This window comes from Arthrobacter sp. B3I4 (assembly GCF_030816855.1).
GTDB lineage: Bacteria > Actinomycetota > Actinomycetes > Actinomycetales > Micrococcaceae > Arthrobacter.
Window position 1 is genome coordinate 3460162 of record NZ_JAUSYK010000001.1, and the last position, 115343, is coordinate 3575504.

The 115343-nt window shown below is 65.6% G+C and carries 97 protein-coding genes, 3 rRNA genes, 2 pseudogenes and 1 riboswitch (2 of these 103 only partly in view); of the genes and pseudogenes, 61 read left to right on the forward strand and 41 right to left on the reverse strand.

Annotation, left to right across the window (positions count from 1 at the left end):
• From QFZ61_RS16255 to glyA, 7 genes are all read right to left on the reverse strand, one after another.
• A protein-coding gene (locus QFZ61_RS16255) for an exodeoxyribonuclease III (RefSeq protein WP_307037763.1) crosses the window boundary here: on the reverse strand, window positions 1–497 show its 5' portion. It extends 337 nt beyond the left edge of the window; 497 of the gene's 834 nt are visible here — the first part of the coding sequence; its start codon is at window positions 495–497; the stop codon falls past the left edge of the window.
• Between the two features lie 10 nt (window positions 498–507).
• Window positions 508–1080, reverse strand: a complete 573-nt coding sequence (locus tag QFZ61_RS16260; protein WP_307037765.1) for a hypothetical protein — start codon at window positions 1078–1080, stop codon at window positions 508–510.
• Between the two features lie 81 nt (window positions 1081–1161).
• Window positions 1162–2025, reverse strand: a complete 864-nt coding sequence (locus QFZ61_RS16265; protein WP_307037766.1) for an ABC transporter permease — start codon at window positions 2023–2025, stop codon at window positions 1162–1164.
• Window positions 2022–2888 carry an ABC transporter permease gene (locus QFZ61_RS16270; RefSeq protein WP_307037768.1) on the reverse strand — a complete coding sequence of 289 codons (867 nt, stop codon included), beginning with the start codon at window positions 2886–2888 and terminating at the stop codon, window positions 2022–2024. Before QFZ61_RS16270 ends, QFZ61_RS16265 begins: the two co-directional genes overlap by 4 nt.
• Before the next feature lie 10 nt (window positions 2889–2898).
• On the reverse strand, window positions 2899–3810 hold the full coding sequence (locus QFZ61_RS16275) for an ABC transporter ATP-binding protein (RefSeq protein WP_307038281.1): 912 nt from the start codon (window positions 3808–3810) through the stop codon (window positions 2899–2901).
• A gap of 264 nt (window positions 3811–4074) precedes the next feature.
• Window positions 4075–5031 carry a bifunctional methylenetetrahydrofolate dehydrogenase/methenyltetrahydrofolate cyclohydrolase gene (locus QFZ61_RS16280; RefSeq protein WP_307037771.1) on the reverse strand — a complete coding sequence of 319 codons (957 nt, stop codon included), beginning with the start codon at window positions 5029–5031 and terminating at the stop codon, window positions 4075–4077.
• Between the two features lie 5 nt (window positions 5032–5036).
• Window positions 5037–6338, reverse strand: coding sequence for a serine hydroxymethyltransferase (glyA, locus tag QFZ61_RS16285; protein WP_307037773.1), 1302 nt, complete (start codon window positions 6336–6338; stop codon window positions 5037–5039).
• 290 nt (window positions 6339–6628) lie between these two features.
• Between glyA and purU the strand changes: the two genes are divergently transcribed.
• The 11 genes from purU (at window position 6629) to QFZ61_RS16340 (ending at window position 19415) form a co-directional block, all read left to right on the forward strand.
• A complete protein-coding gene (gene purU / locus QFZ61_RS16290) occupies window positions 6629–7489 on the forward strand; it encodes a formyltetrahydrofolate deformylase (RefSeq protein ID WP_307037775.1) in 861 nt (286 codons plus the stop codon).
• Window positions 7490–7562: 73 nt separating this feature from the next.
• The gene (locus QFZ61_RS16295; protein WP_307037777.1) at window positions 7563–7988 is read left to right on the forward strand and encodes a class I SAM-dependent methyltransferase; all 426 of its coding nucleotides are present in this window, start codon (window positions 7563–7565) and stop codon (window positions 7986–7988) included.
• Window positions 7989–8375: 387 nt separating this feature from the next.
• Entirely contained in the window at window positions 8376–8894 is a 519-nt protein-coding gene (locus tag QFZ61_RS16300) for a gamma carbonic anhydrase family protein (protein WP_307037779.1), read from the forward strand.
• A 95-nt stretch (window positions 8895–8989) separates the two neighbouring features.
• Window positions 8990–10180 (forward strand): ROK family transcriptional regulator, encoded by a 1191-nt coding sequence (locus QFZ61_RS16305; protein WP_307037780.1) that lies wholly within the window; start codon window positions 8990–8992, stop codon window positions 10178–10180.
• Between the two features lie 130 nt (window positions 10181–10310).
• Entirely contained in the window at window positions 10311–11867 is a 1557-nt protein-coding gene (mmsA, locus tag QFZ61_RS16310) for a multiple monosaccharide ABC transporter ATP-binding protein (RefSeq protein WP_307037782.1), read from the forward strand.
• Window positions 11868–11910: 43 nt separating this feature from the next.
• Window positions 11911–13179: a multiple monosaccharide ABC transporter permease gene (gene mmsB / locus QFZ61_RS16315; RefSeq protein WP_307037784.1), complete on the forward strand. Its 1269-nt coding sequence runs from the start codon at window positions 11911–11913 to the stop codon at window positions 13177–13179.
• A gap of 59 nt (window positions 13180–13238) precedes the next feature.
• Window positions 13239–14336, forward strand: coding sequence for a sugar-binding protein (locus QFZ61_RS16320; RefSeq protein WP_307037786.1), 1098 nt, complete (start codon window positions 13239–13241; stop codon window positions 14334–14336).
• A gap of 111 nt (window positions 14337–14447) precedes the next feature.
• Complete coding sequence (locus tag QFZ61_RS16325) at window positions 14448–15518, forward strand: Gfo/Idh/MocA family protein (protein WP_307037788.1); 1071 nt, start codon at window positions 14448–14450, stop codon at window positions 15516–15518.
• A 183-nt stretch (window positions 15519–15701) separates the two neighbouring features.
• The gene (locus QFZ61_RS16330; RefSeq protein ID WP_307037790.1) at window positions 15702–17093 is read left to right on the forward strand and encodes a hypothetical protein; all 1392 of its coding nucleotides are present in this window, start codon (window positions 15702–15704) and stop codon (window positions 17091–17093) included.
• Window positions 17094–17610: 517 nt separating this feature from the next.
• Window positions 17611–18840, forward strand: coding sequence for a serine/threonine-protein kinase (locus QFZ61_RS16335; protein ID WP_373427212.1), 1230 nt, complete (start codon window positions 17611–17613; stop codon window positions 18838–18840).
• Complete coding sequence (locus QFZ61_RS16340) at window positions 18837–19415, forward strand: mucin-associated surface protein (protein ID WP_307037794.1); 579 nt, start codon at window positions 18837–18839, stop codon at window positions 19413–19415. The genes QFZ61_RS16335 and QFZ61_RS16340 overlap by 4 nt, the downstream gene beginning before the upstream one ends.
• Window positions 19416–19430: 15 nt before the next feature.
• Here QFZ61_RS16340 and QFZ61_RS16345 read toward each other — a convergent pair whose 3' ends face one another.
• Complete coding sequence (locus QFZ61_RS16345; RefSeq protein WP_307037796.1) at window positions 19431–21644, reverse strand: catalase; 2214 nt, start codon at window positions 21642–21644, stop codon at window positions 19431–19433.
• 220 nt (window positions 21645–21864) lie between these two features.
• Here QFZ61_RS16345 and QFZ61_RS16350 point away from each other — a divergent pair, with 220 nt between their 5' ends.
• Complete coding sequence (locus QFZ61_RS16350) at window positions 21865–22491, forward strand: SRPBCC family protein (RefSeq protein ID WP_307037798.1); 627 nt, start codon at window positions 21865–21867, stop codon at window positions 22489–22491.
• Window positions 22492–22559: 68 nt separating this feature from the next.
• Here QFZ61_RS16350 and QFZ61_RS16355 read toward each other — a convergent pair whose 3' ends face one another.
• Entirely contained in the window at window positions 22560–24779 is a 2220-nt protein-coding gene (locus tag QFZ61_RS16355) for an NADP-dependent isocitrate dehydrogenase (protein WP_307037800.1), read from the reverse strand.
• 261 nt (window positions 24780–25040) lie between these two features.
• Here QFZ61_RS16355 and QFZ61_RS16360 point away from each other — a divergent pair, with 261 nt between their 5' ends.
• Window positions 25041–26015, forward strand: coding sequence for a serine protease (locus tag QFZ61_RS16360; RefSeq protein ID WP_307037801.1), 975 nt, complete (start codon window positions 25041–25043; stop codon window positions 26013–26015).
• A 200-nt stretch (window positions 26016–26215) separates the two neighbouring features.
• Here QFZ61_RS16360 and purH read toward each other — a convergent pair whose 3' ends face one another.
• Window positions 26216–27904, reverse strand: coding sequence for a bifunctional phosphoribosylaminoimidazolecarboxamide formyltransferase/IMP cyclohydrolase (gene purH / locus QFZ61_RS16365; protein ID WP_307037803.1), 1689 nt, complete (start codon window positions 27902–27904; stop codon window positions 26216–26218).
• A gap of 150 nt (window positions 27905–28054) precedes the next feature.
• On the opposite strand from purH, the gene QFZ61_RS16370 reads away from it, so the two are divergent.
• Complete coding sequence (locus QFZ61_RS16370; protein WP_307037805.1) at window positions 28055–29407, forward strand: MFS transporter; 1353 nt, start codon at window positions 28055–28057, stop codon at window positions 29405–29407.
• Between the two features lie 92 nt (window positions 29408–29499).
• On the opposite strand, the gene QFZ61_RS16375 is transcribed toward QFZ61_RS16370, so the two are convergent.
• Both QFZ61_RS16375 and purN read right to left on the reverse strand, forming a co-directional pair.
• Window positions 29500–30300, reverse strand: a complete 801-nt coding sequence (locus QFZ61_RS16375; RefSeq protein WP_307037807.1) for a hypothetical protein — start codon at window positions 30298–30300, stop codon at window positions 29500–29502.
• A gap of 351 nt (window positions 30301–30651) precedes the next feature.
• The gene (purN, locus tag QFZ61_RS16380; RefSeq protein ID WP_307037809.1) at window positions 30652–31224 is read right to left on the reverse strand and encodes a phosphoribosylglycinamide formyltransferase; all 573 of its coding nucleotides are present in this window, start codon (window positions 31222–31224) and stop codon (window positions 30652–30654) included.
• A gap of 39 nt (window positions 31225–31263) precedes the next feature.
• On the opposite strand from purN, the gene QFZ61_RS16385 reads away from it, so the two are divergent.
• A complete protein-coding gene (locus QFZ61_RS16385) occupies window positions 31264–31710 on the forward strand; it encodes a hypothetical protein (RefSeq protein WP_307037810.1) in 447 nt (148 codons plus the stop codon).
• Window positions 31711–31748: 38 nt separating this feature from the next.
• Here QFZ61_RS16385 and QFZ61_RS16390 read toward each other — a convergent pair whose 3' ends face one another.
• Window positions 31749–33071 carry a DUF6350 family protein gene (locus QFZ61_RS16390; RefSeq protein ID WP_307037812.1) on the reverse strand — a complete coding sequence of 441 codons (1323 nt, stop codon included), beginning with the start codon at window positions 33069–33071 and terminating at the stop codon, window positions 31749–31751.
• A gap of 129 nt (window positions 33072–33200) precedes the next feature.
• Between QFZ61_RS16390 and QFZ61_RS16395 the strand changes: the two genes are divergently transcribed.
• From QFZ61_RS16395 to QFZ61_RS16415, 5 genes are all read left to right on the forward strand, one after another.
• Window positions 33201–33668: a DUF4383 domain-containing protein gene (locus tag QFZ61_RS16395; protein WP_307037814.1), complete on the forward strand. Its 468-nt coding sequence runs from the start codon at window positions 33201–33203 to the stop codon at window positions 33666–33668.
• Between the two features lie 202 nt (window positions 33669–33870).
• A complete protein-coding gene (locus QFZ61_RS16400) occupies window positions 33871–35352 on the forward strand; it encodes a flotillin family protein (protein ID WP_307037816.1) in 1482 nt (493 codons plus the stop codon).
• Window positions 35345–35593, forward strand: coding sequence for a hypothetical protein (locus QFZ61_RS16405; RefSeq protein ID WP_307037818.1), 249 nt, complete (start codon window positions 35345–35347; stop codon window positions 35591–35593). Before QFZ61_RS16400 ends, QFZ61_RS16405 begins: the two co-directional genes overlap by 8 nt.
• Before the next feature lie 216 nt (window positions 35594–35809).
• Complete coding sequence (locus tag QFZ61_RS16410) at window positions 35810–37900, forward strand: bifunctional diguanylate cyclase/phosphodiesterase (RefSeq protein ID WP_307037819.1); 2091 nt, start codon at window positions 35810–35812, stop codon at window positions 37898–37900.
• Between the two features lie 136 nt (window positions 37901–38036).
• A complete protein-coding gene (locus tag QFZ61_RS16415) occupies window positions 38037–40064 on the forward strand; it encodes a sensor domain-containing phosphodiesterase (RefSeq protein WP_307037821.1) in 2028 nt (675 codons plus the stop codon).
• 198 nt (window positions 40065–40262) lie between these two features.
• Here QFZ61_RS16415 and QFZ61_RS16420 read toward each other — a convergent pair whose 3' ends face one another.
• Window positions 40263–41111, reverse strand: coding sequence for an SDR family NAD(P)-dependent oxidoreductase (locus QFZ61_RS16420; protein ID WP_307037823.1), 849 nt, complete (start codon window positions 41109–41111; stop codon window positions 40263–40265).
• A 473-nt stretch (window positions 41112–41584) separates the two neighbouring features.
• On the opposite strand from QFZ61_RS16420, the gene QFZ61_RS16425 reads away from it, so the two are divergent.
• Window positions 41585–42481, forward strand: a complete 897-nt coding sequence (locus QFZ61_RS16425) for a glycoside hydrolase family 16 protein (protein WP_307037825.1) — start codon at window positions 41585–41587, stop codon at window positions 42479–42481.
• 166 nt (window positions 42482–42647) lie between these two features.
• Here QFZ61_RS16425 and rrf read toward each other — a convergent pair.
• The 5 genes and pseudogenes from rrf to QFZ61_RS16450 all read right to left on the reverse strand — a co-directional run.
• A 5S ribosomal RNA gene (rrf, locus tag QFZ61_RS16430) occupies window positions 42648–42764 on the reverse strand.
• A gap of 233 nt (window positions 42765–42997) precedes the next feature.
• Window positions 42998–46124: ribosomal RNA gene (locus QFZ61_RS16435) — 23S ribosomal RNA — on the reverse strand.
• Between the two features lie 554 nt (window positions 46125–46678).
• Window positions 46679–48204 (reverse strand): 16S ribosomal RNA (locus QFZ61_RS16440).
• Together the 16S, 23S and 5S rRNA genes form the textbook arrangement of a ribosomal RNA operon.
• Window positions 48205–48748: 544 nt before the next feature.
• Entirely contained in the window at window positions 48749–49147 is a 399-nt protein-coding gene (locus QFZ61_RS16445; protein WP_307037827.1) for a helix-turn-helix domain-containing protein, read from the reverse strand.
• A gap of 233 nt (window positions 49148–49380) precedes the next feature.
• Window positions 49381–50391: pseudogene (locus QFZ61_RS16450) on the reverse strand (TerC family protein); the annotation flags it as partial.
• 295 nt (window positions 50392–50686) lie between these two features.
• Here QFZ61_RS16450 and QFZ61_RS16455 point away from each other — a divergent pair.
• From QFZ61_RS16455 to QFZ61_RS16475, 5 genes are all read left to right on the forward strand, one after another.
• On the forward strand, window positions 50687–51814 hold the full coding sequence (locus QFZ61_RS16455) for a glycosyltransferase (RefSeq protein ID WP_307037829.1): 1128 nt from the start codon (window positions 50687–50689) through the stop codon (window positions 51812–51814).
• 230 nt (window positions 51815–52044) lie between these two features.
• The gene (locus QFZ61_RS16460) at window positions 52045–52938 is read left to right on the forward strand and encodes an SDR family oxidoreductase (protein ID WP_307037831.1); all 894 of its coding nucleotides are present in this window, start codon (window positions 52045–52047) and stop codon (window positions 52936–52938) included.
• Between the two features lie 191 nt (window positions 52939–53129).
• Window positions 53130–53699, forward strand: a complete 570-nt coding sequence (locus QFZ61_RS16465) for a hypothetical protein (protein WP_307037833.1) — start codon at window positions 53130–53132, stop codon at window positions 53697–53699.
• A gap of 132 nt (window positions 53700–53831) precedes the next feature.
• Window positions 53832–53944, forward strand: a riboswitch (SAM riboswitch).
• Window positions 53945–53982: 38 nt separating this feature from the next.
• On the forward strand, window positions 53983–54624 hold the full coding sequence (locus QFZ61_RS16470) for an AmiS/UreI family transporter (RefSeq protein ID WP_307037834.1): 642 nt from the start codon (window positions 53983–53985) through the stop codon (window positions 54622–54624).
• Between the two features lie 56 nt (window positions 54625–54680).
• Complete coding sequence (locus QFZ61_RS16475; RefSeq protein ID WP_307037836.1) at window positions 54681–55928, forward strand: acyl-CoA dehydrogenase family protein; 1248 nt, start codon at window positions 54681–54683, stop codon at window positions 55926–55928.
• A gap of 115 nt (window positions 55929–56043) precedes the next feature.
• Here the strand turns inward: QFZ61_RS16475 and QFZ61_RS16480 are convergent, their stop codons facing one another.
• Window positions 56044–56247, reverse strand: a complete 204-nt coding sequence (locus QFZ61_RS16480; RefSeq protein ID WP_066274236.1) for a cold-shock protein — start codon at window positions 56245–56247, stop codon at window positions 56044–56046.
• A gap of 276 nt (window positions 56248–56523) precedes the next feature.
• The gene (locus QFZ61_RS16485; protein ID WP_307037841.1) at window positions 56524–57810 is read right to left on the reverse strand and encodes an acyltransferase; all 1287 of its coding nucleotides are present in this window, start codon (window positions 57808–57810) and stop codon (window positions 56524–56526) included.
• Between the two features lie 170 nt (window positions 57811–57980).
• Here QFZ61_RS16485 and QFZ61_RS16490 point away from each other — a divergent pair, with 170 nt between their 5' ends.
• Together QFZ61_RS16490 and QFZ61_RS16495 are read left to right on the forward strand one after the other, a co-directional pair.
• The gene (locus tag QFZ61_RS16490) at window positions 57981–58274 is read left to right on the forward strand and encodes an NAD(P)/FAD-dependent oxidoreductase (RefSeq protein WP_307037843.1); all 294 of its coding nucleotides are present in this window, start codon (window positions 57981–57983) and stop codon (window positions 58272–58274) included.
• A gap of 66 nt (window positions 58275–58340) precedes the next feature.
• Entirely contained in the window at window positions 58341–59168 is an 828-nt protein-coding gene (locus QFZ61_RS16495) for an FAD-dependent monooxygenase (RefSeq protein ID WP_373427213.1), read from the forward strand.
• A gap of 168 nt (window positions 59169–59336) precedes the next feature.
• On the opposite strand, the gene QFZ61_RS16500 is transcribed toward QFZ61_RS16495, so the two are convergent.
• Window positions 59337–60185, reverse strand: coding sequence for a triacylglycerol lipase (locus QFZ61_RS16500; protein WP_307037846.1), 849 nt, complete (start codon window positions 60183–60185; stop codon window positions 59337–59339).
• Between the two features lie 484 nt (window positions 60186–60669).
• Between QFZ61_RS16500 and QFZ61_RS16505 the strand changes: the two genes are divergently transcribed.
• Window positions 60670–61017 (forward strand): hypothetical protein, encoded by a 348-nt coding sequence (locus tag QFZ61_RS16505; protein WP_307037848.1) that lies wholly within the window; start codon window positions 60670–60672, stop codon window positions 61015–61017.
• Between the two features lie 70 nt (window positions 61018–61087).
• The gene (locus QFZ61_RS16510; protein WP_307037850.1) at window positions 61088–61483 is read left to right on the forward strand and encodes a TfoX/Sxy family protein; all 396 of its coding nucleotides are present in this window, start codon (window positions 61088–61090) and stop codon (window positions 61481–61483) included.
• A gap of 9 nt (window positions 61484–61492) precedes the next feature.
• Here QFZ61_RS16510 and QFZ61_RS16515 read toward each other — a convergent pair whose 3' ends face one another.
• The gene (locus QFZ61_RS16515) at window positions 61493–62272 is read right to left on the reverse strand and encodes a matrixin family metalloprotease (RefSeq protein ID WP_307037852.1); all 780 of its coding nucleotides are present in this window, start codon (window positions 62270–62272) and stop codon (window positions 61493–61495) included.
• A 455-nt stretch (window positions 62273–62727) separates the two neighbouring features.
• Here QFZ61_RS16515 and QFZ61_RS16520 point away from each other — a divergent pair, with 455 nt between their 5' ends.
• From QFZ61_RS16520 to QFZ61_RS16535, 4 genes are all read left to right on the forward strand, one after another.
• Window positions 62728–63183: a DUF4383 domain-containing protein gene (locus QFZ61_RS16520; RefSeq protein WP_307037854.1), complete on the forward strand. Its 456-nt coding sequence runs from the start codon at window positions 62728–62730 to the stop codon at window positions 63181–63183.
• A gap of 160 nt (window positions 63184–63343) precedes the next feature.
• Complete coding sequence (locus tag QFZ61_RS16525; protein WP_307037856.1) at window positions 63344–64102, forward strand: DUF4386 family protein; 759 nt, start codon at window positions 63344–63346, stop codon at window positions 64100–64102.
• The gene (locus QFZ61_RS16530; RefSeq protein WP_307038295.1) at window positions 64099–64296 is read left to right on the forward strand and encodes a hypothetical protein; all 198 of its coding nucleotides are present in this window, start codon (window positions 64099–64101) and stop codon (window positions 64294–64296) included. The genes QFZ61_RS16525 and QFZ61_RS16530 overlap by 4 nt, the downstream gene beginning before the upstream one ends.
• On the forward strand, window positions 64235–64540 hold the full coding sequence (locus QFZ61_RS16535; RefSeq protein ID WP_307037857.1) for an SRPBCC family protein: 306 nt from the start codon (window positions 64235–64237) through the stop codon (window positions 64538–64540). Before QFZ61_RS16530 ends, QFZ61_RS16535 begins: the two co-directional genes overlap by 62 nt.
• A gap of 164 nt (window positions 64541–64704) precedes the next feature.
• Here the strand turns inward: QFZ61_RS16535 and QFZ61_RS16540 are convergent, their stop codons facing one another.
• Window positions 64705–65760: a 2,3-butanediol dehydrogenase gene (locus tag QFZ61_RS16540; RefSeq protein ID WP_307037858.1), complete on the reverse strand. Its 1056-nt coding sequence runs from the start codon at window positions 65758–65760 to the stop codon at window positions 64705–64707.
• A 325-nt stretch (window positions 65761–66085) separates the two neighbouring features.
• Between QFZ61_RS16540 and QFZ61_RS16545 the strand changes: the two genes are divergently transcribed.
• The gene (locus QFZ61_RS16545) at window positions 66086–66592 is read left to right on the forward strand and encodes an HNH endonuclease (protein ID WP_307037859.1); all 507 of its coding nucleotides are present in this window, start codon (window positions 66086–66088) and stop codon (window positions 66590–66592) included.
• Between the two features lie 22 nt (window positions 66593–66614).
• Here the strand turns inward: QFZ61_RS16545 and QFZ61_RS16550 are convergent, their stop codons facing one another.
• Together QFZ61_RS16550 and QFZ61_RS16555 are read right to left on the reverse strand one after the other, a co-directional pair.
• The gene (locus QFZ61_RS16550; RefSeq protein ID WP_307037860.1) at window positions 66615–67868 is read right to left on the reverse strand and encodes a M20 family metallo-hydrolase; all 1254 of its coding nucleotides are present in this window, start codon (window positions 67866–67868) and stop codon (window positions 66615–66617) included.
• Entirely contained in the window at window positions 67865–69559 is a 1695-nt protein-coding gene (locus QFZ61_RS16555) for an amidohydrolase (RefSeq protein WP_307037861.1), read from the reverse strand. Before QFZ61_RS16555 ends, QFZ61_RS16550 begins: the two co-directional genes overlap by 4 nt.
• A 155-nt stretch (window positions 69560–69714) precedes the next feature.
• On the opposite strand from QFZ61_RS16555, the gene QFZ61_RS16560 reads away from it, so the two are divergent.
• The 6 genes from QFZ61_RS16560 to QFZ61_RS16585 all read left to right on the forward strand — a co-directional run bounded on the left by QFZ61_RS16560 (window position 69715) and on the right by QFZ61_RS16585 (window position 76534).
• Window positions 69715–70908, forward strand: a complete 1194-nt coding sequence (locus QFZ61_RS16560) for a helix-turn-helix domain-containing protein (RefSeq protein WP_307037862.1) — start codon at window positions 69715–69717, stop codon at window positions 70906–70908.
• A gap of 172 nt (window positions 70909–71080) precedes the next feature.
• Window positions 71081–72412, forward strand: a complete 1332-nt coding sequence (locus QFZ61_RS16565) for an MFS transporter (RefSeq protein ID WP_307037863.1) — start codon at window positions 71081–71083, stop codon at window positions 72410–72412.
• Window positions 72413–72513: 101 nt separating this feature from the next.
• Window positions 72514–73785: an ArgE/DapE family deacylase gene (locus QFZ61_RS16570; protein WP_307037864.1), complete on the forward strand. Its 1272-nt coding sequence runs from the start codon at window positions 72514–72516 to the stop codon at window positions 73783–73785.
• A 102-nt stretch (window positions 73786–73887) separates the two neighbouring features.
• Window positions 73888–74043, forward strand: a complete 156-nt coding sequence (locus QFZ61_RS16575; RefSeq protein WP_307037865.1) for a hypothetical protein — start codon at window positions 73888–73890, stop codon at window positions 74041–74043.
• 135 nt (window positions 74044–74178) lie between these two features.
• Window positions 74179–74655 (forward strand): hypothetical protein, encoded by a 477-nt coding sequence (locus tag QFZ61_RS16580; protein WP_307037866.1) that lies wholly within the window; start codon window positions 74179–74181, stop codon window positions 74653–74655.
• 31 nt (window positions 74656–74686) lie between these two features.
• The gene (locus tag QFZ61_RS16585) at window positions 74687–76534 is read left to right on the forward strand and encodes a glycoside hydrolase family 15 protein (RefSeq protein WP_307037867.1); all 1848 of its coding nucleotides are present in this window, start codon (window positions 74687–74689) and stop codon (window positions 76532–76534) included.
• Window positions 76535–76578: 44 nt separating this feature from the next.
• Here QFZ61_RS16585 and QFZ61_RS16590 read toward each other — a convergent pair whose 3' ends face one another.
• Both QFZ61_RS16590 and QFZ61_RS16595 read right to left on the reverse strand, forming a co-directional pair.
• The gene (locus QFZ61_RS16590; protein ID WP_307037868.1) at window positions 76579–78003 is read right to left on the reverse strand and encodes an RNA polymerase sigma factor; all 1425 of its coding nucleotides are present in this window, start codon (window positions 78001–78003) and stop codon (window positions 76579–76581) included.
• Window positions 77985–78311 (reverse strand): YciI family protein, encoded by a 327-nt coding sequence (locus tag QFZ61_RS16595; RefSeq protein WP_307038283.1) that lies wholly within the window; start codon window positions 78309–78311, stop codon window positions 77985–77987. The genes QFZ61_RS16590 and QFZ61_RS16595 overlap by 19 nt, the downstream gene beginning before the upstream one ends.
• 152 nt (window positions 78312–78463) lie before the next feature.
• Here QFZ61_RS16595 and QFZ61_RS16600 point away from each other — a divergent pair, with 152 nt between their 5' ends.
• From QFZ61_RS16600 to QFZ61_RS16610, 3 genes are all read left to right on the forward strand, one after another.
• Entirely contained in the window at window positions 78464–79531 is a 1068-nt protein-coding gene (locus tag QFZ61_RS16600; RefSeq protein ID WP_307037869.1) for a tellurite resistance/C4-dicarboxylate transporter family protein, read from the forward strand.
• 136 nt (window positions 79532–79667) lie between these two features.
• A complete protein-coding gene (locus QFZ61_RS16605; RefSeq protein WP_307037870.1) occupies window positions 79668–80978 on the forward strand; it encodes a hypothetical protein in 1311 nt (436 codons plus the stop codon).
• Window positions 80979–81108: 130 nt separating this feature from the next.
• Window positions 81109–81306, forward strand: coding sequence for a hypothetical protein (locus QFZ61_RS16610; protein WP_307037871.1), 198 nt, complete (start codon window positions 81109–81111; stop codon window positions 81304–81306).
• 263 nt (window positions 81307–81569) lie between these two features.
• Here QFZ61_RS16610 and QFZ61_RS16615 read toward each other — a convergent pair whose 3' ends face one another.
• Entirely contained in the window at window positions 81570–82508 is a 939-nt protein-coding gene (locus QFZ61_RS16615) for a LysR family transcriptional regulator (RefSeq protein WP_307037872.1), read from the reverse strand.
• A 250-nt stretch (window positions 82509–82758) separates the two neighbouring features.
• Between QFZ61_RS16615 and QFZ61_RS16620 the strand changes: the two genes are divergently transcribed.
• Together QFZ61_RS16620 and QFZ61_RS16625 are read left to right on the forward strand one after the other, a co-directional pair.
• On the forward strand, window positions 82759–83877 hold the full coding sequence (locus QFZ61_RS16620; RefSeq protein WP_307037873.1) for a PrpF domain-containing protein: 1119 nt from the start codon (window positions 82759–82761) through the stop codon (window positions 83875–83877).
• Window positions 83878–84108: 231 nt separating this feature from the next.
• Entirely contained in the window at window positions 84109–85365 is a 1257-nt protein-coding gene (locus QFZ61_RS16625; protein WP_373427214.1) for an SLC13 family permease, read from the forward strand.
• 140 nt (window positions 85366–85505) lie between these two features.
• Here the strand turns inward: QFZ61_RS16625 and QFZ61_RS16630 are convergent, their stop codons facing one another.
• Both QFZ61_RS16630 and QFZ61_RS16635 read right to left on the reverse strand, forming a co-directional pair.
• Window positions 85506–85784 carry a hypothetical protein gene (locus QFZ61_RS16630; protein ID WP_307037875.1) on the reverse strand — a complete coding sequence of 93 codons (279 nt, stop codon included), beginning with the start codon at window positions 85782–85784 and terminating at the stop codon, window positions 85506–85508.
• Window positions 85785–86364: 580 nt separating this feature from the next.
• Window positions 86365–87258, reverse strand: a complete 894-nt coding sequence (locus QFZ61_RS16635) for an HNH endonuclease (RefSeq protein ID WP_307037876.1) — start codon at window positions 87256–87258, stop codon at window positions 86365–86367.
• A gap of 569 nt (window positions 87259–87827) precedes the next feature.
• On the opposite strand from QFZ61_RS16635, the gene QFZ61_RS16640 reads away from it, so the two are divergent.
• Together QFZ61_RS16640 and QFZ61_RS16645 are read left to right on the forward strand one after the other, a co-directional pair.
• The gene (locus tag QFZ61_RS16640; RefSeq protein WP_307038285.1) at window positions 87828–89225 is read left to right on the forward strand and encodes a DNA cytosine methyltransferase; all 1398 of its coding nucleotides are present in this window, start codon (window positions 87828–87830) and stop codon (window positions 89223–89225) included.
• A complete protein-coding gene (locus QFZ61_RS16645) occupies window positions 89203–90453 on the forward strand; it encodes an MvaI/BcnI family restriction endonuclease (RefSeq protein ID WP_307037877.1) in 1251 nt (416 codons plus the stop codon). Before QFZ61_RS16640 ends, QFZ61_RS16645 begins: the two co-directional genes overlap by 23 nt.
• On the opposite strand, the gene QFZ61_RS16650 is transcribed toward QFZ61_RS16645, so the two are convergent.
• The 5 genes from QFZ61_RS16650 to QFZ61_RS16670 form a co-directional block, all read right to left on the reverse strand.
• Entirely contained in the window at window positions 90418–90849 is a 432-nt protein-coding gene (locus tag QFZ61_RS16650) for a very short patch repair endonuclease (RefSeq protein WP_307037878.1), read from the reverse strand. The genes QFZ61_RS16645 and QFZ61_RS16650 overlap by 36 nt on opposite strands.
• A gap of 242 nt (window positions 90850–91091) precedes the next feature.
• Complete coding sequence (locus QFZ61_RS16655; protein ID WP_307037879.1) at window positions 91092–93182, reverse strand: hypothetical protein; 2091 nt, start codon at window positions 93180–93182, stop codon at window positions 91092–91094.
• A gap of 617 nt (window positions 93183–93799) precedes the next feature.
• Complete coding sequence (locus QFZ61_RS16660) at window positions 93800–94075, reverse strand: hypothetical protein (protein WP_307037880.1); 276 nt, start codon at window positions 94073–94075, stop codon at window positions 93800–93802.
• A gap of 276 nt (window positions 94076–94351) precedes the next feature.
• A complete protein-coding gene (locus QFZ61_RS16665) occupies window positions 94352–95941 on the reverse strand; it encodes a hypothetical protein (protein ID WP_307037881.1) in 1590 nt (529 codons plus the stop codon).
• Window positions 95931–96674 (reverse strand): hypothetical protein, encoded by a 744-nt coding sequence (locus tag QFZ61_RS16670; RefSeq protein WP_307037882.1) that lies wholly within the window; start codon window positions 96672–96674, stop codon window positions 95931–95933. The genes QFZ61_RS16665 and QFZ61_RS16670 overlap by 11 nt, the downstream gene beginning before the upstream one ends.
• A 1921-nt stretch (window positions 96675–98595) precedes the next feature.
• Here QFZ61_RS16670 and QFZ61_RS16675 point away from each other — a divergent pair.
• Window positions 98596–98877, forward strand: coding sequence for a hypothetical protein (locus tag QFZ61_RS16675; protein WP_307037883.1), 282 nt, complete (start codon window positions 98596–98598; stop codon window positions 98875–98877).
• Between the two features lie 197 nt (window positions 98878–99074).
• Here QFZ61_RS16675 and QFZ61_RS16680 read toward each other — a convergent pair.
• A pseudogene (locus tag QFZ61_RS16680) lies at window positions 99075–99300 on the reverse strand (amino acid transporter); the annotation flags it as partial.
• Between the two features lie 229 nt (window positions 99301–99529).
• Here QFZ61_RS16680 and QFZ61_RS16685 point away from each other — a divergent pair.
• The 7 genes from QFZ61_RS16685 (at window position 99530) to QFZ61_RS16715 (ending at window position 107234) form a co-directional block, all read left to right on the forward strand.
• Window positions 99530–99733 (forward strand): hypothetical protein, encoded by a 204-nt coding sequence (locus tag QFZ61_RS16685; protein ID WP_307037884.1) that lies wholly within the window; start codon window positions 99530–99532, stop codon window positions 99731–99733.
• A 338-nt stretch (window positions 99734–100071) separates the two neighbouring features.
• Complete coding sequence (locus QFZ61_RS16690; RefSeq protein ID WP_307037885.1) at window positions 100072–101076, forward strand: LacI family DNA-binding transcriptional regulator; 1005 nt, start codon at window positions 100072–100074, stop codon at window positions 101074–101076.
• 122 nt (window positions 101077–101198) lie between these two features.
• Complete coding sequence (locus QFZ61_RS16695) at window positions 101199–102524, forward strand: ABC transporter substrate-binding protein (RefSeq protein ID WP_307037886.1); 1326 nt, start codon at window positions 101199–101201, stop codon at window positions 102522–102524.
• A 101-nt stretch (window positions 102525–102625) separates the two neighbouring features.
• Window positions 102626–103636 (forward strand): carbohydrate ABC transporter permease, encoded by a 1011-nt coding sequence (locus tag QFZ61_RS16700; protein ID WP_307037887.1) that lies wholly within the window; start codon window positions 102626–102628, stop codon window positions 103634–103636.
• Window positions 103633–104559: a carbohydrate ABC transporter permease gene (locus tag QFZ61_RS16705; protein ID WP_307037888.1), complete on the forward strand. Its 927-nt coding sequence runs from the start codon at window positions 103633–103635 to the stop codon at window positions 104557–104559. The genes QFZ61_RS16700 and QFZ61_RS16705 overlap by 4 nt, the downstream gene beginning before the upstream one ends.
• 11 nt (window positions 104560–104570) lie before the next feature.
• A complete protein-coding gene (locus QFZ61_RS16710; protein ID WP_307037889.1) occupies window positions 104571–106190 on the forward strand; it encodes an alpha-amylase family glycosyl hydrolase in 1620 nt (539 codons plus the stop codon).
• 93 nt (window positions 106191–106283) lie between these two features.
• Window positions 106284–107234, forward strand: coding sequence for an IS481 family transposase (locus QFZ61_RS16715; RefSeq protein ID WP_307037890.1), 951 nt, complete (start codon window positions 106284–106286; stop codon window positions 107232–107234).
• An 18-nt stretch (window positions 107235–107252) separates the two neighbouring features.
• Here QFZ61_RS16715 and QFZ61_RS16720 read toward each other — a convergent pair whose 3' ends face one another.
• Complete coding sequence (locus QFZ61_RS16720; protein WP_307037891.1) at window positions 107253–107747, reverse strand: VOC family protein; 495 nt, start codon at window positions 107745–107747, stop codon at window positions 107253–107255.
• A gap of 112 nt (window positions 107748–107859) precedes the next feature.
• Here QFZ61_RS16720 and QFZ61_RS16725 point away from each other — a divergent pair, with 112 nt between their 5' ends.
• Entirely contained in the window at window positions 107860–108447 is a 588-nt protein-coding gene (locus QFZ61_RS16725) for a TetR/AcrR family transcriptional regulator (protein ID WP_307037892.1), read from the forward strand.
• A gap of 250 nt (window positions 108448–108697) precedes the next feature.
• Here the strand turns inward: QFZ61_RS16725 and QFZ61_RS16730 are convergent, their stop codons facing one another.
• Entirely contained in the window at window positions 108698–109390 is a 693-nt protein-coding gene (locus tag QFZ61_RS16730; RefSeq protein WP_307037893.1) for an LmeA family phospholipid-binding protein, read from the reverse strand.
• Between the two features lie 104 nt (window positions 109391–109494).
• On the opposite strand from QFZ61_RS16730, the gene QFZ61_RS16735 reads away from it, so the two are divergent.
• From QFZ61_RS16735 to QFZ61_RS16750, 4 genes are all read left to right on the forward strand, one after another.
• Window positions 109495–110388 (forward strand): potassium channel family protein, encoded by an 894-nt coding sequence (locus QFZ61_RS16735; protein WP_307037894.1) that lies wholly within the window; start codon window positions 109495–109497, stop codon window positions 110386–110388.
• 312 nt (window positions 110389–110700) lie between these two features.
• Window positions 110701–111363, forward strand: a complete 663-nt coding sequence (locus tag QFZ61_RS16740; RefSeq protein ID WP_307037895.1) for a thymidylate kinase — start codon at window positions 110701–110703, stop codon at window positions 111361–111363.
• 46 nt (window positions 111364–111409) lie between these two features.
• Window positions 111410–112162, forward strand: a complete 753-nt coding sequence (locus tag QFZ61_RS16745) for a DinB family protein (protein ID WP_307037896.1) — start codon at window positions 111410–111412, stop codon at window positions 112160–112162.
• Window positions 112163–112187: 25 nt separating this feature from the next.
• Complete coding sequence (locus tag QFZ61_RS16750) at window positions 112188–113282, forward strand: glycerophosphodiester phosphodiesterase family protein (protein ID WP_307037897.1); 1095 nt, start codon at window positions 112188–112190, stop codon at window positions 113280–113282.
• A 13-nt stretch (window positions 113283–113295) separates the two neighbouring features.
• Here QFZ61_RS16750 and QFZ61_RS16755 read toward each other — a convergent pair whose 3' ends face one another.
• Together QFZ61_RS16755 and QFZ61_RS16760 are read right to left on the reverse strand one after the other, a co-directional pair.
• On the reverse strand, window positions 113296–114639 hold the full coding sequence (locus tag QFZ61_RS16755) for an amidase (protein WP_307037898.1): 1344 nt from the start codon (window positions 114637–114639) through the stop codon (window positions 113296–113298).
• Window positions 114632–115343 carry the final stretch of a TIGR00366 family protein gene (locus QFZ61_RS16760; protein ID WP_307037899.1) on the reverse strand. 722 nt of this gene lie beyond the right edge of the window, so the window shows 712 of its 1434 coding nt (coding positions 723–1434); its start codon lies off the right edge, out of view; its stop codon occupies window positions 114632–114634. The genes QFZ61_RS16755 and QFZ61_RS16760 overlap by 8 nt, the downstream gene beginning before the upstream one ends.

Sequence of the window (115343 nt, forward strand, 5' to 3'; positions counted from 1 at the left end):
TTGAGGTCGCCCACTACCAGCGCATGGTCGCTGTGCTTGGCCAGTTCCGGCAGCCGGGTGCTGATCACGTCGAGGAAGCGGAACTTGTCGTCCTGCTTCGGAGTGCCGACCTCGCCGGAGTGCACGTAGGCACTCGCCACCGTCAGCGTCGAGGCCTCGCCGGCGGCGTCGCGGACAATATAGTCAGCCTCCACCCAACGCCCGGCGGTGGTGAAGTAGGCGTCCCCGATGCAGGACCGGGTGGCAACAGGTTCGGTGCGGGAGGCGATCGCCACGCCGGCGCGGCCCTTGGCTTCGGCCTCGGCGTGCAGGATGTGCCAGCCCTCGCCGAGCAGTTCGCGGACGATCGCATCGGGGGCGCGTACCTCCTGCAGGCAGAGGATGTCCACGTCGCGCGGTGCCAGCCATTCCGCCATGCCCTTTTTGTAGGCGGCGCGAAGGCCGTTGACGTTGACCGATGCGATGCGAAGGTGGTCCTTCTTCAATGCCGAGCTCACCCGCTCCACTCTAGTCGATGATGGTTCCGCTGACCGGCTCGTCAGCGCCGCCCGCGCCCTTCATCATGTCCCGCGCGTTGGTGGCGGTGATCTCGATGGTTTCCAGGGCGCGGCGGATGGTTTCCTGGTCCGCTGCCGCGCCCTTGGCCCGTTCCTGCTCCACCACCCGGACCTGCACCTGGACGATCTTGAAGGAGTGGTCCAGCTTGAGGTCGCGGATGTCGTCTGCCTCGCGGTGGCTGGCGACGAGGCGGGTGGCGCCGTGGTTCGCGCTGCCCGACGACGGCGCGCGGCCGACCGCTGAGTTGAACGCGTTCTGCGCTTCGTTCAGCTTGGCGCCGGCCTTCTTGGCGGCCCGCTGGATGCTGAACACGACGAACGCTGCCAGCGCGAGCCAGAACGCCGCGATGACGGCGACGACCCAGCCCACGACGTCGTTCTGGTTGGCCGCGAAGATGACTGCCACCAAGAAAGCAATGATGAAGACCATCAGTCCGGGTCCGCTGAGGCGGAACATGGAGAACTTTCCGGAGGCGGTGTTGAACGCGGACGGCGTGGAAGAAGGGTTGCCCAGAGATCGCATGAGCCCATTATCGCAAACCGGCCGAAGCCGGGGACGTCCTTCCACCCCCGGCGAACGGTGCGGGCCATTCCCCGCCGGGGGTTACTTCAGAAACAACCCGCGGAGCCGGCCGGTGGTGAGCGCCACACCGAGGACGATCATGACGAGGTAGTAGCCGATGTGGACGACGGTGGCCGGGGTGAACGCACCCACGCTGATCTGCCGCAGCAGCTCCACGCCGTGCCAGAGCGGCATCGCCTGGATCAGCCATTGGATCCACTGCGGGTACACACTCAGCGGGTAGAAGGTGGCGCTGAAGAGGAACATCGGCAGCATCACGAAGTTGATCCAGTCCATCTGCTGGAACGTCTTCATGAAGCTGGTGATGCCCATGCCGAAGCTCGCGAAGCCGAACGCGATCAGCACCGCGGCCGGGATCATCAGGACCGCCCACGGCGTGGTGAGCAGCCCCATCAGCCCCATCACGGCGGTGAACCCGGTGGCGTACATGGCCCCGCGCAGCAGGGCGAGGAAGATCTCGCCCATCGCGACGTCGATCGGGCCCAGCGAGGTGTACAGCATTCCCTGGTAGAGCTTGGCGAAGTTCATCTTGAAAAAGACGTTCCAAGTTGAGTCGTAGACCGCGCCGTTCATCGCCGAGACCGCCAGCAGCGCCGGGGCGATGTAGGCCGCGTAGGAGATCTGCTGGCCGCCGGGGCCCTGCACCGCTCCCACGATCGCGCCGAGGCCCACGCCCATGGAGATCAGGTAGAGCACCGGTTCGAAGAAGCCGGAGAGCATGACCATCCAGTTGCCGCTCTTGGTCGCCATCAGCCCGCGGGCGACGACGGCCCGGACGTTGCGGGAGTAGAGCGGGCCGAAGCGGCGGTTGCGGGCCGCCTCGGTAACGCTGCGGCCGGCGGCGTCGAAACGTCCGGCATCCTGGTGTCCGGCGAGCGTGCTCATGATCCCATCCTTTTGGCGAACTGGCGCCGGGTCAGCACCCAGCCGAGGACCGCCAGGCCGAGCAGGAAGACGACGTGGACCAGGGTCAGCAACGGCGCTTCGTCGTAGCCGTAGCTGAACACCCGGCCCAGTTCGGTGCCGTGCCAGATCGGCGAGATCCAGCCGATCCAGCGGACCGCCAGCGGCAGCGTGTCCAGCGGGAAGAAGGTGCCGGAGAACAGGAACAGCGGCATCACGATGAAACGCATGACCATGGCGAACTGGCCCCGGTCGTCCTTGATGGTCGCGGCGTAGGCCATCAGCGGAAGGCCAAAGGACAGACCGGCCAGGGTGGCCACCAGAATGGAGACCCAGCCCCAGCCGCTCGGTGAGGCACCGAAGAGGGCCACCACCCCGAAGTAGATCGCCGACTGCAGCACGAAGCGGACCGTCACGGCGATGACCTGGCCGGCGGCGATCTGCTCCGGAGTCAGCGGCGAGGCGTGCGGGCCGTAGTAGACCCGGCGCCATTTGAAACCGTCCATCACCGGGAAGGTGAACTCGTTCGCGGCGGTCATGACGGCCGCGGAGATCAGCAGCGCCGGGGCGATGAACGCCAGGTAGCTGACGCCGCCGAAGGCTGCGGTGGCGTTGGTGTCCACCAGGGTGGCGAGGCCGACGCCCATGGCGAAGAGGTAGGCGACTGGCTGGCCGACGCCGTACATGACGATGGTCCAGCCGTAGCCCTTCATCACCCGCAGGACCTGTTCGGCGTAGTAGAAGGAGCCCCAGCGGCGGGCCCGGGCAGCCGAGACGGCCGGTGAGTGTGCGCGCAGGGCGGGCGCGGCCCCCGTCGTTCCCGCCGCCGTCGTGTTCTTAGTCAACGCTGCCTTCTTAGTCAACGAGGCTCCGGCCGGTCAGGCGCAGGAAGACGTCCTCCAGTGAGGAGCGGCGCACCAGCGAGGTGACCGGGTGCAGGCCCCGGGAGGACACCTGTTCCAGCGCCGCTTCGCCGTCGTGGGCGTAAATGAGGACGCGGTCCGGCAGGGTTTCCACGCGTTCGCCGATACCTTCGAGCTCGGCGCCGACGGTGGCGTTGCGTTCCGAGCCGAAGCGCAGTTCGAGGACCTCCCGGGTGGAGTACTCACGGATGAGGCTGGCCGGGGATCCCTCCGCCATGATCCTGCCCTTGTCCACCACGATCAGCCGGTCGCAGAGCTGCTCGGCCTCGTCCATGTAGTGGGTGGTGAGGATCAGGGTGACGCCTTGTTCCTTGAGCCGGAACAGCCGGTCCCAGAGGATGTGGCGGGCCTGGGGGTCCAGGCCGGTGGTGGGTTCGTCCAGGAGCAGGATCCGTGGTTCGTTGATCAGGGACCGGGCGATCGTCAGGCGGCGCTTCATCCCGCCGGAGAGCGCGTCCACCTTGGACTTGGCCTTGTCGGTCAGCTGCGCAAACTCCAGCAGTTCATCGGCTTTGGGCTTCAGGTAGCTCATCGGCAGGCCGAAGTAGCGGCCGTAGACCAGCAGGTTGTCGCGGACCTTGAGTTCCTCGTCCAGGTTGTCCTGCTGCGGCACCACGCCAAGGTGCGCGCGGACCTCGGGCCCGTGCTGCTCCGGGTCCAGGCCCATGATGTTCAGGCTGCCGGAGGTCCGCTGTGAGACCCCGCCGATCATCTTCATGGTGGTGGACTTCCCGGCGCCGTTCGGGCCGAGCAGGCCGAAGGCTTCGCCGGCGGGCACGCGGAAGGAGATGCCGTCGACGGCGGTGACGTCGCCGTAGCTTTTGGTGAGGTTTTCGGCGGTGATGACGTACTGGAGGTCGCCGGTTTCGGCGAGACTGCTGACGGGGAAGTCTTTCGAGACAAGTTCGGACACCCGGAACACGGTACCCGCTCCGGGCAAACTATGAAAGAGTCTCTTCGTAAAAGTTCCGGTCACGTTTTAGACCGTCGGCCCGCAGGTGGCGGCAGCTGCCCGCGGCAGCTCGGCGCCGTCTGGGTGTGGAACGGCGGTTTAAGCGCCTCAGGGCGCCCGCTCCCGAGGGAGGGGGGCGCCCTGAGGGTTCTGGCTTTAGGCGGCGGCGTTCCCGGTGGCTGCGTGGCGTTCGGCGGTCTCCACGACGTTGGCCAGCAGCATGGCGCGGGTCATCGGGCCCACTCCCCCGGGGTTCGGTGAGAGCCAGGCGGCGACGCCGGCCGCGGCGGGTTCAACGTCCCCGGTGACCACGGCCTTGCCGTTGCCGTCGTCGACCCGGCTGACACCGACGTCGAGCACGATCGCACCCGGTTTGAGGTCGGCTGCCTTGATCATGTGCGGCTGCCCGGCCGCGGCGATGACGACGTCGGCCTGCCGGACTTCGGCGGGCAGGTCCACGGTGCCGGTGTGGGCCAGGATGACGGTCGCGTTGACGTCCTTGCGGGTCAGCAGCAGGCCCACCGGACGGCCGATGGTCACGCCGCGGCCGACCACCAGGACGCGCTTGCCTTTCAGGTCGATCCCGTGCCGGGTCAGCAGCTCCACGCACCCCTTGGGTGTGCAGGGCAGCGGGGACTTCATCGGCCCGGCAACGTTGGCCACGAGCCGGCCCAGGTTCATCGGGTGCAGACCGTCGGCGTCCTTGTCCGGATCCATGGCCTCGAGGATGACGTCCTGGTCGATGTGCGCCGGCAGCGGCAGCTGCACGATGTAGCCGGTGCACTCCGGGTTCTCGTTGAGCTCCCGGACCACGGCCAGCAGTTCCTCCTGGCTCGTCTCTTCCGGCAGGTCGCGGCGGATTGAGGTGATGCCCACCTCGGCGCAGTCCTTGTGCTTGCCGCCCACGTACCAGGTGCTGCCCGGGTCGGAGCCGACGAGGATGGTGCCCAGCCCCGGGACGATTCCCTGGGCCTTGAGCGCGGCGACGCGTTCTGTCAGCTCGGCCTTGATCGCCGCCGCCGTCGCCTTGCCGTCGAGGATCCCGGCGGTGTGCGGCTGCGAAGGTGTGGAGTCTGCGGCGGCGTTTGCGGGTGTGGATTCGGTGGCGGTCATGCCGATCACCACTGCTCGTGCTGCGGGTACAGCGGGAAGTCGGCGGCGAGCTTGTCCACCCGCGCCTGCAGCGCTTCGACGTCGGCGCCGGAACCGGCCTTCAGCGCGGTGGCGATGATCTCTGCCACCTCGGTGAACTCCCCGGCGCCAAAGCCGCGGGTGGCCAGGGCGGGGGTGCCGATACGCAGGCCCGAGGTCACCATCGGCGGGCGCGGGTCGAACGGCACCGCGTTGCGGTTCACGGTGATGCCGACCGAGTGCAGCAGGTCTTCGGCTTCTTGGCCGTTCAGCTGGGAGTTGCGCAGGTCCACCAGCACCAGGTGCACGTCGGTCCCGCCGGTGAGGACGGAGACGCCGGCGTCGGCAAGGTCCGACTGGTTCAGCCGGTCTGCGATGATCCGGGCGCCTTCGAGGACGCGCTCCTGGCGCTCCTTGAACTCTTCGGTGCCGGCGATCTTGAAGGCCACAGCCTTGGCCGCGATCACGTGCATGAGCGGACCGCCCTGCTGGCCCGGGAAGACGTTGGAGTTGATCTTCTTGGCCCACTCCTCCTTGGCCAGGATCACGCCGGAGCGGGGACCGGCAAGGGTCTTGTGCACCGTGGAGGTGACGACGTCGGAGTACGGCACCGGGCTGGGGTGCAGTCCCGCGGCGACGAGGCCGGCGAAGTGCGCCATGTCGGTCCAGAGCAGCGCACCGACCTCGTCCGCAATCGAGCGGAAGGCCTCGAAGTCAAGGTGGCGGGGGTAGGCGGACCAGCCGGCAATGATGACCTGCGGCTTTTCGGCGAGCGCCTGCGTCCGGAGCTTGTCCATGTCGATCCCGAAGCTGTCTTCCTCGACCTGGTACGCGGCAACCTCGTAGAGCTTGCCGGAGAAGTTGAGCTTCATGCCGTGGGTAAGGTGTCCGCCGTGGGCCAGCGACAGACCCAGGATCTTGTCCCCCGGCTTGATCATGGCGGACAGCGCGGCGGCATTGGCCTGGGCGCCGGAGTGCGGCTGGACGTTGGCGAATTCGGCGCCGAAGAGTTCCTTCACCCGGTCGATCGCGAGCTGCTCGGCTACGTCGACGTACTCGCAGCCGCCGTAGTAGCGGCGGCCCGGGTAGCCCTCGGCGTATTTGTTGGTCAGGACCGAGCCCTGAGCCTCCATGACGGCGCGCGGCGCGAAGTTTTCGGAGGCGATCATCTCCAGGGTGCCGCGCTGGCGGCCGAGCTCCTGGTCCAGGACGGCGGCGATTTCGGGATCAAGTTCAGCGAGCGGCTGGTTGCTTACGGCTGCTGAGGAAAGGCGAAGGGAAGTAGTCACGAAGAACTCCTGGCTTGGCAACGGTCACTGCTTAAGGTCAGGTTACCGGCTGGCCCGCCGCCGCGCCGCTAAATTACGGGCCCCGGCGAAGGGATCCGTACAGCGGCCGCAGCACCCCTAGAGAGGTACCACCGGCGGGTTGGCAGCGAAGGCTGCCGACCGGAAAACATGACCCTCGGCCCAGGCGTACGATCCGTGGTCTGCGTGCGTGCCGCTCCCTGGTGGTTACCCACCCAACGCCAGTTGCGACAAAGACAAGGGTATCCCAGCCCGCCGGTAGGCTTTCCTTCGTGACTGACGACCAGCTGACTGCCTCCTATGTCCTGACTCTCTCCTGCCCGGACCGGCCCGGAATCGTGCACGCCGTGGCCGGCGCCCTGCTCGTGGCCGGCTGCAACATTACGGATTCGCAGCAGTACGGCAGCCAGGGCACCGGAACCTTTTTTATGCGGGTGGAAGCAACGACGGCGTCCCCGCCGGCCCACCTGCACGCGGCGCTGGCACCCGTGGCCCAGGCGTTCGGCATGCAGTGGAACCTCAACCCGGCCGGCCGCAGGATCCGCACCCTGCTGATGGCCAGCACCTCCGCGCACTGCCTCAACGACCTGCTGTTCCTGCAGCGCTCCGGCACCCTGCCGATCGAGATTCCGGCCATCGTCTCGAACCACCGGGACCTCGCCGGCCTGGCCGAGTTCTACGGCATCCCCTTCCACCACATCCCCGTCACGAAGGACACCAAGGCGGCGGCCGAGGATGCGCTGCGCCGGCTCATGGCCGAGCATGACATCGAGCTCACGGTCCTGGCCCGCTACATGCAGATCCTCTCCGACGAGCTCTGCGCCGAGCTCTCCGGCAAGGCGATCAACATCCACCACTCCTTCCTGCCCTCCTTCAAGGGGGCCAAGCCGTACCACCAGGCCCACGCCCGCGGGGTGAAGCTGATCGGCGCGACCGCACACTACGTCACCGCTGCCCTGGACGAGGGACCCATCATCGAGCAGGAAGTCATCCGGGTGGACCATCGGCGCACGGCCGAGCAGTTCGTCCAGATGGGCCGCGACGTCGAGGGCCGCACGCTGGCCCAGGCCGTGCAGTGGCACGCCGAACACCGGGTGCTGCTGGACGGCAACCGGACGGTGGTCTTCAGCTAGGCTTCCCTGCCGGGGTCCGGGCGCTGCTCCGCCGGGGCTTGTCCCGGACGCGGCGCGGCCCTTAACTGGAGCCATGACATCACCGCGGACAGATCAGCTGGCAGATTTCGTCGCCCTGCTCAAGGCCGAGGGCCGGCGGAGCGTGCTGGGCGTGGACTGCGGCACCGGGGCGGACGGGCTTCTCGTTGTCCGTGCCGGCCTGCACTTCACCGGGGTGGACGCTTCGGAAGAGAACATCCATGCCGCGCGCGCCCGCGGCCTGTCGGCGTCGGTGGCAACCGGCCGGTCGCTGCCCTTCGCAGACGGCGCGTTCACCGCCGTCTGGGCCGTCGACGCACTGGCGGAACTGCCAGCCGGCGCACGGAACGACGTCGTCCGCGAGCTGCGGCGCGTGGCCGAACCCGGCGCGCCGATCGCCGTCGTCCTCCCCGAGCCCGGCCTGGTCCCCGAAGACCCCGGCCTCGGCCCGGGCTTCGCCGTCCTCCGCACCCCCGCCTAAAGCCCCACCCTCCCTCACCTCCGGCCGCCTTCCCCCCAACCCTCCCTCACCTCCGGCCACCTTCCCCCCAACCCTCCCTCACCTCCGGCCGCCTTCCCCCTGACCCTCCCTCACCTCCGGCCGCCTTTCCGCAGAACCGCCAAACTTGAGGGAGCGTCACGCCCAATAACCGCCAAACCTGAGGGAGCGTCACCCCCAATAACCGCCAAACCTGAGGGAGCGTCACCCCCAATAACCGCCAAACCTGAGGGAGCGTCACCCCCAATAACCGCCAAACCTGAGGGAGCGTCACCCCCAATAACGGCCAAACCTGAGGGAGCGTCACGTCCACAACCGCCGGATCTGTGGGAGGGGTCCATAGGAGGGTCGGTGTTCTAGGCTGAAGCCATGACTCCCGTTTACGCCTTCGCCGGTGACACCCCCGTTATCCACGACTCCGCTTTCATTGCCCCGAGCGCCTCGGTGATCGGCAAAGCCACGATGGCGGAGAACTCCAGCGCTTTCTACGGCGTCTCGGTCAGGGCCGATACCGCCGCCATCAGCGTCGGCGCGGGCACCAACCTGCAAGACAACGTCGTGCTGCACGCCGACCCGGACTTCCCCTGCATGGTCGGGGCGCGGGTCAGCGTCGGCCACAGCGCCGTCGTTCACGGCTGCACGGTCGAGGACGACTGCCTGATCGGCATGAGTGCCACCATCCTCAACGGGGCGGTGATCGGCGCGGGCTCCCTCGTGGCGGCCGGCGCCGTCGTCCTCGAGGGCACGGTCGTCCCGCCGCGCTCACTGGTCGCCGGGGTGCCGGCGAAGGTGCGCCGGGAACTGAGTGATGAGGAGTTCGACGGCGTCCGGCACAACGCCGCGCACTACCAGGAACTCGCCCGCGCACACCGCGAACTGCACGCCTGACGTGGGCACGGCGACGGCTCCTCCCGGCGCGCCACGCTCGCCCCTGTTGCGTTAACTTCTTGACTACAAGCAGGTGATGGGGCACGCTTTCTTGCATGCCCTCACCAACGCGCTCAACGAGGAGCCGCACTAGAAACCCCGGGTCGCAGTCCGCCCTCCGGCATTTGAACCAGCAGCGAATCATCGAATGCCTGCTGGCAGGCCCCTCCACCCAGGCCGAACTGGCCCGGCAGACCGGCCTCTCCACGGCCACGGTGTCAAACATCGTCAAGATCATGCAGGACGCGGGGCTGGCGTCGACGGAGCCCACCACCAGCTCCGGACGCCGGGCGCTGAACGTCCGGCTCAACAGCAACGGCGCCGTCGCGGTCGGCATTGACTTCGGCCGGCGCCACCTCCGGGTAGTGCTCGCCTCGCTCAGCTACCACGTCCTGGCGGAGGAACTGGTCCTGCTCCCCCTGGGCCACCACGCGGAGGAGGGCATCGCCGCCGCCGTCGCCGTGCTGGACCGGCTGCTGGCCACAAGCGGGGTGGAACGCAGCGCCCTGGTGGGTGCCGGCGTCGGCATCCCCGGGCCCATCGACCGCCGCACCGGCACCGTCGCACAGGGCGCCATCCTGCCCGAATGGGTGGGTATCAACATCCTCAAACGGCTCGAAGAAGCGCTGGAACTGCCGGTCTTTGTCGACAACGACGCCAACCTGGGGGCCTTGTCCGAGGTCACCTGGGGCCCGCACGGCGGGGTCAGCAACCTCTTGTTCCTCAAGATCGGCTCCGGCATCGGTGCCGGGCTGATCCTGAACGGCATGCCCTACTACGGCAACGTCGGCATCACCGGCGAAATCGGCCACGCCACGATTCACGAACACGGCCTGGTCTGCCGCTGCGGAAACCGCGGCTGCCTGGAAACCATCGCCTCCACCACGACCATGCTCGAACTCCTTGGCCGCGGCGAGGACAAGCCGCTGACCAGCGAGGACATCGTCCGCAAGGCCCTGGCGCGCGACTCCGCGACGCTTCGGGTGGTGGACGACGCCGGCCTCGCCGCCGGGCGCGCGCTGGGCAACGTCGCCAACCTTATCAACCCGGAAGTGATCGTCGTCGGCGGCCCGCTGGCCGGGCTGGGCGAGCTGTTGCTGGACCCGATCCGGCGCGGCCTGGTCCGGCACGCCGTTCCCGTTATCGGCGACACCACCACGCTCACCATGTCCTCGCTCGGCGACCGGGCCGAGGCACTCGGGGCAACTTCCCTGGTGTTCCAGCACGCCGGAATCCGGCGCAGCTGACGAAGCCGTTACCGGGCCGTTGCGTTAAAGACTTGACGACAATGGCGTGATCCAGTTTACTTTTCCATCAGACGGCCCTGCGGTTTGCAGGGGCGGACAACGAAGTCATGCATTGGAGGCGTAAGGGCAGATGACGTCCCTCAACACGCACAGCGATCCCGTAATCCTCGAGATGCGCTCCATCACCAAAGAGTTCCCCGGCGTTAAAGCATTGGCCGAGGTGAACCTCCGGGTGAAAGCCGGCGAGATCCACGCCATCTGCGGCGAAAACGGCGCCGGAAAATCAACCCTCATGAAGGTGCTCTCCGGCGTTTACCCCTACGGCAGCTACACGGGCGACATCGTCTACCAAAGCGAAGTCCAGCAGTTCAAGGACATCCGGGCCAGCGAGCACGCCGGCATCGTGATCATCCACCAGGAACTGGCGCTCATCCCGGAACTGTCCATCATGGAGAACATCTTCCTGGGCAACGAACCGACAAAACGCGGCATGATCGACTGGGCCGAGGCCCGGATCCGCTCCACCGAGCTGCTCGCCCGGGTGGGCCTCCGCGAAGACCCGGACACCCCGATCAAGGAAATCGGCGTCGGCAAGCAGCAGCTCGTCGAAATCGCCAAGGCTCTCAACAAGTCCGTCAAGCTCCTGATCCTGGACGAGCCCACCGCCGCCCTGAACGAATCCGACTCCCAGCACCTGCTGGACCTGATCCTGGGCCTCAAGGGCCGCGGCATCACCTCAATCATCATTTCGCACAAGCTCAACGAGATCGAGCAGATCGCCGACTCCATCACCATCATCCGCGACGGCAAATCGATCGAGACCCTCGACGTCAAGGCCGACGGCGTCGACGAGGACCGCATCATCAAGGGCATGGTGGGCCGGACCCTGGAATCCCGCTTCCCGGAGCACGAGCCCAAGATCGGCGAAACCTTCTTCGAGGTCAAGAACTGGAATGTGGGACATCCCCAGATCCAGGACCGGCTGGTCTGCAAGAACTCCAGCTTCTTCGTCCGGCGCGGTGAGATCGTCGGCTTCGCCGGCCTGATGGGTGCCGGGCGCACCGAGCTCGCCAGGTCGCTCTTCGGCCGCTCCTACGGCCGCTTCATCTCCGGCCACGTCTACAAGAACGGCAAGGAGCTGCACCTCAAGACCGTCAAGCAGGCCATCGACGCCGGCCTGGGCTACGTCACGGAGGACCGCAAGTCACTGGGCCTGAACCTGCTCGATGACATCAAAGCCACCACGGTCTCGGCGGCGCTGAAGAAAATCAGCAAGCACAACGTCGTGGACGCCGACAAGGAATTCACCGTAGCCGAGCAGTACCGCAAGTCGCTGCGCACCAAGACGCCGTCCGTGGAGGAAGGCGTCGCGAAGCTCTCCGGCGGCAACCAGCAGAAGGTGGTGCTGGCGAAGTGGATGTTCACCGACCCGGACCTGCTGATCCTGGATGAGCCCACCCGCGGCATCGACGTCGGCGCCAAGTACGAGATCTACGGCATCATCCAGCAGCTCGCCAACCAGGGCAAGGGCGTCATCGTGATCTCCTCGGAACTGCCCGAGCTGCTGGGTCTCTCCGACCGCATCTACACCATCTTCGAAGGCGCCATCACCGGCGTGCTGACCAAAGAGGAAGCCAGCCAGGAAAGCCTCATGAAACTGATGACTTCCGCCCGCAAGATTGCCTGACTCTGGGCCATCCAGAACATTCCGGACAACAAGGACTGACACAATGAACGCGCTCAAGAAGCTCTTTGGCGGCAACACCCGCCAATTCGGCATGATCTTCGCCCTGGTTGCGCTGATCATCTTCTTCCAGATTTTCACCGAGGGCCGCACGCTCACCCCGGGCAACGTCATCAACCTCTTCAACGGCAACTCCTACATCCTGATCCTCGCGATCGGCATGGTGCTGGTGATCATCGCCGGCCACATCGACCTCTCGGTCGGTTCCGTCGCGGCGTTCGTGGGCGTCAGCGTCGCCCTGATGCTCCGCGACTGGGGCATCCCGTGGTACCTGGGCATCCTCTTCGGCCTGCTGCTCGGCGCCCTCATCGGCGCATGGCAGGGGTTCTGGACGGCCTACGTAGGGATCCCGGCCTTCATCGTCACACTGGCCGGCATGCTCCTCTTCCGCGGCTTCAACCAGTACGTCGGCAAGTCCAACACCATTCCGGTTTCCAGTGATTTCCAGTACATCGGGTCCGGTTACCTGCCCGAGGTCGGGCCCAACACCGGCTACAACAACCTCACCGTGCTGCTGGGCCTGCTCGGGGTCGCGTTCGTGATCTTCAGCGAGATGCGCTCGCGCCGCAAGGCCAAGGCCCTCGGCGCCGAGGTTCCTGAAACCTGGGTGACCGTGACCAAGCTCGTCCTGATCTGCGCGGCCATCCTGTACGCGACGTACCTGTTCGCGACCGGCCGCCCCGGTACCTCCTTCCCGATCCCGGGCCTAATCCTGGCAGTCCTGGTCCTGATCTACGGCTTCATCTCCTCCAAGACCATCATCGGCCGGCACGTCTACGCCGTCGGCGGCAACCGCCACGCGGCTGAGCTCTCCGGTGTCCAGTCCAAGAAGGTCAACTTCCTGGTCATGATGAACATGTCCATCCTGGCCGGCCTGGCCGGCATGATCTTCGTCGGCCGCTCCACCGCTTCCGGCCCGTTCGACGGCGTCGGCTGGGAACTCGACGCCATTGCGGCCGTCTTCATCGGCGGCGCCGCGGTGACCGGCGGCGTCGGCACCGTGATCGGCTCGATCGTTGGTGGCTTGGTGATGGCCGTCCTGAACAACGGCCTGCAGCTCCTCGGCGTCGGCGCCGACCTGACCCAGATCATCAAGGGCCTGGTGCTCCTGATCGCCGTCGCCTTCGACGTCTACAACAAGACCCAGGGCAAGAAGTCGATCATCGGCATGATGATGAAGAACTTCGGCCGCGGCAGCGAAAACCGCCCCGACGAGACCACTTCCACCAAAGAGGTTATTGCCAAGGAAGCCTGAGCAGTTTCCCCACGAACCCCCGATACTCCGAACACCATCTAAAGAAAGTGAACCAAGCAATGCAACTGATTGGTAAAGCAGGAAAGGCAGCAGCGATCGCTGCTATTGCGGCACTGGCGCTGACAGCCTGCGGCCGTTCCGACAGCGGAACTTCCGGTGGCGCTAGTGGCGGCGAGGCGTTCCCCAAGGACTCCTCGATCGGCGTCGCGCTCCCGCAGAAGACCAGTGAAAACTGGGTGCTGGCCGAGAAGCTGTTCAACGACGGGCTCACCAAGGCCGGGTTCAAGGCAGACGTGCAGTTCGCCAACGGCGGCGTCTCGGAGCAGCAGAACCAGATCAGCGCCATGGTCACCAAGGGCGCCAAGGTCATCATCGTGGGCGCCATTGACGGCGCGCAGCTGGGCACCCAGCTCAAGCAGGCCAAGGACTCCGGCGCGACCATCATCGCCTACGACCGTCTGCTGCTGAACACCGAGAACGTCGACTACTACGTCGCTTACGACAACTTCAAGGTCGGCGAACTGCAGGGCCAGGCCCTGCTGGACGGCATGAAGGCCAAGAAGCCCACCGGCCCGTACAACATCGAACTGTTCGCCGGTTCCCCGGATGACGCCAACGCGAAGGTCTTCTTCGACGGCGCCATGAAGGTGCTCCAGCCCAAGATCGACGACGGCACCCTGGTCATCAAGTCCGGCCAGAAGTCCTTCGAGCAGGCCGTGACCCAGGGCTGGAAGGCAGAGAACGCCCAGCGCCGTGCCGATACCCTGCTCACCGGCAGCTACGGCAGCGCCCCGCTGGACGGCGTACTGTCCCCGAACGACACGCTGGCCCGTGCAGTCCTGACCTCGGTCAAGGCCGCCGGCAAGCCGCTGCCCGTCATCACCGGCCAGGACTCCGAAGTTGAGTCGGTCAAGTCCATCATGGCTGGCGAGCAGTACTCCACCATCAACAAGGACACCCGCAAGCTCGTTGAGCACGCGATCACCATGGTCAAGGACATCCAGGCCGGCAAGAAGCCTGAGATCAACGACGACAAGTCCTACAACAACAAGGTCAAGACCGTCCCGGCCTTCCTGCTGGAGCCGGTCATTGTGACCAAGGAAAACGTCAAGACGGCTTACGTCGACGATCCGGTACTCGGACCGATCACCAAGTAGTTCAACGGCTTGACACCAAGGCCCCGGCTCCTCGCAATGACCAGTTCATTCGGGGGGCCGGGGCTTTTCCGTGAAGCGAAGCCCGCCGGGCCCGGGTGAGAGGATGGCAGCATGACTGCGCCCATCGCCACGCCCTGGCTGTCCACCCAACTCGACCAGGACCCGCGGACGGCCACCGGTTCCCGGTTGCGCTGGGGCGTCATCGCCACCGGCGGCATCGCCGCCGCGGTGACCCGTGACCTGGAGCTGCTGGCGGACGCGGAACTGTACGCGGTGTCCTCCCGCAGCCAGGCCGCTGCAGACGCGTTCGCCGCGGACTACGGTTTCGCGAAGGCCTACGGTGACCAGGACGGCGTGACCGGCTACGCCCGGCTGCTGGCCAACGACGCCGTCGACGTCGTCTACGTCGCCACGCCGCACGCCCAGCACCATGCGATCGCCAAGGCGGCCCTCAACGCCGGAAAGCACGTGCTGTGCGAGAAGGCGTTCACGATCAACGCCCGGGAAGCCGCCGAGCTCGTGGAGCTGGCGCGGACCAGGGGCCTGTTCCTGATGGAAGCCATGTGGAGCCGGTTCCTGCCCAGCATGCAGCGGGCCTTCGAGATCGCCGCGTCGGGCGAGATCGGCGAGGTCAAGTGGGTCGGGGCCGATCTGGGCTTCCCGGCGCCCTACTCCCCCACCTCCCGACTCTGGGCGCCGCGGGACGGCGGCGGCGCGCTGCTGGACATCACCATCTACCCGCTGTTGTGGGCACTCGGTACGCTGGGCTTCCCGCAGACGGTCAGTGCCACCGGCTGGCTCAACGACGCTGGCGTGGACGCCCAGAACGCGCTGACCCTCGGCTACCACCATGGCGCCCAGGCGCAGCTGACGTCTTCGCTCCTGGCCCACGGCCCGCGCGCCGCTACTGTTGCCGGCAGTGGAGGCTTCCTGCAGAGCCTTGGCTCGGTCAACAATCCCACGGAACTGCTGGTCCGGGTCGGCTTCGACGAGCCACGGATCGAGCGGTTCAGCGCTGTCGGACGCGGCTACAGCTATGAACTGCGCGAAGTCACCCGATGCATCCAGCAGGGCCTCACAGAGAGCCCGGTGATGCCACTGGAGGAATCGCTGGACACCATGCGGTTGTTCGACGGCGTCCGCGCACAGCTGGGCGTGAGCTACCCCAACGACCTGCACTAGCGGCGCACCGGAGGAACTCCGGGAAAGCCTGGTCCGGGCGGCCGACGGCGGGCGGAACCAGCGCGGCGGGCGGACGACGAGTCTGCCCTGCGGAGAACGGTCCCGTTTCCTCTGGACTCGCCCCCACCCTCGGATCTACTCTATAGACCAATCGTCGAACTTATTCGGGGAGGGGTGTTGCGCATGCGCTTGCCAACGAACCCTTCCGCCCTGCTCCGGACCCTCCGGCGGCTGCTGCTGGCGGCCGCGGCCGGTCTAGCGTGGCTGGCGCTTTCGGCCGGAGCAGCGAATGCCGACGGCCTCACGGCAACCAAGGCTGTTGCGAGTGCTCCGGTCGCCAGTTTCGCCACCATGATCCAGCTGCCCATGACGGATGAAGCCCTGGAGCTCGGTTCGCCGGCACCGCCTGCCCCCTCGGCCACCCCGACGCTGCTCGCCTCCGCTGTGCCCGCTCCAGCATCATCGACTGACCCGACCCTGGCCGTACAGCCCGCCGCGACGTTCGCTCCGATGCCGTTGTCCACCGCCGCCCCGACAGCCGAAACGCTCACCGCCCCGCAGCCGGCCCCGACAGCCACCATAAGTCCCGTGGCGGCACCGCCGGCTGCGCAGCCGTCACCGACGTCCGCCCCGGCGCCTGACCCCACCGCTCCGTCCGCTCCGGCTCCCACCCCGCCGCCGACGTCCGTGCCCGCCCCGGCGCCGGCGTCGCCGACGCCTGCTCCTGCGCCGCCCACGACACAGGCTCCAGCGCCCGCTCCAACGACGCCGGCACCGAGCCCGGCCGCCCCCGCACCTGCCCCCACTGATTCGGCCACACCGGCACCCAGCCCCACTGCCCCGGCGACCAACCCGGCCACGCTCCCCGGGACCTCGCCGGGCGTCCCGGTCATTCAGCCCACGCCAACCCCCAGCCTTCCCGGCACCCTGCCGGCGCCGGGTACGACCTCCGGCGCAACTCCGCCGGCTCCGCCGACAACCCCGGCGCCCGGCACCGCGCCTGCTGCCCCTGGCCCCACGGCTCCTGAGACGCCGACGACCGCGCCCCACCAGGCAGGCCCTTCACCCGCGCCCCTGGTTCTGCCCCTGGAAACCATGGCGGCGGTCGCCCCGGCACCCGATCCGCCGCAGGCGTGCGGCACCAGCCAGCAACGCGTCATGACCGAATCAGCGGCCCACCCCGCTTACGCCGCAGCGCACTCCGCATACACCCCGGTGCTGGTCCTTCCGGAGCCGCAGGGCGCCGGAACCCCTGCCGGTGCACAGCCGCCGGGCAGCGCTGTGCCCGCAAGCCCTGCTCCGGCCGGCGACAACCCGGCGGGGGAACCGGCCGGCAACGGTAACGGACCGCTCCCCTTGGGCGGCGGAACCGGCCTTCCTGCACCGAATGCGCTTCCGGCTACACCGGGCTCCGGGTCCGGCAGCGGTTCCACCGCCGGCGGGACGCCAGGCGCCGCTGCCTGGCTGCCCGATGCCATCTTCTTTGTCCCCCCTCTCGGTGCCGACCCAATCAGCGGCCAGCTACAGCACGTCCATTCTGCTGTTGCCGCTGATCCCGGATCTTCTCCTGACTAGTAGGGCCGTTCTCTGCCATTTCGCTGCGCAGAGCACGGTCCTTCGGGTTGCCATGTGCGCCCGCCATCAGTCATTCAGGAGAACTTCCTATGGACACCACCGTCCGCCACCGGTTTCCCGGCACCCCCGTCCGTCGTAGGCGCACCGTCTCAGCGCCTTCCGCGGCCGGGCGCATGACATCAGGTGGCACACCCCTGCAGCGTCGCCGCACCCCTGTGATACCCCCCACCGCGGAACGCCCCCCGTAGCGCGTCCCGCTCCTGTCCAGGTCCACTTGGCCGCCGGAGCGAAGTCGTTGGTTCCGCTGGGGGATCCAACGGCCTCGCAAGCACCGGCGAGTATCCTGACTCTCCATACGAAAGGTGCCCACAGAACCAGCAAACGACAGCTAAGCGATACCGGCCATGCTGAAACAAGTTGCCAGTACCCTTATCATTCTTTAGGGGACGCCATCCCGGCGTCGACCTAAAGGATGGGAAATACCGTGGACGTTACGCCCAGTGAGGTCACGACCGAGATGTTGAGCGGTCGCTACCGGCTGGGACGAGTCCTCGGCAGGGGCGGCATGGCCTCCGTGTACACGGCCCGGGACGAAAACCTGGGCCGTGACGTGGCCCTCAAGCTCTTCGCGCCGCAGTCAGCGGACGTCGACGAGCTCAAGCGCCAGCAGGCGGAGATCGAGCTTTTGGCCACGTTGAACCACCCGAGCCTGGTGACCCTGTTCGACGCCGGCACGGATACGCGAGTCCCGGAGGAGCCACGGCCCTTCCTGACCATGGAACTGGTGGAGGGCCAGGACCTCCGCAGCAGGATCCGTCACAGCCCGGTGCCCCTGGATGAACTCGCCGTGATCGGCGCCGGCCTGGCCGATGCCCTCGCCTACGTCCACTCCCTGGGGATCATCCATCGCGACATTAAGCCCGCCAATGTCCTGCTGGTTCATGCACGGCCCGGGGAACCGGTGAGGCCCAAACTGACTGATTTCGGTATTGCGCGGATCATTGACGGAACGCGCCTGACCGCCACCGGCACGATGGTGGGGACGGCAGCGTACCTCAGCCCGGAACAGGCCCGCGGCGCCGACATGGGCCCCGCGAGCGACATTTACTCCCTCGGCTTGGTGCTGCTGGAGTGCATCAAGGGTTCGGTGGAGTACCCGGGAAGCGCCGTTGAGTCGGCTGTGGCCCGCCTGCACCGCGCGCCGGTCGTTCCGGACAGCGTCCCGGCAGAGTGGGCGCAGCTGATCAGGGCCATGACCGCGCTGGACCCGTTCGAACGCCCCGCCGCGGCCGAACTGGAGGCAGCCCTTCGCCAGGCGCTGGTGTCCCCGGAGTCCCTCCCAGGCCCGCTGGTTGAGGAACGCACCCGTGTCCTGCCCGCTCCCCCGGCCCGTCCGCCGCGTGCCGTTGTTGATACAGCGCAGAACGCTGTGCCGCACACTGCATTGGCAGCAGGTTATGGCCCTGCCGAGGCGACCCGTGCCCAGCACGCGCTCACCCCGGACGTAGAACCGCGCCGTCGATCCCCCGGCCGCGCAGGGTCCTCCCGCAAGCCGACTGGTCTGCGTCACGCTCGCCGGCGCAGCAGGATCGCCGTGGTTCTGGCCGCGCTGGCGCTTCTGGCGGCAGCCGCCGTCGTCGTCTCCTTCGCGCTCCCGAGGCCAGCCGCCGTCGTCCCCTCCTACCCGGCCGTCAGCGGCGACGTGGGCGAACACCTGAAGCAGCTACAGAGGAGTGTGCAGCCATGAGCGGCGGCAACAAACGACGGTGGAATTCGGCGCTGGCGGGGTCCCTGCTGACAGCAGCCCTGGTTGCCGGCTCGCTCGCCAGCTGCGCCTCGGGTCCCGAGCTCGACGGAGTTGCCGCCCAACAGCTGCAGTCGCAAGTTCTGGCCGTCACTGAAGCGGCAGCCGCCGAGGACTCCGCCGGCGCGCTGAAACTGCTGGACGAACTGGTCGCGAAGCTGGACGCAGCAGCGGCGGACGGAAAGGTCTCGTTCAAGCGCCACCAAAGCATCAAGGCTTCCATCGACGCGGTTCGTGCTGATTTCACCGCCAAAATTGCTCAACAGCAGGCAGCCGCCAAGGCGGCCGCGGACCAAGCGGCCAAAGCAAAGCAAGAGGCAGAAGCCAAGGCGGCCGCGGAGCAGGCAGCGGCACAGCAGGCGGCCGCGGACCAGGCGGCGGCAGACCAGGCGGCGGCAGCTGCGGCCGCCGCCGCTGCTGCCGCAGCACAACAGGCCGCCGCCCCCGCACCTGATCCCTCCCCTGCCGAGCCTGGCCAGAAAGGCAGAGACAAGGGAAAGAACAAGGGCGGAGGCTAAAGCGCCCCGGACCGCTTAGGCGCCGGTAGCCGGGAAACGGTCCCAGGCCCGGTGCGCCGCCAGCAGCTCGATCAGCTGCGGGACGACGTCGTCGGGCCCCTCCCCCAGCGCAAGTCCGGCTGCGTCCTGCGCGATGCCAGCCGAGTCCAGGCAGGCCCCGGCAGCTGCCCACCCGCCGACCGCTTTTGAGTGCCGGAAGAGTTCCGTGAGGAGCAGCACCAGGCGGGGGTCGACGTCCGTGTCAGGCTGGCCCGCTTTCGCGTCCCGCCCGGCAGCAGCGTCGTTCGCCGGCGCTCCCGCGCCCGCCAGCAGCACGGCGTCGAACTCAACGGAGCGGGCGGTGAGGTAGGTGCGCTGCACCGGGATGCCGCCCTCTTCGCCGCCCAGGAACCCGCCGGCGGGGGCGATCACGAGCGGCACGATACCGGCGGCGTTCAACGCCTCCCGGGCTGCCTGCACCGCGGCCAGGTCGCTCTGCGCGTCCGCGACGATCCCGACGACCCGACCGGCTACCGGCCAGGTGCCGCCCAGCTGGGATACCGCGGGGCTGGGAGCTGCGGCGGCGGTTTCTTCGGTCGCCGCCGGCGCGGCCATGCCCAGTCCGGTAGCGACGGCTTCGCAGAGCGCGGAGTCGATGTTCGCCAGGGCCAGCAGCTGCCGTTCCCGGACCGCCTGTTCGCGGCACTTGCCCAGTTCGAAGGTGTACGCCTGGATGACGTGGTCCTGCTCGACCGGTGCGAGGCTGCGGAAAAAGAGGCCAGCCTGGCTGTAATGGTCATCGAAGGATGCGGGAGATTTCCGTTCCTTCACGGCGGCGGCGAGCTCTTCAGGCACCTCGATGAACGCACCGACGTCGGCGCCGGCGAGGAAGGGGCAGCCGCCGTCGAGGGAATTCGGCCGGTAGGGCGCAACGCCGCTGTGCACCGCGGTCTGGTGCATGCCGTCCCGCTGCATGTCATTGACCGGTGCGTGCGGCCGGTTGATCGGCAGCTGGCTGAAGTTGGGTCCGCCGAGCCGGCTGATCTGGGTGTCGATGTAGGAGAACAGCCGCACCTGCAGCAGCGGGTCATTTGTCACGTCGATGCCGGGAACGAGGTGGCCGGGGTGGAAGGCGACCTGTTCGGTCTCGGCGAAGTAGTTCACCGGGTTGGCGTTGAGGGTCATCACGCCGATCGGCTGCACCGGGGCCAGCTCTTCGGGAATGAACTTGGTGGGATCGAGCAGGTCGATCCCTTCAAAGAACTCCTCTTCGGTGTCCGGGAAGACCTGCACGCCCAGTTCCCACTCCGGGAACGCGCCTGCCTCGATGGCGTCCGCGAGGTCCCGCCGGTGGAAGTCGGGATCCATGCCGTTGATCAGCTGGGCTTCCTCCCAGACAAGCGAATGCACGCCCTGCTTGGGCTTCCAGTGGAACTTCACCAGGCTGGTCTTGCCTTCGGCGTTGACCAGCCGGAAGGTGTGGACGCCGAAACCTTCCATCGTGCGGTAGGAACGCGGAAGGGCACGGTCGGACATGTTCCACATGGTGTGCGCCTGGGCTTCGGTGTGCAGCGAGACGAAGTCCCAGAAGGTGTCGTGGGCGCTTTGGGCCTGCGGGATTTCTCGGTCCGGATGCGGTTTGGCGGCGTGGACAACGTCGGGAAACTTGATGCCGTCCTGAATGAAGAAGACCGGAATGTTGTTGCCCACCAGGTCGAAGGTGCCCTCGTCGGTGTAGAACTTCGTGGCGAAGCCGCGGGTGTCGCGGACCGTGTCCGCCGAGCCGCGGGAACCGAGCACGGTGGAAAAGCGCACGAACACCGGGGTCTCGACGTCCTTGGCCAGGAAACCTGCCCTGGTGATGTACGACGCCGTGCCGTAGGAGCGGAACACGCCGTGCGCCCCGGCGCCGCGGGCGTGGACTACACGCTCCGGGATGCGCTCATGGTCGAAGTGGGTGATCTTCTCGCGCAGGTGGTGGTCCTGGAGCAGCACCGGGCCGCGGCGGCCGGCCTTCAAGGAATGGTCGGTGTCGCTGAGCCGGAGTCCCTGGGCGGTTGTCAGGTACGGGCCGGACTGGGCCCGGGAGTGAACGGGCGCACCGGTGGGGGTGCCGGTCGGCGAGACGGCCTCCGGCCCTTGCTGGTCCGGCTTGGGCGGCAACGGTTCGCGCGGCGCTACGGGTTCCTTCACGGCCGGCGGCTCGACGGACACGGCGCCCGGAATCTTGATGTTGCTCTCTTCGCGCATGCAGTTACTCCTCGGGGTAGGCAGTCCCAGCACGGCCGGCAAGGTAGAAAATGACCCCGGGCCGAAACTAAGCTTACTTAGCACCCTAGGGGACGGTCGTCCCGCTGACAACGACCCGCGCCGGCTTTCGCTATCGGACGGATGCGGCTAGCTTGGTCAGTCTGGCCCTGTAAACGAGTGGCAGGCCCGGGGTCTGCCAACTGAAGGAGTGAAGGTACGCATGGCAACAGTCCAGGAATCCATCGACGTGAACGTCCCCCTAAGCCAGGCCTACAATCAGTGGACCCAGTTCGAGGACTTCCCGCAGTTCATGAGCGGGGTCGACGCCGTCCAGCAACTCAATGACACCACGGTCCACTTTCAGACCAGCGTCGGCGGGGTCAAACGTGAGTACGACGCCCGGATCAGCAGCCAGGATCCCGACCGGCAGGTTGCCTGGGAGAGCCTGGAGAGCCCCCGCAACGCCGGTACCGTGCGCTTCACCGAACTCGGACCGGCGTCCACCCGGGTCGACGTCGAGCTCAGCTGGGAACCCGACTCGGCCGCAGAGAAAGTCGGCGCAGCAGTGGGCCTCGACTCCCGGCAGGTGGCCGCGGACCTGCAGCGGTTCAAGAAATTCATCGAGGGCCGCGACTTCGAAACCGGCGCCTGGCGCGAGCGCGTCAGCAGCGGCGTCGACGGCGAAGCGTCATCCCGGCCGCTGCTGACGGACCCCGGCTATGACGTCGTCGGCCCCGGCGCGACGGCCAACACGGATCCCGACCTGGCCACCGAGCCGGCTTTCGACGGCGGCGAATCCGACGGCACCGCGTCAGCTGACCGGGACCGCCGGGCCTCCGACCGCTGACGCGAAGCCTTGTTTAACCGCCGAAGGGCGCACCGGGAGTTCCCGGTGCGCCCTTCGTGTTGCGCAGACTAGCCCAGCAGGGAGAGCACTTCGCCGAACTTGGCGGAGGGCCGCATGACGGCGGAGGCCTTGGCCTCGTCCGGGCGGTAGTAGCCGCCGAGGTCGACCGGGGAACCCTGGACGGCCAGCAGCTCGCCGACGATCGTTTCCTCGTTGGAGCTCAGCGCTTCCGAGACGGCCTTGAAAGCGGCGGCCAGGTCGGCGTCGTCGCTCTGGCGTGCCAGCTCGTCCGCCCAGAACTTGGCCAGGTAGAAGTGGCTGCCGCGGTTATCCAGCTGGCCGGCCTTGCGCTTCGGAGACTTGTCCTCCAGCAGGAAAGTGCCGGTGGCACGGTCCAGGGTGTCCGCGAGGATCTGCGAGCGGGCATTGCCGGTGGACGTGGCGAGGTGCTCAAAGCTCACTGCCAGCGCCAGGAACTCGCCCAGGCTGTCCCAGCGCAGGTGGTTCTCCTTGAGCAGCTGCTGAACGTGCTTCGGGGCCGAGCCGCCGGCGCCGGTCTCGAACAGGCCGCCGCCGTTGATCAGCGGAACGATCGAGAGCATCTTGGCGCTGGTGCCCAGTTCCAGGATCGGGAACAGGTCCGTGAGGTAGTCGCGGAGCACGTTGCCGGTGACGGAGATCGTGTCCTCGCCCTTGCGCAGGCGTGCCAGGGTGAAGGCGGTGGCCTCGTCCGGGGACAGAATCTCCAGCTGCAGGCCCTCGGTGTCGTGGTCCTTGAGGTACTCCTCCACCTTGGCGATCATGTTGGCGTCGTGGGCGCGGTCCTTGTCCAGCCAGAACACGGCCGGGGTTTCGGAGGCGCGGGCGCGGGTGACGGCGAGCTTGACCCAGTCGCGGATCGGCACGTCCTTGGTCTGGCAGGCGCGCCAGATGTCACCGGGGGCGACCTGGTGTTCGATCAGCACGGTGCCGGCGTCGTCAACGACCTGCACGGTGCCCGCCGACTGGATCTCGAACGTCTTGTCGTGGCTGCCGTATTCCTCGGCGGCCTGGGCCATCAGGCCGACGTTCGGGACGGTGCCCATGGTGGTCGGATCGAAGGCGCCGTTGGCGCGGCAGTCGTCGATGACGACCTGGTAGATGCCGGCGTAGCTGCTGTCCGGGAGCACGGCAAGGGTGTCGGCCTCCTGGCCGTCGCGGCCCCACATGTGGCCGGAGCTGCGGATCATCGCCGGCATCGAAGCGTCGACGATGACGTCGGAGGGTACGTGCAGGTTGGTGATGCCCTTGTCCGAGTCGACCATGGCCAGCTCGGGACCGTCGTTGAGGCCCTTCTGGATGGCAGCTTCGACGTCGCCGCGGATCTCCTCCGGGAGGTCCTCCAGCCCGTTGAGGATGGAGGCGAGGCCGTTGTTGGGGCTCAGCCCCGCCGCTGCAATCTGTTCGCCGTAGCTGGCGAAGAGGTCGGCGAAGTAGGCCTTGACGACGTGGCCGAAGATGATCGGGTCGGAAACCTTCATCATGGTGGCCTTCAGGTGTGCGGAGAAGAGCACACCGTCTTCCTTGGCCCGGGCAACCTGGGCCTTCAGGAACTCATCCAGCGCGGCGGCACGCATCACGGTGCCGTCAATGACCTCGCCGGCCAGCACCGGGAAGGCCCGCTTGAGGACCTTGACCGTGCCGTCTTCCTTGACCAGCTGGATCTTAAGGTTCGTGTCCGCCTCGATAACGACCGACTTCTCATTGGAGCGGAAATCGTCGGCGGTCATGTGCGCGACGTTGGTCTTGGACTCCGGGGTCCAGGCGCCCATGCTGTGCGGGTTCTGCCGGGCGTAGTTCTTTACCGAGAGGGGGGCGCGGCGGTCCGAGTTGCCCTCGCGGAGCACCGGGTTCACGGCCGAGCCCTTGATCTTGTCGTAACGGGAGCGGATGTCCGTTTCCTCGTCCGACGCCGGGTTGTCCGGGTAATCCGGCAGGGCGTAGCCCTGGCCCTGCAGCTCGGCGATGGCGGCCTTCAGCTGCGGCACGGATGCGCTGATGTTGGGCAGCTTGATGATGTTCGCTTCCGGCTTCTTCGCCAGCTCGCCCAGTTCGGCGAGCGCGTCACCGACGCGCTGTTCTTCGGTGAGGTAGTCGCCGAACACGGCGATGATGCGGCCGGCGAGCGAAATGTCGCGGGTCTCCACTTCCACACCGGCCGTCGACGCGAACGCTTCGACAATCGGCAAGAACGAATAGGTGGCCAGCATCGGCGCTTCGTCGGTGTGGGTATAGATAATCTTGGCCATTGCTTGGGCGTCTCCCTGAAAGTCTGCGGAAATCTTCGTTATCTCAACGGCTCTAACTTACCCGAGAGAGCCGCCGCGATGCCCATTGGAGTCGGGCGCCCGGGGCAATGCATCGCGGGAACCGGGTGTAATAGTGCGCAAATCTTGCGTGACAAATGTTGACAGATCGCTTTACGCATCAGTCATGCTCGCGTAGTTTCGTACCCATCACAGCGGTCCGCACCGGCGGGCCGCACCGCATCCCTCCCGGTTAGGACCTCCATGAGAACACCCCGAACTCTGGCCACCAGCCTCCTCAGCCTCTCGGCCGCGGCACTCCTGGCGGTCACCGCTGCCGGTTCCGCGACCGCCTCCCCGGCCAGTGCGCAGGGCAAAGGGGTTCCGGCGGTGGCAAGCCAGGCCGTCGACGGGGCCGGAGCCGCTGACTACTGGACCCCTGACCGAATGGCCTCGGCGATCCCCGGCGATGTGCTGGCGGACAAGGCGCTGGCCCGCGGCAACAAGTCACCGGCAGCAGCGGTGGAGAAGGGTGCCAGCACGCAGATCTCCGGCAAGGCTGCGAGGGGCAAGACCACGCTGCACGCCAGCGAGTCGCCTGTCGCCAACATCGGCAAGGTGTTCTTCACCATGGGCGGCAGCAACTACGTTTGCTCGGGCAACTCCGTGACCTCGACCAATAAGAGCACTGTCTCCACCGCAGGGCACTGCGTCAATGAAGGCCCCGGGGCGTTTGCCACTAACTTCGTCTTCGTCCCGGCCTACCTCAACGGCGCGGCGCCCTACGGCAAGTGGGCCGCCAAGGCGCTCTACACCACCACCCAGTGGAGCTCTGCCGGTGACATGCAGTATGACACCGGGTTCGCCGTCGTCTCCCCGCTGAACGGTCAGAACCTGTCCGACGTCGTCGGCGCTTCCGGCGTCCAGTTCAACGCCGCCCGCGGCCTGACCTACAAGTCCTACGGCTACCCGGCCGCGACCCCGTTCGACGGCCAGTCGCTGATCAGCTGCACGGGCCCGGCCTCCGATGACCCGAACAACCCCCAGTTCAACGCCCAGGGCATCCCCTGCGACATGACCGGCGGGTCCTCGGGCGGCCCCTGGTTCATCGGCACCAGCTCCGCCGGCTACCAGAACTCAATCAACAGCTACGGCTACGGCACCCGCTCCACCGTGATGTACGGGCCCTACTGGGGCTCGGTCATCCAGCAGGCTTACAGCACCGCCGCAGCTTCCTAAGACCTCACCCCCGAAAGAAACCGCACCCTAGGGAAAGGAACAACAGGGCAACGCGGGGCCAGCTGCCACCCACCCCCTCGACAGGGCGGCAACCGGCCCCGCGTTCCCGTGTCTCCGAGGAACCAGCCAGCAAGAAAATGGACATGCCCTCCCGAAAAGGGAGGGCATGTCCATTTGTGGCAGCAACCGCGGAGCGGGACCTAGTGGAAGAAGTGCCGGGCGCCGGTGAAGTACATGGTGATCCCGGCGGCGTTGGCCGCAGCGATGACTTCCTCGTCCCGGACGGAGCCGCCGGGCTGCACGACGGCGCGGACGCCGGCGTCGATCAGGATCTGCAGGCCGTCGGCGAACGGGAAGAACGCATCCGACGCCGCGACGGCGCCGCGGGCACGCTCGGGCGCGCCGGAGACGTCCGAAGCGTTCGAGGCACCGCCGGCGCCCTCGACGTCGGACTCCACGCTCACGCCCAGGGTGTTGGCCCGCTCCACGGCGAGCCGGCAGGAGTCGAGACGGTTAACCTGGCCCATGCCGATGCCGACGGCGGCACCGTCGGCGGCCAGCAGGATGGCGTTGGACTTGGCCGCCCGGCACGCGGTCCAGGCGAAGGCCAGGTCCGCCAGGGTGTCGGCGCCGGCAGCCTCCCCCGCGGCGAGGGTCCAGTTGGCGGGGTTGTCGCCCTCGGCGTCGACCTTGTCGGTGGCCTGCACCAGCATGCCGCCGGACACCTGGCGGAACTCGGTCGGGTACCGGCCGTAGCCCTCGGGCAGGGTCAGCAGGCGGATGTTCTTCTTCTTGGCCAGGATCTCCACCGCCTCGTCCTCGAAGCCGGGGGCGATGACGACCTCGGTGAAGATCCCCGCCACGGTCCGGGCCATGCCGGCGGTGACGGTGCGGTTGGCCGCGATCACGCCGCCAAAGGCGGAGACCGGGTCGCAGGCGTGGGCCTTGGCGTGCGCGTCCGCGATCGGGTCCGCGACGTCGGCGGACCCTACGGCAACCCCGCAGGGGTTGGCGTGCTTGATGATCGCGACGGCCGGCTCGGCGAAGTCGAAGGCGGCGCGCAGGGCGGCGTCGGCGTCGACGAAGTTGTTGTAGCTCATCGCCTTGCCGTGCAGCTGGTCGGCCTGCGCGATGCCGGCCGGGGCAGCCTTGTCCACGTAGAGGGCGGCCTGCTGGTGCGGGTTTTCGCCGTAGCGCAGCACCTCGGAGCGTTCCAGGGCCAGGCCGGCGTACGCGGGCCAGTCGATGACGCCGTCGCCGTCCTCGTCGAGGAACTGACTGGCGGTCCAGGTCGCCACCGCGGTGTCGTAGGAGGCGGTGTGCGCGAAGGCCTTGGCGGCCAGCCGGCGTCGGGTCTTCAGATCGAAGCCGCCCGAAGCGGCAGCCTGCACCACGGAGCCGTAGGAGGCCGGGTCCACCACGATCGCGACGGCGGCGTGGTTCTTCGCGGCCGAGCGCACCATCGCGGGGCCGCCGATGTCGATCTGCTCGACGACGTCGTCCTGCGCGGCGCCGGACTTCACCGTCTCCACGAACGGGTAGAGGTTCACCACGACGAGGTCGAACGGCTCGATGGCCATGTCCTCGAGGGTCTTCATGTGTGCCGGGACGCGGCGGTCGGCGAGGATGCCGCCGTGCACGCGCGGGTGGAGGGTCTTGACGCGGCCGTCCAGCATTTCCGGGGAACCGGTGACCTCCTCGACCTCCTGCACCGGGATCCCGGCGGCGGCGATCTTCTTGGCGGTGGAACCCGTGGAGACAATCTTTACGCCGGCTTCGTGCAGGCCCTGCGCGAGTTCCTCCAGACCGGTCTTGTCGTAAACCGAGATGAGTGCCCGGCGGATGGGAACCCGGTCGATGGATACACGTTCAAGCTGCGTAAAGCTCACAAAAGTCTCCGTCTTATATCGCGGCGCGGCCGCGGGTGGTGGGGATGCGGCCAGTTTATCGCGTCACGGCCGGGGAGGTTCCCGCGCGCCGGAGTGTGAAGCTTCCCCGCGGGCCGTGCCCGGCACGTAGGATTTTCCCAGGAGGCGGAAATGAATACGTACACCACTGTGCCCAGCGGCGAACAGGTGGTCCAGGAGCTGCCGTGGCGGTGGAAGGTCCAGGGCCGGATCTTCCTGATCGGCGGACTTGGCTTCATGTTCGACGCCTGGGACGTCACGCTCAACGGGATCCTGATCCCGCTGCTGTCCAAGCACTGGTCGCTGACCCCGGGTGACGCCGCCTGGATCGGCACCTCGAACCTGATCGGCATGGCGCTGGGTGCCTTTGTCTGGGGCACCATCGCGGACACGATCGGGCGCAAGAAGGCCTTTTCCGCCACCCTGCTGATCTTCTCCGTCTTCACCGTCCTCGGCGCCTTCTCCCCTGACTTCATCTGGTTCGTGGTGTTCCGGTTCCTGGCCGGCTTCGGCCTGGGCGGCTGCATCCCGGTGGATTACGCGCTGGTGGGTGAGTTCACGCCCCGCAAACACCGCGGCAGGGTTCTCACCGCGATGGACGGCTGGTGGCCGGTCGGCGCGGCGCTGTGCGGTTTCGTCTCGGCCGGACTCGTCGCGGCGTTCGCCGACTGGCGCTTGACCATGCTCATCATGGTGCTGCCGGCGCTGCTCGTGTTCTGGATCCGGCGCAGCGTTCCGGAGTCACCCCTGTTCCTGATCCGCAAGGGCCGACGCGAAGAAGCCGCGCGGGTGATCGACGGACTGGTGTCGGCCACCGGAGCGGAAGCCCGGGTCTACAGCCTGCCCGAACCGCAGGGGGCGCCCCGGCTGTCCGCCGGCAGCGCCTGGACCCAGCTCCCCGCGCTCTGGCAGTTCAACTGGAAGATCACGACGGCGGCGTGGGCTTTGTTCTTCAGCATCCTGCTGGTCTACTACCTGTCCCTGACCTGGATGCCGCGGATCCTGATCGGTGCGGGCTTCGCCGAGTACAAGGCCTTCCTCACGACGGCGTCGATGGCCGCTGTCGGGTTGCTTGGCGTAGTGGTCGCCGCGCTGCTGGTGGAACAGACCGGCCGCAAATGGATCCTTGCCATCACCGGTCCGCTGTCGGCGCTGACGCTGGTGATCGTCGCCGTCGTCGTGGACATCCCGACGGCGGCCGTGTTCTGGCTGCTGGTCTTCGGCTTTGTGGTGCAGGTAGCCATTCCGGTGCTGTACGCCTACGTCTCCGAGCTGTACCCGACCGAACTGCGCGGCTCGGGCTTCGGCTGGGCTTCGACCTTCTCCCGGCTCGGCGCCGGATTCGGCCCGCTGGTGTTCGCCGCGTTCCTGTGGCCCCAACTCGGGCTGGCGACGTCGTTTTCGCTGGCCGGCGGCCTGGTGCTGCTGTCCGTGCTGTGGATGGCCTTCTTCGCTCCGGAGACCAAGCAGCGCCGGCTCGAGTGACCCGGCCCGGAACACCCAGATGCCTATCACTTATGGCTGCTAAGAAGGCTTCCAAAGCGCCATAAGTGATAGGGCATCCGGGTTGAACGGGCTTACTGGATGCAGGTCACGTACACCGTGAGCGAGTTCGCCTTGGTCTGGGTCACCGACCACTCGGTGGTGCCGGACGGCTGGCTTGCCGTGATCTGGTTGCCGCCCGTGGTGTTGTAGGAGAAGCCTCCCCCTACCGCGACCTTGCCTGCCGGACAGGTCGCCTTGACGGTCAGCGCCGTCCCGCTGTTCGACGCCGTGCTCACGCTGGTGGACGCGGAGGCTCCGGTGTCACCCTTGTCGCCCTTCGGGCCCGCGGGGCCGGCCTCGCCCTGCGGTCCGGCAGCGCCGGTTGCGCCGGTGTCGCCCTTCTCGCCCTGAGGACCAGGCGCTCCGGCTTCGCCCTGGGCGCCCGTCGCTCCGGCGGCGCCGGTTGCGCCGGTGTCGCCCTTCTCGCCCTGTGCGCCGGTGGCACCGGTCGCTCCGGTCTCGCCGGTGGCGCCCTTCTCACCCTGTGCGCCTGTGGCACCGGTGGCGCCGGTGGCGCCCTTCTCACCTTGGTCGCCCTTGTCCCCCTTTTCACCCTGGGGGCCCTGGGGTCCCTCCGGGCCCTGCGCTCCGGCTTCGCCAGTGTCGCCCTTCTCACCCTGGGCGCCGGCTTCGCCAATGTCGCCCTTCTCCCCCTGGGGACCCTGTGCACCGGTGTCGCTCTTGTCGCCTTTCTCACCTTGGGCGCCGGTCGCGCCGGTCGCACCGGTGTCACCCTTGGCACCGGTGTCGCCCTTCGGGCCCTGGGCACCTTGGGGGCCTGCCGGGCCCTCGGCGCCCTGAAGGTTCCAGGAGATCGGGGTTTCCTTCTTCAAATCACACGTTTGTCCGGCCGCGAGGACACGGAGCTGGCCACCGTTGTTGACGTTGTAGCAGCCATTGATTGTGCCTGTTCCGGAGGTCGTCGAGACAGCATACGCCGCAGTAGCGGCACCCGTCCCGAGTACGAGTGCCGCGGTAAGGCCGAGAACTTTTGAGCTGGTTTTTGCAGAGCTGAACTGAAACAAGAGGAACCCCCAGAGACGCAAGAGACGAATGTGACTGCGTCAGACTATGGGCTCCAATCAGGCCAAAACCGGCCCAGAGATACTCGACTTTCCTTCGACGCCACCCGTCTTTTCCGAGGTGTACTCACTTTCCCTCGGTCCACTACTTGCTTGCCTGTTTTAGGTAGCCGGGGCCGCGGCGAGGGCGGCCAGGGTGGAAACCAGCAGACGCCGTTCCACGGCCTTGATCCGTTCATGCAGGGTTTCCTCGGTGTCGCCATCCTCAACGGCCACCGCTTCCTGCGCGATGATCGGGCCGGTGTCCACGCCGGCGTCGGCCCAGTGAACGGTGCACCCGGTGACCTTCACTCCGTAGGCCAGTGCATCCCGGACGCCGTGTGCGCCCGGGAAGGCGGGCAGCAGCGCAGGATGCGTGTTCAGGTACTTGCCGCCGAACGCGTCAATGAAGTCCGCGCTGACAATGCGCATGAACCCGGAGGACACGACGACGTCGGGCCGGTACGCAGCGACGGCGTCGGCCAGCGCCGAATTCCAGGCAGCACGGTCTGGGTACGCCTTGAAGTCCACCACGAACGTCGGGATTCCGGCTGCCAACGAGCGCTCGACCCCGTACGTTCCGGGTCGGTCCGCACCGACGGCGGCAAGTTCGACATCCAGTTCCCCGCTCTTAACCGCGTCGATGACGGCCTGGAGGTTGGAGCCGGTACCGGAAACGAGGACCACGATGCGCATTGCCCTAGCCTAAGGGGCCGCTCGCGTAGGCTGGAAACCATGAGTTCCCCCCAGGACCCCGCCGGAAGCTCGCGCAACCAGAACCCGCAACGCGAGAATCCGCGGAGCGAGGCGGCCAAGGCGTCGCTGCTCAAGACCCACAATCTGTTCCGCGCCTTCATAGTGGCCGTACTCGGGGCATTCTTCGTGTTCCAGCTCGACGTCAACTACCTGTGGCTCGCCGCGATCCTGACCGCCGCCGGCGTCGTGTTCGGCGTCGTCCTGCTGGTCCGCGCCGTGCGGCTCCGGGAATCCCGGCTGGTGCTCTTCGGCACCATCTCCGGCCTGGTGGTCTCCGCAGTGATGGTGTTGATGATTGCGGTCTCGGCGGCGTTCTTCAACCAGATCCGCGACTACCAGCAATGCGCCCGCCACGCCCTGACGGAGCAGGCCGCCTCGGTCTGCCGCACCGAGCTGGAGAAGTCGATGCCCGCGCAGCTGCGCTAGCAGTCAAAGGCAGCTACGCCCATGGTCCGCCAACGGGCTTAGTCGGATCCGGCGGCCAGCTCCAGGTCTGCTTCCTGGAGTTTCTGGCGGCGTTCCAGCCACGGCCCGGCGGCGTAGCCAATGACGACGCCGATTGCGGTCTCCACTGAGATGAACAGCGCCGTCATCAGCGGGTCCGGCCCGATGTCCGTGAGCCGCCCGATCCCGGCGGACCCGCGCGCCAGCCACGCAAGACCGGCGGCAAGCAGACCCGCCATGGCGCCGACCAGAACAGCCAGGACCAGGGTGGAGACGGCCGCGGTGAACCATCGGGCCTTGATCTTGATCGAGAGCCACTCGTCGAAATGGTTTTCCCCCTCGCGCAGGAACCACCAGCCGGCGAGGGCGCCGGCGAGCGCCGGTACCACCAGCGCCACGAAGCCGTAGTCCAGGGCGCCGGACGGCAGTGCGGCGAACACCGGAATGGAGGGCAGCGGCCCGACGGCGGTGCCCAGCGCACCGGCCTGGGAGCCGGCACCGAGCGCGAACCCAGGCCCGGAGGTCCAGGCGAGGGCGAAGATGACGAGGTTGGGCAGGTAGCCCAGTTGCGCGATGGTGAGCGCCGCACCGCCCACCGGTCCGGCGTCGAGCGCTTCGTAGACGGCGATGACCAGGTTCCAGTGGATGAGCAGGTCCACCGCGAGCAACGCGGCGGTCATGGCGAGGCTGGCCATGACCGCAACGAAGCCTGCCTTGACCGCTGATCCAAGGTAGGAGCCGGCCCAGCGGGAATGCTGGCTGGTGCGCGAGAGCCAGGCCACGGCGTCGACGCCGATCAGTCGGCTCCAGGACCCCGCCTCGCGCCGGGCGCCGATCACCATACCCAGGGCGAAGGGAATCAGCGGAACGATCGAGGCGTACCAGAGGCTGACGCCCACCTCTGAGGTGCGGCAAAGGAAGCCCGTGGCAAACCCGAAGGCGGCATACATCAGCCAGGAGCCTAGGAGTGCCTGCCAGAGCTGGTCGGTGTAGGACGCCCGGGCCAGCCGCCGGCCGGCCCGCCAGGCGAGCAGGAACGGAATCAGGGTGAGCCCCAACGGGATCAGCGACAAGGTGCCGGAGTCCGGCCCGGCCGCCGCTCCGCCCTCGACCCCCTCCAGGAGCAGGGGCACGCCGTGGACCAACAGCCAGGCCTGGCCGGCCAGCCGGGCAAGAAATTCGAAGCCGCTTTGGCTGAAACCGGCTGTTGCCCAGACCGCGACGATGGGCGCAATCACGGCGAGCGCGGAGATGATGGCCGCCTGCGCGGACTCGAGCGCCCCCTGCAGCCACAAAGGCATCGGAAGGCCACGGTCCCCGGTCTGATCAGCGCGCAGTTTCATCGTGATCCATCGTGCCACGCGTACGCCGTCGTGCCCGGTTCCGACAGGCGTCCTCCCCCGGATTTCGGCGCTTTTTCCAGTGCCCCGCCGTAAAATTAAGTGTCCGCAATCAGTGGTTGGAGGCAGAAAATGACTACCGCATCCCCACATGCACACGGCGTACATTTCGGACGCACGGATGTCCAGAACGTCGGCATGGGTGTGGGTATCGTCCTTATGGTCGTGGGTGTCCTGGGGTTCATTCCCGGCATCACCACGCAGTACAGCGAATTGAGGTTCCTGGGACCGGATTCCCGGGCCATGTTCCTGGGCCTGTTTCAGGTGTCCATGCTGCTGAACATCGTTCAGCTCGCGATCGGTGCCACGGGCTTCACCATGGCACGGAACCAAATGGGCGCCCGGAACTTCCTGATGGGTTTTGGCCTGCTGTACATCGTCCTCAGCGTTTACGCGCTCATCGTCGGCGCGGGGTCGGCGGCCAATTTCCTCTCGTTCAACGCCACAGACAGCTGGACCCTGCTGGTGGTGGGCGTCGCAATGATTGGCGCCGGCTGGCTGCTTTCGAGGCATCTGGCCGATGACGCACAAACCCGGTAAAGGCACACCGGGAAAGGGAGCCGCGAATGAGGGACGATTCATAGCAATCTAACAATTCGTACTACCTGCTGGTGCGGGCGCCGGGCACTTTTCTCGGACTCCGCACCAGCTTTTTTCTTTCCACCCGACTCTGGACTTATTCGACGGCGGCACCCCAGACTGGCCTCACGCTCACCTGGTAGACCCGACGGAAAGGTTTTCCATGCCTGACTTTTCAGCTTTGATCCCGGTCGCCGCCGTTGTCGCCGGGGTGCTCGTCGTCGTCGTGCTGGTCTGGGTGGCGGTGAAGCTGATGTGGAAGGTGGCCGAGCCGAACGAGGCGCTCATCATCTCCGGCCTGACCCGCGGGACCCTGGAGACCCGAGACGGCATGGACTTCAAGATCGTCACCGGAAAAGGCGCGCTGGTGTTCCCCGGCCTGCAGACCGTGCGCACGCTCTCACTGACCCTCAACGAGACCGAACTGAAGGTCTCCTGCGTGACGTCCCAGGGTATCCAGGTCATCGTCGAAGGGGTGGTGATTTACAAGATCGGGGACGCGCCGCCCTTCATTGCGAACGCCGCCCGCCGGTTCCTCGGGCAGCAGCCCAAGATGCAGAGCCAGGTCTACAACGTCTTCGAGGGGCACCTGCGCTCCATCATCGGCAGCATGACTGTCGAGGAAATCATCCGCGAGCGCGACAAGCTCGGCTCGCAGGTCCGCAGCGCCAGCGGTGTGGAGATGGAAAAGCTTGGCCTGGTAGTCGACTCGCTGCAGATCAAGGACCTGCAGGACCCCACCGGCTACATCCAGAACATCGCCAAGCCGCACATCGCCCAGGTGAAGATGGAAGCCCGGATCGCCGAGGCGACCCGGAACCGGGAAGCAGCCGAACGGGAGGCGGAGGCAGCGGCGCAGATCGCCGACGCACAGAGCCTGTCGGCGATCAAACAGTCCGAGGCGCAGGCCAACGCGGAGCGGGCACGGGCCAACGCCGCCCAGGCTGGCCCGTTGGCCGAAGCCACCGCCCGGCAGCAGGTGGTGGTGCAGGAGACCGAGGTGGCCAAGCTGGAGGCGGACCGCGAGGAGCAGAAGCTCCAGACGACGATCCGCAAGCCGGCCGATGCCAAGGCGTATGCCAAGCGCACCGAGGCCGAGGGCCAGAAGTCTGCGGACATCAGCGCCGCTGAGGCCCTGGCCCGCCGCACCGAACTCGAGGCACAGGCCAACGCCCGGCGGACCGAGCTGCAGGCGCAGGCGAACGCCACGGCGGCCGCAGCCGCTGCCGGGGCCACCCGGGTCACAGGTGAGGCGGAGGCGGCCGCGACAAAGGCCCGCGGTGATGCGACGGCGTCCTCGATCAAAGCCAAGGCGCTGGCCGAGGCCGAGGGCATCAAGGCCCGCGGCGAGGCCCTGGGCACCAACCAGGACGCGGTCATCTCGCAGCAGCTGGCGGAAAACATGCCCGGCATCGTCGCCGCGGCTGCCGAGCCGTTTGCGCACGTCGGCCAGCTCACGGTTCTGAACGGCGGCGAGGGCCTCAACCGAATGGTCGGCGGCATCCTCGCCCAGGTCGGGGATTACCTGCCGGCGCTCCGGACGGCGCTAAAGGATGGTCGACAGAACGGCCGGACCGATGGCCGGACTGATGGCCGGACCGGTGCGGCCGCCGCGAAGCAGCCGCTGAAAGGTCCGGATGCCTAGGAACGTCGACCGGAGCTTGACCGGCAAGATCGGTCGGGTCACGGGGCGGGTGGCGCCTGGCACGATCGGTGAGGTGATGCTGCCGTTCCGCGGTGGGACCAGCGCCTTCCACGCCCACCCCTTCGACAAGGAAAGCGTCTACGCCGTCGGCGACGAGGTGCTGGTGATTTACTACGAACCGCCGCAGACGGTTTTCGTCGACGAACTACCCGACGTGCTGCGCCGGAACACCGGCCGCTAGGAGCGCGACGGCGGCCGCTAGGAGCGCGACGGCGGCGGCTGCCCTCCTGGTATCAGCGGCGACGGTCACCGCACGCGCGACGACACCGCACCCAAATGCACCCGGTGCTGTGATTTGCATCTCATGGCCTTATGATGCTTGAAGTTTATTGACCACCGCCCTGCTGGTGGAATCGAATAATGGAGCCCGGGGGCTGGCATCGACGTGGAACAAGGATTGGCGGAGACACTGCTGGCGCAGGGTCCTGATGCGTTGTTGCTGCTGACCACTGACGGGGTCATTTCCTTTCTCAATCCGGCCGCGGAGCGGTTGTTCGGGTACACCAGGGAGCAACTCGTCGGCGTCCCGCACAGCCGCCTCCTGGTCGAGGACGAGCGCGGCGGCTTCCTCCGTGTCCTCAGCCGCCTCGGCCGCGCCGGAACCTATGGAACCAACCCCTTCCCCGCCGTCGGGCTGCACCGCAACGGCGGGGAGATCCAGCTGGAGCTGACCTGCTCGCTGGTCACCACGGGGACGGAAACGTCGATGGCTGTGGCGGTGCGCAACGTCGCCCACCGCCAGGACCACGACGCCGGGCGCCGGCAGGCGCTCTCGCTGCTGGATGCCACGCTGGAGACGACAGCGGACGGCATCCTCGTGGTCTCCAACACCGGCCAGGTCACCAGTGTGAACGAACAATACCTGCGGCTCTGGGGTATGCCCCGCGAAATTTTGGCCGAGGACGACGCTTACGCCGTGGTTAAGTTCATCGCACCGCAGCTGAACAACCCGGACGCCTTCAAGGCCAGGGTCGCCGAGCTTTACGCGAACCATGAACTGCACAGCCACGACGTGCTCGAGTTCCGGGACGGCCGGACGGTGGAGCTGTATTCGCGTCCACAGAAGGTCGCCGATGAAGTGGTGGGCCGGATCTGGAACTTCCGCGACGTCACTTCCCGCACCACCGCCGAAGACCAGGCCCGGCGCGCCCTCGAGGAATTGGCCCAGCAGACGGACAAGCTCAAGGCGCTCGCATTCCAGGACCCGCTGACCGGGCTGGCCAACCGGATGCTGTTCAACGAACGCGCCACCGCGGCACTGGGCTCCCGCGGCTCGGTGGCGGTGCTGTTGCTGGATCTGGACGACTTCAAGGAAGTCAACGACATCCTCGGCCACCACGCCGGAGACCAGATGCTGGTGGAGATTTCCCGCCGCCTGCAGAACTGCGTCGGCCCGCACGGCACCGTGGCACGGCTGGGCGGCGACGAATTTGTCGTCCTGCTGGAAGGCTGCCAGGACTCCGACGCGGTGGCGCAACGGATCGTGAGCACGCTGAACGCACCGGTCTCCATCGAGGGCACGCTGATGCGGCCGGGCCTGAGCCTGGGCGTTGCCACCCGCGGCACGGACGGCATGTCCTCCTCCGAACTGCTGCGGCAGGCGGACGTGGCGATGTACGCGGCCAAAGAGGCGGGCAAGAACTGCTACGTCCACTTCCAGCCCGAGATGCTGGCCTCGCTGCTGGAACGTACCCAGCTGACTGCGGGGCTGCGCCGCGCCGTCGAACTCGGCCAAATCAAAGTCTTCTACCAGCCCGTCGTCTCGACGAACCGGCGCGAAGTGGTCCAGTTCGAGGCGCTGGCACGCTGGGAACGCGACGGCGTGATGATGGCGCCGGACACCTTCATCCAGACGGCGGAGCGCAGCGGCCTGATCCGGGACATCGGTGCCGAGGTTCTTCGGCAGAGTTGTGCCGAGCTGCAGCCCTGGCTGGCCGAGGATCCGGGCCGGACGCTGGCCGTGAACGTCTCCGGTGTGCAGCTGCAACACAAGGACTTCGCCGAGCGGGTGCTGGACATCGCGGCGTGGAGCCGGGTAGACCCCCACCAGCTGGTCATCGAGGTGACGGAGAGCGTGTTCTTCGACGCCGCCTGCCACGTGATCCAGCAGCTGATCACCCTGCGCACGGCGGGGATCCGGGTGGCGTTGGACGACTTCGGTACGGGCTATTCGTCGCTGGGCCGGCTTCAGGAACTGCCGGTGGATGCGGTGAAGATCGACAAGTCGTTTGTCTCGATGCTGCGTACCGGCGAGGAACGGCTCCCCATCCTGACCTCCATGATCCATATGGCCCACAGCCTGGGTCTGCGGGTCACGGCGGAGGGCATCGAAACCCCTGCCCAGGCCCGGTATCTGATGGAGCACGAGTGCGATGCGCTCCAGGGCTACTTCTTCTCCCGGCCGGTGCCGGAGCTGCGCCGGGCGGCGGCCATGGCGCAGTCGGCGGCGGCGATCGAGGCGCTGCAGGAGCCGGCCGGCGCACTCTGAGCCGCGCACTGTCCGGGTGCCCGGACGACACATTCGCGTGCTTTCACGGTTCGGGCCGAAAGCTGCGGGGCGCGGAGCCGGGAACACATAGAATTGGGCCGATATTCACAGATTCGTCGCTTTGGGGGAAGTACACATGATGGACGCAGCGTTCGCACAGACAGTGCTGGAGCACAGCCCGGACGCGCTGTTGCTGCTGGCCCCCGACGGCTCTATCACTTTCCTGAATTCCGCCGCCGAGCAGCTCTTCGGCTACTCCCGGACGCAGCTGCTGGGAGCCGACTACAGCCTGCTGCTGGCCGAGGCCTCCCGGGGAGACTTCCACGCCTTCCTCGCCGGCCTCTCCACGAATTCGTCGGAGGCAACGGCTGGGACCCGGATGCCCTTTGCCGGCGCTGGGCGCCGCGGCGACGCGTCCGTTTTTCCGCTGGAAATCACCTGCGCCGCGCTTCCTCCTTCTGCAGGGACGGCCGGCGACGGCGGCGCTGTCGCCCTCTCCGTCCGCCCCGCCGCCTCTTCACCCCTGGCGGGGGCCGCCGGCGGTGCTTTCCCAGGTCGTGAGCACGACGGCGGCACGTCGGCTGGCGGCACGTCGGCTGGCGGAGGTTCGGCCAACGGGGGTCCGGCCAACGGGGGTCCGGCCGGCTCGTCGACAGGCGGTGCGGGCGACCTGGCTGTCAACCCGTCGGCCGGCGGCGGCCTGGCCGGCGGCGCTCCGGCCGGCGCCGTTTGGGCCGCAGCGTCCCGTGCCGCTTCGGCGGCAGCCGCAGCCCGCCGTCGTACGTTCGGCCCGCTTGAGTCCCTACTGATCCCAAGCACCACCGGCCTCCTCCCCCGGCTGACGCCCGTGGAGCAGGATGACCAGCTCAAGGCCGCCGTACTGCGGGACACGCTGACCGGCCTGCCCAACGGCACTCTGTTCAACGAACGCCTGGCCGCGGCCCTGCGCCGGCCTGACCCGTTGGACGTGCTGCTGCTGAATGTGGACGACTTCAAGAGCTACAACGACATGCTGGGTCGCTCCGCCGCGGATGAACTGCTGGTGGAGGTGGCCAGCCGGCTGCGCAACTGCGTACGGCCGCACGACACCGTGGCGAGGCTCGGCGGTGACGAATTTGCGATTCTGCTGACCGAATGCCTCAACGTCGGGGCGGTGGCGAAGCGGATCTCCGAGTCCCTGTACACGCCCGCCCGGGTGGGAGGCTCCGTGGTGCGGCCGGCGGTCAGCATGGGCCTGGCGTCCCGGACGGCGCAGATGCACGACGGCGCGGAACTGCTCCGCCAGGCGGACTCCGCGTTGGCGGCGGCCAAGGCTGCGGGGAAGAACACCTGGCTGCAGTTCCGGCCGGAAATGCTCGCCACCGCCGCGCAGAAGGAGCAGGGCGAGACCGGGCTGCGGCAGGCCGTGGAGCTGGGCCAGATCTCGGTGCACTACCAGCCGGTGGTGTCCCCCGGGCTCGGCGCCGTCGTGCAGTTCGAGGCGTTTGCCCGCTGGGAGCGGCACGGCAGGCTGGTGCCGCCCAACCAGTTCCTGCCCGTGGCCGAACAAAGCGGCCTGATCCGTGAGATCGGCGACGAGGTTCTGCGCCGAGCCTGCGCCGAAATCCGCCCCTGGCTGGCCGGCGACGCCGCCTACAGCGTGGCCGTCAACGTCTCCGGCCTGCAGTTCCAGCACCGCGAATTCGCCACCGACGTGCTGGACATTCTCGTCTCCACCGGGGTGCACCCGCGTCAGCTCATGCTCGAACTGACCGAGAGCGTGTTCTTCGACGCCGGTTCCGACGTGCTTCGCCAGCTCCGGCAGTTGCGCCAGGCCGGGGTCCGGATCGCGATGGACGACTTCGGCACCGGGTATTCGACGTTGGGCCGGCTCAAGGAGCTGCCGCTGGACAAGGTCAAGATCGACCGGTCCTTCGTGGCGATGATCAAGACCGGCAAGGAACACCTGCCGTTCTTCCGCACCATGATCAACACCGCGCAGGAACTGGGGCTGAAGGTCACGGCGGAAGGCATCGAGACGCCCGTCCAGGCCAAGTACCTGATGGATCTGGGCTGCGATTCACTGCAGGGCTACCTGTTCGCCAAGCCGGCCCCGGCCAGCGACCTGGCGGGCACGATGGAAAGCGCCCTCACCGCTATCGACAAGGTCGAAGCCCCGGGGTAACCGGCACCGACGTTGGGTCGCCCGGCCGACGATCCTGCCCAGTTACTCCAGCCGGCACACCGTTCCGCACCCGGTCGACCGCGGATTCGCAGGGCCCGGGGCCAGTGCCCATCCTAGTAACTGGGCAGGAACGTCAGCTCCGGCCCGAACGGCGGCTCCGTACAGCGTTTCCGGCCCCCGATCGGGCCAAGGCGGATGCTAGCCCAGCGGGTCGAGCGTGTCGGAGTCCCGCGCGACCATGTCCTCGCTGCGCTCCCACAGCTCGCGGGCAAGACCGGCCTCGTAGGCCTGCTTGTTCGCCTTCGCGATTGCCCGCTTGGCGTAGTACGCGCCTGACGTCCAGTCCACGCCGGGGGTGCCGTCGGCCAGCCAGACGAGCGTATCGGCGCCCTGGTCCGGAGTCAGCATGAAGCGCTTAAGGAATGATTTGTAAGCCAGGCGCATGGGACTCGTCGAGTCGGCCGCGAAGTTGGTGGCAACGCCGCCCGGGTGGAAGGCCGCCGTCGAGATTCCCGCAGCGTGATAGCGGTTGTGGAGTTCGGCGGTGAAGAGGATATTCGCCAGCTTCGCGTTGCCGTAGGCGCGGTTGGTGGAGTAGCTCTTCGCCGCGTCCAGGTCCTCGATGTCCAGCTTGGCGAAAATCGAGTTCGCGACGCTCGACGTGTTGATGACCTTGGCCTTGCTTGCTGTCAGTACATCCAGCAGTTCGGTCGTCAGCAGGAATGGCGCGAGGTGGTTGACCTGGAAGGTCTTCTCGTGGCCGTCCACAGTCAGCTCGCGGGCACGCATAATGCCGCCGGCGTTGTTCGCCAGAACATCGATCTGCGGGTACTTCTCCTTCAGCTGTGCGGCTAAGCGACGCACCTGCGCCAGTTCAGCGAAGTCGGCTACGAAGTAGTCAGCGCCAGTCTCTTTGGCGATCCGCTCCGTCTTCTCGGCCGAGCGACCGACGACGACGACGTGCTCCCCTCGTGCGGCAAAGGTCCGGGCCGCTGAGGCGCCGATCCCGTCGCTGGCACCGGTGATGACGATGGTCCGTGCAGTCATGGGATCTCCCGGGGTAGAGGGTTCAATGCCTTCCAAGCGTAGCGAACCGGGCGCTGGCGTTCGCGCAGCGGCTGCAGTCGGAAGGAGACGCGAGGGGGGCCGCCGCCTTGCGAGGCAAGTAATTTGAACGGTCGAACCGAGTGTAGGAAGTAAAAAGACCAGTAGCAGGCACTCCTGACGGGCGGAGATCCCGCTCATAGTCTGATCTGTATTAAGTGGTTTCGGGGGCCGCAAAAGTCTTTGATCATGGTCGCCTGCCGAACTGGACATGGAAGGACCATCGTGCAACTAGCCCTCGCAGCACCCAGTTATATGGGGCGGGCTCCGGTCACCAGAGCTCCACGGCATCGGCAGCGTCATATCGCTTCCCTGACCCGGGGCGTGGTGACGTGAAGGGCCGTTCACTGGCGTTGCTGTGCTGCCTCCTCCTTGCGGTCGGCTTGTCAGGGAGCGCAGCTCAGACTGCCTTCCCGATGCCGCAGCCGTCTTCCAGCTCCGAAGAGACAGGCCCAGAACCCGCCACAGCCGAAGCGCCGGATGTCGACACACCCGACGCCGACTCGCCGAATACCGACGTGAAAGTCGAGGCGCCTGCTCCCGATAGCGGCGCCGGCATGCCACCGGCAGCGCCTGCTCCCGACACCAACGTCGACAACCCTGCTGAAACTGAACCGCTGACTGTCACCCAGGTCCTGGGCGTGAACCAGCAGGTCCCCGTCGGCGTCCCCGGCTCTTGGCATCTGGTTTTCGACGACGAATTCGACACCCTGAACACAGCGGTTTGGACTCCGTACTGGTTCAACGACTGCAACCCCAAATCCCTGAAGAACAACGTCAAGACCTGTTCCAGCAATGTCAGAGTCGCTAATGGCGAAGCGGTTCTTCAGCTCAGCGACGATGAGTCCGGCGCCCTCCTCTCTACCAACCCCAAGGACGGAGCACCCGGTCACACGGGTTTTGAGTTCACCGAAGGCTACGTCGAGGCGCGGATCTACTTCTCGGGATCCTGCGGCGCCGGCATTCACAACTGGGCGGCCTGGTGGACAGTGGGGCAGCAGTTTCCCCGCACCGGAGAAATCGACATAGCAGAACCACTCGCCGGCGATATGTGGAGCGTTTACCACTCAGGGGCAGGGAAGAAGAGCCGCCTGGTCCCCGGATGCTGGGCCGGTGGCTACCATACGTACGGTTTGCACCGGAAAGCCGGACAAAACGACATCTACTACGACGGCATTCTCGTCCACTCCTACGCCAGCAAAGACGGCAACAGCCCCCACTACCTGCTCCTTAATGTGGGCAACTGGTCCGGCCCCCGGATCCTCGGCGATGCGGGCAACATGCGGGTGGACTACGTCCGGGTCTGGAAGTAGCCGGCAGTTCCCGCTTCACCCCCAACGCTCCCTCAGCTCCGGCGGCTTTCTTCCCGACGTTCCCTCAGCTCCGGCAGCCTTCTTCCCGACGTTCCCTCAGCTCCGGCAACCTCCACGGTTAAATAGCTCAGGCCCCGACGTGTGTCGGGGCCTGGCTGTAATGGTTGTCCGGCGGTGTCCTACTCTCCCACACCCTCCCGGGTGCAGTACCATCGGCGCTGTGGGTCTTAGCTTCCGGGTTCGGAATGGGACCGGGCGTTTCCCCCACGCTATGACCGCCGTAACCCTGTGTCCGCACCCCTGGTGGCCGGCCCTGGCGGGCGGTTTTCCCTGGGTGGGAAATCTTATGGTTACAACATGTGGTGTTGTATTCAGTTGTTTTGGTTCGTCAAGCAACGTTCCCGTGGGTTTGGGTTTGTTGTTTGGGAACCACATAGTGGACGCAAGCAGTCTTGTCTCTTTCCCCCTCCTTCGTGGTGTGAACGTCTTTTGAATCCGTTCACGAAGGTGGGGTGTGTGGTGTAAGTTATCGGCCTATTAGTACCGGTCAGCTTCACGAGTCGTTAGTCCTCGCTTCCACATCCGGCCTATCAACCCAGTGGTCTGGCTGGGGGCCTCTCACACACGAGGTGTATGGAAATCTCATCTTGAAGCGAGCTTCCCGCTTAGATGCTTTCAGCGGTTATCCCATCCGAACGTAGCTAATCAGCGGTGCACTTGGCAGTACAACTGACACACCAGAGGTTCGTCCGTCCCGGTCCTCTCGTACTAAGGACAGCCCTTCTCAAATTTCCTGCGCGCGCAGCGGATAGGGACCGAACTGTCTCACGACGTTCTAAACCCAGCTCGCGTACCGCTTTAATGGGCGAACAGCCCAACCCTTGGGACCTACTCCAGCCCCAGGATGCGACGAGCCGACATCGAGGTGCCAAACCATGCCGTCGATATGGACTCTTGGGCAAGATCAGCCTGTTATCCCCGAGGTACCTTTTATCCGTTGAGCGACGGCCATTCCACAATGTACCGCCGGATCACTAGTCCCGACTTTCGTCCCTGCTCGAGATGTCTCTCTCACAGTCAAGCTCCCTTGTGCACTTACACTCGACACCTGATTGCCAACCAGGCTGAGGGAACCTTTGGGCGCCTCCGTTACTTTTTAGGAGGCAACCGCCCCAGTTAAACTACCCATCAGGCACTGTCCCTGACCCGGATTACGGGCCGAAGTTAGATGTCCAAAGTGACCAGAGTGGTATTTCAACGATGACTCCACCCGGACTGGCGTCCGGGCTTCAACGTCTCCCACCTATCCTACACAAGCCACTCCGAACACCAATACCAAACTATAGTAAAGGTCTCGGGGTCTTTCCGTCCTGCTGCGCGTAACGAGCATCTTTACTCGTACTGCAATTTCGCCGAGTTTATGGTTGAGACAGCGGGGAAGTCGTTACTCCATTCGTGCAGGTCGGAACTTACCCGACAAGGAATTTCGCTACCTTAGGATGGTTATAGTTACCACCGCCGTTTACTGGGGCTTAAATTCTCAGCTTCGCCTTGCGGCTAACCGGTCCTCTTAACCTTCCAGCACCGGGCAGGAGTCAGTCCGTATACATCGTCTTGCGACTTCGCACGGACCTGTGTTTTTAGTAAACAGTCGCTTCCCCCTGGTCTCTGCGGCCCCGCCACGCTCCGGACAGCTAGTGTCCATCACGATAGGGGCCCCCCTTCTCCCGAAGTTACGGGGGCATTTTGCCGAGTTCCTTAACCATAATTCTCTCGATCGCCTTAGTATTCTCTACCTGATCACCTGTGTCGGTTTGGGGTACGGGCGGCTAAAACCTCGCGTCGATGCTTTTCTCGGCAGCATAGGATCACCGGATCCCCCCATACGGGGGTCCCATCGGGTCTCAGGCATCATGAACGGCGGATTTGCCTACCGTTCGCCCTACATCCTTAGACCGGGGCAACCATCGCCCGGCCCGGCTACCTTCCTGCGTCACACCTGTTAATACGCTTGCCTCCCAGGATCAGGTCCCGCGCTCCACCAAAACCCTCACACCACAAGGGTGAAAAGGGCAGGTCTCGGGCGGTTAGTATCCCCTGTTCAGCATGGGCGGTTTTTCGCCGGTACGGGAATATCAACCCGTTGTCCATCGACTACGCCTGTCGGCCTCGCCTTAGGTCCCGACTTACCCAGGGCAGATTAGCTTGACCCTGGAACCCTTGATCATTCGGCGGACGGGTTTCTCACCCGTCTTTCGCTACTCATGCCTGCATTCTCACTCGTGTAGGCTCCACCGCTGGTTTACACCGCGACTTCACTGCCCACACGACGCTCCCCTACCCATCCAGACGCCTGAACCACAAGGGCTTAGCAAAAATCTGAATGCCACAACTTCGGCGGTGTACTTGAGCCCCGCTACATTGTCGGCGCGGAATCACTTGACCAGTGAGCTATTACGCACTCTTTTAAGGATGGCTGCTTCTAAGCCAACCTCCTGGTTGTCTTCGCAACTCCACATCCTTTCCCACTTAGCACACGCTTAGGGGCCTTAGTTGGTGGTCTGGGCTGTTTCCCTCTCGACTATGAAGCTTATCCCCCACAGTCTCACTGCTGCGCTCTCACTTACCGGCATTCGGAGTTTGGCTGACGTCAGTAACCTTGTAGGGCCCATTAGCCATCCAGTAGCTCTACCTCCGGTAAGAAACACGCAACGCTGCACCTAAATGCATTTCGGGGAGAACCAGCTATCACGAAGTTTGATTGGCCTTTCACCCCTACCCACAGCTCATCCCCTCCATTTTCAACTGAAGTGGGTTCGGTCCTCCACGACGTCTTACCGTCGCTTCAACCTGGCCATGGGTAGATCACTTCGCTTCGGGTCTAGATCACGCCACTGCAACGCCCTGTTCAGACTCGCTTTCGCTACGGCTTCCCCACACGGGTTAACCTCGCGACGTAACACTAACTCGCAGGCTCATTCTTCAAAAGGCACGCCGTCACAACTACAAGGCTGCTCCGACGGATTGTAAGCACACGGTTTCAGGTACTGTTTCACTCCCCTCCCGGGGTACTTTTCACCTTTCCCTCACGGTACTGGTCCGCTATCGGTCATTAGGGAGTATTTAGGCTTATCAGGTGGTCCTGACAGATTCACACGGGATTTCTCGGGCCCCGTGCTACTTGGGATACTCTCCGGGCGGCATGACAACATTTCGGTTACGGGGCTCACACCCTCTCTGGCCGGCCTTTCAAGACCGTTCACCTATGCCCATGCAACACACCCCACTGTCCCGGCAGAGACAGAACGGAAAGTCCCACAACCCCGACCATGCAACGCCCGCCGGCTATCACACATGGAACGGTTTAGCCTGATCCGCGTTCGCTCGCCACTACTAACGGAATCACTATTGTTTTCTCTTCCTGCGGGTACTGAGATGTTTCACTTCCCCGCGTTCCCTCCACGCACCCTATGTGTTCAGATGCGGGTCACCAGGTCACTCGCGCGCCTGGCGGGGTTTCCCCATTCGGACACCCTGGGATCACAGTCCGGTTATCGACTCCCCCAGGCTTATCGCAGATTCCTACGTCCTTCTTCGGCTCCTAATGCCAAGGCATCCACCGTGTGCTCTTAAAAACTTGACCACAAAAGATCAATCAGTAATTTTCGAGAGAACCATGAAAACCACCGCCCCGCCCCAAAGGACAGAAACGACAGATCCAGGTTCATATTCTTGGAAATTGCTTCTTATAAAAGATGCTCGCGTCCACTATGTAGTTCTCAAACAACAACCCCAGACCACACACCCCACACACCAGAACCCCCGCAAAAGGGGCCCATCACAGTGCATGCTCGCTGCAGCCGGGAAACCAGAAACACACAAGCCCCACACCCCGCACCCCCACCCCCCGCAAAAGAGGAAGAACGCCCGGGCCATGGTCCTGTTGTCTCAGGACCCAACAGTGTGCCAAACACGAAACCGCCCCATCCCCGTCCGCACCGTTCCAGGACACCCGAACCCCGAAGGGAACGACAATGTCCGTACTGGGTGCCGGCAGAAAAACCGGCGGCCGCTATTTGCTGATATTCCACCCGTGAGCACCCGCCGCAGAACTTTCGTCTGCGCAACGGGCGTACTCCTGACAACACCACCACACAGGCACACAGGCCCGGCGGGGTTGTTGTAGGTGCTCCTTAGAAAGGAGGTGATCCAGCCGCACCTTCCGGTACGGCTACCTTGTTACGACTTAGTCCCAATCGCCAGTCCCACCTTCGACAGCTCCCTCCCACAAGGGGTTAGGCCACCGGCTTCGGGTGTTACCAACTTTCGTGACTTGACGGGCGGTGTGTACAAGGCCCGGGAACGTATTCACCGCAGCGTTGCTGATCTGCGATTACTAGCGACTCCGACTTCATGGGGTCGAGTTGCAGACCCCAATCCGAACTGAGACCGGCTTTTTGGGATTAGCTCCACCTCACAGTATCGCAACCCTTTGTACCGGCCATTGTAGCATGCGTGAAGCCCAAGACATAAGGGGCATGATGATTTGACGTCGTCCCCACCTTCCTCCGAGTTGACCCCGGCAGTCTCCCATGAGTCCCCGCCATTACGCGCTGGCAACATGGAACGAGGGTTGCGCTCGTTGCGGGACTTAACCCAACATCTCACGACACGAGCTGACGACAACCATGCACCACCTGTGAACCGGCCCCAAAGGGGAAGGACTGTTTCCAGCCCGGTCCGGCCCATGTCAAGCCTTGGTAAGGTTCTTCGCGTTGCATCGAATTAATCCGCATGCTCCGCCGCTTGTGCGGGCCCCCGTCAATTCCTTTGAGTTTTAGCCTTGCGGCCGTACTCCCCAGGCGGGGCACTTAATGCGTTAGCTACGGCGCGGAAAACGTGGAATGTCCCCCACACCTAGTGCCCAACGTTTACGGCATGGACTACCAGGGTATCTAATCCTGTTCGCTCCCCATGCTTTCGCTCCTCAGCGTCAGTTAATGCCCAGAGACCTGCCTTCGCCATCGGTGTTCCTCCTGATATCTGCGCATTTCACCGCTACACCAGGAATTCCAGTCTCCCCTACATCACTCTAGTCTGCCCGTACCCACCGCAGATCCGGAGTTGAGCCCCGGACTTTCACGGCAGACGCGACAAACCGCCTACGAGCTCTTTACGCCCAATAATTCCGGATAACGCTTGCGCCCTACGTATTACCGCGGCTGCTGGCACGTAGTTAGCCGGCGCTTCTTCTGCAGGTACCGTCACTTTCGCTTCTTCCCTACTGAAAGAGGTTTACAACCCGAAGGCCGTCATCCCTCACGCGGCGTCGCTGCATCAGGCTTGCGCCCATTGTGCAATATTCCCCACTGCTGCCTCCCGTAGGAGTCTGGGCCGTGTCTCAGTCCCAGTGTGGCCGGTCACCCTCTCAGGCCGGCTACCCGTCGTCGCCTTGGTGAGCCATTACCTCACCAACAAGCTGATAGGCCGCGAGTCCATCCAAAACCACAAAAAGCTTTCCACCCCCCACCATGCGATGAGGAGTCATATCCGGTATTAGACCCAGTTTCCCAGGCTTATCCCAGAGTTAAGGGCAGGTTACTCACGTGTTACTCACCCGTTCGCCACTAATCCCCGGTGCAAGCACCGGATCATCGTTCGACTTGCATGTGTTAAGCACGCCGCCAGCGTTCATCCTGAGCCAGGATCAAACTCTCCGTTGAAGAACAGACACAACCAAAGAACCACGGGAAAACGCGGAACCAGACTGCACAAAATTTGAAACCAGCTGTAAAAACCATGCCATCCACGGGATGGACAACACAGCCAAAACAACCAATCAATAAAACAATTGGTATCAACAAACTTGGCACACTATTGAGTTCTCAAACAACAGACACACCCGGCACCACCACAACCTCAGCCGTGGATCGCTCCGGAGCAACTTTTCAAACTTACCCGAGTCCGAACCGCTTTGCAAACCGGCGTATTCGCCGAATTCCAAAGCATCGAAAGGGTCCCCACCCAAAAACCGGCGCAGAAATCCGCACCATTTTCAGGCCATTCAAAGAGGGGGTCGGTCGCTATCTTTCCGCTTCAGCGGCGGCGACTCGAACAACTTTACACACGAACCCCCGCCCACACAAATCGGCCCGGCAGGGGGCTCCGGGCTCCAAATTCCCCGAAGCGGCGCGGACCTGGGCCGCTCCGACGGCCGCCACCGGGCGGGGCGGCCGTCGTTTGGCTGCTATGAAGTAGGTCACTGGCTTAGGCCTCGCCAGACCTGGAGGTGGTGGAGCCCTCCCCCGCTTTCTCCTGTCTCTCCTCCGGATCCTCCCCAGCTGCAGCAGTCGGGGCAGCGAACAGGCCGATCAGCCCATCGATTTCCCGGCTTGCTACGGCGGGGTGCCGGAAGTGCTGGTGCGGCTCAAGGGCGTAACGCGTACGCCGGCCTTCGTGCCTACGGTGCAGGTAGCCTCCGTCTTCTAGGTCCTTAAGGATCTGGAGGACGGAGCGTGGCGTGATCCCGACCCGGGCAGCGAGATCAGCAACCCGGGCTTCCGGGTCTGCCGCCACTGCCAGCAAGACGTGCCCGTGGTTCGTAAGGAACGTCCAGGACGGGCCGGCCGTCCCGGCTGCGCCGGCAGCCGGGACGGCACTCGTCATGCGCTGCCGCCTCTGGTCGGTGCGTGCGGGTCGGCGCTCATCGTGTGAGGGTCGACGTCGGCGGTCACCGGGGCGTGGCGATCGACGTCGGATTTCGCAGCGGCGTCCTGGGCGCCCTCCGTCTGCCTCGCTCCCGCCGCAGCCCGGGCGCCCGCCCCACCGGTGTGATGGTCGCCCGCCTGGGCGCCCTCCGCAGCGCCCTCCGCAGCCGCCGCCGTCGTAGTCGCCTCCGCATGGCGCCCGCGCCGCCACAGCGGTTCCAGCTCAGCGAGTTCCGCCGGTGACGCGGTGCCGAATGGTGCGTGCGCCGGCGCTACAGAAGCCTTGCGCTCCTGGCCCCGGGTGGCCCAGAGGCTCGCGCCGATCGACACGCCTAGGATGGTGGCGATGACGGCCAGGGACAGCGGGGTGGGGATGTAGAAGATATCGATCTTGAGGGCCATCTTGATGCCGACCCAGACCAGGACCAGGGCCAGGCCGACCTTGAGGTAGATGAACCGGTGCATCAGGTCGGCCAGCAGGAAGTACATGGCCCGGAGCCCCAGGATCGCGAAGGCGTTGGCGGTGAAGACCAGGAACACCTCGTCGGTGACGGCGAAGATGGCCGGGATGGAGTCGACGGCGAAAATGATGTCGGTGACCTCAACCAGCACCAGGACGGCCAGCAGCGGGGTCGCCAGCACCAGACCGTTCTTGCGGATCATGAACTTCTGTCCGTGGAACTTGTCGGTCATCGGCACGTACCGGCGGAAGAGCTTGAGCGCCCGCGACTTTTCCGGGTCGGGGTGCTCGTTGCGCTGGCGGATCATCTTGTAGCCGGTGAAGAGCAGGAACGCCGCGAAGAGGTAAAGCACCCACCCGGCGCTGGCGATGATGGCGGAGCCCGCGGCGATGAAGATGCCGCGGAAGACCAACGCGCCGAGGACGCCGAAGAACAGCACGCGGTGCTGGTACTCGCGGGGTACGCCAAAGTACGTGAAGATGATCGCCCAAATGAACACGTTGTCCACGGCCAGGGACTTTTCGATCAGGTAGCCGGCAAAGTACTGCTGGCCGAATTCGGACCCATACAGCTGCCAGACAACGACGCCGAAGCCGACGCCGAACGCGACCCAGACGGCCGACCACAGCGCGGCTTCGCGGACGCCGATTACGTGGGCTTTGCGGTGTGCGAACAGGTCCACGGCAAGCATGAGGACGATCACACCAATGACGGCCAACCAGGCCCAAAGAGGAACATGCATGAGGAGCACTCGCTTCCAGTCAGTCAATACCAACTGGAGGTCTCTCCCGGCCGCATAGGGCCTGTCCCGCCGGACCGCTCAGGGGCGGCCGTACTGACGACGGAACATTTCCGGGGATACTCCCCTCCACGTAATAAGTGAAGCACATTTCACCTATTGGCGGCAAGGGGTGGCCGCCGCAAGGAGCCGCCCCTGGCACCGTTCGCGTCTCGCCTACACGCTATCCGGGCGAAGGTGTGAGGACTAAAATTTTGCTACCAGTCGGCACGAAGCGGCGCGGTTGAAGGAGGCCACGATGTCGGATTTCCTTTTCGCAACACTGGACGCCGGCGGCAACCTTCCGCCGGCACTGGGCATCGGCCGGGAGCTGCTAAGGCAGGGCCACCGGGTCCGTTTCCTTGGCCACGCCCAGCAGGCGGCGGCCGTGGAGTCAGCCGGTGCGGAGTTCATTCCCTACCGGCACGCAGCCCCGCTCTCCCCTGCCGTTTCCGCACCGGCGCACCGGCAGTTTGCGGCCATGCTGAACGTGTTCGGCGACCCGGGCATCGGACGGGACCTTCTGGAGGAGGCGCGGCGCGAACCACCCGACGTCGCCGTCGTCGATTGCTTGCTCATGGGCGCAATCGATGCGGCAGCCAAGGCCGGCCTGCCGCACGTGGTGCTGGTCCACAGCTTCTTCGCGTTCTTCGACGGGCCGTTCCGGCGGGGCCCGATGGGCGCCGCTCTCGCGTTCAAGAAACTGCCTCCCCGGCGGGCGATAGGGCACGCGGAGCGGGTGCTGGTCTGCGCGGACCCGCTGCTGGATCCGGCCGGCCGTGCGCCCGGTGGACCTGGAGAAAGGGTGGTCTGGTCCGGCGCTGTCGTCGATGAGGTCACCTCCGGGAACACCGGAACACGGCGCGCCGGGCGCCCGCGGGTCCTGGCGAGCTTGAGCACGACGGCGTTCCCCGGGCAGCAACAGGTGCTGCAGAAGATTCTCGACGCCGCATCGGTGTTGACAGTGGATCTCGTGATGACGACCGGGCCCGCGGTGGATCCCGCCAGCCTCTCCGCGCCCGCGAACGCCACGGTGCACCGCTACATCGAGCACACGGAGATCATGCCTGACTGCGACGCTGTGATCGGGCACGGCGGCCACGCCACCGCTATGCGCGCGCTGGCGCACGGGCTGCCGATGATGATCCTGCCGATGCACCCCCTGATGGACCAGCCGCTGGTCGGCAAGGTCATACGTGATGCCGGGGCCGGGGTGCTCCTCAGCCGCAAGTCGTCGCCCGGGGAAATCGGCAACAAACTTTCGGAGCTCCTCGACTCGGAAAGCTGCGCGAGAGCAGCGGCGGAGATCGGCACCCGCCTGCGCAACAGCGCCGGCGCCCGGAGCGGCGCGCAGGTTCTGGCCGACGTTGCCGGCAGGTCCCGCTAAACAGCAGGTTCCGCTAACAGCAGGTCCGGCTGAACAACATGTCCCGCTTTAGCAGCAAGGCCTGTTGCCCCTTCCCCGTTGCGCCCCCTCCCCCGCCGGGACTAGGGTGAATACTAAGCATGCTTAGCGTGTTGGACGATCCACCCGCCGCCGGCCCCCGATTGTTTTGAACAGGCCATCCCTGTGCAGGAGGAAAGCCCGGGCCGAACGCAACCATCCGGAGGAGAACCATGACTGACCAGTACACGTTCAGGAACCCCGTCACCGCCTACGAGCAGATCGAACCGCCCGAGCAGAGCCAGCCGGAACCCGGCCTGGACGCCAAGATGACACCCAAAGCGGACCTCGGCGAGGACAGCTACCGCGGCACCGGCCGGCTCGAGGGCCGCAAGGCGCTTATCACCGGCGCGGACTCCGGGATCGGCGCCGCAACGGCGATCGCGTTCGCCCGGGAGGGTGCCGACGTCGTGATGTCCTACCTGCCGGAGGAGGAAGAGGATGCCACCCGGATCGCCAACCTGATCGAGAAGGCGGGCCGCAAAGCCGTCAAGGTCCCCGGCGATCTCAAGGATTCGGCCATGTGCCGTGAGCTCGTGGAGACCGCGGTGCGCGAACTCGGCGGCCTCGACATCTTGGTCAACAATGCCGGCAAACAGGTCGCGCAGAAGGCCCTCGCCGACATTGAGGACGTCCAGTTCGACCACACGTACAAGACCAACGTCTACGCGATGTTTTGGCTGACCAAGGAAGCCCTGCCGCACCTGCCGGCCGGGTCCGCGATCATCAACACCACCTCCATCCAGGCGTACAGCCCGTCGGAGACGCTGGTGGATTACGCCTCCACCAAGGGCGCGATCAACAACTTCACCAAGGGTCTGGCCCAGCAGTTGGCCCCCAAGGGCATCCGCGTCAACGCAGTGGCCCCCGGCCCGATCTGGACCCCGCTGCAGCCCAGCGGCGGCCAGCCCACCGAGGACCTGCCGGAGTTCGGCAAGGAAACCCCGCTGGGCCGCGCCGGGCAGCCGGCCGAACTCGCCCCGGCGTACGTGTTCCTCGCGTCGTCCGAGTCCAGCTACGTAATTGGCGAGACGCTGAACGTCAACGGCGGCATGCCGACGCCGTAACGCGCCAGCGTTCGTGCACCCAGTGGCCCCTTCCGATTATCCGGGAGGGGCCATCGACATCTTCGGGCAAGCTGGTGAGGACGACGACGGCGCTGCCGCGACATCCCTGCTGCGATAGGCTCGCTCCGGACCTGAACGGGCATCGACTTCAAGTGTAAGAGGCGGGAATTTCCTTGGACCTACTCAGCGGCATGAGCCGCGACCAACTGCGCCTCTTTGCCTGGGTGGCAGCCGCCGTCTTCGCGGTTGCAGCCGGCCTCTGGCGTCCGCGGCGGCTTCACTGGACTGCGCTGGGTTCCGTCCTGCTCTTCGCCGCGATCAACACCGCTGCCGGCATTTACGTCCTGAACCATTTCACTGACCCGCGCTGGTCTGTGGGGGCTCAACCGCCGCTGAGCACACCGTCGCTTGCCGGGACGCCAATCGTCGGGAAGTACCTGGGTCCCCTGGATTCGGCTCTGAGCGGGGTGGTCGGCGGAGTGAACGACTTCTTCGCGTTCCAGCACGCGCTTCCCATAGCCCTGGACTTCCTTACCGTGTCCGGGTGGGCCCTGCTGGTGTCATTCCCGCTGGCCGTGCTCGCCGCCGGCATCAATTTCGCCATGGCCAGGCGCCGGGCGGCCGCGTTCGACAAATACCGGGCCACGGTTGACCAGTTGCAGGTGGAGCTTGAGCAGATCAAGCGGCAACTCTCAACGCGGAATTCCGTCGCCCCGGCGCTCCCGGTGGAACACGGGTCCACCGAGGTGCGGCGGGGCTGACGCCCGGACTCCCACGCCGAAGACTACAGCTGGACTCTGGGCGTGCTTCCGGCGGCCGATTGACGGCCCGGCTTCATACGGCGTCAATTTCCTTGTCGTCCGACGCTCGGCGCCCCTAGTGTCCTAGGTACAGATCAAGAGTTCCAACATTGAGCCCTGGCTTGTTGGACGGCAACCCTCTTCGTGGCGGGGTGCCCCAGGTGAAGATCCGGCCGCACGCACAAGCGCTGCGGCAAGTATCGAGCCCCGCCTAAGCGGGGCGTCCTCGTGGACGGAATTTTCCATGTCATATATCTGCCTGATCCTTTCCGGAGCCGCTCTCCTGATCAACGGCCTGGGCCTTCTGGGCCGTATCCCGGCCCGGGACAGCGGCGTCTTCAACATCGTCATCGGCCTGTTGCAGCTGCTGCTGGCCGTGTTCCTCGCTGCTGCCGCCGGCGGCGACGGCGGCCTCCTGCTGGGAGCTGCTGGCATCGTGCTTTTCGGCATCACCTACCTCTACGTCGGGCTGAACGCCGTGCTCAGCCTGGAGTCGGCCGGGGTGGGCTGGTTCTGCGCCCTGGTTGCCGTGCTGGCCGTCTTTTACTCCGCTGCCAACTTCGGCACAGATCCCTTCTTGTCGGTGCTCTGGCTGAGCTGGGCGGTCCTGTGGTTCCTGTTCTTCCTGATCCTGGCCGGCGGAAGGTCCTCGCTCTCGGCGTTCACCGGCTGGGCGGTCCTGCTTACCGGCCAACTCACGACGACGGTACCGGCCCTGCTGGGGCTTTCCGGCGCGTGGCCGGCCGGGTGGCTCCCGGCGGTGGCCGCCGCCGTCGTCATCGCCGCCGCGTTCACTGCGGCCCTGGTCCTCAGCCGGTCCGCCGGTTCGCGGACCGCCGCGGACGCCGAGACCGCCCCAGCCGCCATCGAACCCGTTCCAGCGTAGCCACGGCTCCACCCAACACCCTCCAACACCCTCCAGCACCAACGAAAGGCAACTCCATGTCATCAGTGACCACCGCCGTCCCCGAAGCCGACTACCAGACCCTCGCCAACCTGTTCCGTCCCATCTTCGCCCGCATCGCCGAAGGGGCCAGCGCCCGCGAGCAGGACCACCAGCTGCCGTTTGCCGAAATCAAGGAACTCACCGCGGCAGGCTTCGGCGCCCTCCGCGTTCCCGTGGCCGACGGCGGGTTCGGAGCGTCCCTGCCGCAGCTCTTCCGCCTGCTCACCGAACTCGCGGCCGCCGATTCCAACATCCCGCAGGCCCTGCGGGGGCACTTCGCCTTCGTCGAGGACCGGCTGGTCTCCACCGGAGCCCAGCGTGCCGTGTGGCTGGAACGCTTCGTCAAAGGCGAGATCGCGGGCAACTCGTGGACCGAGGTGGGCACCGTCAAGATCGGCGACGTGATCACCAAGGTCAGCCCCGATCCCGGCAGCAGCACCGGCGGATTCCGGATCAGCGGCACGAAGTACTACTCCACGGGCAGCATCTTCGCGGACTGGATCGACACGTTCGCCCAGCGCACCGACAACAATGTCAAGGTGATCGCCGTCGTCAATGCCCACCAGCCGGGCGTCACACACTCGGACGACTGGGACGGCTTCGGGCAGCGCACAACCGGATCGGGCACCAGCACGTTCACGGACGCCGCTGTTGAGGCCGGGAACGTCATCGATTTCGACACCCGCTTCAAGTACCAGACGGCGTTCTACCAGGCCGTGCTCTTGGCCGTGCTGGCCGGAAGCATCAAGGCCGCCGAGCGGGAGATCGCCGTCGAGGTCCGCAACCGGACCCGGATTTTCTCCCATGGCAACGCCGACTCTTTCGCTGCCGACTCGCAGATCCTGCAGGTGGTGGGCCAGGTCTCGGCCAAGGCCTACGCGGCTGAAGCCACCTTGGAGCGAGCCGCCCGGGCGCTGCAGGGAGCGTACGACGGCGCGTTCCTGGGCGACCTGGAAGAGGAAGAGCGCCTCAACGACCTGGCCGAACTGGAAACCGCCCAGGCTCAGATCATTCTGACGGAACTCGCCACCCGGGCCACCTCGGACATCTTCGACGCCCTCGCCGCTTCCGGCACCAGCACCAAGAAGAACTTGGACCGGCACTGGCGCAACGCCCGCACAGCCGCGAGCCACAACCCTTGGGTCTTCAAGGCCCGGATCGTGGGCGACTACGCCGTGAACGGCACCACTCCGCCGCGCGTCTGGTCCATTGGTGCCGGTCCCAAGGCCGCCAGCGCAAAGTAGCCGGGCTGAGCGCGTTGCGCCGCTGACCCAGAAAGCACACCCGGGTTAAACAAAAGCAGGGCCCGTCCGAAGACGGGCCCTGCTCTAAACCTAACGGTCCAGAAGCTCTAAAGAATTAGAGGGACTGGATGTTGACGGCCTGGGGACCCTTGGGGCCCTGCTCGGTTTCGAAGGAGACCTTCTGGTTCTCTTCGAGGGAGCGGAAGCCGGAGGAAGCGATCGCGGAGTAGTGAGCGAAAACGTCCTGCGAGGAGTCATCGGGGGAAATGAAGCCGAAGCCCTTTTCAGCGTTAAACCATTTGACGGTACCAGTAGCCATTATTTTTGTCCTTCGTGAAGGTGGAGGAAAAGTCCCGACTTTCGGGTCCTCCAGTGTGGGGTGCTCAAAACCGCTGCTTCAGAAGAACGCGGACTTTCGACCGCGCGTACTGCCTGAACTACGAACTGCATAAACACAACAACAGGATCAACCCTACAGGAGATTTCCGAGGCGAATTACCACCGACGATTTTCGGACTACGACGGCGCCACAGGTTTCGTCCCAGCCCGACAAACCGCTTCAGCACTTCGCGGCGTTCCGTGAGACAAGGAACGCCTAACGGGAGACCGCCTGCCGGGGCCGGCGGGGCTCAGCGTGTTCGCGCGTGGTCGACCCCGTGCCATAAGAGTGGTCGCGCGAAGGGCCGCCGTCGTCGCTGGTGTCATTGACGGACGACGACGGCGCGCCCGTCGTGGGGGCAACCTCCGGTCCCGCCGAGCGCTCCGCACGAGCACCGACCCTACGCTCGACAGCCCGTCCGGCGGCGACGGACAGCCGCTGCGCCGGGCGCTCCACGAAACGGTAGAACAACACAGCGGCTGCGAACGAGGCTGCCCCGGAGACAGCGAGCGCCAGCGGCAGGGAAACTGACCGCAGCAGGGTGACGCCGGCCAGAATGATGGGCAGGTGCACCAAGTAGAGACTGAAGGAGATCCGGCCCAGCCACTGCACGACGGCGGTGTCGCCGAGCTTCTTCGCCTGAGCCGTGAGGAGGAACACCAGGACGAGCAGTGTCGCGCCGACGGTTACGAGCGCTTCGACGCCCTTGACCGGCATCGCAGGGCTAAGCCATTCCGCGTTGGCCAGGCCCAGGCCGACGGCGGTGACGGGCACCCAGACGAACCGCGGCCAGACCCGGGTGAGGTCGCGGATCCGGGTCCGCTCCACGCCGAGGATCGCGCCGACCGCAAAGATCGGCAGGTAGATCAGCCAGTCCACGTGCTGGACTGCACCCAGGCCGGCCAGACCCAGGACGAGTCCGAGTTTGAGGAGCCAGAACCGCCGCCAGCGGAGCGCGAGCAGAACGTAGAGCGGAAGCAACAGGGAGAACAGCACCTCCCACTTCAAAGTCCAGAGCGGGGTATTGATGGTGCTCGCGCTCAAGAACAGCAGCGCGTCCTTCGCAACCTGGCCCGTGTTCGGTGTGGTCACGTACATGTCCGCCCACGGGCTCTGCAGCGGTGATGCCGTGCGCGGAATGAGAGCGATCAGCGCGACCGCCATGGCCAGGGACGCCCACGCCGGCAGGTAGAGCCGGAGCAGACGCTTGGCGTAGTACGGCGCCCAGTTCCCTCCGGCGCGGGCCTTCGTAAACGGCAGGATAAGGACAAAACCAGACAGCACAAAGAACACATGGACCGCCGGAGTGCCGTTCCAGAGCAGGTGCAGCGGAGAGAACACCGCCCACATTCCGGCGCTGCTGAGGGCTGCGGACCGGTCGTCGGAAACCACACGCCCGATCGCGGGGAAGACGGAGAGCAGATGGCAGGCGACCACCACCAGGGCGGCGATCCCGCGGAGGCCATCCAGCTGCGTGACTCGGGTTCCAGGCTGCTTCGGCATCAGCTCCATGTTACCAGTTCGTTACATTCGGGTGGGGGGCAAGACTGAATCCTCACTCTCTGGACAGCCCGCGGGGAAGGAGTCAACAATGGGCCAGCGGGTGGTGTTGGGGCTTCTGCGCACCGGCCAGAGTGCTGCGGCCCGGCTGTTTCGAGCGTCCAAGGCGGGATATGAAGGCTGTGGTGGTGGGCGCGGGCATTGCGGGTCTGGTTGCGGCCCGCCAACTTGGTCTGGCCGGCTGGGACGTGGAGATCCTAGAGAAGTCCGCCACTCCCCGGCCCGATGGTTACATGATGGACTTCTTCGGCCCGGGAGTGGGGGCGCGGAAAAGATTGGCCTCTACCCGCGGCTCGCTTCCGTGGCGTACCACGTCGAGGCGGCCGAGTATGTCGATCCGGCAGGACGCCCCAGGGCGAGTCTCGACTACGACCGGTTTGCCCGGCTTGCCGGCGGGAAGGTCTTGAGTCTGCTGCGTCCAGACATGGAGCGGGCGTCCCTCGCCGCCCTCGACGACGTGCCCACCCGGCCGAATACGGGTCCGCTACGGGGCGCCGGTATCCCACGTAGCAAGCGGTGACGACGGCGTGCGGGTCGCCGTTGCGGGCGCGCACGCAGTGACGCTGGCCGCGGACGTCCTCATCGGCGCTGACGGTATCCACTCCACCGTGCGAACCGAGGTGTTCGGCCCCGAAGAGGAGTACCTGCGCCCCCTGGGTATGCGGGCCGCGGCGTTCATCGTGACGGAACCGGACCTGAACCGGCGGTTCCGGAACCGGTTCATCCTCACCGACAGCATCCACCGGACAGCCGGACTCTACAGCCTCCGATCGGACGAAATGGCGGCCTTCATGGTCTACCGGGAGGACCCGGGTGAAACACCGCCCGAGCGGTCTGAGACGACGCGGGAACGGCTGCGCCGGGAGTTCGTCGGACTCGGACAGGCCATCGACCGGCTGCTGGAACTGTGCCCCGAGCACCCGTACGACGACGTTGTCGCTCAGATTGTCATGCCGGACTGGCACAAGGGGCGAACCGTTCTCGTGGGGGACGCCTGCGGGGCCGTGTCGCTCCTCGCGGGCCAGGGCGGCTCGCTCGCCATCGCCGGCGCCGCGCTCCTGGGTGACATCCTTGGGCCCGCGGCCTCGCCCGAGGGGATTGTGCCAGCCCTTACCGAATTCCAGCGGCGATTCAGACCCGTGGTCGAGGAGGCCCAGGCCGCCGGGAGGCGCGCCGCCTCGTCATTCCTGCCCGCCAACCGGACCCAGCGCTTCCTGCGCCGGTGGATCATACGCGCCAGCCATGCGCCGGGCATCGACCGGCTCGTGGCCCGCCAAATCGTGGGCAGAATCGCAAAGTAGCCCCGGCCGGTACCCTTCGCCAGGGATGCCCCCAGTTGAGCGTTTACGACGCCCGGCCCGGGCCGTCCGAACGGCACGCCAACAGCCGCTGACAGCAACCTTGAGATTCGTACGAGCGGATGCCCTCGTGTGCAGCGATGCCGTCCGGTTTCGGCCGGCTAGAGCCGGCTATAGGCAGCTGGGCTGGTAGGCCGGATCGGCGGGGCCGGAGGCCTGGCCCAAGGCGTTCGTCACCAGCTGGTGCACCACCGGGTCGTTGGGCGCCTGGTCATGTTCGATGACGTCGGCCGGGCACTTGTCCTGGATGGTGATGTTGGTGACCTGCCGGGCCGAGCCGTTGAGGAACTGGCTGTTGTAGGGAATGACCACCTCATCGTGGACCGTGGATATGACGGTGTAGGACGGTCCTGCGACGGTGTCGCCGATGGAGTTGAGCTGCTGCATGAACGCCGACCCGGCCTGCTGGTCGGCGCAGGCGGCACAGCCGGCAGCGGTGTAGTCGGGAGGCGGGACGAATCCCGGCGGCGGGACGATCACTCCTTTTGTGCCGTGGTTGGACGGCGCGATCCCCACGAGGTGGTGGACATACTTCGCTCCGCCCAGGAAGTCCATGTAGTAGCGAGGCATCATGCCGCCCTGGCTGTGGCCTACCAGGTCCACTTTCTTGGCGCCGGTGGCCGCGCGTACCGCGTCCACGAAGGGGGCCAGTTCCTGCGCGGATTTAGCCACCGGGGCGGTGGCGTACACGCCGTTCGTCTCGCCGTAGTTGAGGGCGAATACGCAGTACCCGGAGCTCTTCAGGACCGGCGACAGCGTGGACCAGTTCTTCACCATGCTTTCGAAGGTCCCGGGCACCAGGATCACCGGGTAGGGGTGCTCGGCTGAGGGTTTGCAGGTCCAGTCGTTGGCTCCGGGCGGGGCCACGTCCAGGGTGCCGGCCTGGGCGGGGGCCGCAGCCAGGGATGCTGCGAGGACGGCGGCGGCCGCGATGGACAGGGTTCTGGTGAGCAGTGACATGGCAACCTCTTTGTTCGCGTGTCAACGGGTGGGACCAGCCGCGGCTGCCGGTCCTTCCGGCCGGTCGAGCCTGCGCCGCGGTGTAAAAATGCTAGGCAGATTCGGGACCGGAGGGCGGTGGCTGCACAAACGTGCGCGGAATCGCCTCTCCTTTGAGAGGCTGGTCCACAAGGGTCCAATGGCCCCATCTCTGGGTGTTGTTACTGGTCAGTAGCTGTTTGCAACGCCGATCTTGATCCGAGGCAGCAGCAGCAGGTGCACAAACGTTCATCACCGAACCGGGCGGCCGAGTTGCGGTAGACCTCCGCCACCGTGGATCCGTTCCCTCATCATCACGTGGCCGCCTTCCCACTGTTGGTCAGTCCGGCGGGCGAGTACGATGCTGCCGGAGAGAGGGCCAGCTGCACACGTCGAACTGACAGGACCATCTGGCGACCGCTTTCTCCCCGCGCCGCCGGGCGGGCTGTAAGGAGGGCCGATGTTGATGATTTTCCCTGCAATCGGGATCCTGCTGTTGATTGCATTCCTGTTCGCCGCTTTTGTCTTTTGCGGCATCCTTTGGACGCTGTTCAGGCTGGCACTCTCGTTGGCGGGCATCCCGCCGCGGCTCGCCGGAGGAAAGAGCCCGCCGGCGGCCGCCCTGGGTGCACCCTGGAGCGGCCCCCAAGTCCGCAGACCGGTGCCCTCAATCCGGCCTTCCGCCCCGCCTCCGACCGGAGTCACAGCGGAATCCACAATGTGGCCCAAGTGGAATGCGGCGCACCGGAGCTACACGGACCGTGAAAAGTCACTGTGGCAGGAGCAGTTCGACGCCCTGAACTCCGGAGGGTAGGCGGCCACGGCGGAGGGCGGAGCGCGTTCCGGTCTCCCCCACAACACGGCATACGAGCGGAGGAACACGAATGGAAATGCCCAAGGCGTCCGACGCCGACAAGGAACACTTCCGCTCGGTGATGCCCGACCACCCCGACGTCGTCGTCAAGCCGATGTTCGGCAATCTCGGAGCGTTCGTCAACGGCAACATGTTCGCCGGCCTGTTCGGGCCCACTATCGGCGTCAAGCTGGGCCCGGAGGACAAGAAGACGCTTGAGGGCAGCGAGCGCACTGTCCCGTTCGGCCCGACCGAACGGCCCATGGGCGGCTACACCGGACTGCCGGAGATCTGGAACGGCGAGGGCGACGGCGACGACGCGCGGGCCAAGGCTTGGGTAGAGAAGGCCTTCGAGTACATAGCGGGACTACCGCCAAAAGCACCCAAACCGCCGAGGGGTTCAAAAACCAAAGCCGGCCAAGAGTAGCGGCGAGGGTCAAAGTTCCGGAATGCAGGGCCCGCCGCCCAGAACAGCCAGCCCGGCGCGGTCCCCTTCGGCAAAACCCAGGACCCCGCTGTTCTCGGCATTCATCAACTGCGTCGGATCGTCGACATGGTCCAGCCCGACGACGTGGCCCAGTTCGTGCATGATGATCGCGCGCACCTGCATCGGCCCATTGGGGCGCTGCATAATTGTCGACAGGTCCGGAGCATCAAGCACCACCTGCCCGGTAATGAACGCCGAGCGACGGTCGGAAGCCTCGGCCCGGGCGCTGCCGCCGAAGCCCGCTACTTTGCCCTCGAGACGCGGGCTCTGCGCCGGCGTCGACCAAGCGATCAGCACCGGTGCCCAGCGGTTGCCGTAACGGTCTGGCTGGTACGGCTTGCGCTGGTCGCCCGGGGCCTCGGCGGTCGTGCCGTCGCTGACGAACCGCAGCCCAGTTGCCGCTGAAACCTCCGCCACGGCCTGCCGGATCAGCTCTTCCCCGCCGGCGGGCGCGTTCTCGGGCCTGACAGCGTAGTGGATGGGGCGGCATGGATCGTAGGCGACGAAAGGCTGGGACAGGTCGGAAACGGGCTGCAGGACAAACGCCTTGGACGGGGAGGCTGCCGGCGGCAGCCCGAGGGGCGCCCTTGCCGCCTCAACCCCAGGCGGGGGCGCGGTAGCGCCGGGGAGGTACGGCCGGAACGGCTCCACGACGAACCGGTCAATCAACGCCGGGCTGAAATACAGGACTACGACGACCGCAATGCTGATCACTGCGGAAAAGGGCATGCCCATCAGTCGGCGCCTACCGTAGCCGCCTTTTCGGCGCACTGAGCGGGGCGTTGTCCTGCCCTTCTTCGGGGTGGCAGGCTCGGACCTCCAAGGGGCAGGCTCCTGAAGCTTTCCGAGAGCTTCATCAATCGCCCACTGTGGAATGCGCCCGCTCGGCGAACGGCGCACCCCGGGCGGCAATTCGCCGCCGGACCATTGGCTCCGACTTGGATCGAAACTGCCCCGGCTCCCCCCACTTGAATTCAACTTCGTCCCCCTCGACGCCAAAGGCCGTTCCTGAACCGAGACCCAGCATAAGGCGCCGCACCCACGAGGCCGCCCCGTTCCGCGGAGGAAAATCCACTGGATGGAGCAATCCACATCTGGGTGTCCTCCGAATTGCTGGCATAAGAACGGGACCGGCCGGACCATCGGCCGCTCCTTCACCGCAAACCCGTACTAAGGAGTCAGCCATGACAACCACGACCCACGCCCGCACCGCTTCCCGGACCATCGTGCAGAAGGCCAGCCTCGCCGTCGGCGCCGTCTTCCTGCTGGTCGGCATCCTGGGCTTCGTCCCGGGAATCACCACCAACTACGAGTCGCTGCAGTTCGCCGGCCACCACTCGGAGGCGATGCTGCTGGGCCTGTTCCAGGTGTCGGCGCTGCACAACATCGTCCACCTGCTCTTCGGCGCGGCCGGCCTACTGCTGGCCCGCTCCGCCACCGGCGCCAAGTCGTTCCTGCTCTACGGCGGGATCGTCTACCTGGTCCTGTTCGTGTACGGCCTGGTGGTCCCCGAAGATTCAGCCGGCGACTTCGTGCCGCTGAACAGCCTGGACAACATCCTCCACCTGGTGCTTGGTCTCGGCATGGTCGCCCTCGCGGTTCTCCTGACCCGCGGCGCCAGCGCCAAGGCCCGCGCCTAAGTCCCGAACCAGGACCGGCCAGCACCAGTTCCACCCTGCGGCCCCGCCACCGGCCCCCGGCCGGCGTCGGGGCCGCAGTCCCGCCCGACTCCGGCTCCAACGTCCAGCCGGGGACGTTCGGCCCTACAGCGATGAGTGGCGCCGCGGCCATCATCAAGGCATGTCGGCGCTCTTATGGCCCAAGGCCGGGGCGTGGGCTCCCCTGTACCGGACCGGCGGTGTCGCCGGGATTCTCTTCGTCCTCTTCGGGCTGGCAGCCCTTGCGCTGTACGCCCTGAATCCCCCGCCGGTCTCCGGGGGCGGGGCAACCCTGCGGTTCATCGACGACCACAAGGCCTCCTACATAGCCCAGCAGATTCTCTGGCTCGTGCCGTCGCTGTTCGGGCTTGTCGTCTTCGTCGCGCTCCTTATCGTCCTGCTGCCCGCCAGTCCCGGCCTTGCGGTCCTGGGCTTCGCGGTGGGTGGCGCATCCTGGACCGCACTCCTTGCCGTCCCGGTGACGAGCGAGGGGACCCTGTCGCTCGTGTACCTCAGCGACCAGTACGCTGCAGCTCCCGACGCCGGCACGAGATCCGCCTTCGTCGCGGCGGCGGAGGCGCTGGTGGCGGAAAACAACACCGTCTCCCTCGCCGGGGCCCTCACCCCGCTGGGACTGCTGCTGATCTCGCTGCCCCTGCGCCGGGGTGTTCTGCCGCACTGGGCCGGCTGGCTGGGGATCGTCACCGGAGCCCTCGGCCTCGCCAGCGAGGCCCTGCGCTTCGCGCTGCCGGCCCTCTACACCGTGTACGGGCCACTGCTGTGGGCCTGGTTCGCCGTCGTGGGCGTCTCACTCCTTCGGTTGGCACGTCGCACCCAGGCCGACGGCACGCCGGGCATCCGCCGCCCCCAGAAGACCCCAAGGGGACAGGGAACAACATGACATCGTTCACTGGCTCCATTCTCATCCGGCGCACCTCCGAGGAAGTCTTCGACTTCGTCGCGGACGAGCGGGACGAGCCGACCTACAACCCTGAAATACCAGATCGAGAAGACCACGCCAGGGCCGATCGGCGTGGGCGCCCGGTGGCGGGCCGTCACGACGTCGGGCAGGCGGAAAGTGCCGTTCGACCTTGAGGTCACCGAGTACGCCCGCCCGGAACGGCTGGGCTCAGTGACCCGCATGGGCGCGGCGGACATCAGCGGGTTCCTGACCTTCGCACCGGAGACGGACGGAACCCGGATGACGTGGACCTGGGACCTCCGGCCGAAAGGACTGCTGAAGCTCGCGGCGCCGCTGTTGGCAGCCCTGGGACGCAGGCGGGAGCAACGGATCTGGTCCGCCCTGAAGGCACATCTTGAAGCGGCTGAGGAGCCTTGACGGCCCCGCCGCCGACGGTGAGCGCCGCCGTCTTTACAGGTAGTCTCCGGCCCGCTCGGGGGCGACTTCGAGCAGCGTGGAATGGGCACGTTCTCCCCGGCGGCAGTGGCGCTGCTGGCACCGGCGGCCCTCGGACTGGCGCCGCCGCCCCGCGTCGAGCTTCTTTACGGGTGCACCAGCACCTTCACGGCCGTGTCCTTGTGGTTGATGAGGGTGTCGAAGCCCTGTTCCACGAGGTCGTCCAGCGCGATCCTGCCGGTGATGAACGGCTTGAGGTCCACCTTGCCCTCCTGCACCATCTTGATGACCGCGGGATGGTCCCGGACGTAGGCGATGGTGCCGCGCAGGTCGATCTCCTTGAGCACCAGCTTCTGCATGTCCACGGTGGCGGGTGCTCCCCAGATGGATACGTTGACCACCACCGCCCCGGGGCGGACGGCGTCGAGCATGGTGTCCAGCACCGCGTTCACGCCGGCGCATTCGAAGGCGACGTCGGCGCCGGTACCGCCGGTGAGCTCGCGCACCCGGTCCGGGACTTTCTCCTGGCTGGGGTCCAGCACGTGGTCGGCCACCCCGCTGGAGACGGCCTTTTCCTTCCGCGCCTGGGTCAGTTCGCTGATGATCGTGGTCACGCCCATGCCCTTCAGGACCGCCGCGGTCAGCAGCCCGATCGGGCCGGACCCGCCCACCAGGGCCACGTCGCCGGCCTTGGCGCCGCTGCGCGCCACCGCATGGTGCGCCACGGAGAGCGGCTCAATCAGGGCCGCTTCATCCAGCGGAATCTCCCCGACCGGGTGCACCCAGCGCTGGTCCACCACGATCTTTTCGCTCAGCCCGCCCCCGCCGCCGGAGAGCCCAATGAAGCCCATTTGCCGGCACAGGTGGTAGCTGCCGGCCTGGCACATGTCACAGTCGCCGTCCACAAAATAGGGTTCGACGACGACGTTGTCGCCCACCGAGATGCCTTCCACCCCGTCGCCGACCTCGGACACCGTCCCGGAGAACTCGTGCCCCAGGACCACCGGTGACTCCTCGTGCGAGAGCGGGTGCGGATGCCCGGGCGCCGGGCAGAAGATGGGCCCTTCCAGGTATTCGTGCAGGTCAGTGCCGCAAATCCCGCACCACGCGACGTCGATCTTCACCGCCCCTGCCCGGAGCTCCGGTTCCGGGATGTCCTCGATCCGGATGTCCTTGCGGGCGTGGAAACGTGCTGCCTTCATGACGGTCCTTTCCATTCTGGGGAGGTGACGATCTCTGGGGCCGCGGTCTGCCCGGGCCCGGCCCGCCCATCCTGCCATCGGGGTGCGGCGTTGAATAGAGACCACGGACCCTGCGCGATGGCGGGCATGCACGATGAAGCACAACTTGGACGCCTCGGCTGACGCCGAGACGCTTCGCCGAGCCCGGGGCGGTACGCTCTGTGCCATTGGCACTGCAGCGGCGCTGCCAACTGAAGCTCATTTGGGGGAATGAACCGATGGTTGAACTGATGCGCATCTATTGGAGCCGGCAGGGACTGCGCCTTGCTTACTCGGCGGCAGTCGTATGGTTAGCCGTCTCGCTCCTCCTAACATTCACGCGGACAGGAAGCACCGGCGCTGGCGGGGGCGTAGCTGCTGCCGCCGGGGTGTTGAACAGCCTTTACAGCAGGGTTGTGGCCGCGGCCGCGCTTCCGGTGCTCTTCATCGTTGGTCTGGGCATCGCAGCCGCCGTCGTCCACGCCCGCGACGCCCGACGCCGGGATCCAGTGCGGCGTTTCAGCCGCCAGCAGCGCAAGGAGGGCATGGCACGGGCCGCGGCCAGTGCGAGCTGGAGGCCGGGTTCCGGCGGCGCTGCCCACGGCCCGCCGAGCACGGTGACCACTTCTACCCCTGGTCCAAGGGCGGCTCAACCAGCCTTCAGAACTTTGTTGCCGCCTGCGCCGGCTGCAACCGTTCGAAAGGGGCTCGTATACCTTCGCCCGGGCAGCAGGCACGGCTGGAGGGACGACGTCGGAACTACGCCGCGCCGGACGGTGACAAGAGCGTCGGTGCTCGGCAGCCGCTCCCCTAGGTAGCCCCGCCCGCCGCCCCGGCTAGTCCTCTTCCAGTTCGCCGCGGACAAGCCGCCGGGTGACCTCGGTGAGCAGTTCGACGCCGCGCAACGCGTCGTCGTCGCGCGTGTACTCCGCCTCGTTGTGCGAGATGCCCTCCACGCTGGGAACGAAGAGCATCACGGTCGGAACCACGTCCTTCATATTCGTCGAATCGTGGCCGGCAACCGTCATGACATCCGTGTGGGAGTAGCCCAGGCTCTCCGCGCTGGTCCTGCCCAACGTCGCCCCCGCGGGCTGGTAGGACACCACGCCCCAGTTGTGCGTCAGGTCCAGGCGAATGTCCGTGCGGGAGTCCGCCTCGGCGTCGGTGATCCTCTTGTCCAGCCGTTCCATGGCGAGGGCCAGCACCGACTCGTCCGGGGAACGCAGGTCCAGGTTCATCAGCACCTGCCGGGCGATGGTGACCGGCGAATTCGGCAGGACGTACAGCTCGGAGACCGAGGTGTGCAGCATCCCGGGCTCGAACTCCGCGGCCAGTTCCCGCCCGGCGGCGATGACCAGCGCGGCCCCGAAGAGGGCGTCCCGGCGGTCCTCCATCCGTGTGGCGCCGGTGTGCGACTGCGCGCCGTCCACCGTGACCCGGTACTTGCTGGCCGCCCAGGTCCGGTCAACGATCCCCACCTGGGTGCCGCTCTCCTCCAGGTTCCTGCCCTGCTCGATGTGAATCTCGGCGTAGCGGGCAACCTGGGCGAGGACCGGAGCGTTCGCGTCCGGGGCTCGGTGCCCTGCGGCCAGGGCCTGGGCTACGGTCGTGCCGGCGGGATCGGCCGTGGCCAGCGCGTCTGTAAGCTGCAGTTTCCCGGTGAAGACCCCGCTGCCCATCATGCTGGGCGCGAAGCGGCTGCCCTCCTCGTTGAACCAGTTCACGACCGCCAGGTTGTAGGCGGGCTCCAGGTTCCCGGCCTTGGCCTCCGCCGCGACGCGGGCAACTGCGTGCGCCGCCGCGAGCACCCCGTAGGCCCCGTCGTACCGCCCGGCCAGAGGCTGGGAGTCCAAGTGCGAACCGACCAGCACGTAAGGAGCACCCGGAACCAGCTCGACAGTTCCGAACTGGTTGCCAGCCTCATCCACGGTTTCGGTGTAGCCGTGTTCGGCCAGCCACTGGCTGAACCAGGCCCTGGTGGCGTGGTCGGCCGGTGTGCCCGCCTGCCGGTCCACGCCTCCGCCGGGCGTGGCGCCGAAGCCGGACATCGTGGCGAAATCCGCAAGGAACTGGTCGTGGGTGGTGCTCATAGGGTTTCCTCCCCTGTCAGTGCTGCCGCCAGGTCCGCGGCGCGGACCGGCGTTGGTAGATTGTCCGCGCCGAAACGGATCTGCCCGCCCACCATGGTGGCCAGCACCTGCGTGGCCGCGATGTTGGAGGGGTCGACGGCGGTCGGGTCCTGGTCGAGGAACACCAGGTCCGCCAGGTACCCCGGGGCCAGGCGGCCCTTGGTGTGGCCGGTACCCGTAGCAGCGGCGGAACCGGTGGTGTAGGCGGCCAGCGCCTCGGCTGCCGTGATCCTTTCGTCCGGGCCGTAGACCTCGCCGGAGGGAGTCAGCCGCTCGACGAAGGACTGCATGACGTCCAGCGGCCTGCCGTTGGAGACGGGACGGTCCGAGCTTCCCGGCAGCGTGACGCCCCGTTCCAGCAGGCTCCTGGCCGGGTAGGACCACGAGGTGCGCTTCGGGCCCAGCAGGCGGGCCATCCCGTCGCCGAACTCGGTAATGAAGTGCGGCTGCGGGACCAGCACGATTCCGGCCTCGGCGATCCGGTCGAGCTGTTCCGGGCGGACCACGCCGCCATGCTCGATCCGGTTGGGCTGGGCGTTAGAACCGTAGTTCTCCTGCGCCTCGGTGATGATGTCGATCGCATGGTCGACGGCGTGGTCACCGATCGCGTGCATCGCAATCGCCCAGCCCGCCCGGTAGGCGCTAAGGGCCGATTCGCGCAGCTGGTCCGCGTCCATTTGCAGGTAGCCGTGGTTGTGGGTGCAGCCGACATAGTCTTCGGTCATGTAGGCCGTGCTGCCCAGCAGCGATCCGTCGCTGAAGATCTTCACCGGGCCCAGGCGCAGCCAGTCGTCCCCCAGCCCGGAGCGGATCCCGGCGTCAAGGCCCCGCCCGGCCGGGTCGTCGGCATGGCCCGGCACATCGTGGAGGGCGTCCATGACGAGCATGGGCTGCATCCGAACGCTGAGCAGCCCTTTGTCGCGGGCGTTCTGGTAGGCGGCGAACTCGCGCGGCGAATAGCCGATCCAGCCGCCGGCAATGCCCGCATCCGTGACGCTGGTGATTCCTTCGGAGAGGTAGTGCGACGTCGCCAGGTCCAGCGCGCGTTCGATGGTCTCCAGCGGATACGGCAGCAGGATGTCCTGCACCAGCCGCATGGCATTTTCCTCCAGCAGCCCCGTCGGCTGGCCGTCGTCGCCCACGACGACGGCGCCGCCGTCGATCGGGGCGGTGAGGTCGGCGTCGGCGGCCACTAGCTCCAGCCCCACCCCGTTAAGCGTGCAGGCATGACCCGAGGAGTGCTTGATCCACACCGGGCGTCCCCCGGCCGCTGCATCCAGGCGGCCGCGGTCCGGCTGCTGGCCTTCGAGCAGCAGCGGGCTGTAGCCGGACGCCACCACCCATTCCCCGTCGGTGGTTCCTGCGGCGGCCTCGGCGATGATGTCGTACACCTCGTCCAGGCTCGCCGCTGCACCCACGTTGGCCTCCATCAGCCCGAGGCCGAACCACACGCTGTGCGCGTGCACGTCGTTGAATCCGGGGACGATGGTGGTCCCGGCGGCATCGATGGTCCGAGCTGCATGGCGGGCAAGATCGTCGTCCGGGTCCACGTCCAGGATCTTGCCGTCGTGGATCAGCAGGCTCGCCGCCGTGGGGCGGGAGGCATCCTGGGTCAGTATGCGGGCGTTGCGGATCAGCAGATCGATGGGCATTAATCCTCTTTGCTGTGGCTCCCGGAACTTATCAAGGTTCGAACCGGGTCTGTAGGTGGGGCTCGAGTCCATTCAACGCTGTAACTTTGCTGGCCTCAATGGACATAGAACGCCGCTTCGGTAGCACTGCTTAGGCATTTGCATAAAATGGAGGCATGACAGCACCAGCCGGCAACACCGCGCCGTCCCCGGAACCGCTTCCCCGCGAGTTCCGGCCGGGCCGCCCCACCGAGCCGGAATGGGTCGAGCTGCTGGAGAGCCTGTGGAAGGACCGCTCCTTGCTGGTGAACGACTTCCTGGAGCGCTTTGCCACCATTTCCTACGGCGAAGCACTGGTGCCGAAGGACGATGTCTACCGGACCGCCGCGGACACCATGGACATGTTCCTGTTCCAGATGGCCGGGCTGGAACTTCCCCCTGACCTGCAGGCCCTTCCCCGCGAGGTGGCCGCCCGCCGGGCCCGCCAGGGTGTCCCTCTGGACGCGTTCCTTGAGGCCATCCGCAACGACTTCCGAGTCCTTTGGAAGGGGCTGGAACGGGTCGCGCGGGACAAGGGGATCGGCGTCCTGGTGGCCAACATGGACCGGGTGCTCGACGCCGTCGAAGGCTATGTGAGCAGCATCCAGCAGGCCTATGCCGAGGAAGAGGCCCGGCTGGCCCGCAACAAGCAGCTGTACCGTCAGCGCCTGCTTTCCCGGCTGTTCAACGCCGACCTGGGAGGCTCCGGCGAGGTCCAGGAGCTGGCCGCGGCCCTGGGGGTCCAGGCCACCGGAACCTTCGAGGTACTGGCCGTCACCCTGGACGCCGTGGCTGTGGCCCAGCGCCAATTCGAGTCCGACCACCGAACCTATGTGTACGAGAACACCGGGGCCCTGTATCTCTTCCGCCAGCAACGCAAGGGACGAACCTGGCAGGAGGAAGGGCCCGGCTTCCCGGCCGGGTATGTCCCCGGCGTCGAGGGACTGGCCGCCGTCCCCGCCGCGGCCGCGTCCGCGTTGGTGCTGGCGCAGCAGAAGCGCCGCGGCACGGGGCTGGCGACGATGGAGGAGGCGTGGATGGGCATCGCCGGAAGTCTCCTGGAGCAGAAGTTCCCGGACTTTTCCGCCCCGATTAAGCAGGCTCTGGACCGGTGCACGCCGCTGGAACGCCAACGACTGCTGCAGGTCGCACGCAGCTACGGGCGGACCGGATCGATCAAGGAAACGGCCGAGGAACTCTTCTGCCACCGGAACACAGTGGTGAACCGCCTCCACAGCCTGCACGAGGTGATCGGCCTCGACCTCACCGTGCCGGCGGAGGCCGCACGAGCCCTTGTTGCCCTCAGCCGGTACAGCGAATTCACGGACTGAGTTGTGAAGATGCCCAAGCAACCCGCTGGAAGTGGGTGGATATTGTCATTGTTGTGGGCGTTATCACTCATCTACGCTCGAAGATAACCACCGCAGCAGTGCAGGCTCCGGCCTTCCGACCGCCGCGGGACCCGAGATGCAGAACTCCACCCCGCTCGAAAGGGCTCACGCAGTGACCACCTCAAATTCACTCTCCTCCGCCGCAGGTGCTCCTCCGGTGATCTCCGGCAAAGACGCCGGAAAGATTGCCCGCGCCGCCTTCGTCGGGACCGCGCTGGAGTGGTACGACTACTACCTCTTCGGCACCGCCGCGGCGCTGGTCTTCAACCGGCTCTTCTTCACCAACATGGACCCCACCGCGGCCCTGCTGGCCTCCTTCGCCACCTTCGGCGTCGGCTTCGCCGCTCGCCCGATCGGTGCCGTCATCTTCGGCTACATCGGCGACCGTTACGGACGGCGGCCGGCGCTTCTGATGACCATCGTCATGATCGGCGCAGCCACCGCCTTGATCGGCTTACTGCCGGACTTCGGCAGCATCGGCCTCGCCGCGCCCGTCCTGCTCGCCGTCCTGCGCCTGGTCCAGGGCCTGGCGGTCGGCGGCGAGTGGGGCGGCGCCGTGACCATGGCGGTCGAGCACGCTCCGGTCGAAAAACGCGGCCGGTACGCCGCGCTGGTCCAGGTAGGCTCGCCGGTTGCGACGCTGCTGGCCTCCGGCGCCTTCTCGCTGGTCCTGCTCTTCCCGTCCGAATTCTTTGACGCTTGGGGCTGGCGCATTCCGTTCCTGCTGGCCTTCCCGATGCTGGGCATCGCGCTCTGGATCCGTCTCAAGGTCGAGGAATCCCCCATCTTCAAGGACCTGCTCGCCCTGGGCGAAACCTCCAAGGTCCCGGCCCTGGACGTGTTCCGCCACGCCGGCGGCCGCCTGCTCGTGGCAATCCTCGCCGCGCTGCTCGGCGTCGGCGGCTTCTACATGATCACCACCTTCGTGGTGAGCTACGGCGCCAACACTCTGAAGGTGGACCGGAACGTCATGGTCAACGCGACGCTGGTGGCCGCGGTTGCCCAGATCGGCGTCACCTTCCTTATGGGCCGGCTGGCCGAGAAGATCGGCCCGGGCAAGGTGACCATGTGGGGCGGCATCGTCAGCGCCGTCACGGCATTCCCCCTCTTCGCGATGATCGACACCAAGTCGCCGCTGATGATCACGCTGGCCATCACCATCGGCATCATGCTCATTGCGGTGGCCTACGCCGTCAACGGCGCCCTGCTGACCGAGCTGTTCCCGCCGAAGCTGCGGTACTCTGGCGTCGCCCTCGGCTACAACATTGCGGGCGCCACCAGCGGTTTCATGCCCCTGCTGGCCACCGCCATGCTGGGCATCTCGGGCAACCAGTCGTGGGGTGCAGCCCTGATTCTGGCGATCATCTCCCTGCTCACCGCAGTCGGCGGGTTCTTCGGCGAGCGCCTGCGCGTTCAGGACAAGAAACTCGTCACTAGCAGCTAATACGGCCGCGGGCCGCTGCTCAACCTCATACGAATGCTCAACCACCACAATCGGGGAGCCGTCCGACGCCGGACGGCTCCCCCGCTCTTTAGGAGACGAACATGCTCAGTGACGACCACACCCGGCGCATCCTCGACGCCGTCGACGCCGCCTTCGACGCCCAGCTGTCCTTCACCCAGGACCTGGTCAGGCACCCGTCGCTGCGCACCCGGGAGGGCAGCGCCCAGGACCTGATGTACGGGGCCATGGCCGGCCGCGGCCTGGAGATGGACCGCTGGGAGCTGGACGCCGAGGAGCTCTCCGCGCATGAGGGCTTCGGTCCCGTGACGGTGTCCTACGACGGGATGACCAACGTCGTGGGCACCTATCGGCCGGCTGCCGAGCGCGGCCGTTCCCTCATCCTCAACGGCCACATCGACGTCGTCCCCGAAGGGCCGTCCGAGGCCTGGTCCCGCTTGCCCTGGGACGCCCCCATCATCGACGGGTGGCTTTACGGCCGCGGCGCAGGCGACATGAAGGCCGGGCTCGCGGCGAACCTCTTTGCCTTCGACGCCGTCCGTGCCGCCGGGTTCGAACCGGCCGGCCGCATCCACTTCCAGTCCGTCGTCGAGGAGGAATGCACGGGCAACGGCTCCCTGTCCGCCCTGATGCGCGGCTACGGCGCCGACTCCGTCATCATCCCCGAACCCGAGGAAGACATGCTGGTGCGCGCCAACGTGGGCGTGCTCTGGTTCAAGGTCAGGGTCACCGGCAGCCCGACCCATCCCCGTGAGATGGGCACCGGCTTCAACGCCATCGACGCCGCGTACACGGCAATGTCCGCGCTGCGGGAGGTCGAGGAAAAGTGGAACGCGGACCGGGGACAGCACCGCTACTTCGAGGACCTGGATCACCCCATCAACTTCAACTTCGGCGGGATCGCCGGCGGCGACTGGCCCTCCAGCGTTCCGGCCTGGTGCGAGTTCGATGTGCGGGCAGCGATCTATCCCGGCATCAGCGCCGAACAGGCCTGGTCCGAACTGCAGGAATGCCTCGCCTCCCTGGGCCGCGGGCCCGCCCCGATCAAGGCCGTCGGCGAGAAAACCGGCTTCTTCTCCGAAGGATACGTGCTGGAACCGGGCAGCGACGCTGAGGCCATGCTGGAGCGCACCCACGCGCAGGCGTTCGGCCGCGAACTGGAAAGCTTCACCACGCCCGGCTACCTCGACGGCCGGGTCTTCACCCTCTACGCCGACACGCCCGCGCTGGTCTACGGCCCCGTCTCGGAAGCCATCCACGGGTTCGACGAGCGGGTCTCGGTCGAATCCGTCCGCCGGATCACCAAGAGCATCGCCCTGTTCATCGCCGACTGGTGCGGCATCGACGAGCGGTAGGGGACGCTACCGGGGAGTTGGGAGAACTGCCTGCCCACCCTGCCGGCCAGTTGCTTCCCGCCGGGCTACGGTATTGCTAGACACCGAACCTGGAAGGCCGTTATGGACTCAGAAGCCGACTACCAGCCACCCCTGCAACTGGAGGGCCAGACGTCGATCAATGATTACCTGGACCCTATCCCGGCGATCACGCCGGTGGAGCTCAGAGAACCAACTGATGATGAGCTAGACGCCTTCTTGACGGCACAGCTCGAATAATTCCGGCTAGCTGGCGCCCGGGTCCTTGCTTCTCTCATTTCCCGCATTCTAAAATTAGCTACTCTTCTTTTAGAAGGTGCCCGATGGATAGAACACTTGAGGCCCTAACCCGCAAGCAGTCAGGCGGCAGTTGAGATGGACTGGCCGGGCTGGGCACTGTTCGGGCTGCTGGCCACCACCGCCCTGACCGCGGTGATGATCTTTTGCCAGATGGCGGGCTGGACGCGGCTTGACCTTGCGCTGGTCCTGGGCAGCCTCGTCACTCCCGACCCGGACAAGGCCCGGATCGCCGGGTTCTTCATCCACCTCGCGGCCGGTCAGGTCTTCGCCCTCGGCTATGCGGCGACCTTCGCGTTGCTGGGCAGGGCTACCTGGTGGATCGGCGCGTTGCTGGGCCTGCTGCATGTCACCGTGGCGCTGACCATTATCCTGCCGCTGCTGCCCGGCATCCACCCCCGCATGGCCAGCACCAGGGCTGGCCCGGCCAGCCGTGCGGCGCTGGAACCGCCGGGCCTGCTGGGGCTCAACTACGGGATCCAAACGCCCGCGGTGGCCGTGGCGGCCCACCTGGTCTACGGTTCGTTGCTCGGGCTGCTCCTCACGGTCCGCTGACCCGGGCGGCGTCGAAAGAAGGTGCATCCGCATGGAACCATCGGCCCCTTCCCCCGCTCTCGCCGACTACGGGCTGCTGGGCGACACCCGGACCGCCGCCCTGGTCTCGGCCGACGGCGGCATCGACTGGCTCTGCGCCCCCACCTTCGACGGCGACCCCGTCTTCGGCGCACTGCTCGGCGGCCCGGAGGCAGGCACCTTCCGCGCCGGTCCCGCCCTGCCCGCACACCAGCTCAGCCGCCGCTACCGGCCGCACACCGCGACGCTGGAAACGGTCTGGGCCACCGACGCCGGCACGCTGTCCCTCACCGAGGCGATGGTTGCGGAAGTGTCGGGCCAACTGCTGCCTACCACCCTCCTGATCCGGCGACTGGAGGCGGCGGGCGCACCGGCGCAGGCCGCCGTCGTCTATGACCCGCGCTTCGGCGAGCGCCACCTCCGCCCACGCGTCCGCCACGGTCAGCACTTGGTCTGCGAGTGGGGCGCCCTGGCCATGTCGCTGGGCTGCAGTGGCGGGCTGCGGCTGGAGCCGGGGAGGACGGCGGCAGTCACCGTGGAGCCCGGCCGCCCGCTGGTGATGGCGCTGGCCTTGGCGTACGGGGAGCCGCTGGTCTGGGTCGATCCCGAAACCGCGTGGGACCTGGTGGACGCCGACGAGGCGCGCTGGCGGGAGTGGACCTCAGGTGTCAGCGACGACGTTCCGTTCCGTGAGCCGGTGTTGCGGAGCCTGCTGACGTTGAAGCTGCTGACCTACTCGCCGTCGGGCGCGCCGGTGGCTGCCCCCACCACGTCCCTGCCGGAGGACCCGGGCGGCATCCGGAACTGGGATTACCGGTACGCCTGGCCGCGGGACGCCAGCATCGGAATCGCCGCGTTCCTGGCCGTGGGCAAGGACGCCGCGGCCCTGAACTTCCTGAACTGGCTGCTGCACGCCAGCCGGCTGCAGCGGCCCCGGCTGCCGGCCCTGCTCACGCTGATGGGCGGGCATGTCCCCCGCGAGCGCACCCTGGCGGGCTGGCCGGGCTATGCGGGCAGCGCCCCGGTGCGGACGGGCAACGGCGCCGCCCACCAGCACCAGCTCGACGGTTACGGCTGGGTCCTGGACGCCGCGTGGAATCTCGTCGGGCAGGGCCACCGGCTCAATTCGGAGACGTGGCGGGCGATGCGCGGCTTCACGGACCTCGTGGCGCGGCGCTGGCCGGAACCCGACGCCGGCATCTGGGAGATCCGCGACGATCCGGCGCACCATGTGCATTCGAAGATCATGGGCTGGCTGGCCCTGGACCGGGCGCTGCGCATCGCCGGGACGCACCGGGTCAGCGCACGACGGCGGCGCCGCTGGGAATCAGCGCGGGCGGCGGTCGCCGCGGACATCACCGCCCGGGGATTCGACCCGTCCCGGAACACCTACACCCGCTCCTACGGCTCGGCCGATCTGGATTCGGCCCTGCTGATCCTGCCGGTGACCGGTTTCGAGGCGCCGGACTCGGCGCGGCTGCGGGGCACGGTGGACGCCGTCGCCGCGGAGCTGTCCGCCGGCTACCCCTTCCTGTACCGCTACCCGCCCGGCCAGGACGGGCTGCCCGGGGATGAAGGCGCCTTCCTGCCCTGCTCCTTCTGGCTCGTCCAGGCCCTCGCCCTCACGGGACGGTCCGCAGAGGCCGAGGAACTGTTCGAGGCGCTGATGGAGGTCGGCGGCCCGCTGGGCCTGTTCAGTGAGGAAGCCGACCCGGCCACCGGGGCCCTGCTCGGGAACTACCCCCAGGCGCTGACGCATGCCGCGCTGGTCCAGGCGGCGCTGGCGCTCCGCGATGCTGCTTGTGGTAGGCCCGCCACTGGACGACCTCCAATGAAGCAGTACCGGCAGCGGCGGAGGTGACGGGCGGCCGGAAAGAGCCGGCCCGGCCTTCCCGGCTCCGGGCCTCAGGGGTCGATCCGGCGCACCTCGATGGGCCACAGCCTGGTCTCTCCGAGCTTGCCGGCTATGTCCATAGCGCGGTCCGCGGGTCCGGGGCCGGTCTCCGCGAGGCGTTTGCTGAGGTAGCGGCGCTCGGCCTCCGTCGGTGCAAGGTCCCGGGCCCGCTGATAGGCGAGGCCGGCCTCTGCCTTTCGTCCAAGGCGGCGCAGGATGTCCGCCTTCGCGGCCGGCAGGAGGTAGTACCCCTCGAGTGCCCGTGTCCGGTCCAGCTGGTCGATCAGTACCAGCCCCGCCTCCGGTCCCTGGGACATGGCGACGGCGACGGCACGGTTGAGTTCGACTACCGGCGATGGGGCGATCTGTGCAAGCACGCCATAGAGCACCGCGATCCGGGCGAAGTCCGTGCTGTCCGGGCTGCCGGCATTCATGTGGCACGCGGCAATGTGGGCCTGGACGCGGTAGCTCCCGGGCCGGGCGCCGCGGGAAGTGCCGGACCGGTCCGCGTCCGCCAGCAGGGCAACGGCTTCTGCGATCGCGGCCTGATCCCATAGTGCCCGGTCCTGGTCTTCCAGCGTAACCAGGTCCCCTGCCGCGTCCATCCTCGCCGCGTGCCGGGCGTGGTGGAACAGCATGAGGGCCAGCAGGGCCAGCGCCTCCGGTTCCTGCGGGGAACCGTCGAGCAAGGAAATCAGCAGCCGGGTGAGACGGATGGCTTCCCGGACCAGGGGCTCACGGATCAACGATCCGCCGCCGGTCGCTGAGTAGCCTTCATTGAACAGCAGATACAGCACGGCCAGGATCCCCGCGGTGCGTTCGGAAATGAGCTCCGGCGGCGGCACCCGGTACGGTATCCCGGCATCCCGGATCTTGGTCCGAGCCCGGACCAGCCGTTTTGACATGGCCGCCTCGGAGACGAGGAAGGCGCGCGCGATCTCACCTGTGGTCAGCCCGGCGACCGTACGCAGCGTCAACGCCACCCGGGCATCGAGCGGGAGGGCAGGGTGGCAGCAGGTGTAAATCAGCCGCAACCGGTCGTCGTCGGCCGCCGGATCACTGCCTGCCTCCCCTGCCGCCCCTTCAAGCTCCGCGAGAATCCTGAGTTCATGCAAAGCTTTCCTTTCGCCGGCCGCTTTCCGCAGGCGGTCGATCGCGCTGTTCTTGGCCACAGTTGTCAGCCACGCCCCGGGGTTCCGGGGAACGCCGCGTGCCGGCCAGTCGGCCAACGCGCGGGCAAAGGCGTCCTGGACGCAGTCCTCTGCCAGGCTCCAGTCGCCCGTCACGCGAATGAGGGTTGCTGTGATCCGCGCAGTCTCGACGGCGGAGGCGGCTTCGACGGCGGCCCGGACGGCCGCCGACGCCGGCGGCGGGTCGTGTCCCGCCTGGTCAGCGGTGTCGGCGGCCGGACTGCCGGCTACAGGCTGAGCGGCCACAGGGGCCTGATCTCGATCTTGCCGAACCGTGCCATGGGGTGCTTGGACGCCACCTCGATGGCCTCGTCGAGATCGGCGCACTTGATAACGTCATAGCCCGCGATCCATTCCTTGGTCTCCGCGAAGGGCCCGTCCGAGACCAACACTTCGCCCCCGCGGACGGTGACAGTGGTGGCGTCCTCGACGGGACGCAGCCGGTCGCCGTGAAGGGCGACGCCGCGCGCCTCCATCTCGGCAACCCATTCCTCGATATTGTCCTCGGCCGCCACATATTCCGGCGCCCTGGGATCGCTGCAGATAAAAAGCATGTACTCCACGATGATTCCTCTCTTTATAGGTTGATACACCACTACGACGGCCGGGAGGTCGCCAAAAGGACACGCGGCAGGAAATTCTTTCCCGCGGCCCCGTAGTGGCCGCTACGGCTCGGGCCAGATCAGCACGTCCTAAGCTTGGTGCCATGACCGCCGCCACAACCGCCCGGAATCCCGCCGGCTCCCGTATCTCCCGGGCGGTCCAGACGCTCACGCCGGGGTACTTCGCCCTCACGATGGCCAGCGGGATCATCTCGGTGGGGCTCGAGCTCGAAGGCTTCACCGCCCTCTCTGCGGCACTGCTGGTGGTCTGCGGGGTCTCGTACGCCGTGATCCTGGTCCTCAGCTTGGTGCGCCTGGTGCGGTTCCGCGCCGACATGCGCCTCGACTTCCTGGACCCGGGCCGGGCGTTCGGGTTCTTCACCTTCATCGCCGGCACGAACGTTCTTGGCGTGCGCCTGGGGATGGCCGGGTGGCCGGGGACGACGGCGGTGCTGCTGGCCGTCGCGGTGCTCGCCTGGGTGGTGCTCGGCTACGTGGTGCCGTGGACCGCCGTGCTGGGCCGGACCGAGCGGCCCGTGGTGAAGGACGCCAACGGCAGCTGGTTCATCTGGTGTGTGGCCAGCCAGTCCGTGGCGGTCGCGGCAGCCTCGCTCGAACCCCAGGCGGCGCCGGACCAGCGCGCCATGCTGGCGCTGGTCGCCGTCGTGGCCTGGTCGGTGGGGCTCATCCTGTACGCCGCGGTGGGGATATTCGTGTCACTGCGGCTCATGACGTACCCCATCCGGCCCGAGGACCTGCGCCCGCCGTACTTCGTGGCCATGGGTGCCATGGCGATCAGCGTCCTCGCGGGCGCGCGGATCGTCGAGATGGCCGGCGCGCCGATGGTGGACGCCACGCGCGGGCTGGTGGCCGGTTCCTCGGTGGTGTTCTGGGCCTTCGCCTCGTGGCTCTTCCCGGTCCTGCTCGCCGCAGGCTGGTGGCGGCACGTGGTCCACAAGGTGCCGTTGTCCTACGAACCCGGTTTGTGGAGTGTGATCTTTCCGCTGGGCATGTATGCCGTGGCCGGGATCTACCTGGGGCGCGCGGACCGGCTGCCCCTGGTGGCGCTGATCGGCCGGGCGGAGCTCTGGCTGGCGGTCGCGGCATTCCTTGTTACCCTCGCAGCGATGCTCTGGCACCTGTGGGCCACGCTCGTGCGCCCGGAGCGGTGACATCGGGGACTGGGCGTCCAAGCGGCGGGTCGTTTGCGCCCATCCCGGGCTGCACCAATTTAGGCGGCGCCACGAGGATACTATTGGGGTCGCTACTACCGCTGATGGCGGCTTTCAGTTTGGGGAGGGACAAGAAGTGACCACAGATACCAAGGCGCTCGTGCCGGTATGGGCGTTGGCAACCGAGGCCGTGAGCGTGTCAAACGTGTTAGGCGAAGAAGGCATGACACCAGCACGACTCGCTGAACTGAGAACCGTACTCGCCGCGCTTGCCGACTCCCCTGTCGTCACTCTGGAAGCACATCCAATCTCCACCAAGCGCGATCGGAACAGCGGGATTGCGCTTCACGCAGCCAGTCCGCTCGCTAGTCAGCTGGCAGAGCTCGTCACCAACACCACAAAGGCCACACCTCCGGTAAACGTCGCAGAAACGGGTGAAGTGCTCTACCGGATGGTGGTTCCTGCGAAGGTCGCCGCGCAGGTCGGTAAGGGGCTTGTAAACCCCATGGTTTCCAAAGCGGCCGCCGGCGGTATTAGGGGCGCATTAGTGAACTCTGCCGGGACCACGGTCGCGCAAGCTTCGTTTGTGCCGGTTGCTGGCGGCGCCGCCGCTGCCGGTGCCGCCACCGGCTCGGCCGCAACCGCCGGTGTGGCAGTCGCGAGCGCCGGAGCTCTGACGGTGGCAGCGCCGCTTGTCCTGATGGCCGTCGCGGTCAGCGCGAGCGCCTATGCCGATCACCAACGCCAGCAAGCGATCGAGCGAATTACCGACCTCCTAGAGCAGTTGCACGACGACAACCTCGACAGCGAGCGCAACGAACTGGACGCATGTCAAGAAGCGATTGACAAGGCGACGTCGGTCCTCCTCGACCAGGGCCGCATCGGGCTATCACTTGGACTTGATTCCGCATCGCACGCGATCAGCACCGCCATCGCAGCAACCCGGAGGCGGCTCAAGAAGTGGCAGGCGGCGCTGGATGCGTTGCCCGACGGGCCAGTCGAAGTAGGTGCGCTGGCGAAATCATTCCCCGGCTTCAACGAGGAGGGCGGCGTATTCCGCGCGCATCTCGAGATCTCTCGACTCGCCATCGCCCTCAAACGCCGGGTACTCGTGCTTCAAGCAGTGGAACATGCTCAGCAGGACACAGGCAATCCATTCAAAAGCTTCATCGGCTCGTTGCATGAAGACGAACGTGGCATCGACGAGTTGGAATCCGCCATTGCCTCAGTTTTGCTGCGGTTGTCGGCTCTTGAGTTAAAGCGTGACGGAGGTTTCCGGATTCCTGCGTTCACTCCCGGCGAGGTCGACAACCTACTCGTGGCCGCATACCGCCTTCGCTCCATCGGCGACGGCGTGCCCACGGGATTCCACCAGGCTGACGTCGCGATTGAGATCGAACGGAGCAGGGACGGTTCGCTCGTAGTTTTCCCCGCGGCCGCTGCCTAGACCCCCTCAACGCGCCGCCGAAGTCTCTCGGGCCGGGGACCGCCGGCAGCACCCCATTGCCCGCCTCGCTTCACGAACTACTGATCCCACGGAGAATACTATGTCTGGAAATGCGGAGAAAGCTGCAGCCATGTTGAAGAGCAGCGGAGCCAAGGCAAAGGCCGCCGGTAGCAAGCTGCACGCTTTCGCTACGGACCCGGAAGTACAAGCGAAAGCAAAAAAGGCTGCCGAGGAAGGCAAAAGGGTTTATGAGGCCGTAACAAGCCCCAAAGCTATGGAGTTCTACCGTCAGGCAGCGGACTTCATCAAAAAGACGAGGAACAAATGAGCCCTAATAAGCTAGTTCGCTAAGCTATCGCTAGCGGTTTGATCGAGGACGGCGCGGTAGCGTACCCGAGAATATGAGCTCAGCTCCGGCCGTTACCTGCGCACCGGCACTTTAGCAGCGTGTCCTTGGTGATGAAAGTGTCGAAGCTCTGCTCCGCGCGGTCGTCGAGCGCGATCCTGTCGATTAGCGTGCTTAAAGGCTCTCCTCGCCCTCCCTGCACCATCGGGAGGGGTGCGAATGCGGAGCTGCCGCCGCCGTAGTCGTTACAAGTAGTCGCCGGCGCGTTCGCGGGCGATCTCCAGCAGCGTGGAATGGAAGGCGACCTCGGCCGGGGCGTAGACCTTGTCCTGGCGCTGGGCCAGCAGCACGCGCCGCAGCGGTGCGGCGGAGCCGAGGCTGACCACCCGGACGTCCGGGTGCTGCAGGGCCACCGCCGTCTTCGGTACCATGGCCACGCCCATGCCGACGCTCACCATCGCCTGCGCTTCCTGGTAGTCGTTGGCCAGGAAGCCGATGGTCGGTTCGAACCCGGCCTCGTGGGCGGAGCGCTGCAGCACCTCGACGACGGGGTGGGCCTCGGCGCGGACGATCCATGATTCCTTGCGGAGTTCCTCCATCCGGATCTCATCGCGGTCGGCAAGCGGATGGCTGCGCGAGACCAGCAGCACGGTGCTCTCCTGGAACACCTCCGTGATCCGGATGGAATCGTCCTGGAATCGGTTCCACGGGTGGTCCCAGAGCAGGCACAGCCCGGTCACGCCGGACTGCAGGTCGCTGACCAGGTCATCGAAGCGCGCGCTGCGCAGGGACAGGCCGATCGCCGGGTACCGCTTCTTGAACGCCCGGATGACCAGCGGCAGGAAGGACCCCGCGAGCGTCGGGAAGGTGCCGACGGTCAGGGAGCCGCGCTTGAGGCCGGCGATCTGGTCCAGGTCCGACTGCGCCGCCCGCATCTGCCCGATGATCTTGCGTGCGTGGCCGGCGAGGATCTGCCCGGCTTCGGTGGGCACCACTCCGCGGGAACGGCGGTTGAGCAACGGCTGCCCGACTTCCTGCTCGAGTTTCCGCAGCTGCTGCGAAACCGCGGACGGCGTGTACATCATCAGCTCGGCCGCGGCGGTGATTGATCCCTGTTCCACCACCTCCACCAGCAGGGCGAGGCGCCGGATGTCGAACAATTCCTGGTCAGCATCGTTAAGCAACGCTTTGCCCTTCTGTTGGATCGGTTGATTCTATACATTCCTCCGCTGATTGACGATGCTAGGCGCTCTATTTACGACGGCGGGACCCGCCCGGCTGGCCAAAGGCCGCCGCCCCCACAATGAATGAAGCATCGCTACAGTCCCTTGCAGAAATCCAACCTTGTCTTCATTTGTGATCTGGATCAATCTCGAATCAAGCCCTTGAACACCATGAGGCAGAACGAAGCAGAACCGAAGCAAGGAACAGACCATGAAGATCGAAGCGGAGTGGATGCGCGGAGGCACCAGCAAATGCTGGGTCTTTGAAACCGGCCAGCTGGACGAAACCGGGACCAGCCCGGATGTCCTGCTACCCCGGCTGTTCGGCAGCCCCGACCACCGGCAGATCGACGGCGTGGGCGGCGCCACCTCCACCACCAGCAAGGCGATGATCCTCAACCGCCCCGCCGACGCCTGCGTCGACGTCGAATTCACCTTCGCCCAGGTGGGCATCGAGGAAGCCGCCGTGGACTGGGGCAGCAACTGCGGCAACTGCTCCGCCGTCGTCGGCCTGTACGCGATCGAAAAGGGCTGGGTGGTCCCCGCCGGCGACGTCAGCCGGATCGTCACCCGCAACACCAACACCGGCCAGATCATCATCCAGCGGGTGGCGACGCCGGCGGGCGCCCTGCCGATCGTCCCGCAGGCCCAGATGCCCGGCGTCCCGTTCCCCGGCTACCGGGTGGGCCTCGGCTTCCTCGACCCGGCCGGCAAGTCCACCGGCCGGCTGCTGCCCACCGGATCCGCCACGGACACCATCGTCGCCGGCGGCACCCGCTGGACCGTGTCCATGGTCGACGCCGGAGCACCGGTCGTGATGCTGCGGGCCGAGGAGCTGGGTCTCGATCCGGAGCGCCACGCCAGCTGGCCGGCCGGCCTGGAACTGCAGCTGGACACCCTGGAACACATCCGCCGCCAGGCCGCCGTGCGGATGGGGCTCGCGGCGACGCCCGGCGAGGCGGCCCGCGCCGTCCCCAAGGTCGCCGTCGTCGCCGCCCCGGCGCGCTCCGACGCCGAGTCCGACGTCGCCGTCGTCATGCTCTCGATGGGCAAGCCGCACCCGGCTCTGGCCATCACCGGCAGCATCGCCCTGACCCTCGCCGCCCGCACCCCGGGCACGCTGCTGGGCGACATCACCGGCGGCACCGCCGGCTCCACGCTGCGGCTGCGCACCCCGGCCGGGGTGATCGAAACCTGGAGCGAGGAACGGGACGGGCAACTGCTCGTCGGCGTTGACCGCACCGCCCGCACCATCGCCACCACCACCATTCACCTTCCCGAGGCCCTCGGCACCGCCGTCGACGCCTCCCTTGCCAGCGCTACTCGATGAGGAGACAGCATCATGACTAACATCGCAGAAAAGACTGCAGAAGAAACCGTAGAAAAGGCACCGCAACAGGCCGCCCCCGGCGACACCCGCGTCGAGCCCTCCCGGCGGCCGGACCGCCGCCGCCGTATCCTGCTGGTGACGGTAGCCGCGATCGCTGTCCTGGGTCTGGTCGCCCTCCTGTTCGGAGGTGGCCTGTTCAACCCCGCGGCCGCCCCTGACTCGGAGCCGACCATGACCGCCACCCAGATCATCCCGCTTGTCATCCTCGTGGTGATGTTCGTCGTCGCCACCAAGTGGCCGCTGAACATCGGCGTCATGGGGCTGGTGGCGTCCTTCGGCGTCGGCTACTTCATGCTCGGCATGAGCGACAAGGAAATCCTGGAGGAGTTCCCGGCCAGCATCGTCCTGACGATCATCGGCGTGACCTACTTCTTCAGCATGGCGCAGCGGAACGGGTCGATCGACATCATCGTCCAGACCTGCGTGCGGCTGGTCCGGGGCAAGACCATGCTGCTGCCCTGGGTGTTCTTCCTGCTGGCCGCCGCGCTGACGTCGCTGGGCACCTTCTCCCCCGCCGCGGTGGCGCTGCTGGCCCCGGCGGCGCTGGGCCTGGCGTACGAGTCGCGCATCCACCCGGTCCTGATGGGCGCGTTCGTGATCAACGGCGCCCACGCCGGCGGCTTCTCCCCGCTGTCCGTCGCCGGTGTCCTGGTGCACGACATTGCCCTGAAGAACGGCTTCCCGATCTCGCAGGGCGCGCTCTTCACGGCCAGCTTCGCGCTGAACTTCATCCTCTCCGCCCTGACCATCGCGCTGTTCGCCCTGCTGGGCAAGCTGCGTGACAAGCACGCCAACGAATACGCCGGCCTGGAGACGCCCCGCACCGGCCGCCCGAGCGGACAGCAGCTCTTCACCCTGGTCCTGATCGCCGCGATCCTGGTCTGCACGCTGGCCTTCCACATGCCGATCGGCTTCGTGGCGCTCTCCGCCGGCCTGCTGCTGGCGTTCGTCAACATCAAGGAACACAAGACTTTCATCGGCGGCGTCTCCTGGTCCACCGTGCTGCTGGTGGCCGGCATGATCACCTACGTCTCGCTGCTCCAGCACGTGGGCGTCATCGACACCCTCGCCGAGATGGCTCTGGCCCTGGGAGCGCCGCTGCTGATCGCTCTGGTCCTCTGCTACGTCATCGGCGTCGGCTCCGCGTTCGCGTCGTCGACGGCGCTGCTCACCGCGTTCATCCCGATGGCCGGGCCGCTGCTGGCCACCAGCTCGCTTAGCGCCTCCGGCACCGTGGCGGCCTTGGCCATCGCGGCCACCGTGGTGGACGTCTCCCCCTTCTCCACCGACGGCGCCCTGGTGGTGGCCAACGCCCGCGACAACGACCGCCAGCGTGTCTACCGCCAGCTCATGATGTACGCGGGTGGGGTTGTCCTCGTGGCTCCCGCGCTGGCCTGGGTGCTGCTGGTGCCGACGGGGGTTATGTAGGGCGGGGCTTCGAACGCTCGAGAGGCAGGCCGGCTCGGATAGCCGGCCTGCCTCTAGGCGACGACGGCGTCGCCGCCGTGGCACTGGCGGCGGCATAGACTCTCGACGCACAGCTTCTGCCCCGGGACGTTGCCAATCGCTTAGCTAAGGTTGACCGAAACTGCGTGTGAGCAGTGCTTTCTGAAGTGGGCTTCGGCAGCATCCAACTGGGCAGCGGGGGCGCTTGGCGAGAAGACCCGCAGGATGCTGAACTGGAAGTGCCGTGCGTGGCTGGCATCGGCACCCGCCAAATCCTTGATTGCACCGTTGTCGCCATGGCCGCTCCTGGCGTAGTCGCTCCACCGTCCAAGGAACCGTTCGGCACCGGCGGCCTTGCCCACCGAGGCTGATGCCCCGAACGTTCCCGGCTGCAGGGCCACGGCGGTCTCACCGGCACCATGGCCACGCCCATTTCGACGCTCACCGTCGCTTGCGCTTCCTGACAGTCGGCCGCCTTTCAATCGGAGCCGACCGTGACTGCCACTCAGATCATCCCGGTTGCAATCCTTTTGGTGATGTTCGTCGTCGCCACCAAATGGACGTCGAACATCTCTCATGCGGCTTGTGGGGTCCATCGGACGTCGACTATCTCATGCTCGGCATGGGCGACAAGGAAACCCTCGGGGATTTTCAGCCCAGCCCAGCCCGGTCCGTCCACCAGCTGCTGGCTGAGTCGGCACGGCGTCGAACATCAAGTTCTGGAACGGCGCCAAGCTATGGGGGCGTCTGGCAAGACCACTTGCGGACTGTCCCCGGCCGGGTGCCCCACCGCTTGGCAACCACGTGACGCGACGAGCTGAGGGAACGGGACCGCCGCGTCCGGCTCGAACGCGCACAGCACTCTTCCAGCCAAAGATCCCTTAGGCTACTCCTTGCTCGATCGCCACCCAGCAATTGCACTAGCAGGCACGTCATCGAACTTTGAATGGGACCTATTCTGACACCCAGTCAAGCCGGTTTTCATAAATTCAGAGAAGCATGGGTGGCAAAATTCACGGAAGTATGCGCGTTGAAGGCCAGACAAGTCCTGCCGAGCAAAGCATCTACCGAAGCCTTGACGGCCAACGTCTCAGGCGCCCGAGCGGGGCGGACTATTCCAGCACCGTCGACCACAATATAGCCCCATTCGAACAAAGCATCACAACCCAGGTTGCAGACGAGCATGGCGGCAGAAAGATAATCAAGGCGCTCATTCTCACTACAACGGCTCCGCGGTTTGATATGGCCGGCGACCAGCAACCTTGCAGGCAGTTCCGCAGCGCAGATTGAGCATCGGCCGTGAGCCCTGCCTTGGAGCAAGTGTTGCCGAAGGTGAGCCTGTTCCGCTCGGACCTTCCGAAGGGCAGTCCTGTCCGTCTCCGCACCCCCCCAGAAGGAGTCCGGCCTGCCCAGAGAGCCGTCACCGCGAGTGAGGGTAACATGGTTTTGCAGCACAAAAGATAGGGCTGGAGACGCATCAAACTCTAGTCGGGACGCGTTAAGCAGCCAGAATCGATCGTTCAACCATAGAGTCAAAAGTGTCTCGCCCCCGCCAACATAGCGGGGGATTCCGGGAAACCAAATTCTGCGATCTCCCCTTGTTCTTGCTCGATAAAGATTGGCCTTGGGCAAATCGACGGTATTGCCACCCAAGATGATACTTGCCGGGAGGCGACGACCATTCGTCTTCCCGTCCCAGGGCTGCTCGTCGTACTCATGGATAGCAGGCTGAAGAAAGTCCCTAAATTCCTGGGTGGCATCTATGATCGAGTTACTTAGTCCATTTTCAGTCGGCTGCAGATAGCCGTAATCCACACGGATACGTTCCAAGAACTCGGTATTTGCCTCTTCAAAGCTATTCAGCGGCCTTGGCATACTAGCTCCCCGTATCATCGTCGCCATTCAGGATGATGAGTATATGTGAAACAGCGCCTCTCACTTCTCAGGCTCTTCCGCGATCCATATGTGTCCCTAAAGGACCCAACGGATCCGTGACGGGAAGACAAGGAACAGGTACGCCTCAAGCTGATCGGATCTGGGACTCTTATTAGGCGGGACCGCCCGGACGAAGAGCTGCCCCCCACTACACAATCGGATGCGTATCCACCGGACCGTCGAAGCCAGCGGCGGGCTGCCCTTATCGGCGACGTCAATCGCGTCCCACCGAGCACCTCCGCCGGGATGGGAGCAACATCGACTTCCTCTACCACCCCGTCGGACCAAGGCAAGAGATCCACGACGCGGGAAAATCCCAAACTTTTCAAGCCGAGAAACCGTGACACTCCTGCCCGCTCATAGCCTCGTCATTCGCCGTCTCCGCATGCCTGCGAGTGTGTTTGCTCACGTTCAGCCGCCCTCCGGCCCGGGCGAACAAGCCGACGACCGTCCCGAGCCAACTGGCCTTCCTGGACTTTGTCGTTGCCGTGCGGCACAATGTAGACGTGATGAAATACGTAGACCTTTTCGCGGGCTGTGGTGGACTCTCCCTCGGCATCGAACGCGCCGGAGGAGAACTCGTCGTGGCCGTCGAAAAATCCGACATGGCCGCCCGGACCTTCTTCCATAACCTCGTAGACGACGCTTCTGACCTACATGCCTGGAACCAATACGTCGCATCACCCGTCGAGGAACAGGTACGCCGTGGGGTGCTGGTCAGGGAACTCAACGTCCTGCTCGGTCAGGACTCCCTCATGGACAACCTCGCAGCCGAGGGAATCGATTTGGTGGTGGGCGGTCCTCCCTGCCAGGGCTTCTCTCTGGCAGGGAGGCGGGATTCCGAAGACGTCCGTAACAAGCTCCCATGGGAATATCTGGAGTTCGTGGCCCGTACCAGACCGAAGGCAGTCGTCATCGAAAACGTTGTCGGCATGAACCAGAAATTCAGCTCACAGGACGAATCGTCGTTCGTACAACTGCAGCTGGCACTGGCCAGGACTGAACCGGGTTACACGGTCCAGGGTGTTCAGGTCAATGCCATGCATTACGGTGCGCCCCAACACCGGCCTCGCTTGATGATCATCGCTGTGCGTTCGGACATCGCCGCATCGAAGGGCATCGAATCCACGGGCAAGCTCTGGAAATCGGATTTCCTCGACAAACTATCGCACCCGCTACCCGATCTGGCCCCGGTGCCCACCGTCTCCAGCGCTGACGTGAGGACCGTCGCCCAGGCTATTTCGGATCTTTCCCCTCACGCCCCGAGGGGCAATGGGCCCGCCAACAAGGACTATCGGCGTCAAATGCGCCACCCCGAATGGAAGCTGCGGCTCAAGCCCGGCCCGGAGGAACACAATCACGTACCCCGCAACCACGCGGCACGCACCACGGAACGTTTCCGCCTCTATCAGTATCTGGCCAAGAGCGGTCTCGACCAGCGCATCATCAGCCGCGCGGCCATGTTGTCCGAGTCGGATGCTGCCCTGTACGTCAAGACACAGCTCGTGGACGCGCCCCTTCCCGCTCTAGCGCCTGATGGAACGGAGCTGGCGACAAGCGTGGACGAGTTGTGCCAGCTCGTCCAAAAGCTCGCAACCAAGAAGCACTCACAGAAAGTACTCGGCTGGAGTCAGCCGGCCCGCACCGTCGTAACGCTCCCTGACGACTATGTCCATCCGGTCGAGCCTCGCATATTCACGGTGCGCGAAATGGCTCGCTTTCAGGGATTCCCGGCGGCCTTCGAGTTTCTAGGCAAGGAAACCACGGGCGCTCATCGCCGCCGCGTGGAAGTACCGCAGTACTCGCAAGTAGGAAATGCAGTCTCTCCCTGGCTATCGTTAGCCGTAGGCAACCGGATAGCGGCACTTTTGGGGGAAAAGCGAAGTGAGGGAACTGACCGACCGTGAAGTAGAGAATATCGGCTTCCTTACCCGATACAGTCTGGACTTCGGGTTGTTGGAGCCGACCCTGACCGGTCTGGGCAAGGGAATCATGGACGCGACGGCGGAGTACAGGGCCTTCCTTAGCCGCCAGAAGATACATGACTATGATGCCCAGCCCAAAGGGCCAGACTACAAGCGCATGGTTTCAGCCAGGATTGTCACGCCGGCCGGCGACGTCATCGAGGCACCGGCGAGCATGTATCGGCCAGCCACCAAGAACGGCGACCCCCGCGTGTGGTTTTCACGGATGAAGCAGTATTGTGCGCCGGGAGACATACTCGTCAGCCTGTGGGTCGACGGTCACATCTGGGTGCTCAACGCTACCGGCGTCCGCTTTGGCGAGGCCGCGACTCGACTTAGCGCGTACAGCAAGTTGCTCCGCCCTCTGGTCAGCGGGAGGGAGAGCGTGTTCGAGGAACTCCTGGAGAAGCTACGCGAGATATCCGCGCGCGGATTCCTCCGCACCCTCAGGTCAGGCGACACAGGCATCGGCCATCTCCTCGAAACCGAGCTGGGCATCAAAGCGAATTCGAGCAAGAGCCCCGACTACAAGGGCGTCGAGATCAAGTCCACCCGCGGCACGGCAACCCGGACCCAAACACTTTTTGCCAAAGTGCCGGACTGGGATATTAGCCAACTCCACAGCTCCCGGCAGATGCTGCAGGAGTTCGGCTACGACCGGGGCGACGACTTCAAGCTCTACTGCACGGTCAGCTCTAAAGCCTCCAATTCGCAGGGTCTAAGGCTTCAAGTGGACGATAAAGCGGGGTTCCTCCACGAGGCTTCGAATCGTCCCGCTCTGGGCCGTCCCGTGACATGGCGGCTCGACGGCCTACGCGACGCCCTTGCAGAAAAACATGCCGACACTTTTTGGGTCAAGGCAGAGTCCCGGAAAGATGCCACAGGGGAATCCATCCACTTTCAGTCCGTCATGCAAACGACGAAGCCCATCCTGCAACAACTTGCCCCGATGTTAGCCGCCGGGACAATAACGGTAGATCACCTCATTTCCCGCAAGGGCAATAAAGTCACCGAGCGGGGGCCACTCTTTAAGCTGAACAGAAAGCACTTCGCCGATCTCTTCGCTCCTCCGATCTACCACGATCTTCGCGCGGACGGACGACGGCCGGCAGCACCGAAACATCCAATGGACGCCCTACTCATCGAGAAACCCTTTCACCTCTTCGATTAGTTTCTGACCCGCGTTCACTTCACACTCCCAGACCACGAGTGACTCCCACCCGAGAGCCTCTAGCTGTTGGAGCGCTTTCTCATCGCGGCTCTGGTTGCGTCGACGTTTTTCGGCCCAAAACTCCGTGTTCGACTTCGGCAATCGATCTCCAACCGAACACCGATGCCCATGCCAAAAGCAGCCGTTGACAAAGACCACTTTCCTGCGGCCCGCAAAGACAAGGTCGGGTTTGCCCGGGAGCCGCCGATCGTGAATCCTGTACCGATACCCCGCAGTATGTAACGCCTTCCGAAGCAGGAGCTCGGGCTTTGTGTCCTTCGAACGAATCTTGGCCATATGTGCGCTGCGTTGCTTCGCGCTCATGAAGTCCGTCACAGATTCAATCCTAGTTTTCATGCGATGAAGAAACTACTCCCGTTGGCAACGGCTCAGGTACTGGTCAAGTAACAATCGACAGTCCCGTTGCGGGGTTGCAGGTTCGGCCTGAAGCCGTCGTAAGCATAGACAGCCGCTCCATGAAGGGCTGACACCAGGCAAGTCAGCCCCGCCAGAGGACTCCGGGGCGCCTTACAAGAACGGGAAGGGGCGGGCCCACGCCTCCGCGATGGCCCACCCAAGACCGTGCTCTGGCTGCCCGTCTAAGCGCGCAGCACCTCGTCTTCGTCGATGGACGCCCTCCCGGCGTAGACATCGTCGTCCTCTTCCTCGTAGATGGGGGCGACCGTCGGAGCTATCCGCTCAGCGTGGCGGTTCCAGAATTTCAGGTCGAGGGAGACAGCGTCGAGGGTTTCCCATTCCTTATTCTCGAGGGTGAGTCCCTCTTTCTCGATGAGGCTTTCGCCGCTGGGCAGTTCAATGCTCTTGAGACGGTCGGTGATCTCCTTCAACGCAGCTGCCTCCTCGACCAACTTCCGGCGGTAGAGATCGCGTGCCACGTAGGGGTCAGAAGAGGGGTCGATCCGCGGGGACCAGTTTTCGTTCTTGTACCTGTACAGGTCGTCCGTGGTCAGAAGCGCACGGTCTGCGGCGCTGGCAGACCCGGCGGCTTCTCCGTCGAGCAGGCGCCGTGGCGCGCGGTCGCCCCGGACATCCACTACGATCTGGGCCAGCTGTTGGATCCCGTTCTCGCTCGCGACCATCTTCTGAATAATCTGTTGCGGCTCGGGCATATACTCCCCGTTGACGCGCGTGTTGGACCGGATGAGCAGTGCGCCGCCTTCTCCGTCCTTCAGGCTCATCACGCCCTCGACTAGGCAATAGAGTCCGAGAGCGCCAAGCTCGGCGGCATCGGCGGAGACTTCCCTGCCATTGTCTTCGAAGATGGCCCGCTGCTCCCGGATCTTCTGGATGGCGGCGTCCCTGATGTCCAGGATCGGGCGACGGGTCAACAGAGCGTTCTTCAGGGTCGGTGTGGCAAGCACGCGCTGCACGGTTGAGCGCCGGCCCTTGAACCCGGAATCGAGCCCCTGACCGAGTGCAATCCTGTTCACGCGCATCGCGGTGTCCGCCGCCAGAGCCGCGCGTTCGGACTTCAGGGGCTTCTTGCCAGTGAGGGAGTGGACGGCCGTATTTACGACTCGGGCGCGCTTCGGGTCCAGCGGGGAGATCAGTGCCTCCGAAGCGAGGAGCAGAACCTCGTCGGGGTGCAGGCCGCTGAGGGATACCGCACCGGGGGACCCGGATTCGTCCTTACCGTTTTCAGACTGTAGGACTTTGAAGACCTCCTCCGCCGAGAGGCCGTCGACCGGAGGCATCATGTCCGCGGTGTGAACGGCCTCGAGCGCGATGCGCGCCTTGAGCGCATTCTCGGTGCTGTCAAGGAACGGCAGGGGCGGTTCAAGGTGGATGTGTCCGACGAGGGAACGGCGAACTTCCGCGAAGGGCGGCTGGTTTTCGCCGGGGCGCAGCCCAATCTTGCGGTAACCGACGATGATCTGCGCGCGGGGCATGACACTGGAGCGAAGGCGAGCCGCTGCGATCTCGCCGGTCTCGCTCTCCACGTCCGCTTCCCCGGAGTCTCGAAGATCGATCAGTTCGTGCCTGAGTTTGTTCTCGGTGGCATCCCGCTGCAAGTCGAAAAGGACCTCGTCGATATCGATGCCGGATCCGCGTTGCGCGCCGACCGTGCGACTAAACCCGTCGGTGGCATCGAGGATGCCGATAGTGTCATTGTCACCCAGCGCGAGGCGGGTAATTGAAAGCAGCCCGGGGGTCTCGATGCCGCGCATCGGAATGGAGCGGGAATGCGGGTTCTTGTCCCAGATGCCCTTGGTCTGCGACCGCAGCGAACGAACAACGAAGTCGGGATCCTGGTTCGAAAGGCCGAGTACGGGCTGGCTGGAGAGCGGCGTCTCGTACCGCAACGCCTGCCCGGACTTCCAAGCGCGGTCCCCCTCAAAGCGGATGTTTTCCAGGGAGGGGACAATACGCCAAGTCACGACGTCGACTTCGACGAAGGTGATTTCGTATTGGCCGTACCGGCGCGTCTGGGCCGACCGCGCGGCTTCCTTCAGCTGGCTTAGATCGGCGGCGGAGCGCGCAACCGTTTCAGCGTCGAATGCTTGCAGGTCAAATTCCCGCATCAGGAGCTCCACTGCGGCGGCTCGAGCCTTGACATTCTGGGTGCGGAGATTCGAGCACACCAGATCGTAGGGCGTCGCGTACTCGTTGTTCTCCCGGCTCTGTTCGAGGTGGCGGGCTACTGTGGCTGCGCGATTTCTTTCGGACATGAAAAAGCCTCTCGGGCTAGCTGGGACCGGAGTCCCGACCGTAACCGCTCTGGTTCCGGCTTCGGGTAGCCCGCCGAGGCGAGTAACCCATATAGGCTCGGACACCCAGATGGGTGCCATGGAGCACATGGGGCACGCACTTCCCGATCGGCGTTCAGTCACCCATGCTTACGGTCCGGCCGGAGCTGGAGCGCTTCGCGTGTACTGACTTGGTCGTTCCCCGCTTACTGGAAAGTACGTGTCATGCATCTCATAAGTTAGGACATAAGCCCTTTCCCGTCAATGGCACCGGGCGTCGCGCCGCGAGGCCCGGTGCCATAGGCGGCCCCGGCGACGGCTGCTGCCCTGATCGGTGCAAACTCGGATGCCCGGCCCCGGCCTTACCGCAACCCCCTACGGCGTGGCGCCACATCGAGTGGCTCCCAAAGCTTGACGACCACGGGATTCCCGGCAGGCTGCTCGTCGAGTGAGAGCAACTAATTCGCGTTTTTGGACCGTCCAGCAGCGGGGTCCACCTGAGTCTCGAGCTGCGGACCGGAGGTGTCAGATCCGGAGTTGCAGCCGGGACCGTCAGGCTTTGGCATGCAGGCGGGTGGACTAGCTTTCGTCATTCATCTTCACTTCCACGCCGTGGGGTTTGACGGGCCCGGTTCGGCGATGGCAGTGGTCCCGTGGCGTTCCGTGGCGCCCATGTAGGTGGTGGTGATAACACGCAGTCTGGCCCCGCGTTCCTTGACCCGTTGCAGAGCTGGCTCCAGGAGCCTCAGTCCGGTCCAGCGGACGAAGGCGCAGAGCAGGTCCACCGTGTTGGCAGACTTGGTCTCGGTCCTGAGCTCTGCGGCGAAGTTGGGATCGTCCTTGTTGTTGGTGAGCAGGGCGGAGTCGCTCAGCATCGTGGTGGGCCGGTGGAAAACTGGAACTGGGCAACTGACGAACTGCCCCTCGCCGAATATACCTAGTCACTTCGCTAGGCTAATTGGTGGCGGCGACGAATGCAGCGCCAGCCAGCTCGTGTTGTTATATTGACCGTTTGCTCGAAATCTTCACTGGGGATGTAAGACGTAACCCAACCGCCTCGCGCCCGAGGCTGGTGGACAAAAACTTCACCACCAGCCTCGAGCACGCCCGCGCTGCACACAGGAATCGACGCCGCGTGCGAAGAATTTGGACTATCCCGACAGGTACTCATAGACTGCGGCGTGAGCTGCGTTGTGCATTCTGGAAGCCCGTACTGGCCCAATGTATGGAGCTGCCTTCAGAACTCCCACGTCAGCCTTTAGAACATCTCCGATTGTCCTGAGGCCCACACTCCCCATTGCCGTCCTCATGAAATCAGAAAGGTCCAGCACGTTCAGCGAGCGGCCGAGTTGTTCCTGAACTGAAGCATTCGGCTGGCTGAAGGCCAAAGACTCATCCTCGACAAGCGATCCGTAGAAGGGGTGTTTAGCTCCATATTCAATCATTCTCTTCAATGATAAGCTGTCCATGATGCTAGCTCCAAACTTGATTGGAGAACTATCCAGAGAAAACTGACATCCAAGATTTAGAATATACCGAGTGCCAATTTCGCTTCGCGTTGCTTTAATCCCAGCCGTTCCTTCTTGAAGGATGCCGCTGTAGCAAAGGAGTCGTAACGACTCCTTCACAGCAGCTGGTGCATCGCGGTGAATCCAAAGATACGAAGACGTTGCGCCAGGGTTCCTCAGGTTACGCGCATATAAAGCTGGTAGCACTTCCTGCTCAATAAATCGCCGACCCCACGATATGAGCGGCTCATGACCAGGATATTTATCGGCGAGCAGAGAATGCTCGGACCAAATCTCCTCTCGATAGTAATTCCGGAAGATTAGCTCTGCACTGGCTGTATTAATCTTGCTCATGGTCTGCATCGTTTTCAGCAGTATTCGCGGATTGCCGGTAGCAGCGTATGCCAAGACATCAAATACCTGCCCATTCCGCTTGATATCGGAGATAAGCTCTGGCGCCTGCTTGAAAACGATTTCGCGCAGTTGCTCTCGATATTCTGGATCACTAACATTCCTGTCTACAGACACAAATGTCGCATCATGCTGCGGCTGAAAGTATTCCCCGAACGATGTGACGCCCGGATAGACGGCGGCCTTTACGGCCAAGTAGGCACTTCGAAGAGATCTCATGAGCGTGAAAAACTCACGCTGTTGCGCGGGTATGAAGACATGTGCCGCTTCATCGATAAGAATTATTGTGCGAGTCAGATTATTTTCTTCAGAAAACTCCTGAAGGGCTTCAAGAAACAACTCGGGATCCGGCGCCTCGGCCAGGTCAGGATCGGCACCTTCATTGCGCCAGGAGTTTTCATAATCTACCGCCAATCTCTCCATCACCGACACACCGCTTTGGTCCCTGTTTGCCAGGCGATCAAGTGAGGAACCGACTCGTAAAGCCAAACCAAACTCGCTAGCGGACTTGAGAAAACTTGCCGCTATCCTCGACATCATCCAGGCACGGAACTTTTCTGGAGTTGGGTTCGAAATGAGTGTAGCAACGGCGAAAGTTACATAGACTGGCATTATGCGTTTAACCGCAAAGTCTTGCCGCAGGCGCTGCTCCGCAACACGCATTAAGAATGACTTCCCGACGCCACGACTGCCCTCAAGTACGGCCGGCGTTCGCCCCAAAAGGGCATCAATCACTTTATCGTCAGCAACACCTTTTACATAGTATTCCAAGACTTCATCACGCCGGAAGTCTTCAGTCCTGAAGAGAAAGTCACTGGCCATTTTCGGTCCTTGGGGTTTCGAGAATTTTTCTTACCGACGGCAAATGTGCAATTGTTTCCAACATAGTGTTTTCAACACTACCGCTATCACTGGGTAAGAGTTCTTGACCATAGCGGCTAAAAAAGAGTACTTGGACGCATTCGATCGCATCGCTGGCCAGCTTACACCACTGCTCCAAGGTATTCTGTGAATAGACAAGCTGACTGGGGATTGTGCTTGTCGATGACTCTTTTCCGTGAATGAACTGCGAGCAGTCCCGGTACACTGCAGCGGCTTTGGCTTTGTACGACTGAGCATCAACGACTGCAGACTGATTGAAGGCTCCGACAAAGTCACTGGAAAGTACTCCGTCTGCTTCATTAAGCGCGGCAGACCATGAGAAGTCATACGAATCAGCTAGCCATTTCCGGCGCTTTAGTTCATTTGCAGAGAAGAAGATGGCAGCGAAGCTCAGTTCCAAGTACAGGCGCAAACCCGCAAACGCTGCCCCATAGTGACCGCCACAGGCCAGATAAATGGCACGCCCAAACTCACGACGGCCGTTAATTATGAGCGTCCCCTCCGGCTCATTTGTTAGGAGGTCTTCCCATGCCTTCATTGCATGGTCCAAACTGAGCAATCTACCTACGGATCCGCGCTGTTCCCTTAGCGCCTCATCAATTACACCTTTCTGATTCTCTTGAATCTTAACGAAGATGTCATCGATGGTTCCAACGGGTGAACCTTGGGCCACTTTTTAGCCTTTCGCGAGGAGACAAACAAGAAGTAATGTACTACCGATGTGCTGGAAAATATCTTTCGACCCGCGCGGCGCACTTGAGGATGGCACCCGTGGCGGCGGCGCGCCTGACGGACAACTCGCCTTTCGGGCTCCCAAATGTGGGTCGAAGACCAAGGTCCATGTCACCGATGCCTACAAGGCGTGTACTCTCCGCGCAAGATTTTCCTGTCCTTCCCGAGGTAAGACGGTGCGAAGCCGGAGTCTTTCGTCGCGTGATGGGCGGCGCTCGGCCTGAGGTCCGGGAGTCAACTACTGCCTGCTGCCTGCCGCCTGGCGGCTTTGGAGTAATCCCTCAGAATCCGTTGCTTTGTGCGAATATTCACCTTTGACACTCGAAGGTGACGCCGAAAGCTTGTGGTCTGCATGGACTGTCTTGGACCAGAGGCCTCAGCTGAACGCACTAGGGGTGAAAGTATCGGCGCCATCGTTGTCGACGCCGTGCTGCAAAAGCGGCAAAACTACGCCGCGACGGTCAGACCCCGTGTAGCTGCGGTCGTGGAAGGGTGGCCCGACGCCCTCACGACGGCGGGATTTCGTCGGCGGCTGGACACCGAAAAGCTGTCTGAAGTCATCAGCTGGTCGGGGCCGGCACGACTGACACCAAATAGAACGCATTACCAGCGTTCTGGAACACGAGAACATTTCCATTGAAACTGTGTAGGAACTCCGGCGCAACCTTGAGGATCCAGCCATGAGAACCCCTCTACGCAAGGCACTCCGGGGAGTGCGGCACGTCGGGCCCAAGACACTGGACTACTTCGACATTCTCTGCGGCATCTTCCACGGGAGTTGCGATCGATTTGCGGATACGTCGAAGGGCCGAAGCGGCTGGCATCGATGATTTGTCCTATGATCATCTCGCCGCTGTCATACACCGAGCTGCGCTGCGCCGCGGCTGGCGACCCGGAGACCTGGACGCCGCACTATGGGACGGCTAGAGAGTGCACACATGAACAGAATACCGATTAGAGATCCGGAACGACTACTAACCGAGGATGAAGTTGTTGCCGCTGTCCTAGGCCACCTTTCAAATGCTGGGTGGAACATCGCGAGTTGGGCGCTTGCCACGGAACATGGAGTCGACCTTGTTGCCGAGCAGGTCGGCCGGCGTCTACTCGTGGAGGCCAAAGGAGAGGGGAGCTCCAAGGCTGGAAGTGCAAGATTCGGTAGTCCGTTCACGAGTAGTCAGGTCAGCAGCCACGTTTCCCGTGCCATTTATAGGGCACTGTGTGCGCTTGCCGAGAACGAAGAAGCCGCAGTCGCCTTCCCTGACACACCACGGCATCGGGCGATGGTAAGAAGTGTGCAGCCCGTGATCTCACGTTTAAGAATTTCAGTCTTTTGGGTGGATCGAACAGCGTCTGTCACAGTCGAGTAGAGACCTCGGTATGGACAACGTTATGGAAGCAGCGCCACTCGATCGAAGTAATGAACCCACGGCGACTTCCTTGGTTCCAGTTAGTCCATGAGACGCCACCCTAGATTCCCCCCGTTGAAACGCCAGGCCTACTTCACGCCCGCCCCGCCCCACACGGTTTGTACCATCTAGAGCTTGATTGGCCCTGCCAAGGCCATCATGCTGAGCTGGCGCGGTTCAGGGCTGCGCCGGGTGGGCGGGCCAACGTCGTTGTCTGTTGTTCCATGACGATTCCTCTGCCGGAGCACGTCCACCGTCCGAGCGGTATGGTGGAACGAGTGGATGAACGCGACGAACGGGGTGTCCGCTGATCCACTTTGCTTTCGCGCTCTCTCCCGTTCCTTGTTTGTGCGTGCAATCATCGCCGCAAACCTCATGGGCCATTCGTTCTCGGTCCCGTCTGCCTAGGATAGGCAGGCGGCACCAACGCCGAACAGCGACCATTCAAGGGGACAAGTGGAACAACACGCAGTACCGCAGATCATGACAGCCTTCATTAGCTCCGATGGTAAGGAGTGGCAGGACGAGTACGGTGAAGTGACGCCGGTATCTGGGCAATTCATCTATAGAGGAACTGGCAACGGCTACCAGGCCTACAGGATCGCTGAGGTCTGGCTAGTTGAGGAAAAGCGAGGCCCAGTAACCCACGGACTCACCGTTTTCCTCGACCCGGTCGACGTGATGGAGACTCGCCTCGGCCAATATTCACCAGAATATTACGGAAACGGAGGATTCTAGCCGTGGGAGAACAACACCGTATCGGTCAGTTTCGAACGAAACCAGAGTTCGCATAAGAACCGCCGGCGCCAGCAACGGGTGCCCTTCTTGTAGGCGTCGCAGTCCGCCTGGCCGCCCACTTCTTGTCGGCCTTCTTTTCCGGCGGCGGGATGCCGCCGCCCTAGATCAGCAGCAGGGTCACGAACATCGGCGACAGCAGGGGCACCCGCTGCCAGCCCGCCAAGCGCCCACATCATCAGGATGCCCGCGACGAGGTAGGAGATCAGCACCGCCGGGCCGGCGGCCTGGATGCCGGCGCGCTGGATGCCGGCGGGCTGGATGCCGGCGCGCGCCAGTCGCGGCGCCCAGGCCCATCATGGTGAGCTGCCGGGGTTTTAGGGCCGCGCCGAGCGCGCGGGCAGACCTCTTTGTCTGTTGTTCCATGGGGATTCCTCTGGTTGTAGGCGGAACGGAGTGAAGGGTTGGGGTAAGTCAGTTGTCTGCCCGCGTGGGCTGCCAGAAGCCGGAGCACGCGGTCGTTTGGCGGCGGGGTCGGCCACGGTGATGCGAACGCCGTCGCCCTGATACCCGCGCACCAGAATGTCTGCGCGGTCAAACGCGTCCACCAGCGTCGCCCGAGGGTGTCATCGGCACGGATCCACAGGAAGTTGCCTTGGCTTGGATACAGTTACCAGCCCTGCGCTTCCAGCTGCGCGGCCACCTGTGCGCGCTCCTGCTTGACGGCTGCCACCCGCGGTTCACCTCGTCCCCGGCGTCCAGCGACGCGATCGCGGCCTTCTGGGCCAGCGCACTCACCGAAAAGGGAAGCGCGGTGCGGCGCGGTTCCTCCGCGATGGCCGGCGCGGCCACGGCGTAGCCCCGGCGGTAGAGCGCCAGGGAATCGGGGCCGCTGCCCGCTTCGGCGCATTCCACGTAGGCCTCGTCGACCACCACGAGGATGTCGGAGCGGCGGGCTCCAGGAAGGCCTCGAAGCCCTCGTGGTTGATCGGCACTCCGGTGGGGTAGCCGGGGTTGCAGAGCACCTTTCGGAAAGATCGGCTGACCACCCCCCCGTTTACGAAACGCAACGCGATCCGCAACCCACCCCTTACTGTTGATCCTGCGCGCAACGAAACCGTTTACGTAAACCGTTTGCGTAACGCGCCCAACAGCAAGCGGGCCAGCACCCGCAGGAACCCTCAGAGAGGAGGAACAGTGGTCACCATCCGCGATGTCGCCAAGCACGCAGGCGTCTCCCCGGCCACTGTTTCCCGGGTGGTCAACGGTTTGGTCGGCTACTCCGACGAAACGCGCGAACGCGTCGAGAACGCGGTCAAAAGCCTCTCCTACGAAACGGACTACCTCGCCCGGGGCCTGAAGACCCGGCAGACCTCCGTCATCGGGCTCCTCGCCCCGATGGTCTCCGACGCCTTGGCCTCCCAGGTAATGCAGGGCGTCGAGGAGGAAGCCCAGGAACGCGGCTACGCCGTCATGCTCGGCCGCACCGGCGCCAGATCCGCCTACATCGCCGGCTACCTCCGCACCCTGCGCACCTACCGGGCCGCCGGCGTCATCCTCATCTCCGCGGTGATCACGCCGGAGACGCGGCAGCTGCTCGGCCCCAACGTCCCGATTATCTCCGTCGCCATCAGCGACAAGTCGGGTTCGCCGAGCGTCGCCATCGACGACGAGCAGGCAGCCTACGACGCCACCCGTCACCTGCTGCGGCTCGGCCACCGGCGCATCGGCCTGCTGGCCGGCGACCCGGCGTCGATCTACGTCGCCCAGCCCCGGAAACGCGGCTACCTCCGCGCCATGACCGAAGCGGGCTGCAACCCGGTCACCGCCACCGGCAGCTTCTTCTACGAAAGCGGCGCCGCCGGAGTCGACGAACTCCTGCAGCAGGACCCCGGGCTCACCGCGATCTTCGCGATGAGCGACGAGATGGGCGCCGCCGTCGTCAACGAACTGCAGCGGCGCGGACTCCGGGTGCCCGAAGACGTCTCCGTCCTGGGCTTTGACAACACCTCCACCTCCCGGCACGTGAACCCGCCGCTGAGCACCATGGCCCAGCCGCTGGAGGAGATGGGACGGATGGCCGTGAAAAAGCTGCTCCGCTCCCGCGACCTCGGGCCGAAGATCATGCCGCACACGCTGGTCGAGCGCGGCTCCACCGCGCCGCCGCCTGCAGAGTCGTCGAACAAGATACCCAGCGGCTGACCAAGACCACCCACCCCCAAGGCGGCCGGCACAGGAGCGCACCACCGCTGCGCCCCGCACCGGCCGCCGCAGTTTCGCACGCACCACACACCTCGCACAAATCAGATAACAAGGAGCAACACATGAGGCAGCGCCGCCGCACCTGGCAGACTCTTCTCACCACCACCGCCACGCTCACCGTGGCCGCCACCGCCCTCACCGGCTGCGGCGGATCCGGATCCGCACCGGAAGCGAAGAGCACCCCGAAGGCGTCCGCAGCGTCCTTCGAGGGCAAGGGCCCCATCAACTACGTCTCCAACCGCGACGCCTCCGGCGCCGCGAACAAGAGCATCGAGGAATGGAACGCCGCCCACCCGGACGAGAAGGTCACCTTCATCGAACTGCCGGACTCCGCGGACGCCCAGCGCCAGCAGCTGATCCAGAACGCGCAGATCAAGTCGGACACCTTCAGCGTGCTGAACCTCGACGTCGTCTGGACCTCCGAGTTCGCCGCGAACAAGTGGATCATGCCGCTGCCCGCGGACGCCGTCCCCACGGACAAGATGATCCCGGCCACCGTCGATGCCGCGAAGTACCGCGACACCCTGGTCGGCGCCCCGTACTACACCGACGGCGCGCTGCTCTACTTCCGCTCCGACCTGCTCAAGGCCGCCGGCATCGCCGCCCCGCCGAAGACCTGGGACGAGATGAAGACCGCCTGCAAGGCCATTCTGGCCCTCCCTGAGGCCGCGGGCATGTCCTGCTACGCCGGCCAGTTCGACAAGAACGAGGCCCTCACGGTCAACTTCTCCGAGGCGGTCGCCTCCGCCGGCGGCAAGATCGTCGACGCCGACGGCAAGCCCACGGTGGACACCGCCGAGGCCAAGAAGGGCCTGAACCTGCTGGTGGACGGCTTCAAGGACGGGATGTTCCCCTCCGACGCCATCACCTACCTCGAGGAGCAGGGCCGCCGCGCGTTCCAGGACGGCAAGGTCGTCTTCCTGCGCAACTGGCCCTTCGTCTACGCCTCACTGACCGCCACCGACGGCTCCAGCAAGGTCAACGGCAAGTTCGACATCACCTCCATCCCCGGCACCGACGGCCCCGGCGTCTCGACCCTGGGCGGCCGCAGCCTGGCGATCTCCCCGTTCACCCCGAACAAGGCCACGGCACTGGAGTTCGTCAAGTTCTTCACCAGCCAGGAGCAGGCCCAGAAGCGCCTGGCCCTGTCCTCCCGCGCCCCGGTCTACGGCGCCCTCTTCGGGGATCCCGCCGTCGTCGCCAAGCGCCCGTTCTTCCCCACCCTGCTGAAGTCGCTGAACAACGCCCAGCCGCGCCCGAAGGTGGTCCAGTACGGCGCCACCACCAAGGCGATCCAGGAAGAGGCCTACGCCGCGATCACCGGCAAGAAGGACACGGACACCGCGCTGAAGGACATGCAGACCAAGCTCACCGAGCTGGCCAAGTAACACCCGCATTCCCCCGCTTGGCCGGCCGGTTTTGCACCGGCCGGCCAGGCGTTTTGAACACCCTTAGAACCACCGCTCTCCACTCCAGTTAGGTACCGAGCATGACGACGACGACCGCCCCCGCCGGCCTGCAGCCCGCGCCGGACGCCAGCAAGCCCCGGAGGCGCGGCAAACGCACCGCCGGCGAAGGCCGGATGGCCGCGATGCTGCTCTCCCCCACCCTGCTGGTGCTGGCCCTGGTGATTGCCTACCCGCTGCTCTCCGCGGTGCACCAGTCCCTGTTCCGCGCCGAGTCCGGCCTGGACGCGGACGGCTTCGTCTCCGACGTCGACGCTTTCGTGGGCCTCGCCAACTACGCCGACCTCTTCGTCGGCGAATCCGGCCGGCGCTTCCTCAACGCGTTCGCCAACACCACCTTCTTCACGCTCACCACCGTGTTCCTCGAAACCGTGCTGGGCCTCTGCCTGGCCCTGGCCATGAACCGCGCCTTCCGCGGCCGATCCTTTTTGCGCGCCAGCATCCTGGTCCCCTGGGCCGTCCCCACCGCCGTCTCCGGCCTGCTCTGGCGCTGGATCTTCCAGTCCGACGGCATCGCCAACACCCTGCTGGGCAGCGAAATCCTCTGGACCGCCGAGGGCACCGCCTCCAAGTTCGCCGTCATCATCGCCGAGGTCTGGAAGACCGCCCCGTTTATCGGGCTGCTGGTCCTGGCCGGCATGCAGGTCATCCCCGGTGAGGTCTACGAGGCGGCCCGGATCGACGGCGCCGGCTGGTGGCGCCAGCTCGGCTCCATCACCCTCCCGCTGGTCAAGCCCACCCTGCTGGTGGCCGTGCTGTTCCGCATGCTCGACGCGCTGCGGATGTTCGACCTGCCCTTCGTGCTGGTGGGCCCGGGCAAGGAGTCCGTGGAGACCCTGTCCATGCTGGCCTGGGACGAATCCAACCAGCTGCGCTACGGCTCCGCCTCCGCGTTCGCCGTGATGCTCTTCCTGTACGTCGCCGTCGTCGCGATCGTCTTTGTGAAGGTGCTCGGCGCCGACGTTACCGGCGCCAAGGAACTGAAGCTGATCACGAAGAAGTCCCGCACCAAGAAGACCGAGGCCACCCGATGACTCTCTCCGACCTCCGCAACGCCGCCGCCGACTCCGGCGCACCCGGTTCCGGCTCACAAAATGCGGGCACTGCCGTCGTCGGCGGCTCCAGCAAACCCAAGCGCACCTGGCGCTCCTACAGCGTCTACCTTGGCCTGGCGCTGATTTTCGCGTACTGCCTGGCGCCGTTCTACTGGATGCTGGTCTCCAGCCTGCGCCGCACCGCGGACATCTTCGACAACACCCTGCTGCCGGCGCCGTTCTCGCTGGAGAACTACACGAAGGTCTTCGACGGTTCCACCATGTTCGGCCAGGCGCTGCTGAACTCGCTGATCGTCGCCGGCACCACCACGGTGTTCGCGCTGCTGCTGGGCGTGTTCGCCGCCTACGCCATCTCCCGGCTGAACTTCCGCTTCAAGTCGCTGATCCTAGGCGTCATCATCGCGACGTCGATGTTCCCCGGTATCTCCGTGGTGGTGCCGCTGCTGCGCCTCTTCACCGACATCGGCTGGATCAACACCTACCAGGCCATGATCGTACCCAGCCTGTCCTTCGCAATCCCGCTGGCGGTCTGGAACCTCACCACGTTCATGAAGGCGCTGCCGTATGACCTTGAGGAAGCCGCGATGATCGACGGCTGCACCAAGTGGCAGGCGTTCCGGAAGGTGCTGCTGCCGCTCGCCGCGCCGGGCGTGTTCACCACCGCGATCCTGACCTTCATCCACAGCTGGAACGAATTCATCATCGCGCTGTCCATGATCAACGACCCCAAGATCCAGACCGCCACCGTCGCGATCTCCAAGTTCACCGGCGCCACCGAATTCCAGGCGCCGTTCGGCGAGCAGATGGCCGCCGGCGTGATCGTCACTGTGCCGCTGGTGATCATGGTGCTGATCTTCCAGCGCCGGATCGTCGAAGGCCTCACCGCGGGCGCGAGCAAATGAGCGCTCAGTCCATGAGCACTGCGCCCTTGGTTGAGGAAACCGCGCTGACGCCGGCCGCCGACTGGTGGGAGACGGCCGTGATCTATGAGGTGTACCCGCGTTCCTTCGCCGACGGCGACGGCGACGGCGTGGGCGACCTCGCCGGACTCACCACACGGCTGCCGTACATCGCCGCCCTCGGCGTCGACGGGATCTGGATGACCCCGTTCCAGCCCTCCCCGCAGGTAGACCAGGGCTACGACGTCACCGACTACTGCGGCGTGGACCCGCTGTTCGGCACGCTGGAGCAGTTCGAGTCCCTGCTGGAGCAGGCGCACGCTTTGGGGCTGCGGATCCTGCTCGACGTCGTCCCCAACCACTGCTCCTCCGAGCACCCGCTGTTCCAGGCGGCCCTCGCGGCCGGGCCGGGCGCGCCGGAACGGGAGATGTTCCACTTCGTGGCCGGCCCCGGCGGCGACGTTCCGCCCAACAACTGGCAGAGCGTCTTCGGCGGCCGGGCCTGGAGCCGCGCCGACCCCTCGTCCGAGACAGACACCGACTGGTACCTGCACCTCTTCTCCGCCGGCCAGCCGGACTGGAACTGGCGCAACCCTGCCGTCGGTGACTACTTCGACGGCGTGCTGCGCTTCTGGTTCGACAAGGGCGTGGACGGGCTGCGGATCGACGTGGCCCACGCGCTGTTCAAGGCCGAGGGGCTCCCCGACTCGCCGTCCGAGGGCGGCGTGGTGGACGGGCTGCGGTCCAACCCGCAGGTCTCCGACCAGGAGGAAGTCCACGACGTGTACCGGCGCTGGCGCGCGCTGGCCGAGAACTACGAACCGCACCGCCTGCTGGTGGGCGAGGTCAACCTGGAACCGGCCCGCGCCGCCCGCTACACCCGCTCCGATGAGATGCAGCAGGCCTTCGCGTTCGCGTTCGTGAAGCTCGGCTGGGACCCGGAAGCCTGGGCCGCCGTCGGCAACGACCTCGAGGCCGCGCGCCGCCTGCACGGCGCCACCCCGACGTGGGCGCTGGAGAACCACGACATTGTCCGCTCCGCCACCCGGTTCGGCGGCGGTGAGATCGGTGCTCAGCGGGCGCGTGCGGCGCTGGTGGCGCTGCTGGGGCTGCCGGGCCCGGCGTACATCTACCAGGGGCAGGAGCTCGGGCTGCCCGAGGTCGACGTGCCAGTGGAGGCACGGGTGGACCCGATGTGGGCCCGCGGCGGCGTCTGCCGCGACGGCGCCCGCGTGCCGCTGCCGTGGACTGTTGATTCCTCGCTGAACCACGGCTTCTCGCTGGATACTCCCGCTGCCAAGCCGTGGCTTCCGCTGCCAGCAAACTGGGGCGGCCGCGCCGTCGACCTGCAGGAGCAGGACGCGGGGTCCGCGCTGAACCTGACAAAGGCGGCGCTGGAGCTGCGCCGGAAGCTATGGAAGAACGAGGTCTTCGCCACCGACGACGGCGGCACTTGGCGCGTCGAGCCCGGGAACCTGCTGGTCTGCGAGCGGAACCCGTACTTCCTGGTCGCCGTCGCGATGGGCGACGAACCCGTGCGACTGCCGGCCGGCACGGTGCTGCTCAGCGCGGCACCGCTCGAGCAGGACGGCTGGCTGCAGCCGAACAACGCCGCCTGGGTGCTGCGGGGCTAGGTGTACTCGGCCAGGACGTTAGTTACACGTTGAAAGGGTGAAGACCTCTTAGGTTGGTGGTTACCACACACACCGAACGACTAAGAGGTCTTCATGGTCCACCGTAACGCCCGGCTGACTCCTGCCGGAAGAAGCATCCTTGTCCAGCGTGTTCTCGATGGCCGTCCCGTGGCCCATGTGGCGAAGGAAATGGGGGTCTCCCGTACCTGCGCGCACCGGTGGTTCCGGCGCTATGTGGAACACGGCTGGGCCGGGATGGAAGATCGTTCGTCCCGTCCGCTTTCGTGCCCGCATGCAACCGCCGAGGCGAAGATCGACGAGGTCCTCGCGGCGCGGGTGAAGCACCGCGAGGGCCCGGTCGAGCTCGGCGAACGCTGCAAGGTCCCGGCCCGCACGGTCTCGCGGATCATCGCCCGTGCCGGGCTGCCCCGATTGTGGGAACTGGACCCAATCAGCGGCGAACGCATCAGGGCCGGCCGCGCCACCGACCACCGCTATGAACGCGACACCGCCGGTGAACTGCTGCACATTGATGTGAAGAAACTCGGGAAGATCCCGCAGGGAGGCGGCTGGCGGGTCCACGGCCGGTCCGAAGCCGTGAAAGGCCGCGGACTGGGCTACGACTACGTCCACGTCGCGGTCGATGACCACTCCCGACTGGCCTATGTCGAGGTCTTGCCGGACGAGAAGGGCCCGACGTGCGCCCGGTTCCTGGCCAACGCTGCGGCGTTCATGGCCGCGCACGGGGCACCCGTGCAGGAAGTCATGACCGACAACGCCCTGGCCTACATCCGGTCCGCCGCCTTCGCCAAAGTGATGGCCGACCTGGGCGCCAAACACCGCCGAACGAAACCGCGCAGCCCCTGGCAGAACGGCAAAGCCGAACGGTTCAACCGCACCCTCCAGGACGGCTGGGCCTACAAGAACGCCTACGACTCCAGCGACCACCGCACACACGCCCTCACCGGCTGGCTAGACTTCTACAACCACCGCCGCAACCACGCAGCCCTCGGAGGACGAGCACACATCAGCAGATGTAACTAACCTGCTGGCCGAGTACAGCTAGGCTCCGGACGCGGCCTTATCGGCACGCCAGTGCTCCTCCTTGGCCCGCGCACTCGCGACGGCGTCATCGATGACAAGCGGCGCAGCCGGGTCGATCTCGGTGTGGGATTCCACCGAGTAGAACCGAACCTCGTGACCGTCCGGGTCGTGCAGCATCGGCAGGATCCATCCGATCGTGGCGAAGTGCACCCCGGCATGGGCCTCGCCGAGGCTGCTTAGGTGGGTTGCCAGCGCCTCGATGCTGTCCCTGTCGGGTACTCCGATGGAGAAGTAGTCGAAGCCGGCTGAGGCCTTCGCCCGGTCCGGGTTGAGGTTCAGCGCGAGGTCAGGCCCGCCGTCGGGATGCGTCATCACCACGCCGGTGCGGCGACCGTGCTCGCGGAACTCGATGACGACTTGGTAGCCGAGCCGGGAGCCGTACCACTGGATTGACCGGTCCAGGTCTGAGACGGGCAGCTTGAGGTGGTGCACCCCGGCCAGTTGCGGAATCATGGGAAATCCTCCCTAATTACAGTTCAACTGCATCTATACAGTTAGACTGCATCTTATGAGCGAAGACGTCAAGGGATCTCCTCTCCGCACAGCGGACTTGAGAGCCAAACGAGTGGCCCGAACCGAGGCCCAGCTTATTGAGTCCGCGAGCGTGCTGTTCGTCGAGCAGGGCTACGTGGCCACCACACTTGCCCAGATCGCAGAGCACGCCGGAGTCGCCGCCCGTACCGTCTACGTTCGCTTCGGGACGAAGGCGGCCCTGTTCATCCGTGTCATCGACCAGGCTCTCGTGGGTGACGCTGAACCGGTCGATGTCGCTCACCGCCCCCGCTCGCGGGACGCGATGACCGCCGCCACCCTGGCCGAACGGATCGAGGCCCTCGCCGATGTTTCCGTCGGTATCGCAGAGCGTGCAGGGCCGCTGTTCGAGGTGGCCGCCCAGGCCGAGGGTCTTGAGCCGGAGCTCACCGAAGCCGCTCAGGCCGGGCGCCGCGCCACCACCGAGCTATGCCGGTCGTTCTGGGACCATGCCGCCGCGGATGGCCTCCTCGCGAAGGGTCTGCATCCGGAACGCCGCACCCTCGTCACCGACGTTCTCCTCTGTGCAGACACGGTCGTGCACATCCGGCGAACCCACGGCTGGTCTGCCGCCGCATACCGGTCACTCATCGTTAACACCCTGACGGCCCTCACCATATGAGCGCTCTCAAGGAAACCAGTACACCCAAGACGTGAGACGCCGGGCGGTTCCCCAAAGTCGGCGCTACACCCCGCCAAAGCCGCTCTGGAACTGCGCCGGAGCTGAGTCCTCCCAAACCTGCGATGGCCTATGCGCGCTGGGTGATGTTGACTCTCCAGCAGGATCTCTGAGCGAGGGCTCCTGCGACGTGGGCACAGCTTGGAACGAAGAGACGCACCGAAGGTGACTGAACGAAGGTCGCGAGGGGAAGTCACGGGGCGAGCTTGATGTCCTCGCCCCGGAGATTGGCGCGGAAGCCGTCGCCCTGCACGGCAACGTCCTGCAGTACGAGGCCCTTAGGCAAACCCTCGATGTCGTATTCAATGGTCACGAGCCTGCGCACGACGGCGGCAGTGGCGGCGGAGAGGAAGTCCGGCCCGCCAATATCGATCGAACGTGGTTCGACAACGAGCTTGCCGGCTTTGGCTTCAACCGTGCCGGTGGCGGTGACGCGCAGGTCCCGGCCCAGGACCGGGACGGTGCGAACCACTGTGGCCTGGCCTCCGTCGGCGGAACGGACCTCGCTGCCGTTACCGAGCTTGCGGGCGACGACCTCGAACGGCACGGTCGCGTCCACAGCGAGCCGTGCAGCGACCACTCCGTCCGGGCTCGTGACCACGTCCTGCCCGACGGCCCGAACGTCCCGAAGTGTCGAGCCGGCGGCCACTACCGTCCCAGCGTCCAGTACAAGGTCGCCGAGCCACACCTGGTCCTCGCGCAGGCCTGCGGGAGGCTGGCTAGCCGGCGCCCGGCCAGCTCCCACCGGCGGTGACGGCACAGGCCCTGCCTCGCCCCCATCTGCCGGGCCGCTCACCGCCAACCAGAAGATCGCAACCACCACCCCCAGAAGGAGGAGCATCCCCGCAGCCCCAATCAGCCAGTCCTTCACACGCGTCCTGTTCACTAGGACATTCTGATGGTTCGCCCTTGGGGCGCGAAACCGCCAACGCCACTTCACGTCCCAAAGTCCGCGACCGTCTCGAAGCACTGCCACCCCTAAGATGAGGCATGGACTTAGAGGACACGCTCTGGACAGTTCTAGGGGCCGGGCTGGTTCTGCTGATGCTGGTGGACGTCTTTCGTACCTTGCTTTATCCCCACGGTTCGGGCCCTCTGGGCAAGGCGATCATGCGGGGATTCTGGCTAGCGTCAAGAAAACTCCGGGGCCGGGGCTCCGCCATCGCAGCACCTCTCGCCATGGCCGCAGCCATAGGCGCCTGGGCCGCACTCGCGGCCATCGGCTGGGCCCTGCTGTACTTGCCCCACCTGACAACCGGGTTTGTCCATGGAGCCGGGGTGCCGCAGGGAGGCGACTTCGCAGAAGCGCTTTACCTTTCCTTGGTCACGCTTTCCACTGTGGGCTTCGGTGAAATCGCGCCGGTGCATCCGTTGCTCAGGCTGGTTGTGGCTCTCCAAGCCGTCACCGGTTTCGGCTTGCTGACGGCAACGGTCACCTGGATCCTGCAGATGTACCCTGCCCTCAACCGCCGTCGGGCCCTTGCCCACGAGCTGAACCTGTTCAGGGAGGCTGCAGGTCCTGTGGGTGTCCTTTCCCTCGACCCCGGTCATGCCGCCAGGCTGCTGGAGTCCATGGCCGGAAACGTCGCCCTCGTGGGGATTGATCTGCTGTCGTTCCATGAGACCTATTACTTTCGTGAAATCGATCAGCGCGGCTCCTTGCCCGACACGGTCGCCTACGCTCAGGAGCTGGCAGCCCAGGCCCAGCGCAGCGACAACCCTGAACTGCAGTTCGCCGGACGGATTCTTGCCGCGGCGCTCGACGGGCTCGCGGACGTCCTTCGCGGCAAGTTCGGCCATTCGGGAGAGACGTCTTCTGATGTCTTCGGCAGCTACGAGCTGCACCACCGGCACCTGCGGGGTGGGGAACCGGGCTCGCACTAGCATCTATCCGTTGCGCTATCACTCGTAGCCGTCATCGGGTCCCGATAGCAGCTACAACTGATAGAGCAACGCGGCGTTGCTGCGGCGGCGTGAAACTCGACGCCCGCCTTCCCTAGCGTCGAAGTAGGGTCTAGTTCGCGGCTCTTCCCGTCCGAAGGTGAAGTGTGCTTCACTAGTTGAATACGGAGGGGAGTATCCCCCATCCAGTCCGTCGTCAATACGGGAGTCCCAGTACTCTCCGGCGGGCAGGGCCGCTCATCGCGGCCGGGAGAGACCTCCAGTTGGTGAGTCACTGACTGGAAGCAGGTCCCTATGAACGCTCCCCTCGTCCACAGTGTCGCAACGATCGACACATCCGCGTATCCCCGTCCGGCACGACGGCGCCGCGCGCTGATCATTGTCCTTGCCGGCATTGACGGCGCAGGAAAGTCGACGGCGGGGAGACTGTTGGCCCGGCAGCTCGACGCGGCCGGGCGTCCTGCGATCTACACGATGAATCCCTGCGGACGCAGCAGGATGATCGCCTGGAGCGACCGCCTGGGCCTCAAGGTCCCGAGCAGCTTGCAGGACGTAGCAGAAACGACCATCCGCTGCGTCAACGTGCTGGTCTCCCAGCTGCGCGCCGCGTATTTCCCCGGCATCGTCATCATGGACCGCTACCTCTACTGCCAACTCGCCCTCAAACGGGTCAAGGGCCTGAGCCCGGGACAGCTACTGCCGTGGTTGCTGCGGTTACTCCCCCGCCCGGACGTCGTGTTCTACTTCGATGTGCCGGCTCATCTTGCCCTCACCAGAATCTTCAAGCGGGCTACCGATACCGAAGACCTCGAGACTCTCGAGGACTTCGACAAGGGCTACCGGGAGCTTGACGACTTTCCCTCCTTTGTCAGGATCGACGCCGGGCAGTCCCCGGAGCAGATTGTTGAGGACCTTTGGCGGGAGCTAGTCGCGACGGGCCGGGTGCCTCGGAGCTGAGGGCAACTGCTGTGCGACCGGCGCCGTTCGTGGCAAAGTGTCCGGCATGGCAGCTTTCGACCAGTCCGACGACCTCCAGGGCGCGACCTTCACCGACGTGAACCTGCGCGGCGCGCGGTTCGTCCGGTCGGACCTGTCCGGTGCAGTGATGCGCGCGGTGGACGCCGCCGGGGCGGACATCGATGCGCCGTGGCTGGTGGATAGCGGGAGCCGCCTGCGCGTCAACGGCGTCGACGTGGTCCCTTTCGTGGAGGCGGAACTCAACCGCCGCTTCCCCGGCCGCGGAGACAGACTCGCCAAGGATCCGGACGGGCTGCGCGCCGCCTGGGCCGTGCTGGAGCAGACCTGGCAGGCCACGGTGCAGCGGGTCGCCGCGATGCCGGCCGGCACGGTCGATGTCTCGGTGGACGGCGAGTGGTCCTTCGCCCAGACGCTGCGCCACCTGGTGATGGCCACGGACACCTGGCTGGGACGGGGCATTATGGAGCTCGAGCAGCCGTATCACCCGATTGGGCAGCCCAACGCGGAGTACGAGACGGACGGCTACGATCTGTCGGTCTTCGCCACGCAAACGCCGTCGTACGCGGAAGTTCTTGAAGTCCGGGCAGCCCGGCAAACCATGGTCCGCGACTACCTCGCCGTCGTCACCCAGGCGGAGTTATCCGCAGCCCGCTGGAATCCGTGGGCCCCGGACATGCCGGTGAGCGTCCTGTCGTGTCTGCACACCATCCTCAACGAGGAGTGGGAGCACCTCCGTTACGCTGTCCGTGACCTGGACGCCGTCCAGACGCAGAGCTAGGGTGAGCCGGCGCAACGCAGGACCTGTGACCCAGGGAGGAACCATCACGAGGCGAAGGATTCTGATTGCCGCGGCGGCCGCGCTCATTGTTGTTCTGGCCGGCCTCTTTGTCGCCACTTCACGCAACGACGGCGGGGCCTCCCCGCCGTCGTCGGCCCCTGCAGCGGACGGCACAGCGAGCGCCAGCGCCGGCGCGCGCAGCGGCCCGCTCGACCTGCAGGCGCACCGCGGGGGTCGCGGTGAATGGACCGAGGAATCCCTGGCCGCATTCGCGAATTCACTGAAGCTGGGCGTAACCACCTTAGAACTGGACACGCACCTGACAACTGACGGCAAAATCGTCGTCTGGCACGACGACACCATCCAGGCCGACAAGTGCCAGGACACCACGCCGGTCACACCGGGCGACGCCGCCTTCCCGTACGTCAGCGACCGGGTCGCCGGCCTGTCGCTGGCGCAGGTTAAGACGCTGGACTGCGGCTACGCCCAGCTCCGGGGCTTCCCGGAGCAGGACGTCATCAAGGGCAACCGCATCGCTGAGCTCAAGGACCTGTTCCAGCTGGTGCGCGACGCCGGAGCCGAGAAGGTGCGCTTCAACATCGAGACCAAAGTCGAGGACGGGAAGGCCGGCGGCGACGGCATGGTGGCCCTGACCAAGGCCGTCGTCACCGAGATCCAGGCCTCCGGCATGGCCGGGCGCAGCACCCTGCAGTCGTTCGACTGGTCCGCACTGAACCTGGCCAAACGGCTCGCCCCGGACCTGCCGCTCGTGGCCCTGTCTGTCGGCGACGCCTGGCTGGAGGTCGGCCGGGACGGCGCCAGTCCCAACCTCCGCGGCATCGACATCGATAGCTACGGCGGTTCGCTGGCAGCCGCGGCCGCCGCCCAGGGCTATGGCGCCATCTCCCCCGAATTCAGCTCCGTCACGCCCGGCATGGTTACCGACGCCCACAAGCTGGGACTGCAGGTCATCCCGTGGACCGTCAACAGCACCGACGACATGAAGCGGCTGATGGACCTCGGCGTGGACGGCATCATCACCGACTACCCCAGCCGGCTGCGCACGGTGATGCAAGAACGCGGACTGGAGCTCCCGACGGCTTACCCGCCCAAGGTTTAGGCCCGCTGCGTTCTCAGCGGCTCCAGTCCATCAGGCTCTGGGCCGTCCTGAGCAGGTCATCGTCCCGGTGAAGGTTGCCAACCAGCTGGACACCAACCGGCAGTCCGTTAGGTCCCTCCAGAAGGGGAAGCGAGATGGCAGGACAGTGGAGCAGCGTCCACGAACGGCCGAACAGGGGGTCTCCTGTGGCCTGCAGTCCCATCGGCGCTTCACCGATCACGGCCGGGACCACGACGGCGTCGATTGCCCCGAAGACCTCGGGCAGCATGGCCCTGCACTTGTCGGCCAGTTCCAGGGCGGCGGAGTAGTCCGACGCCGAGATGGCTGCGCCGCGTTTCAGGACCTCCATCAGGCTGCTGCTCACCAGTTCCGGATTCTTCTCGCAGCGGCTCATCAGCGCCTTGCTGACTTCGAAGTCCATGATGAGGGACTGGGCGGCGGTCAGGCCGTCGTATTCGGCCGGAAGGCTGGTTTCCACGACCTGGGTGTTGCTGTCCATCAGCTGGAGCTTCAAGGCTTCCAGGCCTGCGCGGGTCTCCGGGTCCGCCCTGTCCCATTCAACGGGTCGGGCGAATCCGAGCCTCACGGGTTTCGTCCCGCCCGGACTCACCGTCGCGCCTGCGCCGGCACCGGCCTGTGCATCGCTGCGGGAGGAACCGGCCCGGACCACGTCAAAGACCACCGAAATGTCGGCAACGCTGCGGCTGAGCAGCCCCACGGTGTCCAGGGTTTCGCTGATCGGGAACACTCCGGTCCGGTCAATCGCACCAAAGGTGGGCTTGAACCCGACGATGCCGCAGAACGACGCCGGCCGGATAACGGAACCAGCCGTCTGGGTCCCGAGCGCAACCGGAAGCATCCCCGCGGCAACGGCCGCCGCCGAGCCACTCGAGGAGCCACCGGGAGTGCGCTGCAGGTCGCGCGGGTTTCGTGTCGGGCCGGGGCTGAAGCAGGCGAACTCCGTCGTCACGGTCTTGCCGACGGGCAGCGCTCCCGCGTCCCGCAGCTTCCGCACCACGGCTGCGTCGCCCGCGGGACGATGACCGGCAAACAGCCTCGAGCCGTATTCGGTGGGCTGGTCTGCGGTGTCGATGAGGTCCTTGACGCCGACCGGCAGCCCGAGCAGGGGCTTTGCCCTATCCCCCGGTGGGATGCGGTCGAGTTCCCTTGCCTCCGCGAGCACGGCCTCCGGGTCCAGGTGCACGAACGCCTTGATGTCCGGCTCCCGGGCCTGGATCGTGTCCAGGCATTCGCGGGCCGTCTCGGAAACGGTCCTTCGCCCGGAGGCGATTGCTGCCAGGATCGCCTTGCCCGGGGCTTCGGCCGCCCCGGCCGCGGGCTGGGCCGGCTTAGACATATGGAACAATCAGCATGGCGATGCCGAAGACCACGAAGCCGACCAGGAAGGCGGCCACGGTGTAGCCCATGACCTTGCGGACGTTGAGCTTCGCGATGGCCAGCACCGGCAGCAGCCAGAAGGGCTGGATCATGTTGGCCACGGCTTCACCCGCCGCGACCGACATGGAAATCTTGCCCAGGTAGGTGGGCGAGTTCTGACCCAGCTGAAGGGCAGTTTCGACGGCGATCGGTCCTTGAACGGCCCAGTGGCCGCCGCCGGACGGGATAAAGAGCGAGATGATGATGGAGCCGAGGAAGTTCAGGAAGGGAAGGGTCGCCACCGATGCCCCGGCAACGATGGCGGAGGAGATGACCACCTGAAGCGGGTGGGTGTTCTGGTTCGGAGCATACGCCAGCAGACCCACGATGCCGCCGTACAGCGGGTACTGCAGCAGAAGCGGGCCGCAGGTCTTGGCCGCCTCGGTAAAGGCGCGGATGAAACGGATCGGAGTGCCGTGCAGCGCGGCGGCCAGAATAGTGAACAGCATGACCATGGAGGAAATGTTGAGCGCGAAGCCGCTGATCACAAAATATGCTGCACCGGCAAGGAACAGCGCCACGTTCAGGATCCAGAGACCCTCAAGGCGGTCCGCGAAGGTCCGCGGCCTGTCCTCGCGGGGAGCTTCGGCAGGTTCGGCCGCGAGCAGCGCGTCGCGGTCGACG

Excerpts from the sequence above, each read along its gene's own strand:
- QFZ61_RS16260 (WP_307037765.1), bottom strand. The coding sequence starts at position 1,080 with ATGCGATCTCTGGGCAACCCTTCTTCCACGCCGTCCGCGTTCAACACC.
- QFZ61_RS16265 (WP_307037766.1), bottom strand. The coding sequence starts at position 2,025 with ATGAGCACGCTCGCCGGACACCAGGATGCCGGACGTTTCGACGCCGCC.
- QFZ61_RS16280 (WP_307037771.1), bottom strand. The coding sequence starts at position 5,031 with ATGACCGCCACCGAATCCACACCCGCAAACGCCGCCGCAGACTCCACA.
- QFZ61_RS16295 (WP_307037777.1), top strand. The coding sequence starts at position 7,563 with ATGACATCACCGCGGACAGATCAGCTGGCAGATTTCGTCGCCCTGCTC.
- QFZ61_RS16300 (WP_307037779.1), top strand. The coding sequence starts at position 8,376 with ATGACTCCCGTTTACGCCTTCGCCGGTGACACCCCCGTTATCCACGAC.
- QFZ61_RS16305 (WP_307037780.1), top strand. The coding sequence starts at position 8,990 with ATGCCCTCACCAACGCGCTCAACGAGGAGCCGCACTAGAAACCCCGGG.
- mmsA (WP_307037782.1), top strand. The coding sequence starts at position 10,311 with ATGACGTCCCTCAACACGCACAGCGATCCCGTAATCCTCGAGATGCGC.
- mmsB (WP_307037784.1), top strand. The coding sequence starts at position 11,911 with ATGAACGCGCTCAAGAAGCTCTTTGGCGGCAACACCCGCCAATTCGGC.
- QFZ61_RS16320 (WP_307037786.1), top strand. The coding sequence starts at position 13,239 with ATGCAACTGATTGGTAAAGCAGGAAAGGCAGCAGCGATCGCTGCTATT.
- QFZ61_RS16325 (WP_307037788.1), top strand. The coding sequence starts at position 14,448 with ATGACTGCGCCCATCGCCACGCCCTGGCTGTCCACCCAACTCGACCAG.
- QFZ61_RS16330 (WP_307037790.1), top strand. The coding sequence starts at position 15,702 with ATGCGCTTGCCAACGAACCCTTCCGCCCTGCTCCGGACCCTCCGGCGG.
- QFZ61_RS16335 (WP_373427212.1), top strand. The coding sequence starts at position 17,611 with ATGTTGAGCGGTCGCTACCGGCTGGGACGAGTCCTCGGCAGGGGCGGC.
- QFZ61_RS16340 (WP_307037794.1), top strand. The coding sequence starts at position 18,837 with ATGAGCGGCGGCAACAAACGACGGTGGAATTCGGCGCTGGCGGGGTCC.
- QFZ61_RS16345 (WP_307037796.1), bottom strand. The coding sequence starts at position 21,644 with ATGCGCGAAGAGAGCAACATCAAGATTCCGGGCGCCGTGTCCGTCGAG.
- QFZ61_RS16350 (WP_307037798.1), top strand. The coding sequence starts at position 21,865 with ATGGCAACAGTCCAGGAATCCATCGACGTGAACGTCCCCCTAAGCCAG.
- QFZ61_RS16355 (WP_307037800.1), bottom strand. The coding sequence starts at position 24,779 with ATGGCCAAGATTATCTATACCCACACCGACGAAGCGCCGATGCTGGCC.
- QFZ61_RS16360 (WP_307037801.1), top strand. The coding sequence starts at position 25,041 with ATGAGAACACCCCGAACTCTGGCCACCAGCCTCCTCAGCCTCTCGGCC.
- QFZ61_RS16370 (WP_307037805.1), top strand. The coding sequence starts at position 28,055 with ATGAATACGTACACCACTGTGCCCAGCGGCGAACAGGTGGTCCAGGAG.
- purN (WP_307037809.1), bottom strand. The coding sequence starts at position 31,224 with ATGCGCATCGTGGTCCTCGTTTCCGGTACCGGCTCCAACCTCCAGGCC.
- QFZ61_RS16385 (WP_307037810.1), top strand. The coding sequence starts at position 31,264 with ATGAGTTCCCCCCAGGACCCCGCCGGAAGCTCGCGCAACCAGAACCCG.
- QFZ61_RS16390 (WP_307037812.1), bottom strand. The coding sequence starts at position 33,071 with ATGAAACTGCGCGCTGATCAGACCGGGGACCGTGGCCTTCCGATGCCT.
- QFZ61_RS16395 (WP_307037814.1), top strand. The coding sequence starts at position 33,201 with ATGACTACCGCATCCCCACATGCACACGGCGTACATTTCGGACGCACG.
- QFZ61_RS16400 (WP_307037816.1), top strand. The coding sequence starts at position 33,871 with ATGCCTGACTTTTCAGCTTTGATCCCGGTCGCCGCCGTTGTCGCCGGG.
- QFZ61_RS16405 (WP_307037818.1), top strand. The coding sequence starts at position 35,345 with ATGCCTAGGAACGTCGACCGGAGCTTGACCGGCAAGATCGGTCGGGTC.
- QFZ61_RS16415 (WP_307037821.1), top strand. The coding sequence starts at position 38,037 with ATGATGGACGCAGCGTTCGCACAGACAGTGCTGGAGCACAGCCCGGAC.
- QFZ61_RS16420 (WP_307037823.1), bottom strand. The coding sequence starts at position 41,111 with ATGACTGCACGGACCATCGTCATCACCGGTGCCAGCGACGGGATCGGC.
- QFZ61_RS16425 (WP_307037825.1), top strand. The coding sequence starts at position 41,585 with ATGCCGCAGCCGTCTTCCAGCTCCGAAGAGACAGGCCCAGAACCCGCC.
- QFZ61_RS16445 (WP_307037827.1), bottom strand. The coding sequence starts at position 49,147 with ATGACGAGTGCCGTCCCGGCTGCCGGCGCAGCCGGGACGGCCGGCCCG.
- QFZ61_RS16455 (WP_307037829.1), top strand. The coding sequence starts at position 50,687 with ATGTCGGATTTCCTTTTCGCAACACTGGACGCCGGCGGCAACCTTCCG.
- QFZ61_RS16460 (WP_307037831.1), top strand. The coding sequence starts at position 52,045 with ATGACTGACCAGTACACGTTCAGGAACCCCGTCACCGCCTACGAGCAG.
- QFZ61_RS16465 (WP_307037833.1), top strand. The coding sequence starts at position 53,130 with ATGAGCCGCGACCAACTGCGCCTCTTTGCCTGGGTGGCAGCCGCCGTC.
- QFZ61_RS16470 (WP_307037834.1), top strand. The coding sequence starts at position 53,983 with ATGTCATATATCTGCCTGATCCTTTCCGGAGCCGCTCTCCTGATCAAC.
- QFZ61_RS16475 (WP_307037836.1), top strand. The coding sequence starts at position 54,681 with ATGTCATCAGTGACCACCGCCGTCCCCGAAGCCGACTACCAGACCCTC.
- QFZ61_RS16480 (WP_066274236.1), bottom strand. The coding sequence starts at position 56,247 with ATGGCTACTGGTACCGTCAAATGGTTTAACGCTGAAAAGGGCTTCGGC.
- QFZ61_RS16485 (WP_307037841.1), bottom strand. The coding sequence starts at position 57,810 with ATGCCGAAGCAGCCTGGAACCCGAGTCACGCAGCTGGATGGCCTCCGC.
- QFZ61_RS16490 (WP_307037843.1), top strand. The coding sequence starts at position 57,981 with ATGAAGGCTGTGGTGGTGGGCGCGGGCATTGCGGGTCTGGTTGCGGCC.
- QFZ61_RS16500 (WP_307037846.1), bottom strand. The coding sequence starts at position 60,185 with ATGTCACTGCTCACCAGAACCCTGTCCATCGCGGCCGCCGCCGTCCTC.
- QFZ61_RS16505 (WP_307037848.1), top strand. The coding sequence starts at position 60,670 with ATGATTTTCCCTGCAATCGGGATCCTGCTGTTGATTGCATTCCTGTTC.
- QFZ61_RS16510 (WP_307037850.1), top strand. The coding sequence starts at position 61,088 with ATGGAAATGCCCAAGGCGTCCGACGCCGACAAGGAACACTTCCGCTCG.
- QFZ61_RS16515 (WP_307037852.1), bottom strand. The coding sequence starts at position 62,272 with ATGCCCTTTTCCGCAGTGATCAGCATTGCGGTCGTCGTAGTCCTGTAT.
- QFZ61_RS16520 (WP_307037854.1), top strand. The coding sequence starts at position 62,728 with ATGACAACCACGACCCACGCCCGCACCGCTTCCCGGACCATCGTGCAG.
- QFZ61_RS16525 (WP_307037856.1), top strand. The coding sequence starts at position 63,344 with ATGTCGGCGCTCTTATGGCCCAAGGCCGGGGCGTGGGCTCCCCTGTAC.
- QFZ61_RS16530 (WP_307038295.1), top strand. The coding sequence starts at position 64,099 with ATGACATCGTTCACTGGCTCCATTCTCATCCGGCGCACCTCCGAGGAA.
- QFZ61_RS16540 (WP_307037858.1), bottom strand. The coding sequence starts at position 65,760 with ATGAAGGCAGCACGTTTCCACGCCCGCAAGGACATCCGGATCGAGGAC.
- QFZ61_RS16545 (WP_307037859.1), top strand. The coding sequence starts at position 66,086 with ATGGTTAGCCGTCTCGCTCCTCCTAACATTCACGCGGACAGGAAGCAC.
- QFZ61_RS16550 (WP_307037860.1), bottom strand. The coding sequence starts at position 67,868 with ATGAGCACCACCCACGACCAGTTCCTTGCGGATTTCGCCACGATGTCC.
- QFZ61_RS16555 (WP_307037861.1), bottom strand. The coding sequence starts at position 69,559 with ATGCCCATCGATCTGCTGATCCGCAACGCCCGCATACTGACCCAGGAT.
- QFZ61_RS16560 (WP_307037862.1), top strand. The coding sequence starts at position 69,715 with ATGACAGCACCAGCCGGCAACACCGCGCCGTCCCCGGAACCGCTTCCC.
- QFZ61_RS16570 (WP_307037864.1), top strand. The coding sequence starts at position 72,514 with ATGCTCAGTGACGACCACACCCGGCGCATCCTCGACGCCGTCGACGCC.
- QFZ61_RS16575 (WP_307037865.1), top strand. The coding sequence starts at position 73,888 with ATGGACTCAGAAGCCGACTACCAGCCACCCCTGCAACTGGAGGGCCAG.
- QFZ61_RS16580 (WP_307037866.1), top strand. The coding sequence starts at position 74,179 with ATGGACTGGCCGGGCTGGGCACTGTTCGGGCTGCTGGCCACCACCGCC.
- QFZ61_RS16585 (WP_307037867.1), top strand. The coding sequence starts at position 74,687 with ATGGAACCATCGGCCCCTTCCCCCGCTCTCGCCGACTACGGGCTGCTG.
- QFZ61_RS16595 (WP_307038283.1), bottom strand. The coding sequence starts at position 78,311 with ATGCTTTTTATCTGCAGCGATCCCAGGGCGCCGGAATATGTGGCGGCC.
- QFZ61_RS16600 (WP_307037869.1), top strand. The coding sequence starts at position 78,464 with ATGACCGCCGCCACAACCGCCCGGAATCCCGCCGGCTCCCGTATCTCC.
- QFZ61_RS16610 (WP_307037871.1), top strand. The coding sequence starts at position 81,109 with ATGTTGAAGAGCAGCGGAGCCAAGGCAAAGGCCGCCGGTAGCAAGCTG.
- QFZ61_RS16620 (WP_307037873.1), top strand. The coding sequence starts at position 82,759 with ATGAAGATCGAAGCGGAGTGGATGCGCGGAGGCACCAGCAAATGCTGG.
- QFZ61_RS16625 (WP_373427214.1), top strand. The coding sequence starts at position 84,109 with ATGACCGCCACCCAGATCATCCCGCTTGTCATCCTCGTGGTGATGTTC.
- QFZ61_RS16635 (WP_307037876.1), bottom strand. The coding sequence starts at position 87,258 with ATGCCAAGGCCGCTGAATAGCTTTGAAGAGGCAAATACCGAGTTCTTG.
- QFZ61_RS16640 (WP_307038285.1), top strand. The coding sequence starts at position 87,828 with ATGAAATACGTAGACCTTTTCGCGGGCTGTGGTGGACTCTCCCTCGGC.
- QFZ61_RS16650 (WP_307037878.1), bottom strand. The coding sequence starts at position 90,849 with ATGAAAACTAGGATTGAATCTGTGACGGACTTCATGAGCGCGAAGCAA.
- QFZ61_RS16655 (WP_307037879.1), bottom strand. The coding sequence starts at position 93,182 with ATGTCCGAAAGAAATCGCGCAGCCACAGTAGCCCGCCACCTCGAACAG.
- QFZ61_RS16660 (WP_307037880.1), bottom strand. The coding sequence starts at position 94,075 with ATGCTGAGCGACTCCGCCCTGCTCACCAACAACAAGGACGATCCCAAC.
- QFZ61_RS16665 (WP_307037881.1), bottom strand. The coding sequence starts at position 95,941 with ATGGCCAGTGACTTTCTCTTCAGGACTGAAGACTTCCGGCGTGATGAA.
- QFZ61_RS16695 (WP_307037886.1), top strand. The coding sequence starts at position 101,199 with ATGAGGCAGCGCCGCCGCACCTGGCAGACTCTTCTCACCACCACCGCC.
- QFZ61_RS16700 (WP_307037887.1), top strand. The coding sequence starts at position 102,626 with ATGACGACGACGACCGCCCCCGCCGGCCTGCAGCCCGCGCCGGACGCC.
- QFZ61_RS16705 (WP_307037888.1), top strand. The coding sequence starts at position 103,633 with ATGACTCTCTCCGACCTCCGCAACGCCGCCGCCGACTCCGGCGCACCC.
- QFZ61_RS16710 (WP_307037889.1), top strand. The coding sequence starts at position 104,571 with ATGAGCACTGCGCCCTTGGTTGAGGAAACCGCGCTGACGCCGGCCGCC.
- QFZ61_RS16715 (WP_307037890.1), top strand. The coding sequence starts at position 106,284 with ATGGTCCACCGTAACGCCCGGCTGACTCCTGCCGGAAGAAGCATCCTT.
- QFZ61_RS16720 (WP_307037891.1), bottom strand. The coding sequence starts at position 107,747 with ATGATTCCGCAACTGGCCGGGGTGCACCACCTCAAGCTGCCCGTCTCA.
- QFZ61_RS16735 (WP_307037894.1), top strand. The coding sequence starts at position 109,495 with ATGGACTTAGAGGACACGCTCTGGACAGTTCTAGGGGCCGGGCTGGTT.
- QFZ61_RS16740 (WP_307037895.1), top strand. The coding sequence starts at position 110,701 with ATGAACGCTCCCCTCGTCCACAGTGTCGCAACGATCGACACATCCGCG.
- QFZ61_RS16745 (WP_307037896.1), top strand. The coding sequence starts at position 111,410 with ATGGCAGCTTTCGACCAGTCCGACGACCTCCAGGGCGCGACCTTCACC.
- QFZ61_RS16755 (WP_307037898.1), bottom strand. The coding sequence starts at position 114,639 with ATGTCTAAGCCGGCCCAGCCCGCGGCCGGGGCGGCCGAAGCCCCGGGC.